123 protein-coding genes, 7 tRNA genes, 1 other RNA gene and 1 pseudogene (2 of these 132 only partly in view) are annotated in these 114,337 nt (G+C 57.2%); 49 read left to right on the forward strand and 83 right to left on the reverse strand.

Annotated elements, in window-relative coordinates:
• The 5 genes in view from BW919_RS00660 to BW919_RS00680 are tightly spaced (at most 45 nt apart) and all read right to left on the reverse strand, a layout consistent with a single transcriptional unit that may run on beyond the window.
• Positions 1-22, reverse strand: the 5' portion of a protein-coding gene (locus BW919_RS00660) for a 50S ribosomal protein L39e (protein ID WP_011019986.1). It extends 134 nt beyond the left edge of the window; only the first 22 of its 156 coding nucleotides appear in the window; its start codon is at positions 20-22; its stop codon lies off the left edge, out of view.
• 13 nt (positions 23-35) lie between these two features.
• Positions 36-389, reverse strand: a complete 354-nt coding sequence (locus tag BW919_RS00665) for a DNA-binding protein (RefSeq protein ID WP_088334821.1) — start codon at positions 387-389, stop codon at positions 36-38.
• Positions 390-418: 29 nt separating this feature from the next.
• Complete coding sequence (locus tag BW919_RS00670; protein WP_198324622.1) at positions 419-868, reverse strand: 30S ribosomal protein S19e; 450 nt, start codon at positions 866-868, stop codon at positions 419-421.
• Between the two features lie 45 nt (positions 869-913).
• Complete coding sequence (gene yhbY / locus BW919_RS00675) at positions 914-1,231, reverse strand: ribosome assembly RNA-binding protein YhbY (protein ID WP_088334824.1); 318 nt, start codon at positions 1,229-1,231, stop codon at positions 914-916.
• A 6-nt stretch (positions 1,232-1,237) separates the two neighbouring features.
• A complete protein-coding gene (locus BW919_RS00680) occupies positions 1,238-1,564 on the reverse strand; it encodes a ribonuclease P protein component 4 (RefSeq protein WP_232452892.1) in 327 nt (108 codons plus the stop codon).
• 33 nt (positions 1,565-1,597) lie between these two features.
• Between BW919_RS00680 and BW919_RS00685 the strand changes: the two genes are divergently transcribed.
• Complete coding sequence (locus tag BW919_RS00685) at positions 1,598-2,803, forward strand: hypothetical protein (protein WP_088334828.1); 1,206 nt, start codon at positions 1,598-1,600, stop codon at positions 2,801-2,803.
• Positions 2,788-3,297, forward strand: coding sequence for a coenzyme F420-reducing hydrogenase, FrhD protein (frhD, locus tag BW919_RS00690; RefSeq protein ID WP_157665797.1), 510 nt, complete (start codon positions 2,788-2,790; stop codon positions 3,295-3,297). Before BW919_RS00685 ends, frhD begins: the two co-directional genes overlap by 16 nt.
• On the opposite strand, the gene BW919_RS00695 is transcribed toward frhD, so the two are convergent.
• The 3 genes from BW919_RS00695 to ilvE are packed head-to-tail and all read right to left on the reverse strand — an operon-like array spanning position 3,273 to position 6,214.
• Complete coding sequence (locus tag BW919_RS00695) at positions 3,273-3,758, reverse strand: helix-turn-helix domain-containing protein (protein ID WP_088334832.1); 486 nt, start codon at positions 3,756-3,758, stop codon at positions 3,273-3,275. The two genes, frhD and BW919_RS00695, sit on opposite strands and share 25 nt — an antisense overlap.
• Positions 3,755-5,314 carry a flippase gene (locus BW919_RS00700; protein ID WP_088334834.1) on the reverse strand — a complete coding sequence of 520 codons (1,560 nt, stop codon included), beginning with the start codon at positions 5,312-5,314 and terminating at the stop codon, positions 3,755-3,757. Before BW919_RS00700 ends, BW919_RS00695 begins: the two co-directional genes overlap by 4 nt.
• Before the next feature lie 12 nt (positions 5,315-5,326).
• Positions 5,327-6,214: a branched-chain-amino-acid transaminase gene (ilvE, locus tag BW919_RS00705; protein ID WP_088334836.1), complete on the reverse strand. Its 888-nt coding sequence runs from the start codon at positions 6,212-6,214 to the stop codon at positions 5,327-5,329.
• Positions 6,215-6,317: 103 nt separating this feature from the next.
• Here ilvE and BW919_RS00710 point away from each other — a divergent pair, with 103 nt between their 5' ends.
• Positions 6,318-7,751, forward strand: coding sequence for a hypothetical protein (locus BW919_RS00710; protein WP_088334838.1), 1,434 nt, complete (start codon positions 6,318-6,320; stop codon positions 7,749-7,751).
• A 5-nt stretch (positions 7,752-7,756) separates the two neighbouring features.
• Here BW919_RS00710 and BW919_RS00715 read toward each other — a convergent pair whose 3' ends face one another.
• On the reverse strand, positions 7,757-9,097 hold the full coding sequence (locus tag BW919_RS00715; protein ID WP_088334840.1) for a transcription antitermination factor NusB: 1,341 nt from the start codon (positions 9,095-9,097) through the stop codon (positions 7,757-7,759).
• 26 nt (positions 9,098-9,123) lie between these two features.
• Between BW919_RS00715 and argB the strand changes: the two genes are divergently transcribed.
• Positions 9,124-9,864, forward strand: coding sequence for an acetylglutamate kinase (argB, locus tag BW919_RS00720; RefSeq protein WP_088334842.1), 741 nt, complete (start codon positions 9,124-9,126; stop codon positions 9,862-9,864).
• Positions 9,865-10,200: 336 nt separating this feature from the next.
• Positions 10,201-10,731, forward strand: a complete 531-nt coding sequence (locus BW919_RS00725) for a hypothetical protein (protein ID WP_088334844.1) — start codon at positions 10,201-10,203, stop codon at positions 10,729-10,731.
• A 126-nt stretch (positions 10,732-10,857) separates the two neighbouring features.
• On the opposite strand, the gene BW919_RS00730 is transcribed toward BW919_RS00725, so the two are convergent.
• Together BW919_RS00730 and BW919_RS00735 are read right to left on the reverse strand one after the other, a co-directional pair.
• Positions 10,858-10,933: transfer RNA gene (locus BW919_RS00730), tRNA-Gly, on the reverse strand.
• A 35-nt stretch (positions 10,934-10,968) separates the two neighbouring features.
• Positions 10,969-11,622 carry an MBL fold metallo-hydrolase gene (locus tag BW919_RS00735; RefSeq protein ID WP_232452986.1) on the reverse strand — a complete coding sequence of 218 codons (654 nt, stop codon included), beginning with the start codon at positions 11,620-11,622 and terminating at the stop codon, positions 10,969-10,971.
• A 25-nt stretch (positions 11,623-11,647) separates the two neighbouring features.
• Between BW919_RS00735 and BW919_RS00740 the strand changes: the two genes are divergently transcribed.
• On the forward strand, positions 11,648-12,502 hold the full coding sequence (locus tag BW919_RS00740; protein WP_088334848.1) for a class I SAM-dependent methyltransferase: 855 nt from the start codon (positions 11,648-11,650) through the stop codon (positions 12,500-12,502).
• A 1,079-nt stretch (positions 12,503-13,581) separates the two neighbouring features.
• On the opposite strand, the gene BW919_RS00745 is transcribed toward BW919_RS00740, so the two are convergent.
• A tRNA-Phe gene (locus tag BW919_RS00745) sits at positions 13,582-13,687 on the reverse strand.
• 220 nt (positions 13,688-13,907) lie between these two features.
• Between BW919_RS00745 and BW919_RS00750 the strand changes: the two genes are divergently transcribed.
• Together BW919_RS00750 and BW919_RS00755 are read left to right on the forward strand one after the other, a co-directional pair.
• Positions 13,908-14,972, forward strand: coding sequence for an aconitase X (locus BW919_RS00750; protein WP_157665799.1), 1,065 nt, complete (start codon positions 13,908-13,910; stop codon positions 14,970-14,972).
• 47 nt (positions 14,973-15,019) lie between these two features.
• Positions 15,020-15,097: transfer RNA gene (locus BW919_RS00755), tRNA-Pro, on the forward strand.
• Positions 15,098-15,157: 60 nt separating this feature from the next.
• Here BW919_RS00755 and BW919_RS00760 read toward each other — a convergent pair.
• Positions 15,158-15,997, reverse strand: a complete 840-nt coding sequence (locus BW919_RS00760; RefSeq protein ID WP_088334852.1) for a hypothetical protein — start codon at positions 15,995-15,997, stop codon at positions 15,158-15,160.
• Between the two features lie 141 nt (positions 15,998-16,138).
• On the opposite strand from BW919_RS00760, the gene BW919_RS00765 reads away from it, so the two are divergent.
• The gene (locus BW919_RS00765; protein ID WP_157665800.1) at positions 16,139-17,020 is read left to right on the forward strand and encodes an SAM-dependent methyltransferase; all 882 of its coding nucleotides are present in this window, start codon (positions 16,139-16,141) and stop codon (positions 17,018-17,020) included.
• On the opposite strand, the gene BW919_RS00770 is transcribed toward BW919_RS00765, so the two are convergent.
• Both BW919_RS00770 and BW919_RS00775 read right to left on the reverse strand, forming a co-directional pair.
• On the reverse strand, positions 16,968-17,366 hold the full coding sequence (locus BW919_RS00770; RefSeq protein ID WP_088334856.1) for a cupin domain-containing protein: 399 nt from the start codon (positions 17,364-17,366) through the stop codon (positions 16,968-16,970). The genes BW919_RS00765 and BW919_RS00770 overlap by 53 nt on opposite strands.
• Complete coding sequence (locus BW919_RS00775; protein WP_157665802.1) at positions 17,363-18,727, reverse strand: cobyrinate a,c-diamide synthase; 1,365 nt, start codon at positions 18,725-18,727, stop codon at positions 17,363-17,365. Before BW919_RS00775 ends, BW919_RS00770 begins: the two co-directional genes overlap by 4 nt.
• A gap of 82 nt (positions 18,728-18,809) precedes the next feature.
• On the opposite strand from BW919_RS00775, the gene BW919_RS00780 reads away from it, so the two are divergent.
• Positions 18,810-19,004: a hypothetical protein gene (locus BW919_RS00780; protein WP_088334860.1), complete on the forward strand. Its 195-nt coding sequence runs from the start codon at positions 18,810-18,812 to the stop codon at positions 19,002-19,004.
• 195 nt (positions 19,005-19,199) lie between these two features.
• Here BW919_RS00780 and BW919_RS00785 read toward each other — a convergent pair whose 3' ends face one another.
• The 3 genes from BW919_RS00785 to BW919_RS00795 are packed head-to-tail and all read right to left on the reverse strand — an operon-like array spanning position 19,200 to position 21,871.
• Positions 19,200-20,390 carry an NAD(P)/FAD-dependent oxidoreductase gene (locus tag BW919_RS00785; RefSeq protein ID WP_088334862.1) on the reverse strand — a complete coding sequence of 397 codons (1,191 nt, stop codon included), beginning with the start codon at positions 20,388-20,390 and terminating at the stop codon, positions 19,200-19,202.
• Positions 20,391-20,392: 2 nt separating this feature from the next.
• A complete protein-coding gene (locus BW919_RS00790; RefSeq protein WP_232452987.1) occupies positions 20,393-20,554 on the reverse strand; it encodes a DUF362 domain-containing protein in 162 nt (53 codons plus the stop codon).
• A gap of 24 nt (positions 20,555-20,578) precedes the next feature.
• Entirely contained in the window at positions 20,579-21,871 is a 1,293-nt protein-coding gene (locus BW919_RS00795; RefSeq protein WP_157665804.1) for a tRNA pseudouridine(54/55) synthase Pus10, read from the reverse strand.
• A 409-nt stretch (positions 21,872-22,280) separates the two neighbouring features.
• Between BW919_RS00795 and eno the strand changes: the two genes are divergently transcribed.
• Positions 22,281-23,564, forward strand: a complete 1,284-nt coding sequence (eno, locus tag BW919_RS00800) for a phosphopyruvate hydratase (protein WP_088334868.1) — start codon at positions 22,281-22,283, stop codon at positions 23,562-23,564.
• Between the two features lie 507 nt (positions 23,565-24,071).
• On the opposite strand, the gene BW919_RS07795 is transcribed toward eno, so the two are convergent.
• From BW919_RS07795 to BW919_RS07800, 7 genes are all read right to left on the reverse strand, one after another.
• On the reverse strand, positions 24,072-24,224 hold the full coding sequence (locus tag BW919_RS07795; RefSeq protein ID WP_157665806.1) for a hypothetical protein: 153 nt from the start codon (positions 24,222-24,224) through the stop codon (positions 24,072-24,074).
• A 21-nt stretch (positions 24,225-24,245) separates the two neighbouring features.
• A complete protein-coding gene (locus BW919_RS00810) occupies positions 24,246-24,431 on the reverse strand; it encodes a hypothetical protein (protein ID WP_088334872.1) in 186 nt (61 codons plus the stop codon).
• A gap of 264 nt (positions 24,432-24,695) precedes the next feature.
• Entirely contained in the window at positions 24,696-26,051 is a 1,356-nt protein-coding gene (gene purF, locus BW919_RS00815) for an amidophosphoribosyltransferase (RefSeq protein ID WP_088334874.1), read from the reverse strand.
• Positions 26,052-26,469: 418 nt separating this feature from the next.
• On the reverse strand, positions 26,470-30,195 hold the full coding sequence (locus tag BW919_RS00825) for a DNA polymerase II large subunit (protein WP_088334878.1): 3,726 nt from the start codon (positions 30,193-30,195) through the stop codon (positions 26,470-26,472).
• A gap of 15 nt (positions 30,196-30,210) precedes the next feature.
• Positions 30,211-30,615, reverse strand: a complete 405-nt coding sequence (locus BW919_RS00830; RefSeq protein ID WP_088334880.1) for a hypothetical protein — start codon at positions 30,613-30,615, stop codon at positions 30,211-30,213.
• A gap of 12 nt (positions 30,616-30,627) precedes the next feature.
• Entirely contained in the window at positions 30,628-31,584 is a 957-nt protein-coding gene (locus tag BW919_RS00835; RefSeq protein WP_157665807.1) for a radical SAM protein, read from the reverse strand.
• Positions 31,581-32,915, reverse strand: coding sequence for an L-lactate permease (locus BW919_RS07800; protein ID WP_157665809.1), 1,335 nt, complete (start codon positions 32,913-32,915; stop codon positions 31,581-31,583). The genes BW919_RS00835 and BW919_RS07800 overlap by 4 nt, the downstream gene beginning before the upstream one ends.
• Positions 32,916-33,821: 906 nt before the next feature.
• Here BW919_RS07800 and BW919_RS07805 point away from each other — a divergent pair.
• Positions 33,822-33,951 (forward strand) — tRNA-Glu (locus BW919_RS07805).
• Positions 33,952-33,997: 46 nt separating this feature from the next.
• Here BW919_RS07805 and BW919_RS00845 read toward each other — a convergent pair.
• Genes BW919_RS00845 through BW919_RS00855 form a run of 3 tightly spaced genes read right to left on the reverse strand, consistent with a single transcriptional unit; the run spans position 33,998 to position 36,559 of the window.
• Positions 33,998-34,705, reverse strand: a complete 708-nt coding sequence (locus BW919_RS00845) for an ABC transporter ATP-binding protein (RefSeq protein WP_088334886.1) — start codon at positions 34,703-34,705, stop codon at positions 33,998-34,000.
• An 11-nt stretch (positions 34,706-34,716) separates the two neighbouring features.
• Positions 34,717-35,829: an ABC transporter permease gene (locus BW919_RS00850; RefSeq protein WP_088334888.1), complete on the reverse strand. Its 1,113-nt coding sequence runs from the start codon at positions 35,827-35,829 to the stop codon at positions 34,717-34,719.
• 13 nt (positions 35,830-35,842) lie between these two features.
• Positions 35,843-36,559, reverse strand: coding sequence for an HVO_0476 family zinc finger protein (locus tag BW919_RS00855; RefSeq protein WP_088334890.1), 717 nt, complete (start codon positions 36,557-36,559; stop codon positions 35,843-35,845).
• A 27-nt stretch (positions 36,560-36,586) separates the two neighbouring features.
• Here BW919_RS00855 and BW919_RS00860 point away from each other — a divergent pair, with 27 nt between their 5' ends.
• Positions 36,587-37,009 (forward strand): DUF371 domain-containing protein, encoded by a 423-nt coding sequence (locus tag BW919_RS00860; protein WP_088334892.1) that lies wholly within the window; start codon positions 36,587-36,589, stop codon positions 37,007-37,009.
• A 22-nt stretch (positions 37,010-37,031) separates the two neighbouring features.
• Here BW919_RS00860 and BW919_RS00865 read toward each other — a convergent pair.
• From BW919_RS00865 to rpiA, 9 genes are all read right to left on the reverse strand, one after another.
• Positions 37,032-37,109, reverse strand: a tRNA-Arg gene (locus BW919_RS00865).
• A gap of 48 nt (positions 37,110-37,157) precedes the next feature.
• Positions 37,158-37,772 (reverse strand): DUF655 domain-containing protein, encoded by a 615-nt coding sequence (locus tag BW919_RS00870; RefSeq protein WP_088334894.1) that lies wholly within the window; start codon positions 37,770-37,772, stop codon positions 37,158-37,160.
• A gap of 3 nt (positions 37,773-37,775) precedes the next feature.
• Complete coding sequence (locus tag BW919_RS00875; protein WP_088334895.1) at positions 37,776-38,165, reverse strand: hypothetical protein; 390 nt, start codon at positions 38,163-38,165, stop codon at positions 37,776-37,778.
• Positions 38,166-38,177: 12 nt separating this feature from the next.
• Positions 38,178-38,489, reverse strand: coding sequence for a 50S ribosomal protein L21e (locus tag BW919_RS00880; protein WP_088334897.1), 312 nt, complete (start codon positions 38,487-38,489; stop codon positions 38,178-38,180).
• A 1-nt stretch (position 38,490) separates the two neighbouring features.
• Positions 38,491-38,904 (reverse strand): RecB-family nuclease, encoded by a 414-nt coding sequence (locus tag BW919_RS00885; RefSeq protein WP_088334899.1) that lies wholly within the window; start codon positions 38,902-38,904, stop codon positions 38,491-38,493.
• 3 nt (positions 38,905-38,907) lie between these two features.
• Positions 38,908-40,128 carry a phosphoglycerate kinase gene (locus tag BW919_RS00890; protein ID WP_088334901.1) on the reverse strand — a complete coding sequence of 407 codons (1,221 nt, stop codon included), beginning with the start codon at positions 40,126-40,128 and terminating at the stop codon, positions 38,908-38,910.
• Between the two features lie 20 nt (positions 40,129-40,148).
• The gene (locus BW919_RS00895) at positions 40,149-40,691 is read right to left on the reverse strand and encodes an SIS domain-containing protein (protein WP_088334903.1); all 543 of its coding nucleotides are present in this window, start codon (positions 40,689-40,691) and stop codon (positions 40,149-40,151) included.
• Between the two features lie 13 nt (positions 40,692-40,704).
• The gene (tpiA, locus tag BW919_RS00900; protein ID WP_088334904.1) at positions 40,705-41,385 is read right to left on the reverse strand and encodes a triose-phosphate isomerase; all 681 of its coding nucleotides are present in this window, start codon (positions 41,383-41,385) and stop codon (positions 40,705-40,707) included.
• 8 nt (positions 41,386-41,393) lie between these two features.
• Positions 41,394-42,032 (reverse strand): ribose 5-phosphate isomerase A, encoded by a 639-nt coding sequence (gene rpiA / locus BW919_RS00905; protein ID WP_157665810.1) that lies wholly within the window; start codon positions 42,030-42,032, stop codon positions 41,394-41,396.
• 63 nt (positions 42,033-42,095) lie between these two features.
• On the opposite strand from rpiA, the gene carB reads away from it, so the two are divergent.
• The 4 genes from carB to BW919_RS00925 all read left to right on the forward strand — a co-directional run bounded on the left by carB (position 42,096) and on the right by BW919_RS00925 (position 45,082).
• The gene (gene carB / locus BW919_RS00910) at positions 42,096-43,724 is read left to right on the forward strand and encodes a carbamoyl-phosphate synthase large subunit (protein WP_088334908.1); all 1,629 of its coding nucleotides are present in this window, start codon (positions 42,096-42,098) and stop codon (positions 43,722-43,724) included.
• A 14-nt stretch (positions 43,725-43,738) separates the two neighbouring features.
• Positions 43,739-44,614, forward strand: coding sequence for a ribose-phosphate diphosphokinase (locus BW919_RS00915; protein WP_157665812.1), 876 nt, complete (start codon positions 43,739-43,741; stop codon positions 44,612-44,614).
• 52 nt (positions 44,615-44,666) lie between these two features.
• Positions 44,667-44,757 (forward strand) — tRNA-Ser (locus BW919_RS00920).
• A gap of 55 nt (positions 44,758-44,812) precedes the next feature.
• Positions 44,813-45,082, forward strand: coding sequence for a DUF2098 domain-containing protein (locus tag BW919_RS00925; RefSeq protein WP_157665814.1), 270 nt, complete (start codon positions 44,813-44,815; stop codon positions 45,080-45,082).
• Here BW919_RS00925 and BW919_RS00930 read toward each other — a convergent pair whose 3' ends face one another.
• Genes BW919_RS00930 through cbiS form a run of 4 tightly spaced genes read right to left on the reverse strand, consistent with a single transcriptional unit; the run spans position 45,083 to position 47,734 of the window.
• A complete protein-coding gene (locus tag BW919_RS00930) occupies positions 45,083-45,370 on the reverse strand; it encodes a PRC-barrel domain-containing protein (RefSeq protein ID WP_088334914.1) in 288 nt (95 codons plus the stop codon).
• Positions 45,346-45,963: an NTP transferase domain-containing protein gene (locus BW919_RS00935; protein WP_157665816.1), complete on the reverse strand. Its 618-nt coding sequence runs from the start codon at positions 45,961-45,963 to the stop codon at positions 45,346-45,348. Before BW919_RS00935 ends, BW919_RS00930 begins: the two co-directional genes overlap by 25 nt.
• Complete coding sequence (locus BW919_RS00940; protein WP_157665818.1) at positions 45,939-46,655, reverse strand: adenosylcobinamide-GDP ribazoletransferase; 717 nt, start codon at positions 46,653-46,655, stop codon at positions 45,939-45,941. Before BW919_RS00940 ends, BW919_RS00935 begins: the two co-directional genes overlap by 25 nt.
• Before the next feature lie 5 nt (positions 46,656-46,660).
• On the reverse strand, positions 46,661-47,734 hold the full coding sequence (cbiS, locus tag BW919_RS00945) for a multifunctional adenosylcobinamide hydrolase CbiS (protein ID WP_157665820.1): 1,074 nt from the start codon (positions 47,732-47,734) through the stop codon (positions 46,661-46,663).
• A gap of 26 nt (positions 47,735-47,760) precedes the next feature.
• Between cbiS and BW919_RS00950 the strand changes: the two genes are divergently transcribed.
• The 6 genes from BW919_RS00950 (at position 47,761) to BW919_RS00970 (ending at position 51,492) form a co-directional block, all read left to right on the forward strand.
• Positions 47,761-49,191 (forward strand): ATP synthase subunit B, encoded by a 1,431-nt coding sequence (locus tag BW919_RS00950; RefSeq protein ID WP_198324624.1) that lies wholly within the window; start codon positions 47,761-47,763, stop codon positions 49,189-49,191.
• A 53-nt stretch (positions 49,192-49,244) separates the two neighbouring features.
• Positions 49,245-49,943 (forward strand): V-type ATP synthase subunit D, encoded by a 699-nt coding sequence (locus BW919_RS00955; RefSeq protein ID WP_088334922.1) that lies wholly within the window; start codon positions 49,245-49,247, stop codon positions 49,941-49,943.
• An 18-nt stretch (positions 49,944-49,961) separates the two neighbouring features.
• Entirely contained in the window at positions 49,962-50,342 is a 381-nt protein-coding gene (locus BW919_RS00960) for a DUF22 domain-containing protein (RefSeq protein ID WP_088334924.1), read from the forward strand.
• Positions 50,342-50,785: a DUF61 family protein gene (locus tag BW919_RS00965; protein ID WP_088334926.1), complete on the forward strand. Its 444-nt coding sequence runs from the start codon at positions 50,342-50,344 to the stop codon at positions 50,783-50,785. The genes BW919_RS00960 and BW919_RS00965 overlap by 1 nt, the downstream gene beginning before the upstream one ends.
• Positions 50,769-50,909, forward strand: coding sequence for a hypothetical protein (locus BW919_RS07810; protein ID WP_157665822.1), 141 nt, complete (start codon positions 50,769-50,771; stop codon positions 50,907-50,909). Before BW919_RS00965 ends, BW919_RS07810 begins: the two co-directional genes overlap by 17 nt.
• Positions 50,910-51,027: 118 nt before the next feature.
• Positions 51,028-51,492, forward strand: coding sequence for a histone-like protein (locus BW919_RS00970; RefSeq protein ID WP_168168641.1), 465 nt, complete (start codon positions 51,028-51,030; stop codon positions 51,490-51,492).
• Positions 51,493-51,547: 55 nt separating this feature from the next.
• On the opposite strand, the gene BW919_RS00975 is transcribed toward BW919_RS00970, so the two are convergent.
• Together BW919_RS00975 and pstK are read right to left on the reverse strand one after the other, a co-directional pair.
• Positions 51,548-53,773: a DEAD/DEAH box helicase gene (locus BW919_RS00975; protein WP_088334930.1), complete on the reverse strand. Its 2,226-nt coding sequence runs from the start codon at positions 53,771-53,773 to the stop codon at positions 51,548-51,550.
• Complete coding sequence (pstK, locus tag BW919_RS00980) at positions 53,752-54,519, reverse strand: L-seryl-tRNA(Sec) kinase (RefSeq protein ID WP_157665824.1); 768 nt, start codon at positions 54,517-54,519, stop codon at positions 53,752-53,754. The genes BW919_RS00975 and pstK overlap by 22 nt, the downstream gene beginning before the upstream one ends.
• Positions 54,520-54,545: 26 nt before the next feature.
• Between pstK and BW919_RS00985 the strand changes: the two genes are divergently transcribed.
• Together BW919_RS00985 and BW919_RS00990 are read left to right on the forward strand one after the other, a co-directional pair.
• Entirely contained in the window at positions 54,546-55,550 is a 1,005-nt protein-coding gene (locus BW919_RS00985) for a TRC40/GET3/ArsA family transport-energizing ATPase (protein WP_232452893.1), read from the forward strand.
• An 11-nt stretch (positions 55,551-55,561) separates the two neighbouring features.
• A complete protein-coding gene (locus tag BW919_RS00990) occupies positions 55,562-56,245 on the forward strand; it encodes a histidinol phosphate phosphatase domain-containing protein (RefSeq protein WP_088334934.1) in 684 nt (227 codons plus the stop codon).
• Here BW919_RS00990 and BW919_RS00995 read toward each other — a convergent pair.
• From BW919_RS00995 to BW919_RS01005, 3 genes are read right to left on the reverse strand one after another with little or no spacing between them, the layout of a single operon-like run.
• The gene (locus BW919_RS00995) at positions 56,242-57,747 is read right to left on the reverse strand and encodes an RtcB family protein (protein WP_088336450.1); all 1,506 of its coding nucleotides are present in this window, start codon (positions 57,745-57,747) and stop codon (positions 56,242-56,244) included. The two genes, BW919_RS00990 and BW919_RS00995, sit on opposite strands and share 4 nt — an antisense overlap.
• 28 nt (positions 57,748-57,775) lie before the next feature.
• Positions 57,776-58,432 (reverse strand): B3/4 domain-containing protein, encoded by a 657-nt coding sequence (locus BW919_RS01000; protein WP_088334936.1) that lies wholly within the window; start codon positions 58,430-58,432, stop codon positions 57,776-57,778.
• Positions 58,398-59,006 (reverse strand): class I SAM-dependent methyltransferase, encoded by a 609-nt coding sequence (locus tag BW919_RS01005; protein WP_157665826.1) that lies wholly within the window; start codon positions 59,004-59,006, stop codon positions 58,398-58,400. The genes BW919_RS01000 and BW919_RS01005 overlap by 35 nt, the downstream gene beginning before the upstream one ends.
• 70 nt (positions 59,007-59,076) lie before the next feature.
• Between BW919_RS01005 and BW919_RS01010 the strand changes: the two genes are divergently transcribed.
• Positions 59,077-59,874: a hypothetical protein gene (locus BW919_RS01010; RefSeq protein ID WP_088334940.1), complete on the forward strand. Its 798-nt coding sequence runs from the start codon at positions 59,077-59,079 to the stop codon at positions 59,872-59,874.
• Between the two features lie 53 nt (positions 59,875-59,927).
• Positions 59,928-60,299: an Mth938-like domain-containing protein gene (locus BW919_RS01015; protein WP_088334942.1), complete on the forward strand. Its 372-nt coding sequence runs from the start codon at positions 59,928-59,930 to the stop codon at positions 60,297-60,299.
• Here BW919_RS01015 and BW919_RS01020 read toward each other — a convergent pair.
• The 3 genes from BW919_RS01020 to BW919_RS01030 form a co-directional block, all read right to left on the reverse strand.
• Complete coding sequence (locus BW919_RS01020) at positions 60,296-61,060, reverse strand: phosphate ABC transporter ATP-binding protein (RefSeq protein WP_088334944.1); 765 nt, start codon at positions 61,058-61,060, stop codon at positions 60,296-60,298. The genes BW919_RS01015 and BW919_RS01020 overlap by 4 nt on opposite strands.
• A gap of 4 nt (positions 61,061-61,064) precedes the next feature.
• On the reverse strand, positions 61,065-62,849 hold the full coding sequence (gene pstA / locus BW919_RS01025; RefSeq protein ID WP_088334946.1) for a phosphate ABC transporter permease PstA: 1,785 nt from the start codon (positions 62,847-62,849) through the stop codon (positions 61,065-61,067).
• 69 nt (positions 62,850-62,918) lie between these two features.
• Positions 62,919-63,893, reverse strand: a complete 975-nt coding sequence (locus BW919_RS01030; RefSeq protein ID WP_157665828.1) for a phosphate ABC transporter substrate-binding protein — start codon at positions 63,891-63,893, stop codon at positions 62,919-62,921.
• 42 nt (positions 63,894-63,935) lie between these two features.
• Between BW919_RS01030 and BW919_RS01035 the strand changes: the two genes are divergently transcribed.
• Both BW919_RS01035 and BW919_RS01040 read left to right on the forward strand, forming a co-directional pair.
• Positions 63,936-64,868 carry a phosphoadenosine phosphosulfate reductase family protein gene (locus BW919_RS01035; RefSeq protein ID WP_157665829.1) on the forward strand — a complete coding sequence of 311 codons (933 nt, stop codon included), beginning with the start codon at positions 63,936-63,938 and terminating at the stop codon, positions 64,866-64,868.
• Entirely contained in the window at positions 64,781-65,680 is a 900-nt protein-coding gene (locus BW919_RS01040; RefSeq protein ID WP_257789225.1) for a hypothetical protein, read from the forward strand. Before BW919_RS01035 ends, BW919_RS01040 begins: the two co-directional genes overlap by 88 nt.
• Here BW919_RS01040 and BW919_RS07815 read toward each other — a convergent pair.
• From BW919_RS07815 to BW919_RS01060, 4 genes are all read right to left on the reverse strand, one after another.
• On the reverse strand, positions 65,617-66,402 hold the full coding sequence (locus BW919_RS07815) for a hypothetical protein (protein ID WP_157665832.1): 786 nt from the start codon (positions 66,400-66,402) through the stop codon (positions 65,617-65,619). The two genes, BW919_RS01040 and BW919_RS07815, sit on opposite strands and share 64 nt — an antisense overlap.
• A 479-nt stretch (positions 66,403-66,881) precedes the next feature.
• Positions 66,882-67,940, reverse strand: coding sequence for an RNA 3'-terminal phosphate cyclase (gene rtcA / locus BW919_RS01050; protein ID WP_088334956.1), 1,059 nt, complete (start codon positions 67,938-67,940; stop codon positions 66,882-66,884).
• 81 nt (positions 67,941-68,021) lie between these two features.
• The gene (locus BW919_RS01055) at positions 68,022-68,537 is read right to left on the reverse strand and encodes an Hsp20/alpha crystallin family protein (RefSeq protein ID WP_157665834.1); all 516 of its coding nucleotides are present in this window, start codon (positions 68,535-68,537) and stop codon (positions 68,022-68,024) included.
• On the reverse strand, positions 68,491-69,549 hold the full coding sequence (locus tag BW919_RS01060) for an NOG1 family protein (RefSeq protein WP_157665835.1): 1,059 nt from the start codon (positions 69,547-69,549) through the stop codon (positions 68,491-68,493). The genes BW919_RS01055 and BW919_RS01060 overlap by 47 nt, the downstream gene beginning before the upstream one ends.
• Positions 69,550-69,623: 74 nt before the next feature.
• On the opposite strand from BW919_RS01060, the gene rpl12p reads away from it, so the two are divergent.
• Positions 69,624-69,944: a 50S ribosomal protein P1 gene (gene rpl12p / locus BW919_RS01065; RefSeq protein WP_088336452.1), complete on the forward strand. Its 321-nt coding sequence runs from the start codon at positions 69,624-69,626 to the stop codon at positions 69,942-69,944.
• A gap of 3 nt (positions 69,945-69,947) precedes the next feature.
• On the opposite strand, the gene BW919_RS01070 is transcribed toward rpl12p, so the two are convergent.
• From BW919_RS01070 to BW919_RS01080, 3 genes are read right to left on the reverse strand one after another with little or no spacing between them, the layout of a single operon-like run.
• A complete protein-coding gene (locus tag BW919_RS01070) occupies positions 69,948-71,477 on the reverse strand; it encodes a replication factor C large subunit (RefSeq protein ID WP_088334959.1) in 1,530 nt (509 codons plus the stop codon).
• Between the two features lie 5 nt (positions 71,478-71,482).
• Positions 71,483-73,390 carry a replication factor C small subunit gene (locus tag BW919_RS01075; protein WP_088334960.1) on the reverse strand — a complete coding sequence of 636 codons (1,908 nt, stop codon included), beginning with the start codon at positions 73,388-73,390 and terminating at the stop codon, positions 71,483-71,485.
• A gap of 58 nt (positions 73,391-73,448) precedes the next feature.
• On the reverse strand, positions 73,449-74,816 hold the full coding sequence (locus BW919_RS01080; RefSeq protein WP_088334962.1) for a RuvB-like helicase: 1,368 nt from the start codon (positions 74,814-74,816) through the stop codon (positions 73,449-73,451).
• A gap of 132 nt (positions 74,817-74,948) precedes the next feature.
• Between BW919_RS01080 and BW919_RS01085 the strand changes: the two genes are divergently transcribed.
• On the forward strand, positions 74,949-75,296 hold the full coding sequence (locus tag BW919_RS01085) for a DsrE/DsrF/TusD sulfur relay family protein (RefSeq protein WP_088334964.1): 348 nt from the start codon (positions 74,949-74,951) through the stop codon (positions 75,294-75,296).
• 142 nt (positions 75,297-75,438) lie between these two features.
• Positions 75,439-76,584 (forward strand): hypothetical protein, encoded by a 1,146-nt coding sequence (locus tag BW919_RS01090; protein WP_232452894.1) that lies wholly within the window; start codon positions 75,439-75,441, stop codon positions 76,582-76,584.
• Here the strand turns inward: BW919_RS01090 and BW919_RS01095 are convergent.
• Entirely contained in the window at positions 76,534-77,208 is a 675-nt protein-coding gene (locus BW919_RS01095; RefSeq protein ID WP_088334968.1) for a ThiF family adenylyltransferase, read from the reverse strand. The genes BW919_RS01090 and BW919_RS01095 overlap by 51 nt on opposite strands.
• 91 nt (positions 77,209-77,299) lie before the next feature.
• On the opposite strand from BW919_RS01095, the gene BW919_RS01100 reads away from it, so the two are divergent.
• Complete coding sequence (locus tag BW919_RS01100; RefSeq protein WP_088334970.1) at positions 77,300-78,151, forward strand: F420-dependent methylenetetrahydromethanopterin dehydrogenase; 852 nt, start codon at positions 77,300-77,302, stop codon at positions 78,149-78,151.
• Here the strand turns inward: BW919_RS01100 and BW919_RS01105 are convergent.
• Positions 78,132-78,680 carry a FeGP cofactor biosynthesis protein HcgF family protein gene (locus tag BW919_RS01105; protein ID WP_088334972.1) on the reverse strand — a complete coding sequence of 183 codons (549 nt, stop codon included), beginning with the start codon at positions 78,678-78,680 and terminating at the stop codon, positions 78,132-78,134. The genes BW919_RS01100 and BW919_RS01105 overlap by 20 nt on opposite strands.
• Before the next feature lie 136 nt (positions 78,681-78,816).
• On the opposite strand from BW919_RS01105, the gene hmd reads away from it, so the two are divergent.
• The 6 genes from hmd to BW919_RS01135 are packed head-to-tail and all read left to right on the forward strand — an operon-like array spanning position 78,817 to position 84,403.
• Complete coding sequence (gene hmd / locus BW919_RS01110; RefSeq protein ID WP_088334974.1) at positions 78,817-79,893, forward strand: 5,10-methenyltetrahydromethanopterin hydrogenase; 1,077 nt, start codon at positions 78,817-78,819, stop codon at positions 79,891-79,893.
• Positions 79,894-79,936: 43 nt separating this feature from the next.
• Positions 79,937-80,689, forward strand: coding sequence for an SAM-dependent methyltransferase HcgC family protein (locus BW919_RS01115; RefSeq protein WP_088334975.1), 753 nt, complete (start codon positions 79,937-79,939; stop codon positions 80,687-80,689).
• A complete protein-coding gene (locus tag BW919_RS01120; protein WP_088334977.1) occupies positions 80,658-81,407 on the forward strand; it encodes a Nif3-like dinuclear metal center hexameric protein in 750 nt (249 codons plus the stop codon). Before BW919_RS01115 ends, BW919_RS01120 begins: the two co-directional genes overlap by 32 nt.
• Position 81,408: 1 nt before the next feature.
• A complete protein-coding gene (gene hmdB, locus BW919_RS01125; RefSeq protein ID WP_394334952.1) occupies positions 81,409-82,446 on the forward strand; it encodes a 5,10-methenyltetrahydromethanopterin hydrogenase cofactor biosynthesis protein HmdB in 1,038 nt (345 codons plus the stop codon).
• Positions 82,392-83,927, forward strand: a complete 1,536-nt coding sequence (gene hmdC, locus BW919_RS01130; protein ID WP_088334981.1) for a 5,10-methenyltetrahydromethanopterin hydrogenase cofactor biosynthesis protein HmdC — start codon at positions 82,392-82,394, stop codon at positions 83,925-83,927. The genes hmdB and hmdC overlap by 55 nt, the downstream gene beginning before the upstream one ends.
• Positions 83,921-84,403, forward strand: coding sequence for a FeGP cofactor biosynthesis guanylyltransferase HcgB family protein (locus tag BW919_RS01135; RefSeq protein WP_088334983.1), 483 nt, complete (start codon positions 83,921-83,923; stop codon positions 84,401-84,403). The genes hmdC and BW919_RS01135 overlap by 7 nt, the downstream gene beginning before the upstream one ends.
• Before the next feature lie 535 nt (positions 84,404-84,938).
• On the opposite strand, the gene BW919_RS01140 is transcribed toward BW919_RS01135, so the two are convergent.
• From BW919_RS01140 to BW919_RS01225, 18 genes and pseudogenes are all read right to left on the reverse strand, one after another.
• Positions 84,939-85,193: a hypothetical protein gene (locus tag BW919_RS01140; RefSeq protein ID WP_088334985.1), complete on the reverse strand. Its 255-nt coding sequence runs from the start codon at positions 85,191-85,193 to the stop codon at positions 84,939-84,941.
• Positions 85,190-85,960: an S-methyl-5'-thioadenosine phosphorylase gene (gene mtnP / locus BW919_RS01145; protein ID WP_088334987.1), complete on the reverse strand. Its 771-nt coding sequence runs from the start codon at positions 85,958-85,960 to the stop codon at positions 85,190-85,192. The genes BW919_RS01140 and mtnP overlap by 4 nt, the downstream gene beginning before the upstream one ends.
• Entirely contained in the window at positions 85,957-86,538 is a 582-nt protein-coding gene (cmk, locus tag BW919_RS01150) for a (d)CMP kinase (RefSeq protein ID WP_088334989.1), read from the reverse strand. The genes mtnP and cmk overlap by 4 nt, the downstream gene beginning before the upstream one ends.
• 3 nt (positions 86,539-86,541) lie before the next feature.
• A complete protein-coding gene (locus BW919_RS01155; protein WP_088334991.1) occupies positions 86,542-86,883 on the reverse strand; it encodes a 50S ribosomal protein L34e in 342 nt (113 codons plus the stop codon).
• A 4-nt stretch (positions 86,884-86,887) separates the two neighbouring features.
• Entirely contained in the window at positions 86,888-87,424 is a 537-nt protein-coding gene (locus BW919_RS01160; protein ID WP_088334993.1) for an EMC3/TMCO1 family protein, read from the reverse strand.
• 13 nt (positions 87,425-87,437) lie between these two features.
• Positions 87,438-88,013, reverse strand: coding sequence for an adenylate kinase (locus BW919_RS01165; protein ID WP_088334995.1), 576 nt, complete (start codon positions 88,011-88,013; stop codon positions 87,438-87,440).
• Positions 88,014-88,032: 19 nt separating this feature from the next.
• Positions 88,033-89,412, reverse strand: a complete 1,380-nt coding sequence (gene secY, locus BW919_RS01170) for a preprotein translocase subunit SecY (RefSeq protein ID WP_088334997.1) — start codon at positions 89,410-89,412, stop codon at positions 88,033-88,035.
• A gap of 63 nt (positions 89,413-89,475) precedes the next feature.
• Positions 89,476-89,934 (reverse strand): 50S ribosomal protein L15, encoded by a 459-nt coding sequence (locus tag BW919_RS01175; protein WP_088336453.1) that lies wholly within the window; start codon positions 89,932-89,934, stop codon positions 89,476-89,478.
• A gap of 20 nt (positions 89,935-89,954) precedes the next feature.
• A pseudogene (locus BW919_RS01180) lies at positions 89,955-90,416 on the reverse strand (50S ribosomal protein L30); the annotation flags it as partial.
• 132 nt (positions 90,417-90,548) lie between these two features.
• Positions 90,549-91,229 (reverse strand): 30S ribosomal protein S5, encoded by a 681-nt coding sequence (locus BW919_RS01185; RefSeq protein ID WP_198324629.1) that lies wholly within the window; start codon positions 91,227-91,229, stop codon positions 90,549-90,551.
• Between the two features lie 16 nt (positions 91,230-91,245).
• Positions 91,246-91,845, reverse strand: coding sequence for a 50S ribosomal protein L18 (locus tag BW919_RS01190; protein ID WP_088334999.1), 600 nt, complete (start codon positions 91,843-91,845; stop codon positions 91,246-91,248).
• 12 nt (positions 91,846-91,857) lie between these two features.
• Complete coding sequence (locus BW919_RS01195) at positions 91,858-92,307, reverse strand: 50S ribosomal protein L19e (RefSeq protein WP_088335001.1); 450 nt, start codon at positions 92,305-92,307, stop codon at positions 91,858-91,860.
• Between the two features lie 63 nt (positions 92,308-92,370).
• On the reverse strand, positions 92,371-93,018 hold the full coding sequence (locus tag BW919_RS01200) for a ZPR1 zinc finger domain-containing protein (RefSeq protein WP_198324630.1): 648 nt from the start codon (positions 93,016-93,018) through the stop codon (positions 92,371-92,373).
• Positions 92,993-93,976: an AAA family ATPase gene (locus BW919_RS01205; protein WP_088335003.1), complete on the reverse strand. Its 984-nt coding sequence runs from the start codon at positions 93,974-93,976 to the stop codon at positions 92,993-92,995. The genes BW919_RS01200 and BW919_RS01205 overlap by 26 nt, the downstream gene beginning before the upstream one ends.
• A 3-nt stretch (positions 93,977-93,979) precedes the next feature.
• Positions 93,980-94,315, reverse strand: coding sequence for a cell division protein SepF (gene sepF / locus BW919_RS01210; protein WP_157665837.1), 336 nt, complete (start codon positions 94,313-94,315; stop codon positions 93,980-93,982).
• Positions 94,316-94,320: 5 nt separating this feature from the next.
• Positions 94,321-95,406 (reverse strand): DUF1611 domain-containing protein, encoded by a 1,086-nt coding sequence (locus BW919_RS01215; RefSeq protein ID WP_232452990.1) that lies wholly within the window; start codon positions 95,404-95,406, stop codon positions 94,321-94,323.
• A 59-nt stretch (positions 95,407-95,465) separates the two neighbouring features.
• Complete coding sequence (locus BW919_RS01220; protein ID WP_088335009.1) at positions 95,466-96,056, reverse strand: Era-like GTP-binding protein; 591 nt, start codon at positions 96,054-96,056, stop codon at positions 95,466-95,468.
• Positions 96,053-96,235, reverse strand: a complete 183-nt coding sequence (locus BW919_RS01225; RefSeq protein ID WP_088335011.1) for a hypothetical protein — start codon at positions 96,233-96,235, stop codon at positions 96,053-96,055. The genes BW919_RS01220 and BW919_RS01225 overlap by 4 nt, the downstream gene beginning before the upstream one ends.
• Positions 96,236-96,264: 29 nt before the next feature.
• Here BW919_RS01225 and BW919_RS01230 point away from each other — a divergent pair, with 29 nt between their 5' ends.
• On the forward strand, positions 96,265-96,801 hold the full coding sequence (locus BW919_RS01230; RefSeq protein ID WP_232452991.1) for an HD family hydrolase: 537 nt from the start codon (positions 96,265-96,267) through the stop codon (positions 96,799-96,801).
• Entirely contained in the window at positions 96,798-97,859 is a 1,062-nt protein-coding gene (locus tag BW919_RS01235) for an mRNA surveillance protein pelota (protein ID WP_088335015.1), read from the forward strand. Before BW919_RS01230 ends, BW919_RS01235 begins: the two co-directional genes overlap by 4 nt.
• Here BW919_RS01235 and BW919_RS01240 read toward each other — a convergent pair.
• Entirely contained in the window at positions 97,803-98,330 is a 528-nt protein-coding gene (locus BW919_RS01240) for a hypothetical protein (protein WP_088335017.1), read from the reverse strand. The genes BW919_RS01235 and BW919_RS01240 overlap by 57 nt on opposite strands.
• Positions 98,327-99,085 (reverse strand): KaiC domain-containing protein, encoded by a 759-nt coding sequence (locus tag BW919_RS01245; RefSeq protein WP_088335019.1) that lies wholly within the window; start codon positions 99,083-99,085, stop codon positions 98,327-98,329. Before BW919_RS01245 ends, BW919_RS01240 begins: the two co-directional genes overlap by 4 nt.
• 67 nt (positions 99,086-99,152) lie before the next feature.
• On the opposite strand from BW919_RS01245, the gene BW919_RS01250 reads away from it, so the two are divergent.
• Together BW919_RS01250 and BW919_RS01255 are read left to right on the forward strand one after the other, a co-directional pair.
• Complete coding sequence (locus BW919_RS01250) at positions 99,153-100,301, forward strand: Nre family DNA repair protein (protein WP_198324631.1); 1,149 nt, start codon at positions 99,153-99,155, stop codon at positions 100,299-100,301.
• A 33-nt stretch (positions 100,302-100,334) separates the two neighbouring features.
• Positions 100,335-102,155, forward strand: a complete 1,821-nt coding sequence (locus BW919_RS01255) for a DUF505 domain-containing protein (RefSeq protein WP_088335023.1) — start codon at positions 100,335-100,337, stop codon at positions 102,153-102,155.
• A gap of 58 nt (positions 102,156-102,213) precedes the next feature.
• Here the strand turns inward: BW919_RS01255 and BW919_RS01260 are convergent.
• The 3 genes from BW919_RS01260 to BW919_RS01270 all read right to left on the reverse strand — a co-directional run bounded on the left by BW919_RS01260 (position 102,214) and on the right by BW919_RS01270 (position 104,870).
• Positions 102,214-102,289: transfer RNA gene (locus BW919_RS01260), tRNA-Gly, on the reverse strand.
• 210 nt (positions 102,290-102,499) lie between these two features.
• Positions 102,500-103,447, reverse strand: a complete 948-nt coding sequence (locus BW919_RS01265; RefSeq protein ID WP_088335025.1) for a hypothetical protein — start codon at positions 103,445-103,447, stop codon at positions 102,500-102,502.
• An 88-nt stretch (positions 103,448-103,535) separates the two neighbouring features.
• Positions 103,536-104,870, reverse strand: a complete 1,335-nt coding sequence (locus BW919_RS01270; RefSeq protein WP_088335027.1) for an RsmB/NOP family class I SAM-dependent RNA methyltransferase — start codon at positions 104,868-104,870, stop codon at positions 103,536-103,538.
• Positions 104,871-105,241: 371 nt separating this feature from the next.
• Between BW919_RS01270 and rnpB the strand changes: the two genes are divergently transcribed.
• Positions 105,242-105,599, forward strand: an RNA gene (gene rnpB / locus BW919_RS01275) — RNase P RNA component.
• A gap of 70 nt (positions 105,600-105,669) precedes the next feature.
• Here the strand turns inward: rnpB and BW919_RS01280 are convergent.
• On the reverse strand, positions 105,670-106,788 hold the full coding sequence (locus tag BW919_RS01280; protein WP_232452896.1) for a TIGR01212 family radical SAM protein: 1,119 nt from the start codon (positions 106,786-106,788) through the stop codon (positions 105,670-105,672).
• A 54-nt stretch (positions 106,789-106,842) separates the two neighbouring features.
• Here BW919_RS01280 and BW919_RS01285 point away from each other — a divergent pair, with 54 nt between their 5' ends.
• Both BW919_RS01285 and BW919_RS01290 read left to right on the forward strand, forming a co-directional pair.
• A complete protein-coding gene (locus BW919_RS01285) occupies positions 106,843-107,943 on the forward strand; it encodes a GTPase (RefSeq protein WP_088335029.1) in 1,101 nt (366 codons plus the stop codon).
• Between the two features lie 174 nt (positions 107,944-108,117).
• Complete coding sequence (locus BW919_RS01290; RefSeq protein WP_088335031.1) at positions 108,118-108,663, forward strand: SAM-dependent methyltransferase; 546 nt, start codon at positions 108,118-108,120, stop codon at positions 108,661-108,663.
• Between the two features lie 42 nt (positions 108,664-108,705).
• Here the strand turns inward: BW919_RS01290 and BW919_RS01295 are convergent, their stop codons facing one another.
• Positions 108,706-109,722, reverse strand: coding sequence for a radical SAM protein (locus BW919_RS01295; protein ID WP_088335033.1), 1,017 nt, complete (start codon positions 109,720-109,722; stop codon positions 108,706-108,708).
• 89 nt (positions 109,723-109,811) lie between these two features.
• Here BW919_RS01295 and BW919_RS01300 point away from each other — a divergent pair, with 89 nt between their 5' ends.
• The 3 genes in view from BW919_RS01300 to BW919_RS01310 are tightly spaced (each overlapping or abutting the next) and all read left to right on the forward strand, a layout consistent with a single transcriptional unit that may run on beyond the window.
• A complete protein-coding gene (locus BW919_RS01300; RefSeq protein ID WP_088335035.1) occupies positions 109,812-110,393 on the forward strand; it encodes a hypothetical protein in 582 nt (193 codons plus the stop codon).
• Positions 110,390-114,058, forward strand: a complete 3,669-nt coding sequence (gene rgy / locus BW919_RS01305) for a reverse gyrase (protein ID WP_088335037.1) — start codon at positions 110,390-110,392, stop codon at positions 114,056-114,058. Before BW919_RS01300 ends, rgy begins: the two co-directional genes overlap by 4 nt.
• Positions 114,055-114,337, forward strand: partial view of a hypothetical protein gene (locus BW919_RS01310; protein WP_088335039.1) — the 5' portion only. The gene runs 638 nt beyond the window's last position; the window shows 283 of its 921 coding nt (coding positions 1-283); its start codon is at positions 114,055-114,057; the stop codon falls past the right edge of the window. The genes rgy and BW919_RS01310 overlap by 4 nt, the downstream gene beginning before the upstream one ends.

The following is a 114,337-nucleotide window of genomic DNA, read 5'->3' on the forward strand; positions in this document are numbered from 1 at the left end:
CCAATGGTTTCACACGGGCCAATCGACTACCCCCCTCACTTCCGTTTGAACCTTATCCGATACTCCTTTCGTGTAGCGTCCGAGACTTGTTTTAGGATTCTCTTAAGTTGATCCTCGTCGATCTTCTCCCTCAGCTGACCCGTTTGAGCCATCTGTAGTAGGTAATTTTCAACCGCCTGAGCCAGCTGTGGCCTGGCGAGCCGGACTCTAGCCAGACGTTCCCTAGCTTCTGGAGTTAAGATCCTACGGAGCATCGCCCGGCGCTGGGCTTCCTCCAGTGTTTTCTTCTCCCTTTCTTCCTCGACCTTCTTCTCCTGCGACTCCTCCAGCTTGCGTTGGAGTTCCATGATCTTCTTACGCCGGATGCGCTCGAGCTCGGGGTCGGTCATAGTGGCGACCTCCTACCCCCGATCGGTGGTTAGATGGGAGACGTGAATTTATCCGTGTACCCCTTCTCCTTAGCTATCTCGTGGGCGGTTGAGTCGACGAGGGATCTGCCTTCAGGTGTAACCACTCGGCCTTCTTCGGTCTTCTCTACCAGTCCGGCCTCCTCCAACTGCTGAAGGATCTTGCGGATGATCGCGCCACTTCCCTTCCGGAACCGCTCGGGCCGGGCTCCCCGGTCCTGACGACCTCCGTAGTACGTGCGCAGTCGGGAGATTCCCACCGGACCGTCCATGTACACTCGGCGCAGGATCGACGCCGCCCGCATGTACCACCAGTCCTGGTCCTCCGGCGGACGCTCCTTATGGCGGCCTGTCTTAACGTACTTCGCCCACTCTGGCGGTTTTATCTCCTCGAAGTCCTTGAGCTTCTCCGCCAGACGCTCCACGAGCTCCGATCCGGGCACCACGTATGCATCGTACACGGACCTAACCCCCATCTGCCGGCCGCAAAAGGCGCGTTAATGGGTTTAACGGGAGAGCCCGTGGAACCTTCGCCATCCTTCCCTCGGTCGGAAGAGTACCGCTGTACGTCCGCGTACGTCGATTAGCTCCGCGTTGACCTTCCTAGCGAGTTCCTCAGCCAGCTCCTTCCGGTCGTACCGACGTAGGATGTTTCGCTCGAACCTGACCTTGATGAGTCCGCGCTCCTCCAGCTGTCGATCGACTTCCTGGATAACCCCGGAAGTCAGCCCTTTCTTCCCTATTTTCACTACGGGATCCAGCAGGATCGCGCGTGCTCGGAGCGCCCTACGCTCCTTACCACTCAGGCGTTTAACCTGCGTCACGATCCCTCACCCCTCCATACGCCTACGTCTCCGCTCCTTTACCTCCCGTAAATACGGATACCGATATATATAGCCACACTCAAGACATGTGACCGACACGTGGGGCATGCGGTTCTGTCTCAAGCGTACCCGGGCCGTGACCCCGGGGATAAGTGGGGTATTACAGCGCTTACAGAAGCTACGCTTGAGGTGCTTCGGGAGCTTAACCCGAGCTTTCATAACTATCCTCCTGGCGAGCTCCACGTACCTCCGCGCCCTATCCGGGTCCTCGTAGTACACCGTCCGAGCCAGCCTCAACAGCCGCTCAGTGCGCTCCAAGGCTATCCTGCGCAACAGTAACACCCCCCGGATTAAGGGGACTCGACATTGCATACTTGGCTCCTGATCTGGCTCCTGCTACCGATGATACCCGCGCAGGCCAATCCGACGAGCCGCTACCTGGAAGTCCATCCGGATACCGTCCCGGTGACGTTCGAGGGGAGTCCGCTGGTTCCTGCTTACGTGGAACTAACGGACGAGGGGAAGGAGGCCGCATTCTCCATACTCGAGCGTCTAGGAATCCCGTCGAAGGATGCTGCGGTGGGGTACCTGACCGATGTTTTCGTCGGGGAATCGTGCCGTGGAGACTCCCGGTGCCTCGTAGTTTACAGCCCTCAAGATGGTACCCTCGAGGTGCGACCGTGGAAGGAAGATCGGCTCTCCCTAAGGCTACCACCGCTCCGATTGGACAACCACCTTACGGAACTGCTCCTGTGTCTACCGGTACGGAAGCAAGTTGTCCTTCAGCCAGCCGTTCTCGAGCTCGGTCGGAACGTCGAAATGATACAACGGTGCGTCGAAGCCGTCCACTTGCATAAATTCGGCGAGCCGACGGCCGTGACCGCGGTTTACGTACCGACCGAGATGGTTGCCCTCCGGGCGTTCGAATCGTTACTTCCCGAACCACGGAACGTTGCCCGAGCCATGCTCGAGCGCCTCTCCTCCGAGGTCCGCGATGCGATTAACGAGTACCTCGTGCGAGACCGGCTGGAAAAGTTGGTAAAATCGAGGCTAGGGAGTGACGTCTACGGTCGGGTCAGAGAGTACTTCTCTTCGATGATACATCTGATGGTCAGTAGAATCGAGGAGGTGTACTACGATAAGGTCTTCCCGACACTGATCGAATGGTGTGCCGCCATCGTGCGATACGTCGAAACTTCACTCATCACCACGTTCGCACTCCTGTACCCTGACAACCCGAGCGCGGACGTCCTAGAGCGTCGGGTGGTCGTGTACAACTCTCCCTGCTTCCGGATGCTCCGAAACTGGGTGCTTGAACCTTCATACACGGCCTGGAAGAGCGTTCTGTACAGCCTAGCAGTCACCGTGGCCGATTTGATCTTCGAGGCAGTGCGACCGGCCCTGTTGGCTTTGGGGTTGGAACCAGAATCGAGCCGAACAACGCTCGAGGAAATCACGAAGTCCGCCGTGAAGAACCTCATTGAAGCCCTCGATCCCTGTCTGAGGACGGTGTTAGAGCTACTTCTACTGGACACATTCACGGGGCTGGCGGGAGCTTGCTGGGGTTCTTAGAAAGGCGTGTTCTCATCGTCGGGTGCGGGAACAAGTTGTTCGGAGATGACGGGTTCGGGCCCGCGGTGATCGAGGAAATAGAGCGCCGTGAGTGGGAGCACCCGGACGTGGAGATCTTGGACGCAGGAGCGGGGGCTCCGCAGAACGTGTTCTCGCTGATCGACGAGGATTCGAAGGTCGAGTATATGATAGTGATCGACGCAGTGGACGTAGGAGCGGAGCCGGGAACACTCCTGGAGTTCGGTCCAGAAGATCTCGACCCCGACCATCGCGTAATACCAGTGGACGCTCACGGATGGAGCATAGAATCCGCACTGCTGGACCTCAACGAAAAAGTCGGTCTCGACTTCCGGATATTGGGATGCCAGGTGAAAGAGCTACCGATCCCTGAGGTCCAACCTGGTCTCTCCGATCCAGTCCGTAAGGCGGTACCGAAAGCCGCCGATCGCGCGATCGAGCTCGCTGAGCGTTATTTGAGTGGAGAGACCCGATAGACCAGACCGCGGTACCTGACGCTGAGTGACCTAGCTCCCGAAGGACACGCCCGAACGCACTCTCCGCACCCCAGGCACTCACCATTCGGCGATGGACAGATTTCGGAGCATCGGCTGCACGCTAGGCACTTCTCGTCGTCGACATCTGGTTCCGCCTCGGTCCGAGGACCCATCACCCACTTCAACGCCTCAGCAGCGACGTCCACGCCCAACGCTTCACGGAGCTGGGGCCAGAGTCCGAAGGGCGGGATCTCTTCGATTATCCGACGTATCTTGTCACGCGCCTCTTCCGACGGGTAATCACCGCTGAGGTAATGTGAGACTGTGGATGGGTCAACGCCGAGCCGTGCCGCCACTTCGACGAGAGGCAGCTCGGACGCCATCCGCTCGGCGGCCAGGGCGCGGATCACGGCCTCTAAGTTGAGTTTACCGCGCCGTAAGGCCGACCACCCCTGAATCACGGTTTAATGCGTCCTAGGAGTTCTATCGATCGTGCGAGCCGTACGACCCGTACAATCCCAGGTGATCCAACTCGACGTGCTCCCTTTTCCAGCAACTCCCACTCCAAGTCGCTCACACCGCCTAACACCACAAGCAGTATCGAGTACGTAAGTGCTCCCACAGCGGATCCGAGTAACAGCTTCAGCAGAGACCCGTGGGTTAAGAGCATGGACCACTCGGTCGTGAACCACGCTGCAACGCCTGCAATCACGGGAACTAGCACCCATCTCAGCTTGAGGTGTGTCTTGGCATGTACCATTACAGCGCGGACTATCAGGATCATTGCGAGCCAATCGGAGATAGCCGTGGCGACGGAAGCCCCGAAGATACCCCACTTCGGTACCATGATAGCGTTCAGGACTACGTTCGCGACCAGCGAAAACGAGAGGACGACCAGCGGCAGGCGCTCGCGCCCTATCCCCTGGAGCAGGCTCGCACAGCTGCGAAAGACCACTATAAAAGCCATGGCGGTTGGCAACACGTAAAGCGCCTGAGCACCGGGCCGAAAGGCGGGACCGAAGAAGAGTGTGATAAGGGGCTCCGCCAACACACCCGTCAGGACCGCCACCGGGATCAACAACGTCCACATCGTCTTGATCGCTATATGGGCGTACTGTCGTAGTGTCCGCTCATCCTTTAGGGCTTCGGCCTCGGAAGCCGCCGGAAGCAGCGCGGTCGCCACCGCCGCGCACAACGTGGTCGGGAGGCGGGCGATGGGACCGGCAGCGTCGTAGTATCCGACCCAAATTGTCCCTAAAAAATACCCTATCACCAGGAGGTCGACGTTCGACTGGATCATGTCCGCGATACCGGTTAGTGCGACCGGAAGACCGAAAGTCAGGGCGCTCTTGGCAACACGGTTCGGAGGGAGCGGTTCATCCTCTCTGGGTATCTTCGGGAGGTACTCGCTCCTAAGCTTGGCCGCCCCATAGAGTCCCGATGTGGCGTACGCCAGCGTCGCCGAGGCGAAGACGGCACCGGTCGGTCCGTACCCAGCTAGGATGAGCGCGGGTGCTCCACCCACCCGGGTCCCCTGCTCGACGAACTGCGTGAGGACGTACCGCCGCATGTCTTGGAATCCTTGGAAAACACCACGAACACACGAGGCGAAAGCTGCGAAGGGCAGTCCAATAGCCGTGATCAGGAGCGGCATGTAGAGGCGTGGATTGTGGAAGTACCACGAGGCCAAGTAAGGAGCAGCCAACGCAAGTATCAACGCGGCGAGGGTGGACAGGGCGACCAGAACTAACGTCGGGACCACGATGAACTGGCGGACCTTCGTCCCCTCACCGAGTGCGTGGTACTTAGCTACGTACCTCGCGACGGCGGGCGGCACCCCGAAGGTTGCCAAGAACATCACGATCGTCTGTATTACCATGGTAGACGACACTATTCCGTACCCATCGGGCCCCAGCAGGCGGCCCACAAGGAGTCGGTACACGTATCCTCCCAATCTAAGGAACAACGAACCGATGAGGACCGTGAGACTGCCTTTAACGAGCTTGAGTAGGGGCAATGAGAGACCCCGTCACTCTTCGTACACCGGCGTACCTTCCTTCTTCGTTAGCTCCCGGAACGTCTCCATAATACGCCTCGTGATTGGTCCTGGGCATTCCTCGCCGATCTTCCGCCCGTCGACCTTCCTAACGGGCGCCACTTCCGCTGCCGTGCCCGTTAGGAACACCTCGTCCGCCGCGTACAGTTCCCCCAGTGTTATCCTCTTCTCTTTCACTGGTATATCGAGCCTATCGCAGATTTCCATCACGGTCGCCCTTGTAATCCCACGGAGAATGGTATCCTCCGGTGGAGTGTACACGGTCCCACCTTCCACTACGAACACGTTGTCACCGGTACCTTCGCAGACGTATCCTTCGTGATCCAACATGATGGCCTCGTCGGCGCCCGCTAAGTTGGCTTGGATCTTCGCCAGGATATTGTTCAAGTAGTTGCACGATTTGATCTTCGGATCTAGCGCGTCCGGTGGAATACGACGCACGGAAGCCGTGATCACCTCGATCCCCTTCTCGTACAGGTCCCCGTACAGCGGCTCCATCGGTTCCGCAATTATCACAACGTTGGGTTCGGGACATTTCTCCGGGTCCAACCCGAGATCACCTTCACCGCGTGAGACCACCACCCGAATGTAAGCGTCCCGCAGCTTGTTGGCTCGTACGGTCTCGATGATGGCTTCCTTCATCTCCACCTTGGTCATCGGTATCTCGAGCATGATAGCCTTCGCGGACTCGTAGAGTCTGTCGACGTGCTCATCCAACTTGAATATCCGACCGTCATAGGCCCGAATGCCCTCAAAAACACCGTCGCCGTACAGGAACCCGTGATCGTAGACGGAGATCTTAGCCTCCTCTCTGGGGACTAGTTCGCCGTTCAGGTAGATGAGTTGCTCACGCTTGGACAACCCGAAACCCCCGACCGCTGCTCGTCGGAATGATGTTAAAACACTCTCCCTCTACCTTCTCGTCGTGAAACGATGCACATCGATATGTGGGGGGTACCGAAAGGTGGTCCAGATCCAGTACGTGATTTTGGAGACCATCCTCAGCAACATTATATCCACGATCGTTGAAAAATACGCGAAGGACCCCATCACCAAACGGTACGTCAGGCAGATGGCTGAGAACATTGTTTCGGATGTACTTAGGGAAGCTCGAAAGCGTAATATTGGTCTGAGTGACCTGTTTAACTCCGAGGGATGGGTACTGAAGGAAATATCCGAGCGTATCTCTAATACGATAGAATCGATCGGAATATCATCCGAGGATTTTCAGAAAACAGTCTCAGAGACTCTCTCATCAGAGCTTAAGTCACCCTCTACGTACTTCAAGTCGATAGCCAAAACGATATCGGAAGTTCTACCAGGCAAGGACGAGGACGTTCCTGATGAGTACTTCTCTGAGAAAGTTCTCAACCGGCTGATAGAAAGCGCTGACGAGTTCGTGTACCTAGCCAGCCCTTGGGTGTCAAGTCCCGAAGATTTAGTAAACGAAGGTGTCATATCACTGAAGGGATTGAAGAACTCAAACATTGAGCTTTGCCTTCTAGTAGCGTCGGGAGAAAATGATGAGAAAGTATTGAAAGAATGGGCGGCTTTAGGATTCGAAATTAGAGAAGCAGAAGGTAGACGTAAGGACGAGTTAGGAATCCATTGTAAAGTGTATGCGAACGAGAAGATGGCGCTCGGGGCCAGCTGGAACCTCACCGTATCGGGTCTTCGACGTCTTCGAGCCATGCGCGAAGTACACACACTTAACCCGAAAACAGAAGAGTGCGATGTGTGCAAAACCAATTATGAACAACTGATTTCAGAGTTTAACTTTCGGTGGATGGAGTCTAAGCAGAAGTTTTTCAGTGACGAAGGGATTGATGGCAGAGCTGTTTTCAAAATCGAGTGGAATGATGATAAACCTAAAAAGATTTTAATTTACCGGGAGAACGGTAAGCGTTGGTTCACAATCAACCTTAGGGAAGACCACGATGGGTTCGTGTTCAACGGTCGAGTGTACCGATACGTCGAGCGATATCACGGGTTCACAACTTTGCTCTTCCAGAACCCAGACATTGCAGCCAAAGTTGTCTATCCTTTCGTCGGACTGAAGCTTAAGAGGATCCGGCCCGAGCACTTGGACGTTGTGGAAAAGAAAGTGGATTGGAAGGACAACGCGAAGAAGTACGTGCTGAAGTTCACGGACAGTCTCTACGACGGAGCGCTCGTCGTTTGGGGGCTGGACCCGGATCCTAACTCATACTTTTACGTCTACGGTGGTAGACTCTTGGTAGCTAAATGTGAAGAGGATGGCGGTACGATCACGGTGAAGTTCATCGACTCCGCGGATCCAGACGACATGCCGGATTGGGTATCCGGAATGGTAGATATAGGATTGCTCTTCGATAGTTCTTCTGGAGAGGGGACACCGACGCTCTTCGTCTACGATTGATTTCCTTACCCCTTCATTTTCGCGACGAAAAATCCGGCAGTGTCGTGCCTGAACGGCCAGTACCGTCGCACCTTCCTGTACTCACGGAACCGCTCCCCACGAAACTCTTCGATCCCGGGTGACCCTGGTACGTCGACGTCAACTAGTTTCACGTCGAACTCCTCCAGGGCGCGTTTCACGATCGCCTCGTTCTCCTCCCACGATACCGAGCACGTCGAGTACACCAACGTGCAACCGTATTCTTCCGCGATACGGAGCGCTGGTTCCAGTATCTCCCATTGCCTTTCCGCGAACCGTTCCAACGGCTTGGGTTTCCACCGGCTGTCCGGGTTCCTGTTCCAGACCCCTGTGGTCGAGCACGGTGGGTCCACCAATATACGATCCGGGACGCCGGGCAAGTCGTCCACCGTCAGCCCACGGGCGTCCCGACAGATCGTTCGGACACAGGTTATCTCGAGCCGACGGCACCGGCGTTCCAAGACCCGGAGTCCCAGTTCCGATCTGTCCACGGCCCACACCTCACCTTCGTCGAACATGCGCTCCGCCGTGTGTGTGGTTTTACTACCCGGTGCTGCGCAGATGTCGAGCACGGTCTCGCCCGGCTCGGCTCCCAGGGCGGCGGACGCGGACGCCGACGCGAGATCCTGCACGTCGAACAGTCCCTCCCGCCAAGCCTTCGATCCGTACCCTCTGCCTCTGACCAGCGCACGCACCTCTTCTAAGAAGGTGGGCTCTGTCACGATACCGTACTCTCTCTCCAATACGTCATCCGCGGTCAGCGGGTCCAACTTCAACCGATTTACTCGGAGGTACTGCGGCGGTACCCTGTTGTTCGCGCGCAGAAGTAACTCGACTCTATCCCGATCACCTCCGAAGATTTCCAGCATGTAGAGCACGAACCACTCGGGATGCCCGTACTCCAGCGCGAGGCGTTCCGTCCATGGGCGATCCTCCAGCACGTTCTTCACGGAGACGCGTTCCACGCCGCGGAGTACGGCGTTGACGAAAGCTCCCGCCCTGCTCCCCACTAGCTTCTTCGCGATCCTGACCATGCAGTCGGTCACCGCTGGTGAAGGGTTCCCCCAGATTTTCATCTCCATGGTGCCGACCCTGAGTATCTGGCGCACGTAAGGCGACCTCACGTCCTCTGGATGTACGTCCGAACCCGTTGCTATGAGTTCGTCCAATAGGTTCCGCCGCTTGATCGTTTCGTACACGAATGCCTGCACGGATCGTCGGACGTCGGTCGAACGGTCCCGGCAAGTACGCTCCACGGCCTCGGGTATCGGCATTCCACGGGTTTCCACGAGGACCAAGGCTTTAACCGCCAGAAGTTGGTTCTCCATGCACCGCCACCCCGGCGGGTGATACGGTGGAAGTCATCAAAGTGGGTGGAGAGATACTGGACCGTGTTGAAGACCTAGCCCAGGTCATCGATGACACCATCGTGGTGCACGGTGGCGGTCCGGAGGTCTCGGACGTGATGGAGCGCATGGGACTCGAACCGAAGTTCGTCCGCGGACTCAGACTCACCGACCGAGAGACGTTGCACGTGGTGACGATGGTCTTGGCCGGTTTAGTGAACAAACGCTTGGTGGCCGAGCTGCGCTCGGAAGGCATCAACGCGTTAGGCTTGTCCGGAGTCGACGGCGGTCTCCTGATAGCAGAAGAGAGGTCGGAGGTTATCGACGGGAAGGAGGTGGATCTTGGGTACGTGGGGGACGTTAAGCGCGTCAATGCCGAGTTACTCGAATCACTGCTGGATGCCGGGTACGTCCCGGTGGTTGCCCCTATTGGGGTGGGCGAAGACGGGACCATGTACAACGTGAACGCCGATACAGCCGCTGGGGCCATCGCCGGGGTAATGCGCGCGGATCGGCTCGTACTACTGACGAACGTGCCAGGAGTCTTGGAAGATCTAGACGACCCCGAGACCATTATCGGACTGGTGCGCCCGGAGGACGTCGAGGAGCTTGAAGAAAAGGGAATCGTCACCGGAGGTATGGTGCCGAAGCTTGAAGCCGCCAAGATGGCTGTGGAGGCGGGATGCCGGGAGGCCGTGATCACGAACCTTGAAGGGTTGCTCGAGGGGAGGGGAACTATCATGAGGTAGCCGAGCACCTTGGCGAGAAAATCGAAAAATACAAACTCCCGAGTGTATTGGACGGGTGCGAACCTAGGGACCGCGCCGTAGAACGTCTACTTAGACATGGAGGGTAGGTACTCCCCCATGTCCGGTACTTCCTCGGTAGGGGCGATGATCGTGGGGGGTATCGTTCACACGTCTCTTACGCGTGGGTCCTTCTGAGAGCCGAGGCCGAAGCGTAGGCGTACTGGACGTCCCGGAAGGGTGAAGTGTGTCCTGCCCGCAGGTGATGATTGTCATCCCGGCTGACCCCATCCCGGGCATGATGGGGACCACCCAGCTGAAGGGGGCGTCGTCGTAAAATTGGTCCGACTCGTGTCGGTAGGGAAGCATGGCGGTGTATCCGTCGAGGTCCTACACCCGCAAGATCTTCCCCCGCAGTTGACTTCATTCTGTAGGATTAAGATCAACGGAGCCAGAGTCATCTCTCGTAAGAGCAATATCGTAGCCTTCCGTGGTAGACCGTCCCTGGAGCCGCTCAACGAACCAGGCAATTTCATATCGATCGCCGCTCGTGAGAGCGAGGTCATGATAGTCGGTGATCCGTATCTGCGGGTGCTTGCGATCGATGAGGGCGAACGGATCGTCGTGAATACGGACCGTCTCCTCGCCTGCCTTGACTTCGAGACCGTGGAACTACAGAACGACGAGATTAAGGTGGTCGAGTGCGTAGGACCTGATATCGTGGTTCTCGCGTGTTCGAGCCCCGTAGTCGCGTCGCTGAAGCTGGAGGGAGACACCGCACACGTACAGACGGGGAGCATCCTGTGTTGGTGGGGAAATATCCACATGGAGACCGTGGCTTCCTCAAGCTCTCCGGCCAGGGTCACGTGATGTTGTCCATCACCAAGAAACCAGACACCACCGAGAAGGCCGCCACATCGAGAAAAGTCAGCCCTTGGATTTAGCGGCTTCCCACGATCCTCAGTAATGTTACGGCTCTTGTAACGATTCGAGGTCTGGTGCGGCCGCCGGGATTTGAACCCGGGCCACGGGCTCGGCAGGCCCGCGTCCTACCAGACTAGACTGCGGCCGCTCACCCGCTGTCATCCCAGCTCCCCAGTCTACTTACTAAATATCTTTTTCGGCCTCACGCAACGCCGCCTCTATTGCCGGGACTGCCTCCCCGATCACCTCGTATCCGTGCCCGGGGAATATCGACCGAACGCCTGTGCTCAACAGCCGCTCCAAAGACTCGCACAGCTTCTCCCTATCCCCGCCCGGGAGGTCCCACCTACCAGGACCGAACCCGAACACGGTATCCCCGGTGAACGCCAAGTCACCGAGCAGGAAACAGCAGCTCCCGGGGGAGTGTCCTGGGGTGTACAGTACCTCCACCTCTTCACCACCCACGTCGAACGTCTCCTTGTCTCGGAACGTGAAGGACGGCTCGTACGCTGGCATCGAACGTCCGAAAAGGTACGCCGCCGACAGTTCGGCGTCTCCCTCTCGCAGCACCTCGGTCTCCGCTCGGTGCACTCCTATCTCGAGCCCGGCTTCCAGGGCGTCAGGACCCGAGGCTGCGTGATCGAAGTGGCAGTGCGTGAGCAAGACGTACCTGACGTCCACGTTCCCGGGTAACTTCTCGATGACCTCTCCGGAAGCTCCTAGATCGATGAGGATCCCCTCGTCACCCACGGCCAACAGGTAACAGTTGCAGTCCGGCGAGGGTGTAATCCCCTTACCGCCGACCCGGAACACCCTCACTTCGCCGTCTGAGTACACCTCCAACAAAGGGGGCGACTCCCCCATGCGACCAGAGGAACTCGCGCTGAAAGCCGTACGGGAGGCTCTCCGGAGGACTGTGTTCGACCCGGACGCCTGGACGCACGTCACCGTGGTATCCGACGACGCTCTCCACGTGCATATCCTGACCAATCAGCGTAAGAACGTTGAGGGAAAAGGCGGCCGTAACCGCCAATACCTCGAAGGGTACACCGAGGGATACCTGGCCGCCCACGGGCATGACGTAGTGGTCCGCGTCTCCATCGTCGGGGCGGGCCTCAAGGACGAGACCGAGGAGTTCCGGTACCTGCCGCTGGAACGAGCCCTGAAAGAAGGGGTGATCGAGGAGGATTCCCCCATCCACAGGGTCTGTGATCGGTTGGGCATCGAGTACGTCGTCCTCGGCGCCCGCGAGATCGTCGGGCCAAATCCGGCCCTAGTCGAGGTCGTCGAAAGCTTCAAAGGGGAGCGCGCTGTCGACGTCTTCACCGGGACCGGTGCTGGGGCGCTCGCCGCGGTCGAGGCGGACTTCAAAGAGGTCTACGCGATAGATCTGAAGGTGCATCCAAAGGTCCGCGAACGTCTAGAGTCGGAAGGGGTCGAGGTAATCGAGGCCGACTTCCGCGACGTCGACTTGCGGGAGTTCGAACCGATCGACCTCCTCACCGCGGACCCACCGTACGCGTCCACCTTCGAGTTCCTAGAAAAGCTCTCCGAGGAACGTCCACGAGTCAACACCACCGTCATCTGCCATGGCTTCTCCTCCTGGACGCGAGCCGTGCGGGAGATCCGAGGCCTTCTGATCGAGCTGTTCGAGGACGTTAAGCCGGTGTCCAAGTACGATCACGAGCTCAGCGTCTGCCGCCGCCTACGAGACTGACCCAGAGACGGCCACCCCCTACGATGTCGCCTTACGTAGGAGTCCAATATCGTCCATCCCCATACCCGTAGTCAGGAGGTAGAACTTTCACGTACCATTGACCACAACCGCTCATGTTAAAGTCGTACCGCTTACGTACAGACATTCGACAGGTAGCGTAGTTACCTCGGTTTTGAAGTGATCGTAAAGTAGTTACATTAGAGGGTCTGAAGACGACAATGATTTAACTAGTATAGGACCGGTTTCAATCGTAAATGACATCCACACAAGTATTCGCGAACTGTTATAGATGCTAATATCAGACAGAGTGCCCCGGATCGTCGTCAGTGCCGTAAACAGTCCCAGATCGAACCGTCATCGGGAACTTAGTGTCGAGGGACTTGCACAGACCCGGATGGCCTCGTTCAGGTAGCCCGAATAAATAGTGCATCGGTTCCCGGGGGTTCTAACGACGAAAGACCCCCCAGTCGGTCTGGTAACCCATCGAGAGATCCACCAGTCCGAGGACCTCACGTCAAGAGACCTGATGAGAGTGCCTCTCCCAACCGTCTGGTACGTGATCCCGAAAGGCCGACATCGAGCACTCTCGAGCTTAGGTTGCTATGGGGAATCGTGAGGGCGAGGGAGAGAGGATAGTTCGAGCCTCCCTAACTGGGGATCCACATACCCGGACGGAACGGGAACGAGTCGAGGCTAACCGCATGCTGGAATGCACCAACTAGCTCCGATCCCGACGACCCACCGCACCGACGCCCTCTATCGACGTTTCGATATACGCCACCCTGCTGGGCACCAGGCCACCTGGCAGGCACCGATTCTCGACGAACCGACGATAGCGCAGGTAAGCCCTGGTCCACAACGTAGTTGAAGGGAACGATGGTGAAGAATTCCTCCTGAGAGCCGGCGCGAACCTCGAATTCCTCAGCACACGCTGTACAGTCCGGATAACAGCTCACGTACCGCATGGGGACCTTCGGACATCTAGTCCGGAATTTGAGGGGAAAACAGTCACGATTTGCCGACATCTTCTTTTTGTAACTTAGAAACGATACGTTCTGATATTCATAACGATCATGGGGTGCCGCGGCCGGGATTTGAACCCGGGCCCACCGGATGGCCATGGGCCCGCGGGATACCCGCGGGCCCTCTTCAGTCCGGCGCTCTCCCAGGCTGAGCTGCCGCGGCTCCGACGTCACGGCCGGCGATACACACTTTCTATTTAACTTTGTCGCCAGCCTGATGTCTGGGTCGGGCGTCCGTATTAGGCTCTCGCAGGGGCCTGGCTATTTGTGCAACTTAAGGGGATGTTCGCGGAGCTCGCGCCGACGATCGAAGGTAGGCTAGGTGTAAGGGGAGAATCGTCGACATCCGTCTGCGAGGACTATGATTGGTGGGGTGCCCGGGATTGTACCTGACGAAAGAGGAGGAGCGGATCCTGAACGGTGAGGAGGGCGAGCTGAAGGCCAAGCTCATGGAAGTGTTGGTAAAGCTCGGGGATGTCTTCGACGCGAAGCGACTCGTGAGGCCCGCCTCGGTGCACGTGTCCGGGGTGTCGTACGGAACGATCGGTGACGCGGGACTGAGGTTCCTGAGGAAGGTAGCGGAGGCTGGTCTGAAGGTCTCGGTCCCGACGAGCGTGAACCCATGTGGCATCTGTCTGGACGGTAACCTCCCGGTAGACGAGGAGTTCGAGCGGAGGCAACGCGAGATCATGGACGCCTTGGAGTCGCTGGGCACGGCCCCGGTGTACACGTGCGTGCCGTACCAGCAGGGGTTCCAACCCTCACGCGGTGATCTCCTGGCGTGGGGGGAATCCTCCGCCGTCTTCGTGGCGAACACGTATTACGGTGCGCGGGCGAACCGTGAAGGGGCACCGGCGACTGTCGCGGCGGCGGTCGTGGGGAGGATCCCGGAGTACGGGATGCACCTGGACGAGAACCGGGTGGCGGAGTACGAAGTGGTCGTCGAGTTCGAGCCGCGGAACGACTTTGAGTGGTCGGCGCTGGGATACTACCTGGGGGAGGTGCTCGACGGGATCCCGGTACTGAGATTGCCAACGGTTCCCTCATTGTCGAACGTGAAGTACATGGGAGCCGCGGCGGCGGCCTCGGGAGCGCTGGCTATGGCTTACATTCCAGGGATCACGCCGGAGGAGCCACGGGTGGACGGTACCGAGAGGATCGAGGTGGAGCGGAAGGACGTGTTCGACCTTATAGAGGAGAGGTTCGGGACGGAGCGTGAGGGATTCTCGTTCACCGGGTGTCCTCACAGACCCGACGGTGAGATTCCGAGGTTCGACGGCTGCGCGATCTGCTGTCCGGCGAACGCGACACTCGACGGGCACAGGCTCCGGGGAACGTGCCCCGTAGTCGCGCCGATCGAGGACGTCTACGACGTGGTGTTCACAGACTCGCTGAAGGCCGCCCACTACTTGGCGTCACGGGTCGAGGTGAACGTGGGTCCGCTGTGATCGGGGAAAAATCATAAGTAGGACTAAGTCCGGAACAGCTCCGAGTCGGGGCCGTGGGGTAGCCTGGTCTATCCTTCCGGCTTTGGGGGCCGGAGACCCCGGTTCAAATCCGGGCGGCCCCACCAATCTCAGGAATCGTTGCGAACATCATAACGATCCGGATTCTGATGAGTGAGTGAACAATGTTACCGACGTAGCTCGGGTAGCCGCAGTATCCTTGTGGCTCTGGTGAGATCCTTGATCCTCCACTCTGATTCTCCTATTACGCTCCGTTGGGCTTCACGCCAGCGATACGTCAGCCTAGCCCTCCAGGAGTCCACGCGCTGCGCGTCCGTGTGGTACTCGTCGTCCTCGCTCATTAGTACCGGACGTTCGGGTTCCTCTGTCGGATCTATACCGGTCCATTCCGCCAGCTCTCGGAGTGCCTCCAGTCCTCGTTCGGTGATGGGGAACTCGATGGTTTCCTCCGGTTTCTCGACCCTCAGACGGAGCTCGTCCGGTGTTCCTTCCAGCCAAGGCTCGCCGGGACACACGTCCTCCCAACGCATTCTCACTAGGTCCATCACGCTGATTCCCGATTCGGCGATGATTCTGAACGGCGCCCACCAGGATGCGTCCTTGTTTTCTTTTGCCCATTCCTCGATCAAATCTACCAGCTCTAAAACTTCGCGAGCGTCCTGCTCGGTCATCTCAGGCGATGCGGGCGATCCGTACGCCTTCACGGTCAGGATGAGCAGTGGATCCCTACCAACGGCTCGTAGGGCCTTAGTGAGTGCGTACCAGCACAGTCTACCCATTTCGTGGTCCAACTCCATGTTACGGACTGACTCTACCAGAAGGTTACGGAGCTCGCGTGCCACCTCTAAAATCTCCTCGTCTGGAGCCTTCTTGAGCCACTCTTCCGGCTCCTCGTCCTCCAAGATCCTCCGGAGGAATTCGTCCAGTCTTCGTAAAACGAAGCGGTACGAGTGTCTGGTGTTTTCGTTACGTACGTCCAGCAGATCCACCAGATTCTCCAGAGCCACCGGGACTCCCCCTACGTGAAAGTTTTACGTGACGCTCGGATGGACCCCTGCTCCCAGCCGTAGCGCCGACACACCAACACACTAGCCGTTGTACTATATCAGTTATGTCGAACACAGAGAACACTGAAGGGGTATCGCGACGTGTCTGAGCCGAACGTAGTGGAGCTGTTCCACGGCGACCTGTACTCTATCGCGTACCGAGCAGGGCTGGACAAGTTCCTACCAATAATCGGAAGGGCGCGCATCACCCCGGCAGAACTGACGCTCGCGGGACTGTTGGAGCTAGGGTATGATGTGGAAGTCACTACGCTGGAGGGGAAATCGCTACCCGGTCGGAGGAGAATAGAATTGGCGGGCGAGGTGAAGGAGGTTGTGACCGGACGGTACGTGGAGAACCTCTTGGACTCGGACCGCGTGCATCACCTTAGGCTTTCCGCTAGGTGTCTCGGGGCGAAGGTCAAAATACATTACTCCTCCGACTGGGGGGTAGAGGTAGGAGGCTACGGGGTGAATCCTTCGAAGCTTCATAAGAACCGAGCGTTGGTGAAATTGTTGGAGTTCGTGTCGACGCGTGAGCCGTCCTTCACGGATCTCGTGGTGGACTTAGGGTCGGCTCCCGGAGGCTGGTCGTCCTTCGCGGCGCAGGTTGCGGAGAACGTGGTCGCCGTCGACCCAGCGAGGTTGGAGGATCGAGTGAGAGAGCTGGAGAACGTGCATCACCTGCGTATCACGGCCCACGAGTTCGTCCTCCCCGAGATGATCGGGGTCGGATTTCCTGGGGAGAAAGTGACGCTGCTCTCGGACATTTACTCCGGAAACCCCGAGGACGACCTGTATGCGGTCCTTCGGCTGTTGGAGCATCTCGAGAACGATGTCGCGTGGGGTTTCGTGAAGGTGGCGCCGGCGGAGGACGATGTGTTGGAATGGTTCATGGGGGAGATCGAAGAGGCGGGGTTCGCGGTGGAGAACGTCAATCTCGAGTCGGCGAGCTCGAACGAGACGTTCGTTTACTTCCGAGAGTGATGGTGGTCTCGTGGCGGTAAGGAGGGGAGCACACACAAAGTATCCTCAGCGTCTCCGAGCCGTCGTTCTCGACCCAGTGTACCGAGCCACGTGGGATTTCCACACAGTTCTCCGGATGAACCTCCAAAGATCTCGATCCGACGTGTACGATGCCCCGACCCTCCAGGACCCAGTACACCTCGTCAAAGTCGATGTGGTAGTGCGGTACCGTGGACTCTCCTGGTGGAACCTCCGCGACAGCCAGGCTCACGGTCTTAACGCGGGAGAACTCTGGACGTACGACTTCGTAGATCAGCGAGCCGTCGAGTGTCACGTAGGGTTCGGAGTCACGCGGGCTACGTTTCAAGACTCGACACTCCCCGCGAAGTTAGTGGCGAACGTCAGATGGGAGGCCGCGTGTACGTGGACGTACGTTCCCAACACGTTCGGGAAGTCTTTGGGTCGGAATCCCTCCCGTCCGCGCCAACCTTGACCGCGGATTATCCGATACGCGCTCTCGAGACCTTCTGGCCTCACGAGGCGTGAGTAATGGAACTCGTGGCCCTTGAACATCTCACCCTTACGCGTTACCGGGGTGTCGTCCACGGCGCGGGCGACCGTGTAGCTGAGACCTTGAACCCTATCCGTCATTTCGACCGCTACGTCAAAGACTCCTACCCACCTGTACCTGTCCTCGTTCCACCTGAGCTCCTTACACAGGTACATAAAGCCGCCGCATTCCGCGTATATCGGAGCACCCGACTCCGCCAACTCTCGGATGGAGTCACGCGTACTCTCGGCATCTTCCAGCTGACGTGCGAACAGCTCCGGATAGCCACCTCCGATGTAAAGTGCATCAGCGTCGGGTGGAACGTCCTCGTCGCGTACTGGGCTGAACTCCAGGAGCTTCGCGCCGTTCTCCTCGAGCGCCTCTAGGTTCTCCGGGTAGTAGAAGTTGAAGGCTTCATCCTTAGCCACGGCGATGCGGCATTTGGTCGGGTTCACTTCCCAGGGACGCTCCCCTGGCCCCAGTGGGCCGGCGGCCTTCGCCACATCGATGAGCGAGTCCAGGTCCACGTGCTCGGAGATCACTTCAGCCACTGTGCGGAGACGTTCCCTCATCTCCTCGAGGCGTTCGGGAGTCGGTACCAAACCCAAATGCCGGTAATCCACCTTGAGCCTGCGGTCCCTGGGGACGTAACCCAGGACTTTGACATCGGTGTATTTAACCAGAGCGCGTCGCGCCTTGCGGTAGTGAACCTCTGACCTGATGCGGTTCAGTATCACGCCGACTATGTTCGCTCCTTCCAGTTCTGTGTATCCCTTCACCAGCGCCGCCACACTCTTGGTGAGACTCCGGGCGTCGACGATCAACACTACGGGCGCGTTAAGGACCTCGGAGACGTGGTACGTGCTTCCCCTAACACCGACAGCGCCGATACCCTCGTAAAGCCCTCGAACTCCCTCCACGACGGCGAGATCGGCGCCCTCACATCGGTGCTGGAAGAGCCATATAACGTGCTTCTCGCGGAAGAGGAACGTGTCGAGGTTACCACACGGTCGCCCGGAAGCCAGCCAGTGGTACGACGGATCGATATAATCGGGGCCCACCTTGAACGGTTGCACCTCGTATCCGTCGTCTCGTAGCGCCCTAATTATGCCAGCGGTTATCACAGTCTTACCACAAGCGCTGGACGAGCCAGCGAGTACGATCCGGGGTATCGGCAACAGGACACCCCTGTTTCCGTGTACCATAAAATTTGATATACAGGACTTCCACGCCGACCGCTCGGGGGAAAGCTTTACATCTATGCGATGCAGGGGATGCGGTTCCTCCAACCTGGAGGAGCGTGACGAAGGAGACTACGTCGTCGTTAAGTGCCGCGAGTGCGGCCATACCACCGTCCGCAGGAAAGTGGGGTTGGTAGGTCTGACCACCGAAACACTGGGCATCGCCGTAGCCACAGTAGTGACCGCGACGGCGATCGCCTCGACGCTCGTGTAAAAGGTGGGAAGGAAATAGGATCATCGGAAGGCCAGAACGGCCCCTCACCTGTTTGGATGTTCCGGCCCGGTACGCAACGGCGTCCATCCCGGGAGGGTACGCCTCCCAGGTCGCGCCGCCGCTGTGAAGTCGTGTGGCCGGGGCGGGGGAAACCCGATACCGACGCCCTCACTCCGTATTTTATTGTATTTGTATTTATTTCATGAGGTGCTTGGCGTACTTCAGGAGCGACGGTTTCCTGGCGATCACCTTCTTGGCAACCTTCACGACCCCCTCTCCTTTCACCAACCTGAGGATATCCTCGCGGTCCAGCGCCTCCGCCAGTGCGTTGAGCTCCTCGTTACTCATCTCGGAAAGTATCTTGGACGCCTTCAGTGTGTATTTGAACATCCTACCGAATTCTTCTTTCCATTGGTCTTGGTATTGTTTTAGGAAGGTGGCGGACGTGTCGTCTTCTTCGATCGCTTCGGCCGCGACCTCGCCCGCGATCCGACCACAAACCAGGGAAGTGTGAAGACCACCACCGGTCACCGGGTTAACCTGACGAGCCGCATCACCCACCACGAGAATACCATCACCATACGTCCGCCCAACAGGCCCACACACCGGCACACCACCCACATTCACCTCCACGGGGACGGCCTCCGCTACAGCTTCTGAAATGAGCTCGTGATCCTCCAAGGCGCGGTTCAGTACCTTCAGCGCATCTCCGGGTTCGGATTCGGACCCTCGGATGCCCACTCCCACGTTCGCCCGACCTTCGCCCTTCGGGAAGATCCAGAAGTATCCTCCCGGAAAGAACTCGGCGTCGACGAAGAAGTGCGTGGCGTCCTCCTCAACATCAACGCCTATCATCTCGTACTGTGCGCATGTGCACATCTCTGTGGGTTTGAGTGGTGGGACTAGTCCTGCGGTTCTTCCTATGCGAGACTCGATCCCGTCCGCGGCGATGGTGACGCGTGCTCGAACCTCATGCACACCATCCACTCCCTCGTACTCGACCCCAACCACCCGACCATCATCAACCAACGCCCGACGAGCACGCGCCAACAACTCAACCTCCGCACCAGCCTCAACAGCCCGAACAACCAACCACTTATCAAACACACGACGCTCCAACACGTACCCGTCACCGGGGACCTCGAATTCCTTCCCGTTGGGAGCGTAAATGAGAGCACGCGAGATCTCGGTAGCGATCCACTCGTCCTGTGGCTCGATTCCAGCGTGTTCGAGCCCATGTGCGCTGATACCCTCGGCACACTGTTTTGGGACACCGACCTCGGCCTTACGCTCGAGTACCAAGACATCACAACCTGCCTCCGCCGCAGCCCACGCCGCGACCGAACCCGCCGGACCAGCACCAACCACAACCACATCGAACTCCACCTTCACTCCCCCTCGTCCTCGATGGCGCCCATCGGGCAAACCTTAGCGCAAATGCCACAGTCGTCGCACTCAGGGCCGAACTTTGGTTTCCCACCGGAAATCGTCAGCGCATCCTTGGGGCAGACCGCAGCGCACGCAGCGCACCCGAGACAACGTTCGACCATGACTTTCAACCCCAATCACCTCCCTCATTCCAGGAACTCGATCACATCGAGACGTTCACACTCAGCTTCAACCTCAACAAGTTCGGCGAGACTGGGGCGCGTCCGTCCAGCGTCTCCAGATATTAACTCTTTCACGTACAGTCCCGGGTCGCAGAGGAACTCGACGATGGCTCGATCTCTGTCGTGCTCGACCAGCTTGGCCTCGTGAACTCTTTTTCTCCTGACCTTGTCCGCCCTCCTGTGGAGCACGCGCCTCGGTGTCCTTTGCTCTATTACACACCTTTTCAGCTCCTCTAGGGCTTCTCTCAGCTTATCCTCTGGAACTGGTTTTCCGAACTTCACCCACGCTCGGTACCTCTTTCGGGATCGCTCGGAGAGATCTTTCACCTTCCCGACGTCTTCGGGCCCCCCGTACTCCAGTCCTACCACCTGTACGTCGTCGCCCACCTTCCGGTTGATCTCTTCTTCAACCCTCTTAAGGTCGACGTTCCTGCGCTTAGGATACAGGAGTTCCATCACGAAAGGCCTACCATTTCCGAGCATTCTCGCGTCGATATCTTCGCGACCCGCAGCGTGGAACTTGTGCGACTCCGCCAGGAATGCATCCTTCAGCACCATTCCAATGAGTTCCTCCACAGACTCCGTGTACAGCTTACCAGTGAAATCGCAGTTCGGACATCCCGCCCCCCCACACCGCGGGCAGGGCCACTTCGTCTGCGGGATCCCCCTTCTCAACTTAAGGTAGCGCCCTCGCACGTAGACGGGGCGTACGTAGATTTCGAACTTCGGATCCTCCAAGGAGGACCGGAAGTCGAACACCATCTCTATATCCGGATCTCTCGGGTCCGCGCGCACGTTCAGTAGATTTTCCACCCTTTTACCGACTTCCCTGTTGAACTCGCGTTTGATTGGTTCACCCTCGACGCCGAGTATCTCCCAGAGCTCTTCCTCGGCTTCCCGTATTTCCTCCGGCCATCTGGATCCCACTACGAATCCACGGAACTCGACGTCTTTCAGTTCACACGCGACCACCTCAGCGAACTCGTCCACTTTTTCCAGCACTCCACGGCACACACCGCAGGGTTCAGGTTCTGGAGGGTCGTCGAGTACCGCTGCGGCCTCCTCCAGCCCGGATCGAGCGAGTAGTTCGAGTGTTTCCTCTTCCCCCTCCAAGTGCGCTAGCATCCCTATGTACAGCTTGATGGATCGCCCTCGCTCCCAGTTCTCGAGACCTGTCAACCCGTAGCCGAAAGCCCGGCCTAGGCAGTGGTCGCACGGATTGAACCGTCTCAGCACCTCTCGTAGCTTATCGATCACGGCGGACCACCACCCGTGGATCGCTTCTAGAGACGTTGGACATCGACGGATCGGTGACGATGACTCGAGACTTGCACCCGAGTACGACGGCAGGGTGAAGCGTCCGAGCTGTCCGTGTTTCACATACGCTACGGGTTAGTCGAGGAGATCCGGAGTGGATCATCCCTACCTCCGTGGGTTGCTCTACCGTTGTCGGACAACGTGGCCATCATACTCGCACAAAAAGTCAGAATGCACCCGGGTGGAGAGGCGGCATACTAGTCTGCCACTGGGTGCCGGTAATCTCCGGACTCAAGCCGACATCACGTAAGTGCGTTAAACACAATCGAAGTCCGCCGCTACCCACCGCGACGGCACGAACGGCAACGGTTTAACCCGTGGTGCGATCGTGAGGCGGGGGTCCGAGAACATGCCCAGGATAGCCTCCGTGAAAGCTAGGGAAGTGCTAGACTCACGCGGAGAACCCACGGTGGAAGTGGAGGTGGAACTCGAAGACGGTACCGTAGGTCGGGCTATGGTCCCATCCGGAGCTTCCACGGGCACGTACGAAGCGCTGGAGTTGAGGGACGGCGACGATCGCTACGGGGGTAAGGGAGTGCGCCGCGCCGTCAGGAACGTGGAGGAGATCATAGCCCCGGAGATCGAGGGACTCGACGCGACGACCCAATCCGACATCGACCGCATGATGATCGAGCTCGACGGCACCGAGAACAAGTCTCACCTCGGAGCGAACGCGATTTTAGGGGTCTCACTGGCTGTCGCCCGGGCAGCGGCCAAGTCGCTGGGAATCCCTCTGTACCGGTACTTAGGCGGTCCAACTGCGCGCCGACTACCCGTGCCGTTCATGAACGTCATCAACGGCGGCGAGCACGCTGGTAACGAGCTCGACTTCCAGGAACATATGATCGTTCCACACGGATTCGAATCGTTCTCCGAAGCCCTTCGAGCCGGCGTAGAGACGTACCACGTCCTTGGGGAGCTGCTGGAGGAGGAGTATGGGCCGATCGCTACGAACGTGGGTGACGAGGGCGGTTACGCCCCACCGATGAAGGATATGATGGAACCACTAGACGTCCTCGTGGAGGCCATCGAGGAGGCCGGATATGCACCCGGCAGGGAGATCGCGTTGGCCCTGGACGCAGCCGCGAGCGAGTTCTACGACGAAGACTCAGGGACGTATAGGGCATACGGTCAGAAGTACACCCGCGACGAGCTGATCGACGTGTACAAAGATCTAGTAAGCCAGTACCCGATCGTCTCCATAGAGGATCCGCTGCACGAGGAGGACTTCCGGGGATTTGCCAAGATCACCGAAGAGCTAGGAGACAAGATCCAGATCGTGGGTGACGACTTGTTCGTGACGAACCCGAACCGCTTGCGGAAGGGTATCGAGATGGGGGCGGCAAACGCCCTGCTTCTGAAGGTGAACCAGATAGGCACCCTGACGGAGGCCCTGGAGGCGGGTGAACTCGCGCTTCACCACGGGTACGGAGTAATGGTAAGCCACAGGAGCGGTGACACTGAAGACCCGTTCATCGCCGACTTGGCCGTGGCCCTTGGGTGCGGGCAAATCAAGACCGGAGCACCCGCTCGTAGCTCGAGGACCGCCAAGTATAACCAGTTACTCCGAATCGAGGAAGACCTGGCCGGGACGGCGGAGTTCGGACCTCGGAACGACTTCTTCCTGCCCTAACTTCCGCTCTCCGGTATCACACATTCGACACCACACCATCTCTACCACAATCTTGGGCTTAAACCAGCCTCAGGGAATACACGGTCTACTGGCATAACTGCGGCTATGGGGAGCGTGATCCATCATAGTTCCGAAGACGATCGAACGCTAGAAGTATGGACAACGCGAACATCACTGAGAAAAGTCATCTTCATCAATTCAGGGAGATCATGGCGATCACTAATTTGACAACATCCGCAGGGTGCGCGGTTGTAGCGACTTGCGAGGCACCGCGGTCTCCGACAAGCTCCCGTGAAGGCAGGTACCCAACCCTGGGAATATCAAGATCATCGCCACCAAACCGAAAAAACACAAGAATTCCATGAAGCTCCGCGCTTCACGCGGTTGTTCACCGAGAACGACACCGTCGCCAAAATCCGAGGTGCAGCCGCGAGGAGGAAAATATGGCGCCTTCGGCTCACAGTATTTCAACACGCCCATGATTACGGCCAGAAGCATCGGGAGTACCTACACTATCGGCAATATACGCAGGATTTCATTGATGCTGAACGCCAGACCCCGCCCTTCGGCGACCTCCTCGGTCGCGATCACGGTATCCACGGGACCCTCGCGCAGTGTCTGTCCCTTTGCAGCCTTAACCTGCAAGGAGGTCACGCACAACCAGTACATCCACCTAGGCGCCTACCCGTCCCCGCGGCCCACAGTCTCCCGGCCACACGCTTCACGGACACCCATGTGCTTCGTGCAGGGCCGTCGGCTTACCGATGATGGGTCTCGTCTTTGTCTCTTGAGCTCTAGGTCCACACTAATCCAGGTGATCTCTTCCACGGGGACTCCCGCGACGTCCTTGTCGTAGATTATCAGCACCTTGTCCTCCCCGACGACTAGTCCATTCCTCCTCAGAACTCGTAGGTAGGTCACAGCAGAGGCGGTAGAAGTGGTGCGACTATCACTAAGGGGGAGAGATTACTGTCGCTCCGACTACCGTTGGATAGTGTTTCTCCACTACTTACATCCCGACCGCGACAATGAGTCAAGCGGTTACGAAGTTAAGTGTCTCGACTATGAAGGACCCTATGCGTTGGTACGATCGGTGGTCCATGGCTCTGGGCTTCACCCCTCTTACCCCGATCACTCAGGGACCGGGGTGGGATACTCACCCGTCAAACAACCTACACATAGCTCACGTTTCTTCAACCCGATCGACTCGACGAGACCCTCCAAGGACAGGTAAGCCAGCGAGTCCGCCGAGATTTTCTCACATATTTCTGGAACGTCTAAGTCTGCGGCTATGAGCTCCTCCTTCGTAGCCATATCAATCCCGTAATAACAGGGGGACACTACTGGAGGCGACGCTATCCTCATGTGGATCTCACGGGCCCCTGCATCCCGCAACATCTCCACTATCTGTCGGGAGGTGTTTCCGCGTACGATGCTGTCGTCCACTACGCCCAGCGAGCATCCCTTGATCACATCCCGGATAGGGTTCAACTTCACCCGGATGCTCCGTACGCGCTCCTCCTGCTCCGGCATGATGAACGTCCTGCCCACGTACCGATTCTTGATCAGCCCCTCCTCCATAGGAACTCCCAACGACTCCGCGTACCCAAGCGCCGCCGTTCGGCCCGAATCCGGGACGGGGACCACCAGATCGCACTCGACTGGGGCCTCCTCGGCGAGTCGCTTACCCATGCACTTCCGACATTCGTACACACATTTGCCTTCGATGATGGAATCCGGTCGCGCGAAGTACACGAATTCGAACATACAGACGGCTTTGCGTTCCCTTCTCACGACCTTACTTTCGACGTCGCCCTCCCGAATCCAAACTACCTCACCACGCTCCAGCTCGCGGCGTTCCTCCACACCTAGCATATCCAGACCCACAGTCTCGGAGGAAACGAAGAAGCCACGTTCATCCCATCCCAGGCACAGTGGCCGGAATCCCCAGGGGTCCCGAACCGCGATTAGGTCACCGTGACTCGTTATCACGGTCAGGGAGTACGAACCTATCAGCCGTTCCATAACGTCCTCGAACGCCTCGAACATATCGTCGGTTTCGGTGAGGGCGACCGCGAGCAGTCGGGCGATGACCTCCGAATCAGTTTCGGAAACGAAAGCATGCCCGTCAAAAACGAGCTTCCTTCTTAGCTCCTCAGAGTTCACGATGTCTCCGTTATGGGCCAGAGCCAACTCGCCCTTCGAGTACCCCACTTTGAACGGCTGAGCGTTGACGAGCTCGGAAGTGCCAGTTGTAGAATACCTAACGTGGCCGATACCCACCGGGCCCGAGAGCTTCCGCAGGTCAGATCGATCGAAGACTTCGGTCACTAGACCCATTCCCTTCTTCCCGATCAGTCTGAGTCCATCGTACACGCAGATTCCGGCCGACTCTTGACCCCTGTGCTGGTTCGCATGGAGGATGAGGTAATTATAAACGCCCGCCTCGTTTCCCTCGAACAGGTAACATCCGGAAATCCCGCACAACCACTATACCCCCGGGCGGTACACTACATGGGCACGGCTTCGACCGTAGCGATTCTCCTGTGGTCGCTCATATCGTACCCGGTCAACGCGGTCGAGCCGATAGAGCACTCCACCCACGGAGCCGAATCATTCGTGAACGAAGGTCATTACGCGGACCACCGATTCGATCGCGAGCTCCGGGAGCAATCTACACTGGTCTGTCCGGAGCATCGCATCGATCTGGCCGGCACCGAGGGAGTCGGAATGGAATCCAAAGAGAAACCAGATGGCAGGCATGGCAAAAACCGTGTGGGGCATCAGCATGTCGGAAGATCTGCTGACGGGCGAGCGTCGGTGCGGAACGCCAAGTGGATCGGTGCCGGAGTGACTTTAAGCCTGTCATTATTGGGGGCTCTGATTATGTGGGAAAGCTCACGGGCTACGTCTCGCCGAAGAACTTCTTGAGTGACACGTCGTGGTCGCTTCCGAACAGCGTCTTCGCTTCTTCTTCCAGCAGCTCCACTTCCGATGCGATCGTCTTCCATTCCTCGTCGTACGTGCCGAATTCCTCCACTAATCGCTTAGCCGGTTCCAGGTACTTCGTAGCCGTCGCCGGATAGATAGTCAGCAGTATGTCACTACCGCACCGTGGGCACTTACCGCTGAGCGGTGGTACGTTGAACTTCGCGTTGCAGCGTGAGCAACGGAACTTCTGACGCCCGAACTTCCGCAGGTTTCCTTTGATATCAGGTAAGAAGTGGGAGTCGAGAACTATCTTCGCGACGTCGGACTCGTTCACGGCTCGAATCCTCTTGGCGAGGTCGAGCTGCTCCTCGAGTTTCTCCTCCATTTTCTCCAGCTTGGAGTACCGCGTTACGGTGGGTCCGAGGTCTATCGCCTCAGTATCGTGGGTGAATTGAAGTCCTCGGGGCAGGTCTAGCCTATCTTCGAGTCGTTCTATGAGCTCTTCCGCCTCCCCCGCGTCGGAGTACTCCAATGCCTTCCTGTACAGCTCCAGCGGGTAGTCACCGCAGACGTCCATATTCCAGACCTCGTCGTCGATCTCGTACGGATCTACCACCGCGGTAAGCACCAGTGGGGCATCCATCAAACCTCCACGTTTGTCCGGCAGGTACAGACGACTGAAGTTCAGGAGGACGTCGAGTAACAGCATAAAGGCGTCCTCATCGCCGTCACAGTTCCTGCGTCGGGCCGCGTTGATTATAGGGTGGTTGTACCAGCAGTTAATATCCGCGATTCCGACTACTCGCCCCACCACGCCGCATGAGGTATGCGGCGCTAAAGTGACGATCAAATGTCCGATCAGATCCTCAGGCTTCTCCACGCCGTACACGGGCTCGAGTCCGTAATACTTCCGCAGGAGATCATCCAAGTACTGACAGACGCGGACGGCCCACTCCGCGGCCTTCCTCGGTAGCACCACGTCCTGCGGGTATAGCTCGACCACCTGATTCTCCGAGATTACGGGGTCGCCGTTGATGTCACGCTCGAACCCCAAGAGTCTGGCTTTGAACGGTGTTAACCCTACCTCCTTCAGCCTCACATGCGTCAGCGGGCAGTCGTTACAGTCGAAGCGTAGGGTACCGTCTTTGAACACGAAGAGATCTCTCTTGGCCCTCAAGATCCCTTTTTGCAACGGTTCGGGCATTTTCAACCTGCTTGTCATTCCCTTGACTCCTTTGAGCGTGTCAGTGGTACCAACCTCCTCTTCCGCACGTCGGACCAGCTCCCTGACCGGCAGTGATGAATATGCGTCGTCGTTCCACTCGATGTCAGCACGGACGACGGGGTCGGGCTCTTCGCAATCACACTCGTCAGCCGGCTCATCACATCGGTTACAGTACTGCACGGTCTCCGTACCGCAGAACGGGCATACCCGATACGGTACCAACCGGTCGCACTCAGGACAGATCCGATAGCAGACCTCGACGCGATCCGTGTCCTCCCACTCCCCTCGATGGAACTTCATGATATCTCTCTGATTACCACCGGCTATACCGATTGGGAACAACACGTGCGGCGGTGGGCTCATCTTCCTCTCACGTGCCTTCTCCGGTCTCCCCATTCGGGCCCCTATTCTCGTCGGTGCCTTCTCACGGATCGGGAATCCAGCCAGCTTGGACACGTACCGGCACGTCTCGTCCCGTATCACGAGGTAGTCCAGCAGGTAATCCATATCCTCGTTCCTCTCGCGGAACTCTCCGCTCTCTGGGTCGTACCCGAGCTGTGCCAACAGCGCCGACGCCCAAGGTTCCTCCACCACGATCGTACCGTCTTCGATCCTGTGGGGGACAAGCAGATACTCCAATATGCGTTTGACCTTTCCGTCGTTCTCGAACTCGACTCTCAGGTTCCCCCATTCCGATCCGGCGACTTCGAGTGTTTCCCGGAGCTCGTCTACGTCTTCAGGTTTCACATCGTGCCACAGGAACGTGTACTTCGGATGGAACGGAACCCCGTACTCGAGCGACAGTTCGACAGCCTCCTCTACGCTCATACGCTCCGGGGAGCTAAGGCGCGGCATCACCTCCTTCCTCACTAGTTCGACGATGGAACGGGCGACCTTCACGGGACCGTTCAAGAAGTTGTCGAGATTGTTCCCGTTCCCGGACAGCCTGCTTGCTTCCTTCACCAATCGCTTCAATGGAACGTCCTTCAGCTTCTCGAAGACGTCGTTCGGGAGGTTCTTCTTAAGGCCTATCACCTTGATCACGTCCGGAACTTCCTTCACCCACCATTCCGGGCAGTACGCAGGAGGAACGAGTGGATGGTTGTTCTCTATGAACTCACCCACCGCGACCAACATCTCGCCTAGGTCAAGTATCTCCTCGATTTCATCCTTCTCGACGAGCTCCTTCGCCTTTTTCGGGTCGTCTAGACGCACGACCGAACCGTCTCGAAGCCTCACCACCGGAGGTTCTATCTCGGTCACCGGCAACACACAAGCCGCCTTACCCGGCCGCTCCACCTTCAGCTGTGTGCCTATGACTATGAAGCCCTTTGTAACGTACATCAGCGATGGATGGATTCCGACCGCAGCGAAACCGGTGTTCCTGGCTCGACCGTACCGGAGCCGGAAACCTCCTTTAGCCGACGGGTGAGAGAGTAGCGGCCTCCCCGCTACGAGCTCGCTCATGTACTTGTCATTGGGTTTGACTTTGGTCTCTCCCTTTTCTCCTTCTTCCTCTTCATCATCGGATCCCTTGTTCACAAGTTTTTCCAGAAACTCCCATCCGTCTATTCCGTACTTCTCGACACGCTTGATCAGCTTCGGGGCTTTCTGACATATGCCCTCACAGATAACCAAGAGGGCGCCTCCGCGGAGTCGGTTAGGGAGATGCGGGATGTCACGGTGACCTTGTACCTCCACCTCTTCCGTGGGTTCTCCGTCGATCTCAATCGGGATGTTCTTCGCGACTAGCTCGATCTCTTCCTCCGAAGGATTGTATTGGAACGATCCTACCTTATCCAGGTACGTCACGACCTCTTCCACGTACCGACCCACGAGGTCATGATCGAAGTCGTCCGGGTCGAACCTCGGTAGGCCGGCTACTTGACGAGCATAATCGGCGAGGAGTGCGGAAAGAGCTGCCGCAGTACCACCGGCGGCCCGGATCGGTCCGGCGTATTTGACGGCTAAGTAGCAGTTCTCGGAATCGACTTCTTTCCCACACTCCGTGCACACGAGTTTCGGTTCCTCATGCGGAGGTTCCGATTCGTCAACGACTTTATGTCCCGTACCCCGTTCTCGGATCTCGACGGCCGCGATGCCTTCCAGTGGGGCCGATACCACGGCTTCAGTGAGTATCGCCAGACCTATTCTGACCGCATAATCTATTCTCTTATGCATCGGTAAGTCGCCTTTGACCTTCAGCTCTCCCTTGATCACCTCCTCTACTATGCGAAACGTGGCTTCCTCACGGTCTCCTAGCTCTTCCTCCAGCTCCTCCAGTCGATCCGCTACGTTTTCGACCTGGAGCAGACCCTCCACTCGCTCACCGATCGACGTAGCCAGCATCACCTCGGGTTCCGGTTTCGGATCCTCCCTACGCTGTCTGGCCTTCATGGCAACCTCGACGAAGCGGGAAGAGACTTCCTCCAGCGTCTCCCGGTACCTGTCCAATTCCTCCTGTGCTCTGTTCACAACGTGGCGTCCCCTTCAGCGGTTTTCCTCCCGCCAGCTACGGTCTCGCCTCTCCAGCTTTAGCGGGACTCCCCCGACGTCCACGACTCCTTCGAACGTTTCCGAGGACATCTCTTCTCGGGGTTCCGGTTCGTGTTCCTCCTTCTTTTCGTCTCGCTCTTTCTCGAGCGGGAGTTCCTGAATACGCCCTCCGGTATCGGCTGGCAGCTCGAACTGGAACGTCTCAACCCGGATCCATCCTCCACCGGGCAGCTTGATCTCCTGGACGTTACGGTCGGTGCTTCCTTCGCGCTCTAGCCGTTCAAGCTCCTTTTCCATCTCCTCACAGAGCCGTGCTATCTCCCGCTCCATCTCACGCATCGCCTCCTCCATCGAGCGATCGATCATTCTGAACAGCGTACGGAACAAGTGATCGAACATTTCAGGATCCCCCTACGCAGGACAGGCGGGATTCCCACACTCGGTACAAAAGGGGCCTTCCCAACACCGGTTCGGGCAAGGTATCCGGGCGGCACTCGCGCACGCGCAGCACGCGGCTCCGAATGGGATCAAGCCAACTTCTCGTGCTATCCTGAGGAGGCGTTCCTTGATGTCGCCGGTACGCACGTACACCTGCTTCCTGCCTCTAGGTATCGGTCTATCGACCCTATTAACTATTTCCGAGACGTCAAACCCGAACCGCCTCAGCCTGTTCAGTATGCCCTCGTTCACCCGGAAACCTCCCACTACGACACCTCGAGCTCCGGCATCGCGGGCCAGCCGGAAAAGTTCTTCCGCCTCCTCAAGACCGACTATTCCCGGCAATATCGGCCTGAAAAAGAGGTCGATCGTCAAACCGGTCCTCGAGAGTTCTGCGATTGTCTCCAACCGCTCTTCAGGTGTAGGAGCCCGTGGCTCCAGCCTTGAAGCTTTCTCTCCGTCCGGTGTGAGAATCGTGACGAGGCCGTTCAGTGGTAGATCCAGTTCCGCAAGTGATTCGGCCACCTCCACGCCGATCACGGATTTCGTGGAGAACTGTGTGGGATTACCTAACCACCGCGAGAACGCCCTCAGATACTCAAGCGTTTTATCCGCGAGCTCCGGGAGGAACGGGTCCGTCACGCTACCTACTGCTATGAACGTCCCTTCACGACCTGGTTCGAAGGCTCGGTTGTAGAGCAAGGCTAAGGCCATACCCTCTCCTGAAAGCTGGTAGGGACGTGCGCGCTCGAATTTGAACCCAATTTCCGGTATATAGCAGTAAGAGCAAGCCCTAGGGCACCCATGGCCTGGGTGGACCGTCATCCCACAGGGCCTCGGACGTCGACGAGCGTGAGAATCTCTGCGGGCTTTCTCGATCTCTCTCCGGTCGAGACGTGATTCGAGCTCCTCGATTAATTTCCGCCTCATTTCATCGCGCCCCAGGCCCACAGAATGGTACTCCACACTAACGTCGGTACCGTCAAGTACATCGAACCCAACAGACTTCTCCGCATAACCTGCCTCTCGTGACATCTTACAGCCGCCGCGGCCACGGCGACGTTGTAAGGACATGCGGCCGCCGCGCAAGCCGCACCGGCCAGCGTGATCTCCGGGTGCGGTGTCCCAGACGCGAAAGTCGCCATCACCGCGGTAGTACTACCGACGACCATCTCCCCTACGAACCCCATCAGGAAAGTGACAAGCGGAGATGCGGCGTAGGGTCTGATCGCACTTGGGAGTTCGGAATAGGATATCAACGTTCCAAGGACCATTAAAAGCACGATCGAGAGCAGCTCCTCCCAAGTCTTACGGAGTACGCGGATAAGTGCTACGATCATCCGGGCCCACCGCGGACTCGCATACAACAGTACGGCAGCCCACAGCAACATCCACGGTTGCACCCACTCCACCTTCAGGACCTTAGCTACCCCTATACCGATGACCGCCAGCCCGTAGACCGCCATTCCCTTGACGGTATCGTTGCTGATCTCGAGACTAGTCTCCTCACCTGTAATTCGCAGATACCAAAAGAAGCCGGAAGTTACGCCCAAAACCAACAGCGGACCTACGATACTGGGAGACGTAACCCACCAAACGGCCAGCAAGGAGGCGGTAGTCATAATCCACATGGTCATCAGTAGAGCCTTCGACACCCTCAGGTCGGCGGTCTCCGCCACAGCATAGGGCAGTATCAGCAAGCTCGGCGCGATGCAGAGGGCGACATCAAGGCTCAACTTTTTGGGATCGATCCCTAAAACTCCTGAGGTGACGAGAATCGGCACACCGAAGGCAGCAAACACTCCGAACGGAGCGTGTCCTATGAGAGCTGCGGCCGCAGCAGTCGTCTTACTCAGCCCCGCTTCGACGAGGAGCGGACCTACTAAAGTGGTGGGCGTTCCGAAACTGGCCACGCTCTCGAAGGCACCGGTGGCTACGACGTTGAGACCTACCAGGCACGGACCGCGCAGCTGGCAGATCTCCTTCAGAACGTGCACGATGTCCTCCAGTACGCCGTCTTCACGCATCATTTCCACAAGCGTGAGGCTGGCCAACACGATGGCTAGAATCTCAACACCTTTTAGCGCGGAATCGACGACCCGAACGCAGGGTACCTGAACGGTGAACGGAGTGAATGTTGAAGCTATAAGGTAGAGGGCTAAGGAAATGGAGGACGCTCGGAGTAGTCCCCAACCGCGGAGTGCGGCCACGATCAAAGCTGAGATAGACACCAGGGGGACAACCAGTGCGAGCGATGGCAACGGTGATCCCCCTTCTGATGACGATAGCGGTCGGGGTTCAAGGTCTCGACGTCTGTATAACCTCAGACGCTATCAACGGGAGTACTTCTGATATCGCATTCCTGAAGGAGTTCGCAGTCGCCTTACACGATAAAGCCCCCACCTATGGCCTCCGAATAGATAGGATTTACGTGAGTTACAGCTCAGCTGGCGGCGCGGAGTACCTATACGAGCTGAGCGAGGGTGAGTTAAAGCTACTGCAACAGTATCGGCGTATAGGGGAAGTACCACGAGGGTTCCGTATCTGCTCCGAGTTAGGTTTGGACACGCTGATCTGGATCGCAGGTAGGGATGGGTCCTCGTACTACGAGCTTAAGAGGATCCTCCTGACCGAGAACTCCACGGTGAGGCACGTCGTCTACGTGAATGTATCTCCGGACTACCTGGTAACCGACGACCCGAACTTGCCCGGATACTTCAGCGTTAACTGCTATTGGAACGGGCCGGATAAGATCTGGTACCCGTACTATTATCTTAAGCTACTGGGTGTGGAGGTCGTCAACGTAAAGGACGTCTACCCAGCTTACAGCAGCACGACCCAACTCATCTCATTGGCGGATATACTCGCCGACGCCGTTCTGAGGGCACTAACTAAAGCCGTTAAACACGGGTTGATCAGCCAACAGCCGCCCGAAGTTAAAGCCGAAGTGAGTCGCTTACTGTCTGCCCTAGAAGGTCCGGAACCACCATCACTGTCGGCCTTAGAGGAGGTGATTCGGAAAGGTGGGACGCCCAAAGAAGTCATTGAGAACGTCCTAGGGGACTTGGGGAAGTACTGGAGCGGTAGCATGGACATAAAGACTCCGCAAGAGTCCCCTGTAAATATTATATACACCCTTTTGACCCTTATCCCATGGCTGCGGAGGCGCCCCGGCGGTGTAGCCCGGTCAAGGGCCCGTGGGTGACCGCGGGCCCGCCGATATCATGCGGGACTTTCGAGGCCCGCCCGGGCCGGAGACATCCCGCGACCCGGGTTCAAATCCCGGCCGGGGCACCAAACCCTAAATCGTTACGAGAACGATAACAATAACCGGGGGACGAGCCTAGTCTAAGACTTCGGCGTCGAGTTCTTCGGGACTCATTTCCCTCTCTATCCTACCGTCTCGAAGCAAAACCACCCGATCAGCCCAGCGAACTAAGGAGAGATCGTGAGTGACCATCACAATAGTATGACCGTAGTCATTAAGCTTCTCAAGGAGCTTCATAATGCGCTGGGAGTTTTTCGTATCGAGCTGCCCGGTGGGTTCGTCAGCTAAGATTACTTCTGGATCGTTCGCCAGAGCACGAGCAATAGCTACACGCTGCTGCTCGCCACCACTCAATTGGCTCGGAAACTTGTCGAAGTGTTCCTTTTTAAGTCCTACTTTCAGCAGTAGATCCTTGGCCCTCTTCTCATCCTCTTCTCCGGCCAATGTCATGGGAAACATGACATTTTCTACCACCGTAAGTGATTCGATTAGATTACACTGTTGAAACACGAAACCAACGTATTTATTCCTAATTTCAGCAAGCTCTTCATCACTAAGGTTAGTCATATTCTTACCCACAATTTCAACGCGACCTGACGTTGGTGTATCCAAAGCTCCCATGATATGAAGTAGCGTTGATTTGCCAGATCCCGAAGGTCCGACTATCATTAGGAACTCCCCATTTTTTACTTCGAGACTCACTCCTCTAAGCGCTTCTACCTTTGTCGACCCCGAATTGTAAACTTTCCGAACGTTTTCCAATCTTATTACGTAATCTGACATTTAGACGCCCCCTACTCGTACCTGAGAGCTTCGACGGGGTCGACTCTAGCGGCTTTCCACGCCGGATATAGGCCCGAGACTACCCCGATCGCTAGGGCTAGAGCCAGTCCGAGCCCCAGTACTTCAGGCGTTATGAGTACCGATACCGTCTGATGCTTTACGTACGACAGGACGTGGACCAACAGCCGTGATCCTAACATCCCGAAAACGCATCCTATGATTCCTCCCGACAAGGATAATACTATCGACTCCGTTAAGAACAGTTTCATCACGTCTCTGTTCGTCGCTCCTACGGCTTTCATAACACCTATTTCGCGTTTTCTCTCAAGCACTGACATAAGCATGGTGTTGGCTACTCCGAGCGCTCCTACAACTCCGGCGATCCCGGTGAGTGCTATAGCAGCAAGTTCAACTGTTCTCAAATTATTCAACATTCCTTGAACAGCCTTGCTAGTAGTGATGGCCTCAACACCCTCTATCCTTGACTCTATCTCTTTCCTTACTCGCTTCGGGTCTGACGTTTGAACGAACACACAGCTAATACTCTTCCCCCTAATTCTATTGACACTATCTATAGTAGTAATCGCACACATATTAGCGAGTTGCGACGATGTTTTGAACGCTCCAGACACCCTCAGCTTTTGTCCGGATAAGTCCACTACTTCCCCTATCTTAGGTTGTAATTTTCTCCACACGAGGCTTCCAAAGGCCATTTCTCCATGTTTAGGGAGGTGGCCTTCTATTGGCTCTATTTTGGATCCCATCACGAATTCATAATCTCCATTTTCCACCGCTGCGATCAGTATAGGCTGACGTTGTTTGCCTACTGTAATCATTCTATTGTTAAACCAGACAGCGACTGTGCGTTTTACTCCTGGTATCTTTCTCACTTCGTCCTCAACACTTTCATCAAGTACACTAGATAGTGGATCAGGTGCCGCCTTTGATTTCACTATTAGTGAAGCCGATCCGCTGATTGCTACCTTAACATCATGTTGCAATCCCTTCGCGATCGCTGAGACGCCCACTACGGCAGCAACTCCGATAGCAACCCCTAAGATCGTGAGTAGTGAGCGAACACTCCTTCGAGCTATGTTCCTGATCGCTACCTTTATTGTTATCAAGCATCCATTCCCCTTATGTGGATTTTAATGACTTCTTAGGCGTTCCTCTCCTGACAGGTCTTCCGTATATTCTTTTTATCTCATCAGCTTTGACCGACTCACCCTCACGTTTTACTGTAGGGCGACCCTCAGGTTTTATCGCATGTACCCTGAACAGCATCCCATCGAGTTCGTATATCTCTCCAACCGTAAACTCCTCATCCCTATTAACCTCAATTTTCTCAGAAATTGTGTATCCTGATGGGAGATTGATTGAAACTCCAATTCGGGCCGGGATGTCCAGTGATACTCCCCAGACCGATACGATGTCCTTGACCTTAGCTTTCTTCACGCTGTCCTCTTCGTGTGTAGATATATTTGTGATTTCCACCCTTTCCCCCTCCACCTCGATCACGTCACCAACTTCAATCTCCTCTAACGGGTCCATCTCTACTTCTTTACACTCCGACTCCTCGTACCTGCTGATAGTGACTTTAACCTTCTTGGGAGCGTAGAACACTAACCTTACGGGATTCACGGTACCGCAGCTCTCACACCGAGCGAGGACGTTCGCTACGAACCTCGGAACACCTTTCTCGTCGGGTCCTTTCCTGTGTACCGTAGCGCGGACAACCTCTTGTGGGACTTCTTCGTCGGGAGAGCAGCCTTTGCAGGGCGCGTATATTATCCTGCCTTCCACGTCCGACTCAGACAGGTCCCCTACTGTAGTTTCAGTATCCAGGGTGATCATCGACGAGTACCCCCGGGGGGATGTGGGATGGAGGTCACCTTCGAGGCCCGAGGTCACGAGAACGTGACCGGACGTCATCGGAGTACGTTCGAAGTCACGAAAGATCCAGAGATCGGGATAACGGCTGACTGCATAATAGGTGTTCGCGCCGATATGGCCTGCGCCGACCTGCCGGAAGATTTCAAGCTGATGTTGCGTCGGGGGGCGAAAGTAGAAGTAATTCTGCGAGCCGGCGGTACGGAGGACAGGGTAATCGGCGTCGGACACCCGAAAATGACCCTACAAGACGGTAGGAGTATGGTGTTCCGGACTAGCGACTACGTCGACGATCGCACCATATTGATAAAATGCGACAAAGCGGCGAGGGACCTGAGTCGTGATTTGGTTCGGGCACTTAGGAACCCGAGGACTGTCCTGACTGTAGAGATGCGGGTACTCGGTGTTCGTTAATGTTATCATAACGATTCCAGGCTGGCGGACCCGCCGGGATTTGAACCCGGGACCACGGGGTTAGAAGCCCCGCGCTCTGTCCAGGCTGAGCTGCGGGCCCTCTCCCAATTCGCCCTCTGAGGTTGTGGGTATAATAAGATTGCGGAGGTTACCGTCGCCTCCCGCCACCCCGGAACTCCGGCACGAACAGCCTGTACTTGTCCCGGGTCTCCCCTTTGAGCTCCACCAGAACGCGCTCTTTGATCATGTCTTTGGGGTGCATTCGGAGGCCCTCAACTCTCTCCTTGATTTCATCCAAGGACTCGAAAGGTTCCTTCTCACGTTCCTCCAAGATACGCTCGAGCGTTTTCCGACCTATTCCAGGAAGAAGCTCGAGCTGGTGCAACCTCGGGGTGATAGGCCTAGCCTCGTTGAAGAACCTGACGAAGTCCTTTTCGTTATCCTCGATGATCTTCTCGACGGCATGGGGGAGTTCCTCACGGGCCGTCGCGGTGAGCTCATCGTACCGTAGTCGTCGGTTCACGTGGTGAATCTTGTCACGCTTGCCACGGCCTACGTACACCTCTTCATGAAGCTCCAGGAATGTCCCTTCTTTGGGGGCTAGCTCTAGGAGCACGAAGAAGTCTTTCCCCACCGCCTGCGCCACGGGCTGTCGCTTATGAGGTGGCTCCTCCGCCCTGCCGTACGGTAGGAAGTCCAGTATCAGCGCATACTCTTCATAGGGCCGTTTCCCCTTCGGCTGCTTGTACAGTATCTCCACCATCGTTTACTCCTCCTCCACGATTCGTTCAGATACCTCCAAAATAGCGTGCACCACATCTTCATCGGCACGACGGAGGAGACGTTTTCCGGCAGACTCGAGTAGGATTTTGATCTCCTCCTCACTCCTGGGTTGAACCTCCAAGATCTTGTTGACGAGGACCTCCACCGTACGCTCGTTGGTCGTGAGCTCACCGAGAATAGACTTGAGCTCTTCCCTCACTTCCTCCAGGTCCTCCGGCTCCAGCGATCCGAACTTCTTCAGGTACCGAACTGCCTCGCGCTGGTCGTAGGTTAGTTCCGGATCCCGCTCCTTTAGGACCTTCTCTACCACTTTGCGGGCCTCGTGTACATTGGTCGGATTCCTCTCCCGAGCCCGAAGGGATATCGTGGGCAAGGCCGGAAACCCCTATCGTCGGAGCTCGGGCTGCTTCTGGGGCTTCAAATGCTCGGGGTACACGATCAGTTTCTTCTCCTTCCCTCCATCCCTGATCTTCACGATGTAAGCTCGGCCTTGGCGTCCCACGACCACTCCAGTTCTCCCGTGGTACCTCGGATGGGGCATACCTTTGTGGATGCTGGGATCGATTACGATGTGTACTTTCTGACCCTTCTCGAACTCTTGCATCATCGGACCCAACGGGGAAAGACCGCGCTCTCTGGGCTTCTTTCGGAGTTTTTTCCGTGTACGACTCCGGAAACCTTTGGACCTCCTCACCAACTCAAGTTCCCCCCAACTCGTACAATACGACAGCCAACGCAGCCAGCTCTCCGACGGGAGCGTCGACACCGACGGTGAGATCGGGATCTATATCGACCTCTTCGAGTAGCTCCACTGGGACTGTGAGCAGCACGTCTGACGGCTTTAATTTCTTGATCCCTCCATCTGCCGGGGGATCTAGCAGCACTACCCGGCCGTTAACAACTTCCAGGGCATCGTCCAAGTCGTCGACCACCATCACCGGAACACGTCTTCTCTCTTCGGGGTGTTCCAGCACTTGTGTGATACCGTCCAGGGCTGCGCGTGACTTCGGTTCCGAGTAAACGAGAAGCTTCGCTCCGAGGTTGCCCGCGATAAGGGCCACGTGGTTGACGCGGAAGTGACTGAAGGGGCGGTGGTATACCACGACGACCACACCTCAGCACCCCGAGAACGGACAGGTGAGGATGGCATCTATGGCCGGTAGTCGCTCCCCGGCGAGCATTCTGAGCATCGCTCCGCCACCCGTGCTGACGTGATCTATGTGGTAGTAGGCACCACAGGCCTTCGCCGCCGCAATTATGTGGCCTCCTCCGATCACGGAGAAAGCGTCCGAATCGGCGATGGCGTTAAGGAGCTCGTACGTTCCCTTTTCGAATCCGGGTTCCTCGTACACGCCCATCGGCCCGTTAGCGACCACCATACCCGCTCTTTCGACTTCCTTGCAATACCGTTCGATCGTTCCGTTACCGATGTCGAACACGGGAGCGTCCGCCGGTAGCTCACCTACGTCTATCTCCTCGCGTTCCCCACCGCGGTTAAGAGCCACGTCTTCTGGTACGAGGATCATGTCGTCACCTTCCTCGAGGAGCTCCCGTGCTTCGTCCAAATAACCAGTGTAACCCTTCATATCCAGGAACTTCCGTGACGGCTTCCCTAGATCCACTCCGGAGGCCCAAAGGAAGAGGTTGCCTACGAGACCTCCAAGTAACACGCGACGTACGTTGTCCATCTCGATGGCTCGGCGTATGACCTTGATAGAGTCCTCGATCTTGGATCCACCGATCACGAAGACGCCATCTTCCATCTCCTCTCTGACCATGGTTTCGAGGACTTCGATCTCCCGTTCCATCACACGGCCGACGCAAGACGGGAGTCTTCGAGTGAACCCGACCAGTGAAGCATTCGAGCGATGGGCCGCGGCGAAGGCGTCGTTCACGAAAATGTCGAACAGCGGAGCCAGGTTCCGCACCAAATGTCGGCGTGCGTGCCACTCCGGGTCCCGGTTGATACGTTCCTCGGAATAGAACCTCACGTTTTCCAGCAAGATAACCTCACCGGGCTCCAACGACCGAATCTTCTTCTTTGCGGTGGGTCCAAACACGTCGGGCACGTACTCGAAGTTGTCGAGTTCTTCGGACATGATTTCCGCGTGTGGTTCCAGTGTCGTGAAGTCGTCCTCACCCGGTCTTCCTTGGTGTGCCAGAATGGCCACTCGAGCGTCGTGTTCCGTCAACTCCTTGATCGTCCTGAGATGTCTTCTAATACGTTCATCATCCTTAATTTTACCATTAATAACCGTAGAATTTATATCAATTCGTAACAGAACCCACTTATTTTCAAACTCGAAATCGTCCATAGTAGATATATCTTCGTACATCGGTGTTCGCCCCTAATCTTTTATTGTATTTTAGCGTGCCGTTCCCACATATCTGATTCATCAACTCCTAATTCCTCAGCGAGCTGAGCCGCAAATCCGTCCAAGAACGATAACATTAACATCTCCGAGAATGTGCGAAGAATTATCTCTTCTGGTTCCGGAAGGACGACTACAACATCCGCCTTTTCAGCTATTTTCGAGTCCGCATTCATAGTTACTGCAAGCACATCTGCACCTTCATCCTTCGCCACATTCGCCGCGTAATTGACGAACGCAGTGTTGCCAGAAACGCTCAGTGCGATGAGGAGATCATCGGATCTTATCGCCCGCTCCGTGCTGTGACCGACCACGTAGCACCGGGCACCCATCTGCACGAGCCTGACGGCGAAGCACTCACCGATGAGTCCAGTTCTACCCATCCCTACGATGAATATGCCATTGTCATTCCGTATCTTCTCCACAACTAGATCCAAGGCTTTCTTAACATCTTCTTCGGGTAGATTATTATACGCATACTCTATTACTTCAGCCTCCCTCTGCATGATTTTACGTATACGATCCAACTCCCATCATCCCCTACTCTAAGCCGGAGATGAGGTCTAATAGCGCCTCCTTAGGGTCGTCCGCTAACACTACTCCAGAAGCTACCAAGACGCCATCAGCACCCAATTCCAGGGCGGCACGCACATCGGATCCGTCAGTGATCCCGGCCCCGCACAATACGGCCGTCTCCTCCGAGACCTCCTTTACGACCTCGACCGATCGTTCAACTACTTCGGGGTCAGCCTTCGATACCGGGGTCCCAGTACCGATGAGCTCCGGCGGTTCCACGGCCACCGCGTGGGGCGAGAGAGCCCCAGCCGCACGGGCAGCGAGCGCGTCGCTCGCACAGACGATCGTGATGAGACCCTCGTTCATGCACGCGCGGCAGACGTCCTTAAGATCCTCCAGCAGCATCCGACGTTCTGAATGGTTCAGAAGCGTCCCATCGGCGCCTGCTTCAACCACCATCTCGGGAGTTACATGCCCAGTCCTCCCGCCGGGCTCAGCTGCGTCAACCGCCTGCGCTAGGACTGTGACTTCACCGCCCACCTCCCTAACCACGTCGCGCAAGTCGACGTGAGGAGGACAGATCCCGACCTCGACTCCGGTTTCTTCCGACACTTCAGCGGCTACTCGAGCCAGTCGTAGTGCGTTCTCACCGATCGCCTCCGAGTACGCCTTGAAATTCACGATAACGGAAGGTACACGCAACATCTCACCCCCTACGACCTCCCGACGATAATCCTATCTACCTTGTCCCCGGGGAATACGCCGCATTCAACTACGCCGGGGACGGAGTTCAACTCGCGTTCTAGCTTGGCGGGATCCCAGCCATCCACGTGCAGGTCGACGATGGGGTTGCCCGAGTCCGAAACCACGGGCCCGTATTTTCCATCACACGTTCTCGGTCTAACCTCACCGAACTTCTCCAGCGCCCGAACTGTTAACTCGTAGCAATCGCGAAGTACCTCCACGGGTACCGGAAGCTCCCAGAGGTTCTCGACTATCTTCGACTCGTCCACAACGACCCAGAATTCGTCAGCGGTGTAATCTATCGCCTTCTCCAACGAGTGGCAGGCCCCTCCTCCTTTCAGCAGGTTACCATCGGGATCCACGGCGTCAGCCCCGTCGATAGCGACTGGGAGCTCTTCGGGCGGTATTGTAGTCACGTTCAGTCCGATGCGGCGACAAGCATCGATCGTCCCGGGTATCGTGGTGAACACCAGTACGTCGGCTCCTCTCTTCACCAGCTCTTCGAGGAAAGCCTCGATTGTAGTGCCGGCACCGACCCCGATCACCTCGAACCCGCGTCGGCAGACTTCTTCTGCGGCTTTCCTGGCCGCATCCCGTTTGCCGCTCAAAACCGAACCCCCCGAGGATTTCTTAATCCGGCGCGTGGGCCCTCACGTGCGGGTACTTGGACGATGTCCGATAAAATCCTCGTGATAGGCGCGGGGCCCAACCGCATCGGGCAGGGTATCGAATTCGACTATTGCACAGTTCACGCCGTGTGGGCGATCCAGGAAGAGGGCTACAAGGCGATCATAGTGAACAACAACCCGGAAACGGTTTCCACGGACTACGATACCTCTGACAAACTGTACTTCGAGCCGATAACACTCGAAGACGTGTTGAACGTCATCGAAAAGGAACGACCCGTCGGCGTACTGACGCAGTTCGGGGGACAAACTTCTGTCAACCTAACCGTGCCACTCGCGGAACGTGGTATCCGTGTTCTCGGCACCGATCCCGACGACGTCGACCGACTCGAGGATAGGGACAGGTTCTCGAAGCTCCTGAAGAAGCTCGGTATCCCGCAGCCCGAGAGCGGAACCGCCAACGACCCAGAAGAAGCCGTTGAAGTAGCGGAAGACATCGGTTATCCGGTCCTTGTACGCCCATCGTACGTGATAGGTGGCCGAGCCATGGAGATAGTGTACGATGAGGAGGACCTCCGTAGGTACATCGAGGAGGCCGCCAAGGTATCCCCAGAGCACCCGATCTTGATAGATCGGTTCATCGAGGGTGGCATAGAGTGTGAGATCGACGGTGCACGGGATGAGGCTGGGAACGTGCTCATCCCCGGGATCATGGAGCACATTGAGGAGGCTGGTGTGCACTCCGGTGACTCCGCCTGTGTCGTACCACCACAGACGCTCCCAGAGCACGCGCAGGAAACCATCCTCGAGTACGCCGAGGACATCTCCGAGGAAGCTAACGTGATAGGGCTTATTAACATCCAGTTCGTCTACGATCCTGAGGAGGACGAGGTTTACGTTATCGAAGCCAACCCGCGCGCCAGTCGAACGGTGCCTTTCATCAGCAAGGCTGTTGGGGTACCGCTCGCCAAAATCGGAGCCAAAGCCATCCTCGGATATGAGATCCCTGAGATCCTGGACGAGATGGGAATAGAGCCTCCGGACGGTGATCCCGGAATCGTAGCCGTCAAAGAGGCCGTATTCTCCTTCGAGAAGTGGCCAGGAGTGGATCCTGTGTTGGGTCCTGAGATGAAGGCTACGGGGGAGGTTATGGGGATCGACAAGACGTTCGGTGCCGCCTACTGGAAGGCTCAACTAGCGGCAGGACACGAGCTTCCTCTCGAAGGTACTGCAGTCATATCGGTTGCCGACCGGGACAAGCCCGACATCGTCTCGATCGCTCGAAAGCTCCATCGGTTAGGGTTCGATCTGCTCGCGACTCGTGGTACCGCATCGCACCTGCGCGAGCACGGGATCGAGTGCGAAGTGGTGAGGAAGGTATCGGAAGGTAGTCCAAACATAGTCGATCTCATCCGCGAAGGTGAGATCGACCTGATTATCAACACCCCGACGAAAGGGAAGGACGCTCGCCGCGATGGGTACGCCATCCGTCGAGCGGCTGTGAAGTTCAAGGTTCCATACATCACTACGATCGCGGCAGCAAAGGCGACTGTTGAGGCGATAGAACTGGTGAAAGAGAAGGGAATCACCGTCAACTGCCTTCAGGACATCCACAAGGGTGATTGGACACCTTGCGAGATGAAACCCGAAGAGTTAACTCGCTATGGAGGATGATGGGGAGAGAAGTGTTGATAGTCCTCGTCACGTCGGAAGGCGTCAAGCTGGGTCGGCGTCTCGCAGAGGAGCTCGACACGGAGCTGGCGCCGGTCGAGGAGGACAGGTTCCCCGACGGTGAGCAGATTGTAAGGATCCCTCCGGAGCTCGATGGGACGGTCGTCGTCGTACACTCGATGAGCCCACCCCAGGACGAGAACCTTGTGAAGGCTATAATCACTCTCGACGCTGCTCGGGAGAACGGGGCCGAGGAAGTAATCGCCGTCGTCCCTTATCTGGCATATTCCAGACAAGATCGTAGATTCGAACCCGGAGAGCCCATCTCGTTCCGCGCCGTCGCTAAGGCAGTGTCCGCGAACGCTGACGCTCTGATAACCGTCGACCTCCACGAGCCGGACACGCTGGAATACTTTGATGTACCTGCCGAAAACGTCAGCGCGGCTAAGGAGCTGGGCAAGTACCTGGCAAAAAGGTTCGAGGGAGAAGATCTCGTAGTCATCGGACCGGACGAAGGGGCCCGAGAACTGGCTCGCAAAGTCGCCTCGGTATGTGATGCAGAATACGATCATCTGGAGAAGAAGCGGCTTAGTGGGGATAAGGTCGAGATTTATCCAAAGGAGCTGGACGTTGATGGGCGGACGGTGGTACTGGTCGATGATATGATCGACACCGGAGGTACCATGATCGAAGCCGCCCGAGCGCTTCTCGATCAAGGTGCCGGAACACTCTACGCTGCGTGCACCCATGCGCTCCTCACCAGGAACGCCGCCACTAGGCTTTTGGCTTCGGGATTCGAGGATATCATAGCCACCGACACCGTCCCAAACCCGTTCGAGAAAGTGAGTGCGGCCCCACCGGTAGCCGAGGCCGTTGAGAATCTCATCGGGTGAGGCCCGGGAGAAATACTTAAAACCCCGCCTCATACTTGCACGGTGGGAGAAAGCCGGGGCGGCCGAGCCCGGTCTAAGGCGCGGGACTGCTAATCCCGTGGCCCGTATGGGCCGCCCGGGTTCAAATCCCGGCCCCGGCGCCAATCCGAAATCGTTATAAAACCAATAACGATCTACGGCGACGAGGGGGGATGCCCGTTGACCGAACTACAGGTCGGAGACCATGCCCGATACGTGCGGACCGGAACGGTGGGTAAGGTTGTCGATGTTAAGGAGCGTGAGGATGGTCGGTGGATTCAGCTCGACTCAACGGGACTGTACTACCACGAGGACTACGTCGAGAAGGTGGAGAAGAAGGAGTCGAAGGAGAAGGAAGAGGCCGACATCGAGGAAGTCGTGGAGAGGATTAAGGAACTCAAGGAAGCGTTCGAACACGTCGACGAGCGGGTTTGCGAAGGAGGTGGTTGACTACCTTCTCGGTCGGATTTTCGACTCGTCCACTAAAACGTACTTGCCCACCGCCAGCACGGAGCTCCACGGAACCTCCACGACGTCGGCCTTCACCTGCTGAGCGTATTCCTTCGACGGCTGCACTAGCAACGCTTTGATGCACTTATCTTTCCAGGCCAACTCCACCTCCATGACGATACCTAAGTCGTGACCGCGGTTGGTGATCACGTGTCGCTGCAGCAGTTCCGAAACCCTCATCTCGTTTTTAGCACCTGAAGCCCCTAGGCCTGCTCCTCTCTCGGGCAACTCCGAAGCACCCCTTCCACCTTCCGGAGATCGTGCCACGTGTTGACGTTGTAAGCCAACCGTGGCTCGTCCAGCAAGAGTTTGAACTCATCGGTTTTCCGCAGGTCCCCCACTACATTTAATCCTACGACCACTGCCCGGACGTTCCCCACAATTGACTCAAATCTCCGCCATAGGCTCAATCCGGCCTTCACGATCAAGCTTTGTGGAACCCAGACAGAGAGCGAAGGCTCCGGAACGGCTGCCCACACGGCGATAACAAAGTCCACGATGTCCGCGGCTAGACACGGCAAATCCGCGGTAACTGTTAGTGCCGGCGTCCCTACGTTCTCTAGCGCGAACCTTAAGTCATGGATGTACCCGCGTCCCGGGGTGATTACGACCTCGGTTCCCGAACGCTTCGCGATGGATCGGGTAACCCTCGCGTCCCGCGATACCGCCACAATGATCTCCTCCACGCAAGAGCAATCCTGAAGTGCCTCGAGCACCCACACTAGCAGCGGTTTACCCGCAACTTCTACGGCCGGCTTCTCCACTCCACCCATGCGCTTCGCCCGGCCGCCGGCCATCACCAGGGCAGGGAGCTTAGGCAAACGGCGTTCAGGACCCGTGACGCCCATATCGATGCACCCAAGAAATCACCGTTTACGCCTCTTACGGTACGGCGTGCTGCCTCCAGACAGGTCCAAGCGACAACCGCCGAGCAGACCGCACATGTTAGGGTGGCTACGGGTGAAAACGGCAATGACACGACCGTTGACAGAAGCCCCCCCAACAGAACCTGCTCAGCGTCCACGTACTCCGTGAACACCCTACCGGAGTAGCTAGTAGGCGCGGGCTCACCCACCGCCGCTATCGGGAGCACGGTGAAACGTGAGAACACTTCGATGGGTACCAACACCTCGAAAGGTACCCACCCGAACGACGTGACTGCCAAGAGGAGTGTCATAGACCCCACCGCTAAGCCTCCCACTCCCACCCTCGGATCACGCATCGCCTTCGCGGTACCTTCTTTGGAGGTTACGCCCGCCATCAGCGCGTCACCCACATCTACGATGCCATCGAAGTGCTGCGCTCCCTCAAGCGCGAGCAGTGTCAAGACCACCAAGCAACCTCTAACCGGAGTCCCGACGGAGGCCCACGCCACGATTCCTGCCAGCAACCCACTAACGAGCCCGACCGCGGGAAGCCCTAACCATGCCTGCTCACCGATCTCACGCGGACTTTTCGGGTGTTCGCCGATCGGGAGGACGGTCAGGAACCTGAAAACTTTCAGGAACTCCATCCGAATCACCCCGGGCGGAACGCGACGGTCATGGCACCGGCGATTAGACCTGCGAGGACGTCGTCCAGCATAACCCATCTTTCGTCGACTTCCTTCAGGATCCCGGGTTTCTCCTCGTCGTACCGTTTGAAATTGAACAGCGCCCCGTAGCCCCCCAACTCCATAGCCACGAACTGGCCTAGGACCTCATCGAAGTAAATCCAACCCGGATCCTCCTGCAATTCACCGCACTCCTTCGGGTAAGAGCCTAGTCGCACAAATCTGTCGACGAGTAACGCAGTGAACACGGCCAGAGCCACGTTCGGATTCTCCAGACCCCGCTCGAGTTCCTCTAGGACTCTGGAAGCGTATTCCTCCTCCCACTCACCTACAAACAACTCCCGGCCGGCCTCAACGAGGTCATCCAGTTCGATCCCTTCCTCTTCAAGGATCGTTTTTATCGAGCGTGTCGGGGAATAACCCGTGCGCTCCCCCGCGGTGACCACAGCTTCCTCGACCGCGCTCATCAGGCGCCGACCGAGCTCCGTCGCGGGTCCACAGAAAGAGTCCAGCTCGTCTCCCTGTGGACACAAGACGGCGACGGAGTCCGTAGTCGTCCCTAAGCAAGGTCCTTCGTTACCTAAAACTATGCGCAGGACCCCATGGCATTTCGCCTCCACAGCCCACGTCAGGGCCTCGACCAGGGAGCGTGTGGTCAGAGGTCGCCCTACCACGACGACCACGTTCACGGTCCCTGGTCCTCCTAAGTCGTGCTCTTTAGTCTTAGAGCAGTAGGCGTTACCGAACCCGGCGGTCGCGACGGCGAAGACGTCACCCTTTTGAACCATAGCGGCTTGCTCGACGTCGGCGGCCGTCAGGAACGCCAGCGTGTCCTCGGGTTCGAGTCCCAGCTCATGGAGTCTCTCCTCAATGTAACCCCAAGGATCATCGTGCGGCCAGCCTTTCTCGACCCGGATGTTGGCCACCCACTTCACCTCTCCCACACCGTCCGAGTAGAATGCGCTCGAAACGTATTTCACGGGGCTCTCGAACTCGAGCACTACCGCCCGCTCGTCCTTGATCACGTGAAAGAACTCCACAAACACTCCCCCCAGGGAGTGGTACCGTGGCCGAGACTAAGAGGCCGGCTGGTAAGGAATACACAACCATATCTGAAGTCTCCGGACCACTGATGGTAGTCGAGGGCGTCGAAGGCGCGAAGTACGGTGAAGTAGTCGAAGTGGAGACTCCCACCGGTGAAGTCCGACGAGGTCAAGTTCTGGAAGCCCGTAAGGACGCCGCCGTCGTGCAAGTCTTCGAAGGTACTTCGGGTCTCGACGCCACCTCGACGAAGGTCAGGTTCACGGGAGAGACGCTGAGGATCCCTGTGTCGACCGACCTACTGGGACGCATCCTGAACGGCCGTGGTGAACCCATTGACGGCGGTCCCGAGATAGTGCCGGAGAACGAGCTCGACATCCACGGGGCTCCGATCAACCCGGCCGCCAGGAAGTACCCGAGCGACTTCATTCAAACGGGTATCTCGGCTATTGACGGTATGAACACCCTAGTACGCGGTCAGAAGCTCCCGATCTTCTCTGGTTCCGGTCTTCCGCATAACGAGTTAGCGGCTCAGATCGCACGCCAGGCAACCGTTCCAGGTGAAGAGGAGGAGTTCGCTGTAGTGTTCGCGGCTATGGGTATCACGCACGAGGAGGCCGCGTTCTTCAGGCGAGAGTTCGAGGAGACCGGTGCCCTGGACCGTGCTGTGCTCATCCTCAACCTAGCCGACGATCCGTCGATGGAGCGAATCATTACCCCACGCATCGCACTGACGATAGCCGAATATCTGGCATTCGAGAACGACATGCACGTTCTGGTGATCCTGACGGACATGACGAACTACTGCGAGGCCCTGCGTGAGATTTCGGCGGCCCGTGAGGAAGTTCCGGGCCGGCGTGGCTACCCAGGGTACATGTACACGGACTTAGCGACCATCTACGAGAGAGCCGGATGCATCCGTGGTCGGAAAGGTTCCATCACTCAGATGCCGATCCTCACTATGCCTCACGACGACATCACGCATCCGATTCCGGACCTAACGGGATACATCACCGAGGGCCAGATAGTCCTCAGTAGAGACTTACACCGGCGCGGTATCTACCCACCGATCGACGTGCTACCCTCGCTGTCGCGTCTTATGGATGAAGGTATCGGCAAGGGTAAGACGCGCGAGGATCACCCGGATCTCTCCAACCAACTGTACGCGGCGTACGCCGAGGGTCGCGACCTGCGCGACCTAGTAGCGGTAGTAGGTGAAGAGGCGCTGACGGAGCGGGACCGCAAGTTCCTGAAGTTCGCGGACGAGTTCGAGCAGCGGTTCGTGAAGCAAGGCCGCGATGAGAACCGGAGTATCGAAGAAACTCTCGACCTGGGATGGGAGCTACTGGCGATCCTACCGGAGCGTGAGCTCAAAAGAGTCAGCGATGAGCTGATCGAGAAGTACCACCCGAAGTACAGGCAGGAGAAGGAGGAACAGGAGGAACAGGGAGAGTAGTGTAAGGATCCCCGCCACATTTCCACTCAAACCCACCTAGGTGGGGGATACCCGTGACTCAGGAGATCCTAGAAGACGTCAATCCTACCAGGATGGAATTACTGAAACTCCAGGACAGAATCGAACTGGCGAAGAAGGGCCACAAGCTACTCAAGGAGAAGCGAGACGCCCTCATCATGGAGTTCTTCGAGATGGTGAAACGCGCCTCCGAGATCAGGGAGCGAGCCGTCGAGAAGTTGATGGAGGCGTACAGCAAGTTGGCTGCTTCCAAGGTGACCTTAGGTGAGATCGGAGTGGAGCGCGCCTCTATGGCCACAGGCGAGGAGATCAAGGTAGATATAGGATCAAGGAACGTGATGGGTGTAGTCGTACCGATCATCGAGCGCGTAAGCGAAGATGGCGGTTCGAAGGTTGTCTATGGCTTCGCCGACACGTCCGGCGCACTCGATGAGGCGATGCGAGCCTTCACGGAGGCTATCGACGCCGTGCTGGAGCTGGCCGAAATCGAGGAAACCCTACGTCTCATGGCCGAGGAAATCGAACGCACTAAGCGCAGGGTGAACGCGTTAGAACATATAGTCATCCCGCGCCTCGAAAACACCGAGAAGTACATCGAGATGAAACTCGACGAGCAGGAGAGGGAGAACTTCGTACGGCTGAAGCGTGTGAAGGACTTGATCGAACGGAAGAAGTTGAGAGAGGAACTCGAGCAGGTCGTCGAAGAAGAGATCGAATTCCCATCCTTCGAGTGAGGTGTGGGTGAGTAGAGAATGGTCTTCGTCAGCGTCGCCAAGAGGAAAGTCACTGAACGTGTCCGCCGGCGCCGCGAGCCATACGACTTCAAAACCGATACGTTCGAGGGGAGGTTTGAGCCACTGATAGCGGCCGAGGATGTGACCGTCGAAGAAGGCAAAGACGTCATTATTAAGGTAGAACCGATTGAAATTCCACCTCATACAATGGTACTACTGTCACCGTACGCCCGAAATCCCTACGGCCACGTTCTAGCCGTAGCCGAGGAGTTTCCCAAAATGATGGAACTGGGTCGGAAGGTGGAACAAGTGTACTTCGTCGCCGTAAGACATGGTCGAATTCGTAAGGGTGACGTGCTGGGAGTGCTCATACTGATCGAGTTGAAAGGTGAAGAGTGATGCGCGGCGAGTCGCGCCTCGACAGGTACGTGATCAAGGAAATACTCCGAATCAACCGACACCTACCTCGACGTCGTAAGACCCTTGAAGAGCTGTTGAGGAAAGAGAGACCGCACGTGGTTAACCGGGACGGTACCAAGCACTACTTTGACCGGGATGAGCTGGAACGCCTCGCCGACGTATTACCACGGTATCTTCACGGCCGCCTCAAGCTCCCGATACTCATCGAGCTTGGATACTCGGGAGCAGCGGTGATCCGTGGTAAGGCGGAAGTTCGGGTAGTGTGTGAGGTGCTCGGTGAGGAGTGGCGGTTTTCCCAAGATCGAGTGGAGCTGAACATGTTCGAAGTTCGAAAGCTCCGCCGCGAATTCCCTACAGCTACCCAGTACATGTTCAGCTCCGAGCATATCATGGGGAGACCGAAAGTTGAGAGAAGAAGATAAGCGGAGGCTGATGGTAGCTCTCGTTCGAGTTGCCCCTATCGTGGCAACGGTAACCCTAATCGTGGGTTTTACGGTATTCGTGATACTGGTACTGACAGGGCACTCCGGAACCGTAACCCGTTAAACTCTTTCGAAACTGGAGTCGCCGGAAGGTCGCCCTACAACACCTAAAACCTAAAGATGACCTCCTCCCCGGAAGCTATTGCCACTGCATGTACTAACGTCATATGGGGGAGAACCGTATGGCCGTGGAGCTACCCAAGGCTGCCATCGAAAGGATCTTCCGGCAGGGTATTGGTGAGAGACGTCTGAGCCAGGATGCGAAGGAGACCATCTACGACTTCGTCCCAGCAATGGCGGAGTACGTAGCCAACGCGGCTAAGTCTGTATTAGATGCCTCCGGTAAGAAGACGCTGATGGAGGAGCACCTGAAGGCGCTGGCCGACGTCCTCATGGTGGAAGATGTGGAGGACTACGACGGTGAGCTGTTCGGCCGAGCGACAGTGCGCCGCATCCTAAAGCGAGCTGGGATTGAGAGAGCTAGTTCGGACGCCGTCGACCTGTACAACAAGCTGATCTGCCGTGCCACGGAGGAGCTGGGTGAGACGGCCGCTGAGTACGCGGACGAAGACGGCAGGAAGACCGTGCAGGGAGAAGACGTCGAAAAGGCCATCACATACTCTATGCCCAAAGGTGGGAAATTCTAAGCCTTTCTTCCCCCGACCGAATTGTTATAAGAACTTGAACGATTCGCGCTATGGCTTATCCCCAAAAGAAACGCCGTATTTCCCTGGCCTTCCGTTCTCCTATCCCTTTGACGCGTTTCAGCTCAGATAGACTAGCGTTCACGACGTCACCTATGGATCCGAACTCGTCCAACAGTCTCCGAGCCAGCTCCGGTCCAACTCCTGGGACACACGACAACATCTCAACCCGGAGATCCTCGGTCGATCTACGCTTCCGTGGTCTCGGCCTTTGTCGCTCTTCGAACCTTCTAGCCATCCGATAGAGCAGCTCCGCGGTTTCCTCCGGTCCCGAAGACTGAAGCACGGAGATTCCGAAATCGACGGCGAGCGTCGCCAGCGCTCCATCAACGGACTCCGGCTCGATCTCCTTCCTCGGGTTCCCCTCCACGATAATTACGGCACGGTCAAACTCTCGGGCCATCTCTTGAGCCTGATCCATTAACCTACCGTCCAGGAGAGACCGGGCGAAATCGGATTCAGACTTGCGCTCTACTCCGACGCCCTCACCTACAATGTAGTCAGCTAGCTCTAACGTGTCTCTCTCGAGGGTCACGGGCTTTCTCCTGAGGTGTTCCACAACCTTGGTGTTGATCTCACGCGAATCCACTACGATGACGGGAGCCCTGCTCGGTGGACGTACTTCATCTCGTTCATGTTTGCTACGACCACCGTCCACGAATTGATCGAGCGTCCTCGCCCTCGAACGCAACTTTTCTGGGTTTTTGCTCGCAGCAGCCATCTTCCTTTTCCTCCTCCGCAACCATTCCCGCACGCGCATCACTGCCTCCAACATCTTCTTCTCACGACGCCTTGCTACGTGAAAGTAGATCTCGTCCAAAGTAGGGAAAGAACCTCTAGCGACGAGAACGTGAGCGTTACCCACGGCACCATCCCTCGCAGTACGTCCGATCCGCTGGATCGTCCTTATCTCCGAGGGAACCGGCTCGTACAGCACCACCTCCTCGCAGGTCGGAAGGTCCAGTCCCTCCTCCCCTACGCTCGTCGACACGAGAACGCGACATTCTCTCCGTCTGATCGATTCTATGGCATCCAGCTGCTCGCGCTCCTTCATGTGTTCCTTGCCGAGCAACACCACGATTGACATTCCGCTCTCCTTGAGGTAATCTGCGATCAGCTTGGCTGTATCCACGTACTGTGTGAATACCAGCGCGGACTCGACGTCTTCCACTAACTCCTCAACTTCGGGCAGTTTCGGGTGATCCGGTTCGTCTCGGAGTGACGCCGATTTGCACTCCCGTACGGCGCGCTGGAAGTTCGGATCTCCGAGTATCCTCCGTAGCGAGGGACCGCCGCTAGATCGTTTGCGTTCCGTGAGGCGCTCGACGTACCGTAGGAAAGGTCCGATTCCTTGGGTTTCCAGGATCTCCCTCGCCCTGGCTATCCGAAGGGCTTCCGCTACGACTCCAAGAGCCCGTGAGCACCAACTGGCGCGCTCTCGGCGCTTCGCCATCTGCTCCCTGATCTCCTCCCTGAGCGATAGCAGCTTCCCAACCCACGCGTTACGCGAGGATCGTAGGAATCCCATGTCCTCTAGCAACTCCAACCTGCGCTCGAAAGCTCGCTGCAGCTCCCGTCTAGCGTTGTCGAACCATTCCGGTAGTTCGACGTCAACCCACTCAACTTTCACTCTTCCTAAATACTTTTTAACATCTGGATCCTTCTCTGTTTTAACTATAATACGTTCTATCCCAAGGTTTTGCACTACTTCTTTTATACGCTTCACATCCGATCCTGGTGACGCTGTAAGGCCAACTTTCAGGCAATTAAACTCCTTTGATACATACACGTATGGGTAACCTCCGACCGCTCTATGCGCCTCATCAAATACTACTATGGACGCCTCATCAGGGTTAATTCTACCTTCTATAATGTCATTACGGATTACATGCGGTGTTGCAACAATTACGTCGGACTTCTTCCACTCGACTTTCCTTCGTTCAGGTCGCACCTTACCCGTGAGTGCTTTCACGTCCAATCCTCGTGTGACTCGCTCTATGAATCGGGCGTGTTGATTCACTAGCGGCACGGTGGGGGCCAAAAACACGGCCCGGCCTTCGTCCACGAGTTCCGAGAGTACCATTACACCGATCGCGGTCTTACCAAGGCCAGTGGGTATCACCACCAGGGTGTTGTCCCTTGAATCGAGAATCTCAGCCGCAACCGACACCTGGTACTCACGATACTCCAGGACGTCCCAGTTCACCCGTCTCCATTCAGGCATTCTCGGATCACCTCCTCGGCCCGACGCCGGAACTCCCGGACTGCCTTTTCCGGATCCTCCACGGAAGATACTATCTCACGGCGCAGTTCACTGAGCTTGCGCCCTAGTTCCTGGGTAGCCGCGCCTGTCTCGGAGAGACGACGCATCAGCTCTCCCATGACCCGACGTGTGCGCACGTCGACTTCATTCACGGAGGAGGCATCGGTGCGCCGACGTCTCTTTTTAGGCTTCTCGACGCGTAGACCCGACTCGACGAACTCGAGAACTTCATCGGAAACCCGAGAGTCGTCTAAAACCAAGGTCGCACGCTCCCACCACCGATCCGGCTTGGGTGGTTCGAACTTCTCATAGATTCTACGAACGACTTCCTCCGGAATAGGTTCGCCTCGCTCGCGGTTCCTACGTAGGCATGTGTCTAGGTCGACACGAAGGTATACTATTCCCCATGGAACCCTCCTCTCCATAGCCAGGAGAGCCAACTCACGCCGCATGCTGGAATAGTAATTGGTATCGTCCGCTACCACCAGGTCCAGCTCGGCGTCCAGGCACGTTTCAACGGACTTCAAAAAGAGTTTCCGGGCCACCTGCTCTAGCTTCGGGTCGAACTCGTCCCATAGGAATCCGCGTAGAGCGTCCGCCTCCACATGTGCCACTCGCCAGCCTTCCTGCCGGAGTTCCCGAGCTAGCCCCTGTGCGAAACACGTTTTACCTGAGCCGGGCGGGCCGGTGAGTATCAGCAGTCGCAACCGCTGTGACTCCCCCAGGGGGTCTGATGATGGGCATCTCGGAGAAACTCGGGCTTTCGAAGGGTCAGCGGTACGTCTTCTTCGGCGGTAAAGGAGGAGTAGGAAAAACAACCTGTGCCGCGGCCACTGCCGTGTGGTTATCCGAGGAGGAAGGTAAGGAAGTACTAGTAGTCTCAACAGATCCGGCGCACTCGCTCTCGGATATTTTCGATCAGGACATCGGTTCGGAACCTACCCAGATTGAGGGTGTAGAGGGACTCAAGGCGATCGAAATCGATCCGGAGAAAGCCGCGGAAGAGTATGTAGAGGTAATGAAGCGAGTGTACGAGATGTCGAAGGATAAAGGAATGGAGGATATGTTCGGAGGCGAAGATCTGCTCAAAGAGCAAGAGGAACTGCTAAAATCATCGCCGGGTATCGACGAGGCGGCGGCGTTCCAGAAGTTCATGGAACTGATGAAGTATGACTCGTACGACGTGATCGTGTTCGATACCGCCCCCACGGGTCACACTCTGAGGTTCCTCTCGTTACCCGAGACGTTGGAACGCCAGGTGAAGACGATGATCAAAGTTAGGCGGACCCTGCGTCAAGTCAGCAAGATGCTGAAGGCGTTGATACCGTTCGCCGACTCGGATGAGGACGAGGAAGACGAGATCCTGGAAAACCTAGAGAAAATGAAGAAGGAGGTAGAGGAAATACGAGAGACGTTAAGCGACGCATCGCTGACGGCCTTCCGGCTGGTGATGACACCTGAAGAGATGGCAATTTACGAGGCACACCGTGCCCTACGTACGCTTAACCATTACGAGATTCCCGTCGATATGGTCATCGTGAACAAGGTAATGCCGAAACGGGCGGACGAGTGCGAGTTCTGTCGCACTCGTCGTAAGATGGAAGAGAAGCGTCTCGAGCTGGTGGAGAAGTACTTCGGAGACAAGGAAATACTTAAGATTCCGATGTTCGCGGAAGAGGTGCGCGGTCTGGAGAAGATCCGTCAAGTCGCTGAGATACTGTACGGTGAGCCGGCCTGAGGGTCAGTGCCTTGGTCAGGAGGCCGAAAAGGTTCCCAAAGCGCCGGTACGAACTCCACGCCCACACTTACTTGACCGACGGTGAGCTACTGCCTGCCGAGTTCCTACGGCGTGCGGAAGAGCTGGAGCACGAAGCGCTAGTGTTCACGGAGCACGTCGATCCGTCCAACCTCGAGGACACCGTGTCCAGACTCGCCGAGGCTTGCGACGCGCTCCGAGGTTACTACCGAACAGAACCCGTACCCGGAGCCGAGTTGACCCATGTACCGCCGGACTTGATTCCGGAACTCGCGGAGGAGGCCCGAGATAACGGTGCCAGAGTGGTCCTCGTGCACGGGGAGACACCCGCGGAGCCCGTCAAGCCAGGGACCAACGAGGCAGCCGCCGGTTGTGACGCCGTCGATGTGTTAGCCCACCCAGGACTTATCGATCCAGAAACCGCTAGAATGGCGTCAGAGAATGGTGTTGCACTCGAGATTACAACTAAACACGGACACTGCCTTGCTAACGGATGGGTGGTCCGAGTTGCTTTAGAAACGGATGCAGAGTTAGTGTTGAACACGGATGCACACCTCCCGGAAGACCTCCTGAAGCCCGAGGAAGCCGCCACGGTGGCCATGGGAGCGGGATTTCCAGAAAGAATGTTGAAATGGGTGCTCGAAAAGGTGCCGAGAAAGATCCTGAAAAAGCGCTAGCCCTTGACCACACCGATCGGCCTTAGTCTCACGACGGGATCTGAAATTCCAGCCTCAGCGACCGCCCGCACCACCTCATCGACGTCCTTATACGCCGGAGGAGCCTCCTCCGCGACCACCGGCATACTCGCGGCCTTCACTAGGATCCCTTGACGCTCGAGCTCCCTGGCCACGTCTTCACCCCAGAACTTCCGCTTCGCTGCGGCCCTGCTCATGGTACGTCCCGCTCCGTGACAGGTGCTGCCCCAGGTCTCTTTCATCGCCTTCTCAGTGCCGATCAGGATGTACGAGCCAGTCCCCATGTCTCCCGGGATGAGCACCGGCTGCGGCAGCCCCTCGAACGGTACGGGCTCTCCGTGCTTCTTCAGGGCCTCCTCCGAGAAGGCTCGGGTGGCACCCTTCCTGTGCACCACGAGCCACCGCTCCTCGCCGTTGACCGGGTGCTTCTCTATCTTGGCCATGTTGTGGGCGATGTCGTAGATCACCTCGATACCCATGTCATCGGCGTCGCCGTAGTCATCCCCGAACACCTCCACGAATGACTCTCTGGTCCAGTGCGAGATCATTTGACGGTTCGCGAACGCGTAGTTAGCCGCGGCGTTCATTGCGTTGAAGTACCTCTTGGCTTCGTCGGTACCCATCGCGGCGCACGCTAGCTGACGGTCCGGGATCCTCACACCGAACCTTCGCTCTACGTCACGCATGGACCGCTCCATGATCCTGAGATGGTCGGAGCAGACCTGATGACCGAATCCTCGGGAACCCGTGTGAACCATAATGGTAACTTGTCCTTCCTCGCGGATTCCTATCTTCTCGGCCGCTTCCTCGTTGTAAATCTCGTCAACGACCTGCACCTCGAGGAAGTGGTTACCCGAACCTAGCGTGCCCAGCTGCGGTCGACCTCGCTCGATCGCACGCTTGCTGGCAACATCGTCCCTGGGCCCGTACTCATCCCAACCGATGGTCTCGTAAGCGTGGGTCATGTTACCACGGGATTCGATATGGTCGAGATCCTCCTCGAACCCGTACCCTTCTTCCACGGCCCACTCGGCACCGTATAGCATGACCTGTCGGAGCTCCTGCGCCGACAGACGGACGCGACGATGCCGCGATCCCAGGCCGGCAGGTACGTTGCGGAAGATGGTTTCTAAGAGTTCCCTCAGTTTAGGTCGAACATCGTCTTCGGTTAAGTCAGTTTTCATCACTCTTACACCGCAATTGATATCGTAACCTACGCCACCGGGGCTTACAACCCCCTCCTCAACGTCGAATGCCGCAACTCCACCTATCGGGAACCCGTATCCGTAGTGGGCATCTGGAAGTGCTATTGAGTATCCGTAAATGCCAGGTAGGCAAGCCACGTTTGCAACCTGGTCGAATACGCCTTTCTCCATTTCGTCGATGAGCTTCTCCGTCGCGTAGAGGCGACCTGGAACCTTCATACATCCCTTATAGTCTTCAGGCAGTTCCCACACGACGTTGTTACGAATATGCTTTAGCATCGACTTCGGGGCCACGGTGCTTCCCCCTTTATGGCGTTACGATTCGACTTACAGACTCAGCTTCCGCCCCCTCCCTTAAGTATCGAACGGCCGTTTTCAACGCTTCGACTAAGTGCTCAACCTCCACCCCCGGCACACCGTGCGCGAGTAGGAGCACACGCTCGGTTTCATCGGTCACCGCCGTCCTACGGGCATCGCGGTAAGGAGACACGGATACGGGTCCATCCTCGTCTGCGACTACGACGAAACGGTCGTCCAATTCTATCCGCTCTCCGGCGATATCCACCATGACTTCCTCACTCTCCGCGGGCCTGATGACCAAATCCCCCGTTAGCTTATCGGCGTCGAAACAGCTGATCGGCACACGGTACTCGGCGGAGGCAAGGTTGTAGGAGTCGACCACCGCGTTAATCCTCGGGAAGTTACCTCGCAGAGCGCGCCGTAGCAGTGCCTCTCCGGCAGGCCTAACCTTGGTAGGGTCTACGTCGATCGACCATAAGTAATCCCGGTACGCGCGAACTATCGGATCGTCCTTTAAACCGTTCAAGTCGAACTGTTCTCGTAGCCTCGCCGTAACTCGGTCTACGAGCTCTGAAGCGTCGGCCCCGGGATCGACACCCTCGACTCTGACGTACGCGTAGCGTAGTCCCCTATCGTTGACTTCCGGATCCACTTCGACCCGCATTTTTCGAACCCCGCTTCTCCATCATTATCAGAACGCGCTTGCCGGCCGATTGAAATCGGACGAGTTTCCAGCTCATATCCCTCATGATACCGACCACGGTGTCCGGAGATACCCAAGCGTTGTTACCGGTGAGAACGTGGATCAGTCTCGTGGCCACGCGGGCAGCTCGGCTCGTAGGATCGGGCAACACTACGGTCATCTTACACCCACGGACCGCTACCCTGTCTACTTCCTTCAGAGCCTTAATCACATCGAGATGCTGGAGTATTTCGGAAAGGACGATGCCATCGAAACATGCGTCCGGGAAAGGTAAATTATGAGCGTCAGCCCGAACGAACTTAACGTTGGGTAACCGATTTCGAGACTTTGAGATTTCTACCATTTTCCTGTTGATGTCCACACCCACGGCGCAGTCACACACGGCGGCGAGCTTACGCGTCAAGTAACCGGTCGCGCAACCGACGTCAAGGACTCGACAACATCCTTTAAGATCTCGCAGGATCTCATTGACAAGGCGTTTCGGCAGCGAGAGGGGGGAACGCTCGTATACTCGGGAAAGTAGCCCGTAGAACACCCTCTGCCGTGTTCCTTCTACAGCAGCACGTATCTCTTACACCCCCTTGTGCGGCGCGGGGTGAACGGCCGTGATCAAAAGAATACTCCCGTGCACTGTGCTAGCCACAATGATCTGTACCGTGGTGGGGCTCCAACCAGCCCACTCAGAGAAAGCCCCCGTACCGAAACCGCCGAAGCTGGAGAAGGAGGAGAAAAAGGAGAAGGAAGAAGAAAAAGAAAGGAAAGAGTCGACCTTGAAACCGGGCAAGTACAGGGTCGCGAAAGCGGACATTAGGAAAGGAGTCGTATACTTAAAACCCCTGTACAAGCCCAAGCCGACTATCCCAGTGAAAGTCCCTCAACAAGTTATCCGACAGCTACGCCCCGGCACCGTCGTCGAAGTTCACCAGCGAGGTAATAGTACTGTGATCAGAACCGCAAGTAGGACTGCGGAAGGCTCCACGGTGACAACCCATACAAGACCCTCGGCCTCTTCGAGTGGGACTCTTCAAACTAGGTCAACATCGTCATCAACACCATCGACACCGTCACGCTCGGCAGGTGCGGGAACATATTGGGTCACCACAGTGAAAGCGAGGGAGAAAACTGTACCGTCAGAGGGCGGAAAAACGGCGGGATCGTCCAAATCGGAGGAAAGTAAGGGTAAAAAGGAAAAGAAGGAGAAGGAGCGGGGCAGCAAGGAGAAGATGAAGGTGAAAGGGCCGAAGAGTTCCGGATCGTCCGATCTAGAACTACAGCGTGAAGCGCGCAGCGAAAACTCGTCAGGATGGGCGCCCTACCTAGTGGCTATCGCCCTGGTAGGAGCGGCCACCGGCGGCATGTGGCTCGTTAAGCAGCGGAGGTCGATGACGTGGGAGTGGGAGTAAGGACCGCGAACATTTTGATCTCCAAGCACTGATTTTTCGTACGGGGATTACGCATGTTTGGAGGGACAGGGTTTGGATGGGTAGAGTATGGCGGCGAGAGATACAATCATGATGTTTACGTGACAACCGAAGGGAAGGTTCACCGGCGCGAGAAAGGACTCTCAAGGAGCAAATTCGGTACTAGCCACAACCTGGCGGCCGACGAGTTGAGACGACTCCTAGAGTTGTGCGACGAGGAACCGGAGATAATCGTGGTGGGGACGGGTCAGAGCGGTGTTCTGTCCGTCACGGAGGAGGCTCGAGAGTTCTGCGAGGAGCGAGGGATAGAGCTCGTGGAAGCTCCGACTCCGGAGGCAATAGAGAGGTACAACGAACTCAAAAATGAGAACAAAAAAGTAGCGGCCGTGATTCACACGACGTGCTAGGAGGGTCCGAACTCCACCTCGATGTATTCTTTAGTGCGTTCGTCCTGAGGATCGGTGAACAGCTTTTCGGTATCGTTCGCCTCGACCAGCTCGCCATGTAGGAAGAACGCGGTGTAGTCACCAATCCGATACGCCTGGGGGAGCAAGTGCGTGACGAATACTATAGTCACTTCTCTCTTGAGATCCATGACTGTCTCCTCGATTTTCCTCGTCGCAATCGGATCGAGGTCGGAGGTAGGCTCGTCCATCAGCAATACCTCGGGACGCATCGCTAGAGCTCTCGCGATACAGAGTCTCTGCTGTTGACCACCGGACAGTGCTGAAGCCGGGTCATCGAGTCTGTCTTCCACTTGGTCGAGTAGCGCGGCCTTCTCTAGTGCCTCGTACACTCGGTCTTCGATCTCATCTTCATCCATACCCATTAGCCGGAGTCCGTAGGCGACGTTGTCGTAGATGGACATCCAGGGGAACGGGTTGGGGTGCTGGAATACCGTCCCAACACGGCGCCGGTGAGCGATGATATCGGCTTCATCCTCGTACTCCAGGACGTTCTCGCCGTCAAAGATCACCTCTCCTTCCGTACGCGCGTACGGGATTTCTTTGATCATTAAATTAAGGCAACGAAGGAACGTGGACTTACCGCAACCGGATGGTCCTATTATGGTAGTAATCTCCTTTTCTGGAATGTTCAAAGTGATGCCCTTTAGTGCCTCCTTATCGCCGTAGTACACGCGTAGATCACGTACCTCGAACGCCGTCATTGGCTCAACCCCGCCGACCGATCTTCCTTTCGAACTTATCCCTCATGTAGATCGCCAAAAAGTTCAGTCCGAGCGTCACCGCGACTAGAACGGTCGCCGCGGCGAACGCCGTGGCGCGTGCTCCAGGCTCCATTAAGTACTCCTTGGCGATCAGATAAATGCGGAACGCTAACGCGTCGGTAGGCTGAAGAACGTGAACGAACGGGTTAGTGCTGATCAATCCTATCATAACCGCTGTCAGGATAATCGGTGCGGCCTCCTCCGCCGCTCGACACATCGATAGTGTGATTCCGGCCGTGATTCCCGGCTTCGCCATCGGTAGCAGCACGTCCCTGACAACGTGGAACCAAGAGGCACCCATGCCTCGTGCCGCCTCGACGTACTCCCGCGGTACTGACCTGAAGGCCTCCTCCGTTGTCCTCACTATCACTGGGAGGTTCATGACTGCCAACGTTAACGCTCCCGCGAGGACCGAGTATCCCATCCTCATGTAAACCACGAAGAGCATCGCACCGAACAGTCCGTAGACGATAGAGGGGACTCCAGCGAGGGTGTCGATCGCGAACCGGACCGCGCGGGTGAAGGCCGTATCGCCCGCGAACTCCGCGAGGTAGAGCGCCGTCGGAACTCCGATCAGTGCCGCGAAAACCGTCGAGTAGAACATCAGCGCTAGGGTTCCCGACAGGGCTGGGTACAACGAGCTGTGGACTGGGTCCCCGATGTTGATGGGGCCGAACAGGATGTTCCAGCTGAGTGCCCCTACACCGTTGGCGAAGATGTAACCTGTTATCCCCACCAGAGCGGCCGCAGCTATCGCACCGGCCATCACCATCAATCCGGTCATCAGTTTACTCATGGTCACCGGATTTAGCCGAGCGCGATGCGATTTGAGCTTCCTGACACGGACACGACCAGTACGCCTCCGGTAATGGTACGCCAGAACGATCACGCCGGTTACCATCAGCATCAGCACGAGACCTCCGAAATACAGCGCGTAATATCCGGGCGAGCCCACCGGCAGTACGGTAGCCTGAAGCAGGATATGAGCCGAAAGCGGTCGACATGGATCCAGCGGTGAGGTAGGTATCATCAAGGCGGCACCGGCGACCAACGCTACGGCGACGGTCTCACCCATCGCTCTCAAAGTGCCCAGCATGCCTCCGGCTGTGATACCGGACCTAGCCGCGGGCCACAGTACCGTCCTCACCACCTGCCATCGAGTCGCCCCCACCCCCAACGCGGCCTCCACGTACTCTCGCGGGACCGCCCTCATCGCTTCCATCATCACACTTGTCATGTAAGGGAGGATCATGACAGCAACTATGATGCCAGCTACGAGTACCGAGTAACCCGTTGGAGCTCCGAGATACTCCCTGGCAAACGGGACGAGGGTTAAGATACCGAACAGACCGTACACGACCGAAGGCACACCGGCCAGCATGTCGATCGCGGGTCGTAAGGTTCGTCTGACAACCTTTGGGGCAAACTCAGCCAGATAGGTCGCGCAAAGCAGTGAAATCGGGAAGGCTATCACCACGGCTATTAGCGTCACGTATAGTGTCGAGATTATCATCGGGAGCAATCCTAACCGCGGAGGACAACTGTCAGGCCTCCAGACGGTACCGAATAGTATGTCGATCACGGAGTCATATTGTAGGGCTTTGACGCCGTTCATCGTGAGGAACAAGTAGATTCCGATCACCGCGGCGATCGAGATGGCGGCCGACGCGGTGACTGACTTAATTAGGTTCTCAGACTCCTGAGCTTGCTTCGCGGCGATTTCCCGCATCACTGGTCCCCCAATGAGATTCGATAAAGATCTGTAGGAGGGGGTCGGAGAGGTAGCCACCCAACCCCGTTACTTAACTAGCGGTTTGATCTCTATGTATGGCTTCTTGGAGAACAATGGTGCGTCCTCGGGCACCGGGACGTACCCAACCTTCTCCGCGAACTCCTTGTTGATGTCCGGCTTCCTGATCCACTTGATCAGGGCGATTACGGTCTTCGAGGCGTTGTCCCTGTCAATTATCAAGTACTCGGCTCTGACCATCGGGTACTTCTTCGTAATAATCGTCTGCGTGTTAGCCTCGATACCGTTGACTTTCAGCGGCTTCACCTCACCCGGTATTTTGCCACCCTTCTTGGCCTTAACGACGTAAGCGTAGTCCACGTAACCTATAGCGTACGGAGTCTTCTCTACTTTCTCCAGGACCTCCGAGTTAGACCCACAGAGAATCGCATCCTTAACGTAATCCTGGATGTTTAGATACTTGTCGAACGTAGCCCGCGTACCTGAACCCTTCGCACGGCCGATTACAACGATCTTCTTATGTGGCAAACCTGGCTTCACTTGATCCCAGTACTTGATCTTGCCCGTATAGATGTCCTTAAGCGTCTTCGGGTCAATGTCATCTAGCTGGCCTAGTGTCTTCCCATTCACAATCGGAACAATCGCTGATAGAACTACAGGACACATCACAGGGTCACTCAACTGCTGGACTTCTTCAGGCTTTAGTGGTCTTGACGCCATAGCTATATCGAACGTCCCTTCGATGAGACCCTTAATACCTGCAGAGGATCCGCCGTCGGAAACCATTAACTGCACAGGTTCGTCAGGTAGCCCTTGAACACCTACTTGTTCACCGAGCTGCTTCCAAGTCATTCGGTGTTCTTCACCGACATAAGCAGCGATCTTCATCATAAATGGCATCAAACTCGTCGATCCTCCTATCCTTAGTTGTGTTTTCACCGCACCCGCTGTAGAGTAGTAGTAAGCCGCGCCTCCTACGATGACTGCGATCGCGACCGCAGCCGCGATTAAGTACTTCTTCAAGGTCCCACCCCCTGTTGAACCATAAGAGATAGCATTATAAAGTTGACGGAACCTGATCGGAAGTTCCTAAAATGTGAAGGGGGGTTTGCTCTGCGGCAGTGCCGGATCTGTGGTATACCCGAGACGGTCGATGGGGTAAAACTGGACGAAAGCGGCGTGTGCAGAGCCTGTCGACGACAGATCCGGCATATACCCAGTAGGAGGGAGCTCCGAGAAGAAGTTCGAAAGGCCCTCGAAAATTCGGAGAAGGTCCTGGTGGCGGTTTCAGGTGGTCTGGATAGCCTCGCTGCGTTGGGGTTAGCCTTGAGAATTTGCGACGAAGTAGTAGCGCTGACTGTGGATACCGGCGCGCTCCACCCGGAAGCCTGGCGGAGGATAATCTTGGCTAGGAGGAGGTCCGATATAAGGTGGGAGATCATCGGCGACCAAGAGCCGTTCCTGAAGTTATTCGAAGAGAGACTGACTCGGGCCGAGTCACCGTGTGGACCATGCTCACGTATGATCACACGGAGATACGAACGGAGGGCTAGGGAGCTCGGTGTGGACGCTATAGTAACTGGACATGAGTTACCACACGGGACGTCACCTGTGGTTCCTAAAGACCCACCTGTGATTAGAGCTATGTGTGGAATGACGGAAAACAAGCGCCAAGATATTGTCGAAGAGGAGTTCGGACTGACTGTTGATAAAATATCGGGTTATACTTCAAACTGCGTCGTACTACCGTTTGCCTTGAAGCTATTCTACATGAAATATGGATACAGCTTCGAAGCACCTCGGTTAGCAGCAATGGTACGATATGGATACATTTCTAGGGAAGATATAGAACAAATTATGACACCTCCGACGTTATCTGACCTCAAAAAGCTGTTAAGGGAGTGTGAGGAATGGGTTCCAGAAATCTTAAAACAAATGTTACAGAAGGCTATCAACAAGATATCGAATTCGGATCTTGGACGCGAAAATGGGGGTTAAAGTCGTTCTCAAAACTTTTGGAGCTTTTGAGGGAAAAAGTCAGTGGTAAAAAAATTTGCGTTCTAATTTCAGGTGGAATGGACAGTGCTGTTGCAACGAAGGTTTTACAGCTGTCTGGTGCTGATGTAAGAGGACTTCATATAACACATAGGTGGGTGTGGTTCACGCCAAAGATTGAAATTAAACGAATATCTAAAATGCTCGGGATTAAGGTAGATATTGTTGATATAACTGATGAGTTAAAGCGTAAGCTTCGAGGTGCTAAGGGTAGATCTGTGTGTAAGATATGTAAGAAGATCATGTTAGAGGTAGCTGTTAGTAGGGCTAGCGTTGTGGCAACGGGAGAGTGTGGTGTGGACACCATAGCGGGTGCAATTCTGGATGTATCAAGGCGAACCGGAATCGAACCGGAGTTCGTCCAGTTGCCTAAGAGGTACTTCGACGGGGACGATCGTATCATCGTGCGGCCACTGATCCGTATCCACGAGAGCGACGTGAATAGGCTCGCCACGCTTCTAGGTGTGAGAGTACGGCGGGTCGGGGAGACCGGGGATCTCCGTAGGGGACGCCGTGAAGGGTGTCCGCTTCAACACCTGGACCCGTGGGTGGACGTTACCGATGAGCTGATGGACGAAGTCCGGGACGTCAACGTGGAGGCGTTAACCGTGGCCAGGAGATTAGGGCGTCGGGTATCCGTAAAGTGGCCGTCTTTCAGGATCATATTGGAGGGAAGTCCTGAAGAGCGACGTCACGTCGCGGAGTGCGTCTGGTACAGCTGGGTCCGAGCTGGGAGACCCCGTCGGTACAAGTAGAACCCCACCGTGGCTATCAACGTCACGGCGATTATCAGCGCCGCCACCGATCCCCAGCCCGAGACCACAGGTTCCGGTCTTTCACGTTCCATGACTCTGGCCGAGCCTGAAGGATGCTCGCGGGTCTTCTCACGTACTTTCTCGGCGGATTTCTCGGCGGAAGAGCCGGTAGTCCCAGTCCCGCCCACACTCGACGCTTCCCCTTTGGCTCCGGGTAAGGTTTTATCGGACTTCCGTTCGGTGATCACCGATGCTGTTCCGCGACCATATCCGCCCGCACCGGTGTTCGAAGCGCCTCCCCTCGCGACAGTCCGTTCTGGTGATGCCCGGGTCGTTGTAGACCTCGAGGTGGAGTACGCTGACGCTGGACGTTCCTTAACCGTGGCAGCCGCGCCATCGTGGAGATGCTCAGATCGTGTCACGGTTCTTCCGGAAGACTGTCTACGTTCCGTCGGCGTAGCAAGCGGTGTAGCACTCACCACCACTCCGTCTACGACTTTTAACTTGACCCTCTGTCCGATCATGTCGGAAAGACGTACACGCACGTTGGAATCGACTTTGAGTCGGAGTACTTCATCATCGCACCGCACGATGACAGTATCGTCTTGGATCCCCAAAATCACGCCCTCGATGACGAACGTCTCGTGCGGTATCTCCGGAGGTGACGGTACCGGTGAGGCGACTGTAGCCAAGGTTAGGGCGAGGGTTAACCCGATCGGCAACCGGACCCGCCCCTCATCGAGCGGCACCACCTCTCGGCTCGTCGTAGTATCATCTTGGTGGTAGGGCCGGATACAGACTCATGTTGGAGTACTTCTCGGGCCCGATAAGCGGAGGGCGGTCGTGACGCCAAGATTACTATCGAGTGAAAGATCCGCGGGTGCTCCCTCACTGCGTCGATGAGTATTGACCTCCAAAATTTTTCTCTACCTAGGGAAAACCAGTCGTCGTGGATTATTCCGAGAGCCCCTAAGTCGTGAGCTGTTAACTCTTCTCCGAGAGGGAGTAGCTCACGGGCTAATTCCTCACCTCGTCGGTAGACCAGCTTAGCCACCGACGCGGGCACGCGGGCTTCAGACCGAATACGCGTCCAGTGTCTTCCGAAACAGTTTACACCGAAGCGTAGAAAGATCTGTTTAGAGTAGTGAGGAGCCGTCTTGCGCAGTTCCGCGTACACGTCTATATCAGATGTGAACATTGCTCAACCCTCAGGCCGAACCTCGACTGTCGCGGGCTCCCCCTCCTTCCCGCGGATTTCGATGCTCACGGGGAGGAATTTCTCCACCACCCATGCGTTCGTCGGGAGGTGTGGATCGACGCCGGTCACACCGAAGACCGATTCACCGTCAGCAATCGCTAGGAATGGCAGAATCTGATCTCCCATGTGCTCGTCGAGGGCCATTCCAGTGCGAAGACGCTGCACGAGCTGCTCCGCAGCCTCTCTTCCCACAATCTCTGCGGGCTTGCCCTTCTCACCCAGCGCATCAGCACCGATCCTGTTCCCACGATCGTCTTCCGCCCACAAGACGATACCACTGCCGGGACCTAAGTGCGGATCGCGGCCTTTAGGGTACGTCTCGATCTCGATTTCAGGTCTGATCCCGAGTTCCCTCTCGACAATTTCCGAAGCCGCCTTGGCCTGACGTTCCGCCACATGGGGAGGCAACCGCACGCAGTGGGAGATCCCTCGAACACTCTCCAGCTCGCCGAACTTCACGGCTTCCAGCGGCTTCATCCGCTTTGGGGGTTCAATCCTGGCCCTGACTATCCCCCCACCTCGAGGGTAATGACCGCGTCGCAGGACCTCCAACTCATACCGGTAACCGATTCGGTCTAGGTAGTGTGCGTTGACGTTGATCTCGTAGTCCACAGGTGGTGACCACTTGACGTCCGTCCCGCCTCGTACTTCCATCTCCACTGGGCCGTCTGCAGCTATCGCCGCGAGCTTGACGGCCTGAAGCAGTAAGGTCACGCTGCCCGCGGTACCGATATCTACCTCGTACTCTCCTCCCTTCGCCTTCCCAGGCTCGAACACGATCTCGGTCGAACCTATCTCAAGCCCCTCACACTCCGCGTTGCAGATCTCGGCCACGGCCTCCACTGCATGTAGGTGCTGGTGTGAAAGGCCTGGGCGTGGCCTGTTGGCCCGGATATTGTATATTCGAACCGGTTCGCCGGTCAGTGCCGACATCCCGACCGCCGTCCGGAGTATTTGACCTCCACCTTCTCCGTAGGAGCCGTCGATCTCTATCAAGCTCATCACCGCACCGGCGATGAGGAGGGTCCGGATGGCCGCGCTCGTGAGGAGAGAACCCGGGGCTGAGCCGGGGTTTTAACGCCGTCACCCCTCCTCCATCGGTTTTACTTCTATCTCACTAGCTTCCGCCTTCGGTGCCTTCACGACCAGGAGACCACGACCGCACTTCGCACTGACGGCGTTCGGGTTGATTTTCCCCGGTAGGTCTATCCTCCGTCGGACTTCTCCGGTCACGCGTTCTCGCGTTTTAGCCTCACCTTCTCGCATCTTCGGGACGTTAGCCGTGATCTCTACGAACCTCTCACCCGCCCTGACTTGAACGTCTTCCGGGCGGGCGCCGGGGACCTCCGCGATGATAACGAACTCCTCCGAACGTTCGAAAACGTCCACGGCGGGCGTGTGTAGCGATCTTACCATTCTGATAAGCTGGCTCGAAGTTCCTTCCAGTATTTCCGTTATCTCCTCGGGCTCCATTTCCTTCAAGATAGACCCTACCAGCCGCCCGTCCTCCCGGAATAGCTTTATCAGCTCCTCCGTGACCTCGAGACCGGCCTTAGCGCTTTTCATCCCGATCTTCATCATATCCTCGATCACACCCACTGTAGTACCCCCTAGCCAAATCGTTCAGTATCTCACGAAGCTTTTTCAATCCGGTTCTTTCCGTCGCCGAGACCTTATAAACGGGTTCCCCCTCGAGGTCGGGTTCCTCCCACAGGTCCCGTAGGTCGGCTTTCGTCAGCACCACGTAGGTCGGTACGTCGAACTCCTTCCGGACACGACCAAGCAACTCCAACTGCTCCTCTACGGGATACCCGCATGTTCCGGTGGGGTCTATCAGGAAAAGCACAACGTCCGTCACGTGCTTCAGGGCCGCGATCGCCTGCCGCTCGACCGGATTGCGCTCCTCCTCAGGTCGTTCCAGCAAACCCGGGGTGTCGAGCATCTGCACTGGATACGGGTCCTCCATGTATCCTACTTGGATGCCCTTGGTAGTGAAGGGATATGGGGCTATCTCCGGCTTTGAGCCCGTAAGAACCGTCATGAGGGTGGTCTTACCGACGTTGGGGAACCCCGCCAAGGTCACGGTGAACATCTCGGTGTCGATCGCGGGTAGGTCTACGAGCTTCGGCTGCACCTTCCGGAGGAACCTGAGCGCGTCTCCAGCTTTCCTGCGAATAGTCGAAGCCAGCCTCCCGAACGCCTGACGTCTCAACTCCGCGGCGGTCCGGGGGTCCTTCGCCCGCTTGATCTTACGAGTGTACTCCTCCCGGATCAACCTGGCTATCTTGGCGACAGTGTGCACGTCTGCCAGACTGCTTTTCAGCCTGTCGACGCCCGCCAGCGCATCCGCCAACTCCCGGTAGAACGGGTGGAGCTCGTCGAGGTTGGGTGTCTTCCTCACGATCTCCCAAAGGCGGTCCTGCACTAACTGGCATGCCGTGTTGACACGTGCTATCTCGATGGACCTTGCCCTGACTTCAGGCGGTGTTTTGGTACCGTGGAACGATTTCCTGGTGCCTTCAGCGGCTCTCTCCGCACGACGGAAGGCGACGTCGATCAGCTCTTCCGGATCCGGTACCTCGGGTATATTCCGAAACGGGTTCCCGGACACGGTATCGCCTCCCGTAAACCTTTTTGAGTCGACAGAGGCCGTCCGGCGAGAAAACGACGACGGGGGTTCCACGAATGGAGTACATTTACGCGGCATTGCTGCTTCATGCTGCAGGTCAGGAGATTAACGAGGACAACCTACGGAAGGTCCTAGAGGCAGCAGGTGTGGACGTCGACGACGCCAGGCTGAAGGCGACCGTGGCCGCCCTAGAAGAAGTCGACATCGACGAGGCTATCGAAGAAGCCGCAGTCCCATCCGCCGCACCGGCAGCCGCAGCGCCAGCAGCCGAAGAGGAGGAAGAAGAGGAAGAGGAAGCGGAAGAAGAGGAGGAAGAAGAGGAAGAGGAGGAGGCGGAAGAGGAGGCGGCAGCTGGCCTCGGTGCATTGTTCGGGTAAACCTCAGAAGAACGCGTCTAACGTCCTCTGTTCACCTTCTCCTTCCTTCTTCTTTTCCTTCTTCTCCTCTTTTTCCGCTTCTTCCACGGCTTCTTCGATCTCCTCCACTTCTTCCTCTATCCCAGATTCTTCACGTTTTCTCTCGAGCATTGACTCTACCGCACCTTTCGCCCGTTCTCTGCGGATCTTCCGCAGCTTCTCGCGAACGCGCAACGCTCGATGATATACCCGCTGAGCCACCTGTGGATCGCCGCAGAGGAACCCGATTTCCCGTTTGGAGAGATCTAAATAGCCGGCGATTCCTCCTAGGATTTCCAAACCGCGATCGGTGGGGTTATCCGCGACCTCCTGGAACGTGATCTCAAGTACTGGGATCACGTCCATCTTAGCACGGCGTGTGGATATATGCATCCGTTCCGCGATTTTTTTCGCTATGGAATTCCGGACATCACGCTCTTTGCGGGTGGCCCCCAGTTTCCGTAGGATCTTGGGAGGTTGGAACCGGACGAATCCCGGCGGTTTACTCTCCCGGGCCGCGGCCACACCCGACGTCATGAGGTCGGTGGCGTAGACGTACTTGAACCTCCAGTCTCCGGTTTCTATCGCACGATTCGAGAATACGTCAGCTTTGGACAGGTAATCGTACGCGCGAGCGATCTCTTCCGGGTCTCGGTACGCTCGAGGTATGTTCTGAGCTATCCACAGGATCACGTCATCCGGATCCTCGTCTAAGTTCCAGAACGCGCGTCTGGCCTGTCTAGGCGGTTTGTTGAAGATCCTACCCAAGGCCTCGAAGATAGTGATCTCCTTATCACGCCATCCGAGCGCTTCCACGTCATCGGACGTCACCCTACCAGTAGGCCTCGCGAGCGCCTCCAGATCATTGATCGCGGCCCTGAGGTCCCCTTTCGCACGTTTGGCGATTCTACGCAGAGCCGTCTCCTCATACTCGATACCTTCCCGCTCACAGATACGACGTAGTACTCCGACGATATCGTTAACTCGGAGCCGACGGAACTCGATCATCCGGACGCTGTCACGTAGGGATTTGGGCAACGTCCACGGATCGTTGGCTACCAGGACCATGGGATTGCGAGTCTGACGTACGGCCCGAGTTAGCGCGGTAATCCCACCTCTATCCTCCCTGGGATCGATTCCATCTACCTCGTCCACGAGGACTAGGACCCTGCCCGACTGTCCCTTTACACGCTCGTAGTCCCCTCCGGTTTCCCTGATAATTCGGAGGAGAGAGTGTGACGTGGAAGCGCCCCCAACTACCTTCTCGATAACGCTTCGAGTGCGCTTGTCCGACGCGTTGAGTTCGATCACGTCCCAGCCGAAGTCGTGAGCCAGAGCGTACGCGGCACTCGTCTTTCCAGTCCCTGGTGGCCCGTGAAGTAGTACGGCACGCGGTTCCGGAATGCTACCGCGCGCCCACTCGTTCGCCCATGCGGCTAGCTCCTTCTTGGCCTCATCCTGGTTCACCAGCTCTTTGATCGACTTAGGCCGGTACTTCTCAACCCAAGGTACCAACGGTGTTACCCACCGGAGTACTCATTACCGAGCGCGTGAATTCTGGCTAACAAAGCCTCCAACTGGATCCGCTCGTCCGAGCCACGGACCAGGCGGTATTCGAAGTCACCGACGGCGTTCACGAGCTCCGGAATAGCCTCGTCCGGTATCTCGTCCATGTCGAAGATTTCTCGGTGTACCTGGCGGACGACGTCTTCTCCCGACATTCCGTACTTGGTAAGGAGCTCGTGTAGTAGTTCTCTGGCCCGATCGAAGTCCCCGTTCCAGGCGTGGTGGATCATCTCTCGCACCTCCTCGGGGCGAGCCGTAGCCGCGATCTGGAACACCGTGTCCTCGTCGATCTCCCGTCCGAGCGCCGCGGCAGCTTGGAGCACGTTAATAGCACGCCGCATGTCGCCCTCGGAGACGTAAACGATCGCGTCCAGGGCATCCTCCGTTATCTCGACTCCTTCACTCTCGGCGATCTCCTTTAACCGCTCCTTGATGGCGCTCTCGGGTAGTTTGGTGAACTTGAACACTACACACCGGCTCTGGATGGGGTCGATGATTGCGGACGAGTAGTTCGCCGCGAGTATGAACCGACACGCGTCAGAGTACATCTCCATGATTCTACGGAGGGCCTGTTGCGAGTCCCTAGTCAGGTTATCCGCCTCGTCGAGGAAGATTATCTTGAACTGGGCCCCTCCCATCGGCCGGGTCCTGGCGAAGTTCTTTACCTTGGTCCGGATTACATCAATTCCTCTCTCGTCGGAGTTGTGCAGCAGGACCGGGACCTCACCCGCGAAGAACATCTCGTTGCCGGGTACGCTCACGTCGTAGACGTAGCCATCGTAGTCCATGACGTCCAGATCCTCGACCTTGACTGCGTGTACGTCCGATCGTATGAGCGTCCTGAGCATCCGGTACGCTCTCTTAGCGTCCCCACTGAGATTTTTCGGATTGACCGAGGAGAGGACATTTCGAACTGCTTCCTTCGAGATCCGACCGTCGAACACCCACGACTCGAGATCGTCCACGAGGTCAGGTTCGAGCCTTTCGACGAGTTTCAGAACCGGATCGGCCGGCAACAGGTCACCCGTACGGGTCTCCCAAATCAGCTCGACACCGTCGTTCGTCACACGGCTCTCGACACCCGAGATCCTAGCCAGCCACGCCAGATCCACCGACACGTCCTTCGAAGCATCGATCACACTGTCATCGGCTAACTCACGTAGGAGCTCGACCCGGACTTCCACGGGCAGGTCGTAGATGGTGTTCGAGATCCGGGATCCGGACCCGACCGACGTGACTACTGTGCCGCCGTCGGTGGGTTGTTCGTCGAATTCCGCGACGAAGCTGAGTAGAAACGAACCCCTCTTAATCTCGGATGCCCTAATCGCCCGGAGGCCGTCCTCATCAAGTACCATCACTGAGTGGTTACCCGTGAGCTCGATCGTTCCGTTCTCGAGATGGACACGCAGGATCTTACGTGCACGATGTCTGATGAGCTTGGAAACGCGGGCCCAAGTCACCCTTAAGTTACTATCGACAGTCAAGACCTCCAGATCGCTCACGTCCACGTACTCGCCACCACGATCCCCGAAGTACCAGCTATCGAGGTCCTCGAAGGTCACTCGGTGAACTTCGCTGCTCCTTCGCACGAGGATGGGAGTATCAGCGGACACAGAAGCGTTCAATTCGAGGAAATTGTCCCTCCAGTGTTCACCGAACAGTTCACGCGATAAGCACAGAGCCGCCGTCGTTTTGCCGGTTCCGGGTGGACCGGCGAAGAGTAGGTTGGGCATGTCGCCGCGGTTCACGTAGGCCTTCAGACGCTCGACCACGTGCTCCTGGTCGACGATGTCGTCTAAACGCCTAGGTCGGTACTTCTCCACCCATGGTATCTCGAGAACGCGTAGCTCGTGCTCGGCCATCTCGGCGTCCCCGTGGGATCGCATCACCAAGCTAATAAAAACCGTCGGTCGGGAGAGATCAGCCGGTTAGGTACTTCATGACAGGTAGTTCCCTCCGCATGCGTTCCATGTACTCGACACTGTCCGAAACGTCGGTGAAGACTTCTTCGACACGCTCCACGTGCTTCTTCTCCACGACCTCGGACCCTTCCTTCTCAGCCACGATTCGAGCGGGCTCCAAGAGTCGCGTCGCGTACCGTATGGACTTCTCCTCGCCAAGATCCGTCAAGTACTCATGAGCTTCGTCCGTCAGCTGGATGTCTTGGACTCTGGCCCTGATTCCGATAATCTCGTAGATTTCATGTCGTTCGAAAGGCCTGGTTCTCGCGATCAGCATACGGTCCAGCAGATCGCCTGGAATCCCGTGAGGAGCCTCCTCGTCCGTCCCTCGTACTTTCGCCATGGCCCTGTTAGTAGCCATTACGAGGATCGGAGCGATTTCCTCCTCCAGTGACCTGTTCAAGAACGCGAACGCCTCTATGTCCAGCATGTGCGCTTCATCTATGAACAGTACCCCCGGAACTAGACTGGCCTCCCCTTCGTCGACCATCTTCTGGACCCGTTCGTCCACTTTCTGACGAATCTCGTCGGTGATCTCTTCTTCACGGAAACCCAAGAGTCGACCGGCCCGTACGTTGGCCATGTCGAGGTCGTGCAGGGTCACCACGCGCTTGATCTCTTTCTTCTTCTGCACCGGACCTTCCGGGAGCTCTACCGCGTGAACTCCTAGGAGTTCTTCCTCTTCCTCCTCGAGCGCATCCTTCGCCCGTCCGAGTTTCGTCACGTGACCACTTTCCACGTCGATCTGGATTACGTCTCCCTCACGAACACCGGCCTGCACCAGCTGGATCGCTATCTCCTCGGGTACCTTGAACCTTCGGTGGTCGTCCTGAGTTTTAAGCTCGATGATGGCCCCGCTAGGTACCTCCATATACGGGGAGAGTGGGTGCTTAGCACGCTCTATCTCGAGGCTTTCGACCTTCCCTTCAATTACCTCCCGAGTCTCCGTGAACTCGACACCGATAGCACGCCGTATCCCCTGCTGTAAAAACTCCGTTTTGCTGAGGTTCGTGCCGTAGATCTCGGAACCGGAGATAGATACGAACGGAACGTCTTCACCGAGTTCTCTGGCTATACCGTACGCGATCGCCGTCTTACCCGTGCCGGGCGGACCTATGAGGAGGAGACCGTGACCCGCACGCCGACCCTTCTTGACCATCTCGACGACTATTCCGGCGGCTTCACGAGCCTCTTCCTGTCCCACCAAACCGTCTCCGACTGGCTTCGCCTTGAGATTCTCATCGAGGCCGAGACCGGTGATGTGTGAGTGCGCTCCCGGTGATGTTTCCTCCGTAGAAACTTCGCCGATCTCCTTGATCTCAACCAACTTTCGGTACCCCCTGCCGATCAACATACACTTATATTTATTATTTTTGGGTAGCTATCGAAGTTCGTGATCGTCATTTGAATAGTTTCAAGCAACATTTATCCGCGGGACCTCGTGGGGACACTTGAGGGGATGGACGTGATCACAGTGGTAATCTCTGAAGCTCCATACGGCCAAGAACGTGCATACACTGCGCTGAGATTCGCTCTCACTGCCCTTGTCGAAGGAGAGGAAGTCAAGATATTCCTAATAGAGGACGGGGTGTTCCTAGGGAAGAAAGGACAAGATCCTGACGAGGTTCCCAACTACTTGGAGATCCTGAAACAGTGCATTGAGCAAGGAGCCGAAGTGAAGGCCTGTGGGCCATGCTCCAAAGCCCGAGGGCTGAGCGAAGAAGACTTCATCGAGGGAGTCGAGCTGGCCACTATGCATGATTTGGTGAACTGGGTGAAGGAGTCCGATAACGTCATTTTCTTCTGACGGAGTCACCTCTCAGTGCCAACGGTGTGCGAAAAAGGGATATCAGCCCCTCGGACCGGTACGGGCAGGGATCTCCGTGCTGCGGTGGTCGTCGGCTCTTACTCTTCTCGTCTTCGCGACTCCGGCTTCCGCGACGGTGTACGTGGCGACGTGGACGGGACCCGGTCTAGACACCGACCCGAATCCTGAGACGAACTGCTGGACGACGAGCGTCTGGGACGTTAAGTGGTGGAACTCCCACCTCGACGAAATGCCGGTCAAGGAGCAAATCGAACTCATACCTGTCAAGAGTTCCTCCAGATGGCGCCAAATCTTGTACACAGGCGTCGATCCAGTAACAAAGCATAGAATCGATGTGATCTACGTTCCAGGGGGATGGAGGCCCGAAGAACACTGGGGCAGCGATTGGGACGATCTCCTAAGGTGGGCCCAGTTGCATCTCGGGATCGGATACGTGGGGATCTGCGCCGGTGCGACGACGTTCATTCGGGCGTTCCCATGCGTATGGAGCGTCGATGGGCTGAAAGGGCATGCGCTCCCCAAGGTGTTGTTGTTACCTCATCCAGCGAACCCACTAGTGAATGAGGGTGAGAGTAAGGTCATCAGGATGTACTACGCCAACGGTCCCGGCATGGAGTGGAAGCGTGGCTGGTACACGGTAAAGTACTACATCGACAAGAAGCTGCACGAGGTTAAGGCATACTGTGACGTTCAGGGTGTAATGAAGTACCTGGAACACGTGAAAGGATGGGCCTACGTGGCCGGTCGGTGGATCGTGGACGGCGTCGAGAAAGGTCGGTTCGTTGTGATGAGCGTGCACCCCGAGATAATGGGTCGGAAGGACGAGGACCCTGACATGGTAAAGACATTCATCTACGCGATTCTCTGGGCGGCGAAGCGACTACCTTCGGGATGGAAGATACACTTGACTCTGGACAAGACACTGGTGAGCGTGGGAGAAGCCGTCAGGGTCATCCTGAGGCTGGTGAACTCCGTGGGAGCTCCGATAGCGGACTTCTCCCCTGTCTGGGTGAAGGTGATAGGACCAGAAGGCGAGGAAGAACACGTACTTAAGACAGACGAGAGGGGCAAGGCGGCACTGACGATAGTACCAGAATTGGAGGGGCTGTACCGCATCGAGGCTTCAGCCGTGGACGTTCAAGCCACGGGGTCTTTCTCGGTGGGTATACCACCGGTGCCTTTCCCAGCGGTAACGGGAGTTCTGATAGCATCGATATTAGGAACCGTCGTCACCAAGAGATGGATTCGACAGATTTCTCAAGGCTAGCTCGGCCAGCTTATCCGCAACACGTTCTAACACCATCGGTGAAATAGGGTCCGGGTCCCGAATGTACCGTCCGGTCGTAACCAACACGTGATCTGATGGTGCCCCGCACTCCATGAGCTCCTTCGCCACGGGTCCTTCGGCATCCTCGAGCCGTACGACTCGCACTTCTTCACTGCCGTATCCGAAGACCCCTCCGGTGCTCACGGTGATTGCTCCGAACCGCCGTGCTTCTCGGACCAGAGCGGCGGTAACCGGGGTCGTACGACCTCCAGCGATAGTGATCACGACTACGTCCGGCTCCCACGAGTTAACTAATTCGGAGGCGTTTTCTTCAGTCACGAACTCGGGTTCTGCATGAACCTCCCTAAGGGGATGAACACGCCCAAGTCGCGCGGCGAACTCCGCTTTATTCTCCCCAACTCTAGCCCCATGTCTTAGGTGTATGATATCATCAGGCTCAACCCTCTGGCCGTCAACGCATATGATCCTTTTGGGGCCTCCTCGGTGAGTTTCAAGCAGTCTCAAGAATACTCGGAAACCGAGCCTACCTATGCCGCACAAAAGGACGGTGCCGCGGGGACGCTTGCGGAGCTCGAGCTCCTCAATGAACTCATCAGACTCCACGCGTCTGGTCCCCCATAATGATCGTTTTGGTATGCAATCGAGACGTCGTAGTAATAAGACCGTGAGGGAACCTATGGGCGAGGGGACACCGATGACTGTGGCTAGAGCGATTTTCATCAAATGCGGGAACTTGGGTACCTCCATGATGATGGATATGCTGCTAGACGAGCGCGCCGACCGCGAGGATGTGGAGTTTCGTGTAGTCGGCACGTCCGTCAAGATGGATCCGGAATGCGTGGAAGCGGCTGTCGAGACGGCGCTCGACATAGCCGATGACTTCGAGCCGGATTTCGTAGTGTACGGAGGTCCGAATCCTGCCGCTCCGGGTCCCTCCAAGGCCAGGGAAATGCTGGCGGACTCTGGGTACCCAGCGGTCATCATCGGCGACGCTCCGGGCCTTAAAGTGAAGGACGAGATGGAGGAGCAAGGGCTCGGATACATCTTAGTTAAGCCCGATGCGATGCTCGGGGCTAGGCGGGAGTTCCTAGACCCAGTCGAAATGGCGATTTATAACGCCGATCTTATGAAGGTGCTCGCGGCGACCGGCGTGTTCAGGGTAGTCCAGGAAGCGTTTGACGAGCTGATCGAGAAGGCTAAGGAGGGTGAAATCTCCGAGGACGATCTACCCAGGTTGGTTATTAGTAGGAACACCCTACTGGAACGCGAGGAGTTCGAGAACCCGTACGCCATGGTCAAGGCCATGGCGGCCCTGGAGATCGCCGAGAACGTCGCCGACGTCTCAGTCGAAGGGTGCTTCGTAGAGCAGGATAAGGAGCGTTATGTGCCGATCGTGGCGTCCGCTCATGAGATGATGAGGAAGGCGGCGGAGCTCGCCGACGAGGCGCGCGAACTCGAGAAGTCGAACGATGCCGTCCTCCGAACACCGCACGCTCCTGACGGGAAGATCCTGAGTAAGCGAAAGTTCATGGAAGACCCCGAGTAACTTCTTCCACCCACTCTTCTTCTAACAGCTCGTCCAGCTCGTCCCGAAAGTACGCCCGGAACACTATCAGGGAGCGTTTTATTCCTTGCAGTTGTCGTTTCCTAATTCTCTTATCAGGTTTCAACAAATTAGCGTGCACGTCCGTCCTGCCCAAGAGCGTGATCTCACCGTCATCGAGGCAGATCGCGCCCCTGCCAATACCCGCCGTGGTGCCGATTCCGACGTCCGCTCCGGTACGCTCACGGACTGCCCTAGCCATCATGACCGCTACCTTCCGGTCGGTCTCCTCCCGGTAAGCTTTGGCACCCGACTTCGAGACCTCATCGGGTTCCGGCGGGTCTATGCCCAGAAGAGATCTCAGTCCGGACACAGTCGGAATGAAACACACCGCCACCACGGAGACCTTCCCTTCGAGTTCCGTACCTAGTATCTCAGATCCCAACTCGCCTGTATACCCGCTCGCGGAAGCATGGATCTCGCGACCGACGAAACCGTGGGTGAAACACTCCGCGGTTGCGACCCTGATCACCCAGGGTCCCCCGCCATGACGTGTATTTAACCGTTATCACGTTGAAGCAGTCGGTGCGCTAATTAATCTCTCTCACTACCTGTAGGGACGACGCACTGGTAAGATATGAACGCCCTAAACGACGGGGTGCCTGCGCATGGTGGAGATCAACAAAGTCGCAATTTTAGGCGCCGGATGTTGGAGAACCCACGCCGCGACGGGTATCACGACGTTCAAACGTGCATGTGAGGTAGCCGACGAGACCGGCATTAAAGAGGCCGCTCTCACGCACTCCAGCGTGACGTACGCCGTCGAGCTGAAGCACCTGGCGGGCGTTGACGAGGTGGTCCTATCCGACCCCGTGTTCGATGCCGACGGCTTCACGGTCGTGGACATCGAAGAGGACTGCGGCGTGGATCTGGATGAGTTCATCGAGGCGCACCTCAAGGGCGACCCCGAAGACGTGATGCCTAAGCTAAGGGACTACGTGAATGACATCGCCGACGACGTTCCGAAGCCGCCCGAGGGCGCCATCCACTTCCTGAGCCCCGATGAGATGGAGGACAAGCTCGACATCGTTGTGACCACAGACGACGCGGAGGCCGTCGAGGACGCGGACATGATCATCTCCTGGTTGCCCAAGGGCGGCGTTCAGCCCGACATCTTCAAGAAGATCATCGACGACATCCCGGAAGGCTGTATCGTGGCCAACACCTGCACGATTCCGACGCGACAGTTCAAGGAGATGTTCGAAGACCTGGGCCGCGACGACCTGCAGGTGACCTCCTACCATCCAGCGACCGTGCCGGAGCATAAGGGCCAGGTATTCGTGGCGGAGGGTTACGCGGACGAGGAGGTCGTCGAGGCCGTCTACGAGATGGGTGAGAAGGCCCGTGGACTGGCGTTCAAGGTCCCGGGTTACCTGCTGGGCCCGGTGTGCGACATGGCCAGCGCTGTCACGGCGATCGTGTACGCCGGTCTGCTAACGTTCAGAGATGCATGTACCGACATTCTAGGAGCCCCAGTGGACTTCACCCAGAACATGGCCGTAGAAGCGCTGAAGATGATGGCGAAGTTCATGGAGGAGGAGGGTCTGGACAAACTGGAGGAGGCCCTGGACCCGGCAGCACTCACGAACACAGCCGACTCGATGAATTTCGGCCCGCTGGCGGACACGGAAATCCTGCCGAAGGCCATAGAAGTCCTGGAGGAGTACTCGAAGAAGGCAGAGTAAGCCCCTTTACTTTCCCACAACAGTCCCTTTCCAGGGGAGCTCGTTGAAGGAGCCGGGAATAACTGATCTCACGGAGACAGTTCGGTCACGTCCGTTCTGGGACGTCGTCAAAGAAATCGGGTTAGCTAAGGCCGAGGAAATCGCTGAAGTTGTTCCGGAAGGTTCCCGGGTACTCGTGTTGGGAGCGTACCTGACGGGAATCTTCGTGGCAGAGCTCCTCTCGGAGGAGCATGAAATCACTGTCCTGGATCCCGAACCCGCGCTTCGGAAGATCTTACCCTCGGGTGTGAGGTTCAGGGCAAGTCGAGTACCTCCTCCCGGACGCTACGACGTCGTGATAGATTTGACGGGATTAGGCGGAACGAACCACCGGGCGCTACGTAGACTGAACCCCGACGTACTCGTGGTGGAAAACCCGGCCGGAAACATGAACGACCCTCGAATCGAGGAGTACAACGACACCGAAGAGCGTCTGGAGGCCGGGAAAGAATCCTACGAGCTCCGACTGTTCGACGCCCCGTTCGAGGCCAAGACTTCCGGCACGTTCACACTTTCCGTGAGGGCCGTACGTGAGGCTGCGAACAGGCTGGAACGCCATTACGGTGTCCTTTATGCCGTCCCGGGTGCGGTTAACCTCGAACGATGGACCTTCAGGCTGAGGAGACCCGAGGAGGGAGTCGAGCGAGCTCGGGAGAAACCGGCAGTGACGGTATCGCAGCTCACCGGTTCCTCGGACCCGGACGAGGTCATCGGGGAAGTCCTTGATGAGATCCTTTTCGAAATCCGTGAGCGTTGAAGACGTTTTGGGAACCCTTGAGGAACTGGCACCGTTCGATCTAGCCGTCGAAGGGGATGAGGTGGGTCTCGTCGCCGGGGATCCCTCCGACTCCGTGGACCGTGTGGTAGTATGCTTAGACCTCACACCTCGGCTCGTTCGTCGGCTGTCCTCCGAAACACTCGTGATATCACATCACCCCGTCCCCGAACCTCTGCTCGAACGCGTACGATCCCCTGTAATCGTGTTTCATTCGAACTGGGACGTAGCTCGAGCCGCGGAGGCCCTAGCCGAATGGTTAGGGCTAGAAGATGTCCGTAAGCCGGATCCGCTAGCCGCCGAAGGCAGGTTCGACGGTACGCTCGAGTACCTGTTGTCAAGGGTTGAGGACGTTCTTAGCCCTCCGGAAATACGAGTAGTCGCCGCGAAAAACCGCATACGCGACGTGATCGTGGTCCCCGGGTTCGGACTATCCACGGACCGTTTCGTTCGTCTCGCGGCAAAGGAAGGAGCTGACGCTGTCGTCTCCGGTGATCTGACCCACCGAACGGCCATAGTAGCCAGTGTTCTCGATGTGGCTTGTGTGGATGCCACTCATGCAAGTACCGAGCTGCCCGGGTTGAAGGAACTCTCGGAGGAACTCTCGAAACGCTTGCAGGTGCGGGTGGAGCTGAGGCCACCCGAGCATCCGGTGGGGGACCACTATCGTGCGTTTCAAAGACGCACTGCGCGAAGTTAGGATGGATCGTGAGTTGGCGGATATCGAAGCCATCGTCCGCTTACTCTCCGCTAAATCGGTTCGGGTACATGACCTGTTCCGAGCCGCCCTGAGCGAGAAACTCCACCATCGCGGAGAGCTGGTAAAGCTCACGTCAACAATACACGTAACCAATGAGTGCCGTATCCGGCCGAGATGTGCGTACTGCGGCTTCGCCTCGGGAGCATCCCCGGAGGGCTACTTCAAGGGATTTACACGGAGCTACGAGGAGATCGCGGAGGCCGCGAAAGCCATCGAGAAATCGGGAATCACACGCATCAGCTGTTCGGGAGCCTATCGTGGAGACGGAGGTAAGCTGGCCGTGATCGCCGCTAGGGCGGTGAAGGAGAACACCGACCTGGAACTCCTCATCAACTTCGGTCACGACCTGTCCGAGGATACCATAGAGGAGCTCGCGAGGTTAGGTGTGGAGACCATCTGCTGTAATTTAGAGACCACTAACAGGGAGCTGTTCGAAAGGCTGAAACCTGGAGACAGCTTCGAGGAGCGCGTCCGTGTGTGCGAGACCGTATGTCGATACGGCATTGGCCTATCGAGCGGCCTTCTGGTGGGAATCGGTGAGAACTACAGGGATCGAGCCGAGCATCTGAGGTTCCTCGCGAAGTTCGAAACCCTCGCGGAAATACCCGTTATGGGGTTTAACCCGTATCCCGGTACGCCGATGGAACACGTACCCCGTTGTTCGCTGATGGAGCAGGCGAAGGTCATGGCCGTAGCCAGGCTGATGTACCCCGACTTGATGATCACCGCCCCAACACCGACCGTGGGACCGGAGGAAGTCGAGGTAGCACTAATGGCGGGTGCCGACAACCTGGCGACCGTGATACCGGACAACCATCCGCACGAGGTTAAGGGTGTCGGAAACCCGAGAACCGGTAACCTGGATAGGGTCGTGGAGCTCATTGAGGGGTTCGGGCTGGAGCCCGAGCTCAGGGGTGACCGAGCTTGCTCGACCTCCTGCACGAGGCCTGCGAATCGCTCGACGCAGCGCTCGAGCTGAAACGGCTGGCCTACGAGGGGAAGTTGAGCGTCGATGAGGTGATTACGGACCTAGGAGAACTAACGGATCGGGAACTTGAGACCCTTGGCGACAATCTTCGCACGTTTCCAATGGGATGTGATCTGATCGAGTTAGCCGTAGGACCCTGTGCCTCCGATTACTCACCGGATGTCCTTCTCTCGAACGCTATCCTGGCGGACCGGATGGGATTACCATTACACGTGTGCGCGTATGCAGTGGCGGACGTAGCCGAGAACTACGGGATGAGACCCATCGAGTTGTTCCGTCGCCTCGTGAGGAACGTTCGCGTGCCGGTGGACGTGGATCACATCGGAGTTCACGGTCCGATGCGGTTCCCGAGGGACATAACCGCGTGTGAAGGGACCTGTTACCTGGAAGGACCGCCGTTCAAAGAGTGTCCCAGAGGTAGAATACATCGACGGTTGATCGACAAGGAGAGACAGCAGGGAGAGGATCTAGAGGAATGGGCGGAACTGGCGGCATCGATCTGTGTGAACGTCACGGGAGAAGGAGGACAGGACGCTGAAGCCCACGCCGCTCCACTCGACGAGATGAAACGCGTCGCCGAAACGGCCCGACACGCGGGCGCGGGTGTCGGAGCTATCCTGCACGTCGCAGACGGCGAGGACGAGTTCGCCGACGGCCTCAAAGCGGCCGTCGAGGAGGTGAAAGCGGATTACCTTGCGGTCGAAGGAGGCCCGTTCAACCGAGCCGAAGATAGACTCTCGGCCTTCCGACTGGCCGTAGTAGCATGCAGGATATTCGCGCCGGGAAAGGTCGTCTTGACTAACGGGGCTTACGAGGACGAGCTCGTCGTGGGACTGAGAGCGGGCTTGAACGGTGTCCTCTCCGGATTCCCCAAAAATCACCATGGATACATGGTCGGGTACGAACCCGGAACGGCGCGACGTGGTAAATTCGGACTCCCAAAGGTTCTCGCGATCATGCGGAAGACGCTGGGCTCAAGGTACGGGGACACCAAGGTGCCTGCCGGGTGGGAGGAACTCGAAGGGGTCACGAGGGCAGCTCTCTTCTTGGGATCCGACTTACTGTACCCACGAGATGTGGCAGGCATCCCCATCGGGGACGTTCATTGGGTAGCTACCCTCCGATCCAACGCTGCCCGTGAGTTGTCCGGCGAGGTTAAGTCCGTCGAAGACGTCGTATCGAACGTGGACGCGGGCACGGTCGCTTTGCTGGGTGGGAGGTTCCCCGCCTGGGGTTTGGCCATAGCTCTCGACGAACTCGGCGTATCCGAGATATTGATCAGCGACCTCGATGCGTGGGTGGAGAGGGTCACTGTACGGCTGCTGAACGAGGAACTCGACGCTACGGTTCATGCGATGGCTGGGGACGACCGCAAAGCGATGAAGGAAGCCGATGTGGCGTTCGTGACCGCTGTTCTACCTAAGGTAGCGGAACGCCTAGCTAAGAGGACCGGGGCGAGAACCGTGTGCTAAGGGAGACGCTGCTCAAAGCCTGGCGGGAGTCATGGAAGGGCACCCGCAGGGGTGACAAGAAGCGGGAGGTCGAGAGACTCCGCGAGTACCTGACCTCGGCAGACCGGCTCGCAGTGGTAACAGGCAACGAGAACAAGCTCCGGGCTGTGAACAGGGTTCTCCGTAGGTTCGGGTTGTCTGAGGCCGAAATGGTACGTGTGCCGACGGAAATGGCGGACGCGACGCTGTGCCCCGCCATCTTCAAGGCGATCATGGGAGTTCAGGCGTCGAACGCCGACGTAGTGATCGCTAGAGGGAGGTTAGGGGTCCCGGGATCCGGAGCCATGACCGTGTTCATGGATGCGCGATGTAGGTTGCTGACGGCGGCCCTTTCTCCACCTCACGTCATCCACGAGATGTCGGTGGAAGAGGCTATGGAGCGCGAAGTGGAGGAAGCCTTGCGGCGTCTGGGTATGAAGGAGAACACGCCCCGTTAATTTGCGTTGATCTAGAATCGTTACACGCATAAACTCTCCAATCCTAGTGGTAGGAAAAAGTGAGTTCAGCAGAGCGAGTCCGATGTTTGAAGAATTGGTAAAGCCCCGGGCACGTTGACGTAGAGTCATCGAAGTATCAGCCACAGTGCTATTACACATCCGTTTTACTCATGCCACCACCTAATCTTTACCACGTCATCCGACCTCAACGATCGTGGATGGTCCTGTGCCCTTCGCGCTGACCACAGGAATATAATACGATGGTTTTAAATAGTTAGCGATGGACGTAGTGTATAGCGGTCATATAACGCGAGTTAGGGTGACTCGTAAAATCCGTACACGCGATGCAGCCACTGACTCTTGTAGGTAAGTCGCCCGAAAACCGTGGTGGGAGATAGATGCCGCGGGACGGGCTGTACTGTACCCGGCAGGAGGACCGGCCACCGCCCGGCTCGCCACGCGGACCATGTGCCGGGCGGGTTCACCCGCCGTCATCGTAGTCCGGCGGGCCTCCAATCTTTCAGCCATTTCAGGTTCACTTCTTAAGTGCTTTCGGGAAGAACTCGCGGCGAGCCTCACGTAAGGTGATACCCTTGACGCGTGCGTACGCTTTCCTCAGTGTTTCGGCTCTTATCTCCATATGTCCTTCCTCTTCGGATATGCGTACGGCTTCACGTACTACATCTTCTAGTATGTCAGGGTGGTCGTCTTCCAGCCTCTTGAGATATCGGAGTGCCAACGGACGAACCTCGAAATCGTCAGGGATGAGATCCAGAGGCTTTAACCTCATACCTCAGCGCCCTCCAGCGCTCGGGAACATGGACACGATCGTTCCGGTGGGATGTACTCGATACAGCGCTCAACGAGTTCCACTACCTTAGGTCTGAGCTCCTCGACCAGCTCGAACACTTCGTCGATCGTGCGGCGGCGATCGTCGATGCCTGCGGCGTAGTTGGTGCACAGGCACACGGAGGCATAGCAGATCTCGAGCTCCCTGGCGAGCACGACTTCCGGGAACCCGGTCATCCCGACGATATCACCGCCGAGCTTCCGAAAGGCACGTATCTCAGCAGGAGTTTCGAACCTGGGTCCTTCAGTGGCCACGTATATAGCGCCTTCCTTGACCGTGTACCCTAGGTCGTCCGCGGCCTTCAGTAGCGCTTCACGTAGCTCCGGACAATAGGGTTCGGTGACATCGACGTGGACGACCTTCTCGTCGTAGAACGTCGTCGGTCTGCGCTTAGTGAAGTCGAGGAAGTCCACCGGAAGGACGATGTCTCCCGGCTCGTACTCGTCGGAGTTGATCACGCCTACGGAATTCGTCGCTAATATCCGTTTCACGCCGAGCTCCCGCATCGCCCACACGATGGCTCGATAGTTGATACGGTGTGGGGGCAAATCGTGGCCCTTACCATGCCGGTTTATGAAGTATACCAGATGGTCTCCGACCCGAGTGATGTCCACGCGTACGGTGCCGTATGGCGTGAACACCGTCCGCCTGCGTTCTGGCAGACCGGGTCGGAAACCCGTACCGCCTATCACTCCTACCTCTGTCATGGGTCCTCACGCTCCAGTAACGGATCTATCGCCGCTTTGAGGATGGAGAACGTCTCTGCCTCGGACCATCTAGAGGTGTCGAGGACGAGATCGTACAAGGAGAGGTCCGTCGGGTCGACGCCGTAGATCTCTTTATACCGCTTCAACTCGCTCTTTTCCCGTTCCTGAATGCGCCGGCGAGCCTCTTCCACGTCGATCCTTTCGCGCTTCGCTACCCGTTCGGAGCGCACTTCTAACGGAGCTTTGAGCCATATCTTGAGGGTAGCCAGGTCAGGGCCTTTCACATGGTCCAATTCGCCGGCTGCCACGAAAGCCGCTAGGCGTCCCTCGAGTATTACGTCACCCTTCTCAGCGGCTTCCCGCTGCCTCCGATCGATTTCAAGGTCGATCTCCGGATTGTTCTCCGCTACCTTAGAGAATTCCTCTATGTCCATATCCCGCTCTTTAGCCATTTCCCGGAATATCTTACCGGCGTACACGTGCTTCAGGTCGTAGTGCTCGGCAAGCCGCCGGGCCATGGTGGTGGTGCCGGAACCCGGGAGGCCGCCGATAGTGATGACTACGCTGATCGAAAACACCCCTCACTCCTCGGGCTCCGGTGGTTCCTCTCCCGGTAGAACCGGCAGCCACGGCTGCTCCCGCTTGCGCTCCCAGAACTTGTACCTCACCTTGTCCTTGATGAGCTTCCTAGTGCACTCCGGGCACAAGATGCCGCCGTAGGGACGGTTCGGTCGCTTCTGCGTCTTCGGCGCGTTCTTGAGCTCGACGTTGCGACCGCGCATCACGCCGTTCAGCCGGCGACCACAGGCTCCGCACTTGGGCCAGTTCGGTATCTTCTTCTCGAAGTGAATCACGGTCCTACCTCCAGGGGTGCGCTTGTACACTCGTCGACGGGACCTGGACCGGTACCTCGGGGCCGGCATCGTCTCACCCCCCTCCGAAGCGTTTTACCACCATTTCCGCCAACGGCTTGAGCACGAACGACACTGTGACGGCGCAGATGATGTACCAGCCCACAGGGCCTAGTGTATCCCCAACACCGGGCACGTAGAACGGTAACTTCACCGTCCAATGAGCCAGCCGGTACTCTAAGGTGTATATAATAATGATTATAGGTGGGAACGTGATGAGCATAGCTTTGATCTGCTTACTCATCAGCCGAGATTGGACATTCAAGAGCTCTTTGGAGTGGTCTCGCATCTTCTCCTCTATCTCCTTCATCTTCTCCACGTCACCTAACACCTTAGCCTTCCGGAGCTCTTCCTGGTACTTCTTGGTCTCGTCAGCCATTTTCCGGACTCGCTCCAGCTCTTCACGCCCGATTACGAGTTCGTAAACGATGTCGATGAAAAACGTCACAAGAGCCGCAGCCACCAACATCCCAAGGGCGGGACCGAAGTAGTGGACGAACGGGTCGACGAGTGGGTAAAAGTGCCGTGCAAGTCCTTCAGTGAGTCCGTGCACGTCTCCCTCCCCGTCAGAGGGATCGGACCGTCTCGACGAACTCACGTACGGCCTCTTCGAGACGGTCGTCGTGGTTCTCGATGATTTTCACGGTAGCCCCGGTCAGTGTGGCGTAAGCCATCGCCGCCATTCGGTTCATCTCTTGGTGCTCCTTTATCTCGTATGCCCGGTCGTAGTCACGCTGACGCTCCTCTGAGTCTTTCACCCTCCGCATCATGATCTCATCGGGGTCGGCTTCGATCAGAACGATAACGGCGGGCTGCAGCTCCTCGAGGACCCAAATCGGAAGACCCGGTAGGTAACCGGCTGGTGTTTTAATGGTACAGTGCGTGTCGACTATAATTCCCTCCCTCTCCTCGGCCATCTTGGCGATCCTACGTGCGGCGAGGCGCTGGATTTCACGCTGCTTTTCGGCCGGGAGCTTCCTGATCTCATCGCGATGCTCGACTAGACCCTCTTCTTTGGCGATCTCGAGCATGACGTCTCCGTAGTTAACGTGTTCGTAACCCTCGAGCTCCTTTACGGCCTCGGTGGTGACGGTCGTGGCTCCGACTCCGGGCACTCCCGTCGCTACAATCACGTAACCCATCCAAATCCACCCCTCTACGCTATCTCAAGGTCTTCTCGAGGAATTTCCGCACGACGGGGTGTGTCTCCATGAGGCGTTCTTGCTTGATCTCCTCGTACATATTGTAGAGGATTGATACCGTCAGGAGTACGCCGGTACCTCCACCCAGCGCGCCCATCAGGTCGGCACCCGCCGCGAGGAACCCTACGAAGGCCCCACCCATCACGGTCACTGGGTAAATGTACTTCTGGAGTCGCTTCTCCAATACCCTGATGTCTCGACGGAAGCCCGGGATGTGCAGACCGGCACGGTGCAAGTGTCTGGCGATCTCACGTGGCCCCATACCGGTCAACTCGACCCACAGGACCGCAAAGAACACGGACGCTATCACCATGGCCATCATGTAGCCCAGCGCTTGGAAGGGATCTGATAGTGTCTTCACGATGCTGTTAGGGGGTGACAGGTAGTACACTAGTCCGGATATCGGTTGACCGCGTGGGTCGAGCTTCCCAAGTATCGGTACACCCATCCGTTGGAAGGCTAGTGCCCACAGTCGAACGTTCATGAACAGCGCCGAAGCTAGGATCACGGGGATATTGGACGTGTAAAGTAGACGGACTGGGAAGCGGCCTCGAGCACCTCGAATTCCGGCGAACGCGATCGGGATCTCGACCCTTATACTTTCGACGTAGAGTACTATGAGGAACGTGATGACGGCTCCGGTGACCGGAGCTAGTAACGTCCAATCCGGCGTCCCTTGCATCACCGAGTACAGGAACGCCCAGACGGCACCCGCGGGGCGTCCGGGCTGTTGCGGACTCGGAAGCGGATTGAACGCTCCGATTATAATCTGTGACGAAACCCCAGCGACGATGAATAGTCCGACACCGGATCCTATACCCCACTTGCTAACGACCTCGTCCAAGAAGATGACCAAAATACCACCGAGCGCCAGCTGTAAAATGAGTAGGATTTCGAGCAGGATACTCGGCTCGGCCGGCGGTGCGGCACCGCTGAACACCATCATTGCACCTTCGAAAAAGCACAGGGCGATCGCGAGCAGTTTCTGAAGGCCTTGGAAGAGTCTTCGGTCTTCAGGATTCGTAAGGTCCAACTTGATTAGGTCGCCTCCGATGAGAAGCTGCAGGAGTATCGAAGCGGTAACGATAGGACCGATACCCAGAGTGAGGATCGAGCCGAAGTTTCCGGCTAGGACAGCACGTAAATTCGCTAAGTAGTCTACAGCCTGCGGTGAGAGACCGTAAAGTGGAATTTCACACAATATGAAGTAAAGGATGAGTGGCATTCCTGTGTACTTGAACAGCTTCTCGTTGAAGGATACGTGCCTATCCGGAACCTTGACCTCAGGGAGCCTCTCCAGGATCGGTCTTAGCCTCTCCAGCCAGTCATCCGCCAACATCGTCTCCTCCCAGAAGCGTTTGGTGGCGACTGGGACGCCGAGCCTTGAAAAAACCGGCGGGCACTACACTTCCCTGGCTTCCCCACCTGCTTCCTCTAGCTTCTTGACGGCCCTCTCTGTGAACTCGGGAGCGACCACTACTATCGGCCGCTTAACATGACCTCCTCCTAGCACCTTGTCGAAGGGACCGCCGTAGGGCTTCAGTCGCTCGTCAGTAACGTCGATTATTATCTTATCGTTATCCTTCTCCGCGATCCCCTCTTCTAGGAGCTTGTCCGCCAGGGCGTCTAACTCGCCGACGTTGATGGTGTTGGATTCCTTAACCACTTTGGGTGGGCGGTTGAACCCCCGCTTACCGAAGTGATCCGGCATGTACTTAATGACGTGGAACCACTTGTGCTTGTGCGATCCCGCCATACCGCGCCCACCGCGGTTACCTGCGCCGCGCCGGTTCTTGTGACTGCCTCCGCCATGAGTCCGTGATCCGCGGTACTTCTTCGGGGACTTCTTCTTCCGCCGCACGACCACGTGGGTTACCCCCTTCAGATCATCCGCTCCAGGAGGTCGTTGATGGCCTTCCCGCGGTAACCGAGAGCACCGCCGAGTGTGTACGGCTTCTTAATACCTCCTCTTTCGTACCCTCCGCGAGGTGGATGCAAGCGGAAAAACGGCTTCAGCTTCGGGATGTCATCGAGTTCCGCCTCGAACTCGCAGTACGCCCGTGAGAACTCCTCTATACTGTCGTACTCGGTGTGTTCAGACACGTATTCGTCGGTTACCGGACGACCACCTTCTAGCTCTCCCCGCTTCTTTAGCAGGGCCGCCACGGTGTCTGGTTCCACTTCGCCCCACGTCACGTAATCCTTGATCTTCTGCAGCATACCAAGGTAACTCGGGCGATCGTCGATCAGTACGCACCAGTTGCGCCGCAGCAGCTTCAGCATCCGCGCGGTATCCTCGATATCTCGACGTACACCGACGGGACCGCGCACCCGGACGACCGCAAGCCGGGTGGTGGCTCGCTCGTACTCACGGGCCTTCGGGCTGACCTTGAATCCGACATCCCCTTTCGCGCGGCGGGCCGCCGCCTCGCTCGCCGTCTCGTGTTTCAGCTCAATCTTCCCGGTAGCCATCTTTTACGCCCCCTCAGCGCTGCCGCTCACGATTCCGAGCCGCTCGGCCTCCTCCTCGCGCATCCTCACGTAGATTAGGTTCCGCAGCGCATCGAACGTCGCCTTGGCGAAGTTGATCGTGGTCCTAGTCTCGCCCTTGCCCTTACCGCCCGTAGTCTTCGTCCAGACGTCCTCGATGCCGGCCATCTCCAAGACCTTCTGCGCGGTCTCACCCGCGACGAGCCCGGTACCTCTTGGGGCAGGCTTGAGCGTGATACGGACGCTGCCGCACTTACCGGTGATCTCGAATGGGACGGAATGTTGTCGACCGCATCCGCACTCCCAGCTACCACAGCCACGACGGACTTTAATGATGTTTAGCTTAGCCCGGTCGATCGCGGCGCGGATCGCGGGACCTACCTCTCGAGCTTTACCCTGTCCGACACCTACGAATCCGTCCCTGTTTCCTACCACCACCGTGACTCTGAACCTCACTCGGCGGCCGGACTTGTGCATCTTCTGGACCATATTGACGTCGAGTACCTCCTCTTCTAGGTCGGGCAGCAGCCAGTCCACGATCTCTGGCTCTAGGATCTTCCAACCCTGAGCGAACACCTCGTCGATTGTCTTGATCTCTCCTTCCTTGACCATGTGGCCTAGTTTGGTTTTGGGTTCCCACTCCTCCAAGTGCGGTGGGATAGACATGCTCGCATCGCCCCCGCTACGCGCCGCCGAACTCCTCCTCGATTTTGGACTTTACTTCCTCGAAGTGTTCCGGGAGTTCTTCCGGCTTCAGACCGCGTTCGAGGTACTTGGAGAACCTGCGCTCATATTCCTCCGGGTCCTCTTCCTTGATCTGTCGGGCCATGTTGGCGATGTGCTCACCACGGATCCTGTCCTCCGGTGGGAGCACTTCCTCCCCATGCGGTATGTCCATGCCGGCGTCCAGGGCCCCCTTCAACATGGCGAACACTCTGGAGCCCCGCACGGGTCGGTGGAGTCCTATGTCGATCACCGCTCGCTCGATGCCACGTTCAAGCGCTCGGAGACCGCACAAGTAACCCGTCAGATATGCCGCCGGTGTGTTCCCGCAGTGTCCCTTCCAGCCGAATTTGTTGCGTAGCTCGATGGAGTGGGCCGAAGCCAGTGTGACGTCACCCTGCGGGGCGAAGTCGACGATCTGGGCGATGTTGTGGTTGAGCGTCTTTCTGGCCACTAGGCGCGGAGCGTCGGCCTTGATTAGCTCACGTCGCTTGTAGTAGTTGGTCTTACCCTCGCGACGCCTTCTGAACGGAACCCGATACCTGGGACCAGTGGCCAACACAATCACCCCTTACTTTTTCCACAGGTCGTTCTCCTCGATGTACGCCAACAGGTGAGAGGTGTCGCGGAAGTATCCTCCCTTCGCCATCATGTACAGCTTCCGATACGTGCTGCGGTCGATCTTGCCGGAGTCTCGGAGCTCCCGCAGCTTGCGCCTAATCGGCCTTATTCGTTGGATCCACGCGCGCTTCTTCGGCATCCGTGCGCCCTTCGCTCCCTTCCGACGACCCGGACCACGCTGACGCCCCTTCTTCCGCTGTTCGTGCCGCTTTCGGGCTCTCACCCGGGATTGTCCCTTGATCGGCCTCTTTCGGATAACCCCTTCCTTGATGAGTCGACGGATGTCCTCCCGAGTCTGGGCTCGGGCGACTTCTTCCAGCCTCTCCGGGTCTATCCATACCTTGTGAACACCGCATTTGAGTATCTCAGCCGCCATCCGACGCTGAGGCCGTAGGTTCATGGTCCTTCTCACCCTCCTACTTCGTGCCTGGACCGTCACTCGACGCCGCCGTCGGTTCGAGCCCTAATTAGAATATCCCCCGGAGGGCACCATCGGGCGGAATATCCTGGTGCGGAGTTCCTCGGCCTCCTCCTCGTCCAACTCCCGCACCTCGAGCTTGTCGTCCTGCTCGGGGAGGATAGCCGAGTGACCGTAAGGATCCTTCAGCACGATCGTGATCTCGTCCTCTCCTGAAACCGCCGCATCCATCCTGCGTAGGATTTCTTCCGCCCGCTTCTTGGACTCCTCGTTATCCGCCCACCTGGCGGCGGTTTCCACGCGTTCTCGGATTCTCCTCAGCAATCCCTCGATGTTGGACACGAAACCCTGAGCGGCGGGACCTGGCTTGACCTCGACCCCGAGCTCTGGTATTTCAACGAAACCTGAAGGTGAGCGGACCACTCGAACGCGAAGATCCTCGGGTGAATTAACCCGGTACCGATACTCCGCAGGTTTCCGATCCTCCAGACACATGACATCGGAGCGCCGATACCCGCACGTCTTACAATGAATGAACTGCTCGAGGACTCGCCCGAAGTGTGGTATCTCATCTATTCTTCCGTGCACCATCAGTGCCTTTTTTCCACACGCCGGACACTCTAAGTGGGAAAACTCCATCTTATACTTCATTTCGTGGGTTTCGCGGTTACCCTTCCCTATCTTCTTTCCCAACCTCGCGCACGTCCCCCGACCGTAGCTCTTCTACCTTAAATCCTTCCCTTCGAAGCTTCTCGATAGCACGATGTAGTGACTCCTCGTCTGGAGCGGAGATTTTATGATAATGTACGTTATTCGATGCGGAGTAAAGATGTTTGAAGTATTGCTGTGATTCCTCGTTGTTCAAAATTTCTTCCCATTCGTCAACTGGGTCCCTTCTGAAGGATACTTTGATCACATCACGCTTACCTGGGATGGGGAAACCAATGTCTATTAACCTGCAGTTGTTCTCTCGTATGATTTCGGCCTCCCGAATAGAATCTTCCAGATTATGGACGGATTTGATTACTACACTGACACTTCGGACCACGGACAGCACCTCGCTGACCGTACGGTCGATATCATCGTTCTTAATAGTGGGTATGCCGTGCTCGTCCGCCGCTTCGAGAAGGAAGTCGTGAATAATTCGGATCTGACGGAAGTACTCGAGATGTCGGCCTCCACGACCCTTTTCCATGGCACGCTTCACGAACCGCTCACGGTGCTCCTCCTCGTCCGCATAGAGTATAACCATGTGGACGTCGGTGTACTGGTAGTCTTCCGGATGTACGAGGCCCGGTACGAGGTGGACGCCTTCGATCACAAGGTCACTAGCGTCCTCGACCGCTCTCTTGATCACCATGTCGATAGCAGGCTTCACCATTGAGGCGTGCTCCACGAAACCGGCGATGACTCGGTCTCGGAACTTCCTTGGAACCATGTGGTCAGGAATTCTTAGCGCACGATAGGCGTTGTAGGAAGACATATGAAGCACAGGGGCGTACTTTTTGTCGATCGCTCCACGGAGAACCTCTCGGAGGTGATCCGTCTCGATAAGGTGCGTGATGTTGAGTCTCCTCGCGACCTCACGGGCTATCGTGGACGTCCCAACGCCTGAAGCGCCACCGATCAGCACGATCGTGGATCTAGCCATTCATCAGCCCCGCCTCTCGATGTCAACACTATCGGAAGTTACCAGCAGTACGGTGTCCTTAATCACCCCGACGAATCCACCAAGACTCACCGCGGTGCGCTTGAGTTCTTGGATAATATCCTCATGACCATCGCGATCGAGGAGGGGTTTGACATCCAGTATCAGCACGTTCCCTTGGTAAAGCTCGTTCATCAACTCCTCCAGATCCGACGGCTCCTGAACCCGAGATACCACTATCGTAACTTTGGGGTGCTGAGACCTCTCTTCCTCTTCTTCCTCAAGGAAGTCCTCAAGCATGGGGCCTTTCGAGTTCTCCCCCTCACCAAAGATCCTTCTCAAAAACCCTAACATCGTGCCCCGCCCCGACCGGTCCCCTCGATAGTGCGGATCACGTCCCGTGCCAGTTTCTCGGGTTCCTCGACGGGATTCCTCACTGGAACCTGCTCTCCTGTAACCCGCCATATTCTAGCACGTAGTTTACGAGCGTACGTCTCGAAGGGCTCCTCCAAGTTCCTCGGGTTCACGCACACCGCCGCGAGGTCCGCGTCGGGGACTATCGCCCGAAGGGCCTTGACTTCAGCCAGAACCCCACGAGGGTACCGGAACGGGTGGTTCGGGCGGTGGCACACTACCACCGCGTCCGGAGCACATCCGAGTAATATCCCTAGGTAGAGGGGCCGTGGGTGTGGGTTACGACGTTCGGTGAGTGAAGACTGTCCCTCTACAATGATCAAGTCGGCGTCTTTCTCCTCGGCGACGTAGTCGACGGCGTGAGCTACAGCGGAAGCTACGTCCATGACGGAGAGAGAACCCGCTCGAAACCCCACGTCCGCTTCGAGCGTCGCGAACTCTCCCGTGGCTACCGTAGCTGGAGTATAGCCTAACGCCTCGAGTCCTTCCGCTAACTTAAGGGTCGTCGTACGTTTTCCACACTCTTGGGAGGTTCCACCAACGAACACGCGAGGTATCTCCGTTTCAGGCCCGTCCTTCTTGGGCACTACCTCAGTACAGCGTTCTGGAGCATCCCCGGCCACCTCACGCACGACGTCCAACCTGGGGCTCAGCTCGAGGATCTTGACGCCTCTCGACTCAGCCAGCTTCACTAGCGCAGGGTAGTCCTCGAGCGGAAGTGACCTGAAGGACGTGACTACGTTGAGGCCGCGGCGGATGGATTCCACGGCCAGCTCGAGGGCCCTGTGTTCCGCACCCTTTGGAAGCATGATCGCTACGGAGGATGCTCCTTCGACGGCCTCATCGAAGTCGTTCGTGACTTTCACTCCGGCGATCTCCGTTCCCACCTTACTCGGGTCGTCGTCCATAATCCCAACGACTTCTACCGTTGGGAGGGTCGCGAACTTTTCCCCGCCGCCCCCGGCACCCACCACGGCGAACGGGTTGAGCTCGGCGAGCTCATCGATCGAACGCAGCACCGTCAACTGTAGCGGCCCCCCAGCTTCACCGCGATCCGCGCCGGCCAGTGCTGATAGTATTACCGGTACCCCAGAGCGACCCGTAGCGTTCGTCGCTTTTCACGAACCAGACGCTCGATCTCCCTGAGCAGCCTTCCGATGCCCTCACCGGTCAAGGCGGACACGGGAACGGGTCTGTGACCAGTACGCTCTCTGATGCGTTCTAACCGTTCTTCAAGTTCCCTGCGGTCGAGAAGATCGATCTTGTTCGCGACGAGCAGCGTCTCGAGATCGGCGGCGTACTTGATCACGTGGAGTGCACGGAGCGTCTCGGGACCTACACGCCTCGTGACGTCGACCACGAACAACGCTAAATCGTATCTGCCGAGCTTCTCAACGACGTCTTCAGCACGGACACCTCGTTTACTCCGTTTACCCCGCTCGTCGGCGAGTCCGACGGTATCGAATACATACAGCGGGAACTCGCGGGACGTCCACCGGTAACCGGAGACGGTCTTCGTGGTACCTGGGACTTCGGAGACTTCAGTGACCTCTCGCCCCATCAACGCGTTGACCAGAGTGGACTTGCCGGCGTTTTCAGGCCCCAACACGGCGATGCGAAAGGCCCGCGAGTCCAGCTCCGGAACCTCTTTCACAGAGGCCTCCTTCATTCCTTCACTCCCCGCACAACCCGGGCTAAACCTACCAAGAACCCCAAGACCACTCCCAAAACCGGAAGCAACACCTTGAGCAGTCTATGTTGCACGTATTGGGACAGGATCCAGCCTGCAACTACCCCAAACACCACGGAGCTCGAAAGCTCCACAGCAGCGATATATTCCCTCCGCAAGGGGCTCACCCGGGGATAGTGATTTGGACGTGGAAGCGATTTACCGGCTGAAGCGCATACTCAGGACGGGGTGGTTAGTCCGGGGCATTCCCAGAAGCTCCGTGGAAAGCGTCGCGGAACATTCTTTCGGTGCGGCGATGTTGGCTTGGGAGATCTGCCATCGACTGGCCGAGCGAGGTATCGACGTCGACCCTTACAAGACCGTCGTCATGGCGCTGATACACGATCTCCCGGAAGCCCTCACCTTGGACCTAGACGCCGAGGCATCACGGGTGTTCGGTGATGCCAAGCGCGAAGCGGAAGAGAAAGCCGCCAAACGCGTGTTCGACGGGAAACTACTCGATATTTGGAGGGAGTTCGAACGACGTGAATCCCAGGAAGCGAAGGCTGCCAAGCTCGCGGACACTCTCGACATGGCCTTGCAGGCCTTGGAGTACTCTCGGGTCGGGTTCGAAGCGTGTCGGGAGTTCTTAGACTCAGCGGAGCGCGATGCTAGGGAGCTAGGTCTAGAGTACCTACTAGTTTTCAAAGAGATACTACGTGAGTGGGGGGCGGAACGGCGATGAAGGTAGTGGAAAAGGATCTGGATAAAGGATACATAGAAGTACTTCCTGAAACGTTAGACGATCTATGGCACTTATACCACGTCGTTAGGAGAGGTGATCTAGTATTTGCACTGGAAAGACGACGGGTTAAAGATGAGAGGGCCGAAACTATCAGAAGAGATAAGGGGGAACGCAAACCGGTTTACCTAGGAGTCCGAGTAGAAGATGTAGAATTTGACAAATACGCGAACAGGTTACGAATCAAAGGTGTGATAGAGCACGGCCCAGAGTCTGGATCACACCATACCATCAACGTTACGACCGGGAAGCGGATAAAAATCGTGAAGGACGGGTGGGAACGGAAGGACATAGAGCGCATCGAAGAGGCCGAGATATTGCGACCGCCAGTGATGCTCGTGGCAGTAGACACCGGTGAGGGAACCATTGGAATAGTCAGGGATTACGGGTTAGACATCGTGTCCAGGGTGCGGCACAACGTACCGGGGAAGCGCGGCGGTAACCGAAAGGCGGAAATGCGGAAGTTCTTCCATCAACTCGCCGACGAGATCGAGCGTATTGCCGAAGAGGAAGGGGTGGAACACATCGTCGTGGGTGGCCCGGGGTTCGTGAAGTCAGATTTCGCCGAGTTCTTACGGGAAGAGCGTGACATTCCCACCCACGTGGAGGATACTGGCTCGGCGGGTGAGGCCGGGCTCATCGAAATGATCCGACGTGGAGCAGTGGAGAAGGCAGTCGAAGAGTCTAGGGTCGCGGAGGAGGTCAAGTATCTCGAGGAAGTGTTCAAGAGGATCGGCAAGGGTAATGACACGGTGGCGTACGGCGTTCGAGAGTGTCTCAAAGCCGCGGAGTTCGGGGCTATCGAAGTATTGCTAGTAGCGGACGAGAAGTTCCGGGAAGCGATGGTGGAAGGTGAAGAAGACGTCCTGAACGCCGTCAAGTACGCGGAGCGTACGGGGGCAAAGGTACTCATTGTAAGCACAGAACACGAGTGGGGAGAAAGGCTATGGGGATTGGGGGGAATCGCCGCACTGCTCCGGTTCTCTATCCCCACGGGGTAGCACGGTAATCGTGCACCGGCGAGAACACACGTCCCCTGCGTCGTGGAGTATCTCGACGTCGTGACCGGCAAGCCGGCACAGTTCATCTATGAGGTTTACCACCGGGCACGCGGGATACCTACTTATGGAGTCCTGGATGATTCGTTTCGCCCCATCTGACAGGGACTCGTACTTTTTGAGCATTGAAAAGGGTGAGATCGGGCACCCTTCTACCGTCACGATGATTTTGTCACCTTCGACTTCGATTTTTGCCGCTTCGCCCAACATCCTATCACAAACATCCTTCACTATGACGTCGACAGAGACTCGTTCGAATCCAGCGTAGTCCGGCATCAACTCGTATTCTAAATATGACTCGGCAACCCGTCGGTACACGGTCTTCCGGAACGCTGTAGCTCGCTCTCCGAACATCTCAGCGGGTACCGTGATGATCGCAAAGTTGAAGTGTCGGAGCAGTGAGCGCAACTTCAATCCTCCACCTCCCGCACCTCGCCATGCTCCTTCACGAAGACTTTCTCGGGATCCACTCGAATCCCCTCATCGGTGATATCGAACGGGTGACGCCGCATGCTGTGCGCGGTTCCCCTCATCTTCCACACTATCAATGACCTCCATAGTCTTCCTTTTACTTCGTCGAGATCGAGCCGAATGATACCATCCACTGCGTGTTCCACACCCGGACCTCCAAAGCCACGTTCGTGGGCGGCGATCTGGTTAACCAGGATGCTGGTACATCCTAGCCCCGCGAGCATCCGTTTGAGCTTGAACATGATCCGACGCGCCACACTGGGCTTATCGATGTACAACGGAGTCACGGAGTCTATGGCCACCCGCTTGGCTTCGACGTCGTTGACGGCCTGCCTGATCACTCCAATCAGCTCACTTGCATCCGTCGGATCCTTCACGACGTACTTCTCGTACTCGCTCGCCCTACCTATACCACCCGTAAACGCGTCCACAACGGCCAGGAGACCCTCATCCTCGTACTCCCGGAAGTTCCAGCCGAACCCTTCAACGTTCTTCCTCACCTGAACCGGGTGCTCCTCAAGCGTCACGAAAACGCCGGGCTCACCTTCCTCCAGCCCCTCCCAGATGAACTGTTGTGAGAATATCGTCTTACCCGTTCCCGGACCTCCGGTCAGTAGCACGGCGTTGCGCTCCGGGATTCCCCCGTTGAGAACCTCGTCCATTCCAGGAATACCAGTTGAGACTCTCTCTACGGTCATGGGACCACCCCCACTAGACCAACTCGAGCTCAATTCGATTATAATTCATTGCTCGGGGGATAGCCCTTTGGGAGGACTTTGCCCGAAATGCAGGGGCCGCAGGTGGTGTGGGCGCGACCGTTGCCCCTTCTTGAACGCACTGAACGAGGTCCGAGCTAAACTCTCGAGTCGGAACGTCGACGGTTACACCGTAACTGCCTACGTCTCGTGGCGTGGGTACCCGCGGGTTATCGCGGCGCCGGGGGTCGGAGAGCGCCGCACGCCGGATGAAGGAGGTACCCTGGCCGATCTCCCGTACGAAGAGGCACTGAAAACTAGAGCACTCACCTTCCGTAAGTACCGTGGGAAGCGCGATGTCCGAAACCCGCCGGACCTGTCGGATCCCGAGATCGAGTCGTCGGTTTCTGTGAGACCCGTGGAGAGCACGCTGCAAGTCCGACGTAGGTTCAGCGGCGCGTCCAGAACTACCCCGTTCATCGGGCCCTTAGTCGAGGGAGAGCTCGAACTCGACGGGACACCGAAAGTTCCACGCGACCTGGAACGCTATCATGAGGACGACGTCAAAGCCGAGGAGGCCGTCGTTGGTCTCTACCGACGCGGCTACGACGAGTCGTACATCGCACGGGCGTTGTCGTTAGGACTGTTAGGAAGGGACCGCCGAATGGTGCCGACCCGATGGAGCGTCGCGTCGGTGGATTCGATGATCTCAGAACACCTGACACGGGAGGTCAGAGACTTACCTGTATCTTCGAAATACCGCGTCTTGTCGGGCGAAATTTTCGGTAACGAAATGTGGGTAATTTTACGCCCGGAACCGTTATCGTACGAACTCGTCGAATCTTACGAGCCGGGTGCGCCGTGGTCCGATCGCACACGAATCGCAGTACTTAGGGACTCGGAAGTGAAGGGTTGCAAGGAACCCCGCGAAACCGGAGGTGCGTACTTCGCGGCTAGATTAGCGGCCTTAGAGTGGTGTTCCGAGCTGAATAAACAGCACGGAATCACCGTGATCAGGATCGTTCGGAAGAAGTACTCAGCGCCGTTAGGTGCTTGGGTGATTAGGGAAGCCGTACGACGCGCCGAGGAGGTGTTTTCAACGGACGATCCGCATGAGGTATGGGAGTTCCTGCGGGAGAAGTTGGGCGATCCGGTAGGTAAAGCCGCTCTGAAGGTGATCAGACGTAGCCGCCAGAGAACTCTCGACACGTTTTTATGAGTAAGTAGGAGCCGAGCAATAGGGAGGAAGGCGATGCTACTGTTGAAGGACCACGCGGAAGTACTGATTACGGTCGAGGAACTCGGTGCCAGGGAAGAGGCCAGGGAGATCGCCAAGGAGGCCGAGGCGATCACGGAAATCATCCCACAGCGGTTGCTAGAGCTCGAGCTTCAAGGTCTGATGGAGCGAGTCGGACCGAACGAGTGGGAACTAACCGATGCCGGAAAAACCGCTGCGAAGGCAGTAGCTGAGACCGTCGATATTCTGAAGCAGCCACCACAAGAGTGGACGCATGACCGATGGGTTGGCTCGGACACGATACTGGCGCTGAAACACTCAGCCCTATCCTTCGTGCCGGAGCGTTGGGAAGAGTTACTGAACGAGCGTGGTCTGTCGGAAGATGGCGAGCTGACAAAAGCCGGAGAGCTAGTGTTAGAGGCGTATTTCAAGGCGACTCCGAAACTGTACGTCACCCAAGATGTAGCCGGGCGAATAGCTAAGTTACCACCGGGACCCGGGACATTGAAAACCTTCATCAAATACCGGGAAACTATAGACATTCCAGATAACATCCTCCACGCGCTCGAGGCGATGCGGATGCTGGTGATTTCCCCACCCTCGGATAGTGGCCGCACGTACACTCTGACTGCGCTCGGCCGCGAGATCAAGTACGCGATCGAAAAGGCGATTCCCGCCATGCATCTGGTGTTGTCACCTGGGATCATGGAGGACGTAAAGGCCGTGAGTGAAGGAGAAGAACCCGAGGACATGAAGCGCCTCGAGCGGCTCGGATACGCGTGGAAGGGATCGTTAACGAGGGCCGGCGAGCACGTCCTCCGAGCCTACGAGATGGTAGGGGAAGATTTCCCGAGTGTGCCTCCTATCAGCGTACGTCCAAGCGAGCTAAGGCTTTTGGAGATTATCGATCGCCTGTACCGCCCCGACGAGAACCTTAACGTGGCTCCTACCCTGAAGAGGATCAAGAGGATGCTAATAGAGGAGTACGGAGAGGCTGATCCCGACCCCACAACTGACCTAAAGGAGTTGGAGGCGCACGGGTTCGTGGAGAGAACCGTCTGCGACTACGGAAAGGAAAAGGGCAAGCCGATATGGGTACTCACAGAGGAAGGAGAACGATTACTTCACAACCTGGGCGCGCCGGTGCGGGCGGAAAGTGTCAAAGCCGTCACCGTGTCGATGGGTTTCGAGTCACCTTCCCCAGAGTGGCTGGAGGAGGCTCACCGTGCCGGTCTGGTGTCGCAAGCCGCCATCACCACGAAGGGGTTGATGGTCGCCAAGATAGCGCGTCGCGTGGAGAGGTCTCCCTTCTTGACTGGAGACGAGGCCAAACTGATCTACCGAATACCCGACGGGTCGATCGACAGATGGGAACTGATCGAAGACGTTTGTGACCGGTACGGGCTCGAAGAGCACCAGATCCTGGAGTCACTGTCGAAGTTGGAGTCTCGAGGTATAGTCGAAGAGTTGCTCACGGGAGGGGTGATACTGACGCGAGCCGGCCAACACCTCAAGACGGCGATACACCGTGGTCAGACGATGGAGATCCTGAAACTCCGACACCCGATTACACCGGTCGCGACCCGTCTCCTCAAGGCAGTATACGACTTGAAGAGGGAGGGTTTTAACACCAAGAAGCTCTACAAGTTCCCGAAGACACTACTAAAGAGGGCCGACGTCACGCTGGACCAAGCTAAGAAAGCAGTAAAGTTGTTGCGGCAAACCAAGATGATGAGCGGCTGGAAGATCACAGAGGCCGGAGAGGAATTACTCAGAGCATTCGAATTACTTCAGAAAGCCACGGAGGTGCGACAGCATCCGGAGGAGGCCGCTTAACCTCCCCCAAACCAGTCCCGTGGGGAAAACGTTACGATTTTTATAACGATTTGAGGATTGGTGCGGCCGCCGGGATTTGAACCCGGGCCACGGGCTCGGAAGGCCCGCGTCCTACCAGACTAGACTGCGGCCGCCCCACCGTCGCCAGTGGTCAGGCTCCAACTATAAAAATATTTCGGACATTCGGTGGGTCGCTGTGCGTTCGACAACTGGAGGAGCCAGACTTTCGTAGCTGGGATGTTCATCACTACTGTCTCCGATACCGGTGTGGCGACCTCCCCGGCGCCGTACAGACATATGTTATAGAGCTCGTAACAATTCCGACTTGGGGGGAAAGGAAGCCTCTATTGGCGTCGGACGGCTATCATCACGATCCCGAGCAAGCACACTGCGGTCACCGGCACCTGAACGAACTTCTTGAGCGCACTTTCCGCTGTGGCTGTTGCCTGCTGCGCCTCGGGGCTGCTGAGGACATCCTGCAGGACCGTCACGGCCTCACCGATCAAATTCTCAAGGTTGTTAACGCTGAACTCCGCCTTCAGGTCCGTTAGACCCTGCTGCTCGTTCACTTCTAGGAACGCACGGAGCGCGTATCCGGTCTCTTCGTTGACCTCCTTTTCTTCCTTCCCTTCCTTCTCCTTCTCGCTGACCTCGAGCTTCTGTAGCTCTTCCGGCTCGGCTCCCGTCACTGACGCCTTCACGAAGTACTTAAACACGAGCGCCTGCAGGCACCCTACGGGAGTCTTACCGTGGGGGTGACCGTACTCGTACGTAGCCAATACTCGCGCCAGACCTTTTAGGAGCTCCCGGTTGAGTTTCACCTGGAACTTCCCAACCTTAATCGTCAGTTCCTCTGGGTCAACCATCTTGAGCGATAGTCCTATCGGTAGCGGCTTGGTCTCCAGCGACAGGGCCAGTAGAGCCCCTCTAGCCAAGTAAGCTGGCTTCCACTGTCTGAACTTCACAGCCGGCGGAAGCTTACCCGATATCGCGTTGGGGTCCACTACTACAGCATCCTCCGTCTCTCCCGTCACCGCCGGAGTTAGGTCCACGATCAACGCGGCGTGATTCCCGTCGGCTACGAACACCCCGTAGTACGCCTTACCTAGCGGTAGTTGAGCACCGGCCGGTGCTTCCACGGAGATCACGTACTCTTTCAATATCTGCTTGGCCTGATTCGCGGAAAGCTGGAATGTCCACGGGTGTGTCAGCACTCCGTATAGCGGTGCCTCTTCAGCTGCGGCGCCACCCGACGCCGCAAGGACCAACACTAAGAGTGCTAGGGCTCGCATGTTGCATTCCCCCAACATTTGCAGCATAATATCGAATAATTAACCTTTTCGTTCACCTCCACTGACTGAGCCGGTGTCAGTATCGGCCTTAGTTCTTCCTTAATTTTGCGATGAAAAACCCCTGACATCGGTCGGTATGAGGGTAGAACCGTCGGGTTCTCGGAACTAACCCTCTCCTACCGAATTGGAGGTTTACCTCTTCAATAGTTATATCATACCGTCTTACGGCTCTTCGGATCACGTTTTCATTTTCATTAATAGTTAAAGTACACGTTGAATACACCACAATACCCCCGGGTCGAACGGTCTTTACCGCTGCTTCCAACAATTCTGATTGAAGTTTAGCGTAACGTCGCACCCGTTTCTTCGTGACATTCCACCTGGTTTCCGGTCGCTTCTGGACGGAACCCATACCGGAACATGGGGGATCGACAATGGCTCGGTCGGCCTCTTCATCCAGCTCCTCTGGTATCTCTCGAGCGTCCGTGCATCGGAGTTTGACGACACCGTCGGGAACATGCTGCCACGCCAACTTCTCCCGCATGGCATCCAATCGCCAGTCAGATTTGTCGACCGCAAGGATCTCTCCTTCGCCCTCCATCAAACAGAGGACATGGAGCGTCTTTCCGCCAGGGGCCGCGCAGAGGTCGACTACGAACTCCCCAGGTTGTGGATCGAGTACGTGAGCGACGGCCGCGGAGGCCTTGTCTTGAGTGAACACCAGGCCTTCTTTCCACGTCTCCGTTCTGACTATAGGTACCTCCTCCTCGACTACACGTAGCAAGTCCGATATGTGCTCATCCGGCTCCGTCAGCACGCCCTCCTCCGCTAGGCGTTCGCGGACTTCGTCTACGTCCGCCAGCAGCGTGTTCACGCGGACGTACTTTACCGCGGGCTCGTTGCACGCTCGGAGGAAGTCTTCTATCTCGTCCTCGGGCAGCACTCGACGGACGTAATCGACGAAGTCGGGTGGGAAGTAATACTGCAGGCAAAGGTCATCGTAACCGCGTCGCTTCAACCGGTCGACGTCGTACTCTTCGAGATCGAAGCATATCGCGTGCACGAAGTCGGCCACTTTATCGTTGACTAGCTCCTTAGCTATCCGCGTCGCGGCGTCGGTTACTAACGCCGGGCTAGTTCCTTCGAACAACATCTCATCAGCCGCGGTTACCAGAACCCCTTTCAGCTCCGGACCAAGGTCTTCGAAAGACCCCGATTGAATGACGTCATCGAGGATCTCTTCGCAGAGTCCCAACCGCTTGCCGAGTTCCATAAGTCGACGGTGAATAGCTCTAGCCTTGTGGCTGGGAATGGAGAACGGATCATCGAGAGCCCGGTAGAACGACTCTTTCAGGGAGACCCCGGACCGGTAGTGCTCAGCGAGTATCCTAGCCAACATGGATACTATCTCGCTAGCTTTCACACGACCTCCCTTCGGTCGGCCAGCTGCGTTCGTGAAGAAATAGGTTTAGGAGGAAGGAGGACATATCGCGAGTTCATAGGCGCTGGGCTGGCGATCTATAGTGCAATCCCGGTACTGCTGCCCTCCCCACGATTTATTCTCCGCCTATGTGTCGTGCAGGTTACCGGCCCCGGATAGTCCTCGAGTCCTAGGTGGGAATCCCAGCACGGGCCAGGTCGTTGCACAGAACCTCTCGACGTCCGAGGCTGGGGAAATCGTTATATCTAGTCAACCGGACGTAAAGTCGGGCGGCGGTGGGTGGGCTGGCGGCTCCCCCGCCCCGAGGAAGGGCCCGCCGGAGTAAGGCAATGAAGGCGGGTCCGTCGGGGTACGGCCGTGGGGCCGCTAAGGGGAGGAAGCTCCGCCCCCGGGCCCGGGCCCGCCGCCCCGAGAGGGGGCCGGCCGAGAGGCCGGGGACCGGCCACAGAAACGACACGTCCGTCGGCGGATGGCGATGACGCGGCTGAGGTCCGCCGTTGGCGGACCGAGAAGGGCCCCGGCGACGGGGCCCGAGCTAACCCGCAGAGGACGCCGGCGGGAGCGGTGAAACGGGCCGCCCGGCGGGGGGCGAGGCCGAATGAGCCCGATGATACGAGGGTGATGCCCCCGATGAGTTCCCGGGCCGGAGGGGGATGGTAGGCCGCTTAGGTGAATGCCGCCGTCTAAGGCTACAGAAGGCGGGCTATAGCCCACCCACCGCCGCCGTCCGCCTGCAATCGTCACGGGTGTTGTAACAAATGACGCAGGAAGTGAGGCACGCTCACGTGGATACCCCGAATCCCCCGGCGCCCGTAGCTCCCTTAACCAGTGGCACGAGTTCTTCGGCGTTGAGACCCACTTTGTACAGTTTACCTTGCCTCGACTCGCGCCGGGCCAGCTCCTTACGGACGTCGGAGATCACTCGCATTCGGTACAGATCCCACTCTGGCTCGATCCTCTCCTCGTCCGGTGCCCTGTCCTTGGAGAGTCGCTGGATGAGAACTGTCGGAGCCATACGTTCCAGGGCATCGGCCAGGAGCCTGATGTACTCGCGGTAACTCAGCGGCTTGTAGCGGCGATCGTAGTACATACGCTCCAGATCGGTACGTTCTAGCACGACCAGCGGATACAGTTTCACGGCTTCTACACCGAGCACCGAGAGGACTCTGACGGTCTCGAGCATCTCATCTCGGGTCTCGCCGGGAAGTCCGAAGATGATGTGGTTGACTATTCGGATCCCACGTTCCTTGGCCCGGATTATAGCGTCGATCACCTCGGTGAGCCCGTGACCACGCCGCGTGCGGCGCAGAGTGCGATGGTGGTAAGACTGCACCCCTATCTCGAGCCATACGTCGTAACCTTCTTTGACGTAGCCTTCGAGGATGTCTAGGACATCGTCCGGTAGGCAATCCGGTCGTGTCCCTATGGATAAACCGATGACGTCTTCCATCTCCAGGGCGCGGTTGTACAGCTCCTCAAGGACGTCGGGAGGCGCGTAAGTGTTCGTGGCCGGGTAGAAGTACACGAGGAACTTCTCGGCACCGTATCTCTCGCGGAATACTTCCATCTGCTCACGAGCCTGCTCCTCGAGCTTCTTACCCGGGTCCACGTTAGGAGTGATGATTGTCCTGCCCATCTTCGGGCAGAACAAGCACCCTTCACTGGATATCCTGCCGTCCTTGTTCGGACACACAAAACCTGCGTCCACGGCCGCCTTCATAACCTTGCAACCTTTCTCGCGACGATAATATGCTCCGAAAGCCACGAACTTTTCTCCGTCCTCGTACAACTCCCGAACTATCCGTTCGTCGACGTACCTGGGCAAGGCACCATCGGTCGCCGGTTCGACTTCCCGTTGGAGCGTTCCAAGATCCCTGAGGTCGGATTTAATATCCCCCACCCCCGTGTTGAGGTCGAGTTAACGGGTACAAAAACCACTCGGGAGTGGCGATGCATGCCACCGAAGTGGTATCGGCACGTGATGAGAGTGCTCTCCGAGTCGCAGGTGGTATTGGAGGTTCGAGACGTGCGATATCCGGAGGAGACGCGGTGGGAGAAACTCCACAGACTAGAAGACGTGTTCAACTTCACCCGTGTGGTAGTGCTCAACAAGGCCGATCTGGTCCCACGGGCCGAAGCCGAGCGCGTAAAGGAGGAGGTGGAGCTCAAGGAGAACGTACCCACGGTGTACGTAAGCGCACGAGAGCGCATGGGTTTCCGGCACCTCCGTAGGACCATCTACGAGGTAGCACCTGAAGTAGAGACCGTGAGGGTAGGAGTAGTAGGGTTTCAGAACGTAGGCAAGTCCACGATAATTAACGCATTGACTCGGAGGAGTGCTGCGGAAACGTCACGACGCGCGGGATATACCCGAGGAAAGCAGTGGGTACGCGGTGGTAGGAAACTGTTGGTCATCGACTCTCCGGGTGTGATTCCGACCGACGAAGCCGCGGCCGAGGCCGTAGCGCTGGATCCAGACGTACTAGAGGATCCAATGGAGCCGGCATTAGGTGTGATCGAGCGCGTTGTCCGCGAGTACCCAGGGGCACTGTTCGATAGATTCGGCGTCGACGAATCGAAGGATCCATGGAAGATCCTTCGGGATATCTCAGAGCGCTTGGGCAAAGACCTCAGAACTACCGCGAAACTGCTCCTTCGTGAGTGGGTGGACGGTAGCCTGGTGGAAATTTACCGGACCACACGGGACGACCTGACCGAAGCTTCAGAGCTAGAGGTGGGCGGCACCGCACAGCGCTTAGTGGAGGAGACTCTCCGTGAAATCGAGGAAGTGGCACCCGAAGGTATCCCACCTAGCGCCGCGACGGTTCGTGGGATTCTAACGAGGCTGGCCTACGGAAAGAACGTGGACGGCGTAGGATTCGGCACAGTAAGGCTAGGTGAATACGGTGTGGGAGTGTCCGTCGGCGACCGATATTACGATCGAATGGTTAGGAGGCTGCGTCGTGAACTGGGGGGCGAAGTGGTCTCTGAGGAGCGGTTCAGAGTGGGCGCCAACGGGCGCAAGGCGGTGGTACTGGTGACCAAGGGTCGGTAGCGCGGGCCGGTCTCCTCACATTCCGCCAAGATCGGACCCCATGGCCCTCCTCATCCCCTCGAATCAGCGCGGGGAGTTCTCCGCATCCCCGGCCGTACTCGGAGCCTGAAACCGTCATCATCCCAACCCGCGGACGGTTAGGCCTGTAAAAAAGCATCGTGGAGGGATTGCGTGTTGATAGCTCTGGTGAAGTCTGTCGAGGAATACAGGCGGCTTTTGGGAGAAGTCGTCGAGGAGGGTGACATAGTAGTGGAGTTAGGTTGCCACCGAGGAGCCTCCACCCGAGTCATACTCACCGGCTCCCCCAGACGTGTCGTCGTCGTGGACTACGGTGAAGACGCCGAAGAAGCCATGCGAGAGTTGGAGCGTAATCATCCCGAACTCACATTCGTCAAAGGTGACGCTCGAGAATACGATACCCTAGAACGTGTCCTCGAAGAACTAGGCGGACCTGAGTGTGATGTGCTGGCCGTGGACCTCGGCGGTGGTATGTTTCCGGACACCGCGTTCAAGGTGTATTACGTGTGGTCGGTGACTCTGCGACCACGAGATGCGGTGGTACGAAACGCGGGCCTCTGCGAGTTCCTGAAGCTGGCCGAGCTCCAGGAAGAGGTGCACCTGAACGATGAAAGCCGGGGTTATCTCGGAGAGTTGAGCCCTCCGGGGATCCCGGGTAAGATCCGAGAGCGGTTCGAAGAGTTCAAGTTGTGGAGGAGATAGGGTACTCCACAACTGTAATACAACTGTAATGATCGTATGGTACTATGTCCTCCGTACGGCCACATACCGCTTGATCGGACACCGTGCCATATCCTCACACGTCGAGCAATCCCTAGGATGATTCCTACAGCCCGTCACCATAGCGTAACCGCTCATTAGGGCTGCGCCCTCGTGGCCGTCGTAGTGTTTCAAGAGCTCGTCGGCGCACTCCTCGACCTCAGGGGGTACGCTCCCGTTTATACCTGGCATGCCCGACCACGTCGCATACAACCCGCATTCCCTAGCTACCTCGACTGCCCTTTCCATCAGGCGTTTCGGGGATCCGGGATGCCGTTCCAACACGAAGTTGGGCCTGAACGCTAGGAAGCATACCGGAACGGACTCGTCGAGATCCGCCAAGAACTCGCACATCGCCCTGATTTCCTCCGTATCGTGGGCCTTCGGAATCAGGAGGATCCGAACTTCCCAAATTTTATCCAGATGCTTGGGGACCAAGAACTCCAAGTTCCTCAAGACGGGCTCAACGGGGGCGCCAGTGATGGCACGATGGAGGGGATCGGAGTACGCTTTGAAGTCGAATGTGATCGAGTCCGCTAACTTAACGATACGGCGCATGCTCTTGCGCGTCGCGAACCCGTTCGTGTCGAAGTTGACCTTCCATAGGTCTGTCGTGTCCCGGTAATGCTCGACGACCTTCTCTATGTAAGGCAGGTGCACAGTGGGTTCGCCACCCGAGAAGAATATCCTGTCCGCCCCTATCATACGACCCTGATTCGTTTCGATCATGTTCACTGCCTCAACGGCGAGCTCTTTTGGATCTTGATAACCTACCACCCGCCCCTCGGGGTTGTCGGGATAATGAGCTATATTCCAGTTTTGACAGTTGAGGCACCGATAGTTGCACCCGACCATGAACACCGTGTAGCTGGCCGGTGGCGCCGGGTGGAGTTGTTTAGCGGCAATAATTGGCTCAGTAACGCGACAGACGCCGCGTTCTCCCTCGAGCCTGTCAACCCCGCATTCCCAGGCGCAGAGCTTACAGTTACGTAGGTCCTTCACACGACCACCCCATACCCAGAATTTACATCCTCGGGGGATGACGAGGCGACCGAACACCGATAAGTGAGGAACTCAGGCGGCGCTGACCCTTGCACTGGGAAGGTGAAAAGAGACGGAAGCTCGAGGAGCTAGAACGCGCCATCGAACGGGGAGAGGTGGACGAAACCGCCATTCCGGTCCTGGAGACCATCAACTCATTCAAGGAGTACTGTACGACCAGCAGTTGCTCAGGCCGAGTGGTCGTGCTACATGAGCCGGAGGTAGGTGACAAGATAGGGTCCGAGTTCGTGGCCAAGTGGCACGAGCCACCGGAACCGGAGGAAGTCCGTGAAGCCGTACTGAAAGCCCCAGAGGAAGGTATAACGTGGGTGAAAGCCCAGCCGCCCCTGTTCCACGTGATGTGTAGAGATTTGGAGGCGGCCGTTCGGTTGAGGAATATCGCCTCAGAAGCCGGATTCAAGGCGTCGTCCATACGTTCGGTCAAAAGTTCAAAGGTGATCGTAGAGATACTCGGCGGTGAGCGGATGGACGTTCCGGTCAAAGTCAACGGGGAACTGACACTGCGCGAAGAGGCATGGGATAGCGTCGTCGCCCTTTGCACTGATATCCTACGGAGCGGGCACGAGCGGCTCAGTCGGCTGGTGGAAGCGCTGAAGGGGTTGAGCAGATGATGGTGCTGGAACGTGCCAAGGACATGGTTCCAAAAGGATTCCGAGGTTTAGTCGAGTCTATCCTGGACGACTGTGCTGACTTGGAGGAGCTAGCGGATAGCGTCGCAGAAACAGAAATGGAGCCAGAGGAAGTACGCCGTAGAGACATTGGGAGCACCGGCCCCAACGAGCCGGTGGCGATTTTCGGATCTTCGTGCGTCCTGTGCGGAGGCGACTGTTCGTCCATCAGACTCACCTCCAGGATAGGCATTTGCGAGCGGTGTCTTCCGGTCGATACGGGGACACTGCGCGAAGCACTGAAGGAAGCTAGAGAACGTCACGGGCACGTGGGAGAGGCTTTACTGATGTTAACCCTGGTAGAACGATATTCACCGGATCGGGTGGAGGAATTCTTCCATCGGTACGTCTGGCCGGAGCTGTTCACCGAAATCGTTGACAGAGTCTTCAATCGGGCTACCGGATTCCGACTGTATTCGGCACAACGTGTGTGGACGAGGAGGTTAGTTAAAGGTTGCAGTTTCTCGATACTGGCCCCAACCGGTACCGGTAAGACCTCTTGGGGCTCGTTAGTAGCGGCGGTACTCGGGCATGCCGGACGCAGGGTATATTACCTAGTCCCAACCACAACTCTGGTCCGACAGGTCGAAGATAGAATCAAGGGGTTCGCGCGCGACGCCGAACTGGACGTCGATGTAGTCGCGTATCACGCGGCTATGCCAACCCAAGCTAAACAAGAGGCTTTGGAACGTATCTTCTCCGGAGATTTCGACGTTCTGATCACTACGGCGCAGTTCCTGGTTCACCGTGTGGAGGATCTTGAGAAGCTGAACTTCGATCTGATCCTAGTGGACGACGTGGACGCAATCATCCGGGGTACCGGACGCAACGTCGACCGCGTGCTCCGCGTCGCCGGACTCGAGCAGGAAGAGATTGATAGCGCGTACAGGTTGGCTACCCTCCGACGGCGCTACTACTCACTTCGAGATTGGCTTCGGTCGTTGGAAGACCGTGGAGACAAGCGCGCGGAGCATGTCCGGGAGGAACTCCGAGAGGTCGAGTGCGAGATCGAGGAACTCGAAGAACGGTTGAAGTGGATTAAAAAAGAGCGCGATCTCGCACGGATCGTGTTCATGAGCGCGACAGGAGCCGCGGCCCCCTCCAGACGTCTCGTCGTGGTCCGGGAGCTCTTCGATTTCGAAGTCGGAGCGGGCGGGGATGGTCTCCGTAACATTCAGGACATTGCGGTAATTTCCGAACCGTCCCCTGAAGCCGTGGAACGGATCGTCCGAAGAGCCGGTGTGAAGGGAGGCCTGATCTTCGTCCCGCAGCGGTTGCCAGGAGAAAAGAAAGCTAGAGAGATCGTGGAAGAGCTCACGGAGCACCTACGATCTTCAGGGATCGAGGCTCGGGCGATCCATGCCGGAACGCCCGCCGAGGAGCGGGAGAGGATCATAGACGGCTTCTCCGAAGGAGACGTAGACGTTCTGGTAGCCGTAGCCAGTCCTTACGGCGTAATAGTTCGAGGTCTCGACCTTCCACAAGCCGCCAGATACGCGGTTTTCTACAGGGTTCCTCGACAGCGGATAAGACTGACTCCGCGCGAGGAAGACCTCAAGAACCCGACGTACGTAGCCTCGGCCCTGTCCAACCTAGCCAGACTGCTGGACGACCGCAGAGCGAGGAGTCGCTTAGAGGGTGTGGCGGATCGACTATGGAGGATCCTCAGACGTGGGGACTGGATCAGGAAGCGGCTGGAAGAGGCTGTGGAACCGCTCTCTCTGGATACGCTGATGAAACTCGCGGAGCGAGATCCGGAAGATATCGCCGAGCAACTCGACGTCAATCGGTGGCTGGCACAGCACGTTCGAACGTTGGCCGATGGTGTGCGAGAGCTGACCCGATTGTTGGGCGACCCTGACCGAGTGAAGGCTCTGGCCGAAGAAGCTACGACGGTCGCTGTGCGCGAAGAGGGTGAGGAAGCCTACTTGGAGGTCCCAGACCTCCGGACGTACGTACAGGCCAGCGGCAGAGTCAGCCGTCTCTTCGCCGGTGGAGTGACTTTCGGATTGTCTTTCGTGCTATGTCCCGAGGACGAACGCGAGCTCCGGATACTCAACGGTCTGATCAGGCGCATGTCCTACACCTATGGCTCGGAGTTCGAATGGAAGTCTTATTCGAAGTCTTTGGACGTGAAGGAGATCGGTCTAGAACTCAAGAAAATCTCGGACGAGGAACTCGAAGAACTAGTGAGGAAGGTGGACGAAGACCGAGAACGAGTCCGGAAGATACTCGCAGGCGAGCTGAAACCGGAGGAAACCAGTCGACTCGCTCGTTCAGCACTGATGATCGTGGAATCCCCGAACAAGGCCCGTATGATCGCCTCGCTGTTCTCTCAGCGACCGTCACGCCGCAGACTGAACGGGGGGGTGGCATACGAAGCCGCAGCGGACGGTTTTCATCTTACCGTCGTCGCCACGCAGGGTCACGTCGCCGACCTAGTCGAGGAGTCCGGAGTTCACGGTGTGCTCCGTATCGACGAACGTTGGGTACCAGTGTACGACGTTCTAGGCAGATGTAACGAGTGCGGTGAGCAGGTGGTCGGTTCTGAAGAGTGTCCGAATTGCGGCGGTGAAGTAGAGCTCAAGATACCGCTTCTAGAGTCGATTCGAGAACTAGCCTCGGAAGCTGACGTGATACTCATCGGAACGGACCCAGACACTGAAGGAGAGAAGATCGGATGGGACGTCTTCAACTACTTGGGATGGACCACGGCCCAGGTGTACCGGACTGAGTTCCACGAGGTCACTAGACGTGGTATCTCCGAGGCTCTGAAAGAAGAGAACTGGAAGAACGTCGATGCAGGCCGTGTGTCGGCTCAGATTCTCCGGCGAGTGGCCGATAGATGGATCGGATTCTCACTATCTCAGGACTTGTGGGATGTGTTCAAGCACCTCGAGATAAAGCTAGGAGAGCTCCCATCGGGCTCCAGGATCGAGATGAAGCTGGACATCCCGAGCGGGGTAGAAGTAGTAGATTTCCGACGCACGTTCGACGAGGATTCTTCGGTAAGGTCCAGGTCGGTAAGACTGCGCCGAGGAAGCGATGGGTACGTGGCGCGTACTCGCATCAGTCGTGGCGGCGACGTGACGTATACCGCGATACTTCTGGATCCGAACAGGAAGCTCGGAGACAGGAACAGAGTGCGACCGGAGCTTGTACGTGTACGCGCGTCCGTCAACGGTGAACCGGTCGATCCGAACGTCAAGCTGGAGCCGATGACGTGGCTGAGCGCTGGTCGAGTTCAAACTCCAGTGCTCGGATGGATCGTAGATAGAGCAAGGGAATACCGTGAGACAGAGTTCTACGCGTGTCGTGCGGAGGTTTCGACGGACGACGTAACCATCCGCGCGTTGATCGAGGAACTGAAGGTACCGCGGGCTCTGACGGAGAAGTTGGACGAAGCTACGATCCGAGTGCTGTCCAAGATCGCGGAGGAGGGTTCTGACGCCGAGTTCTCCGAGGAAGAGGTGGACCGGCTCGAGGAGACCGATCTATTCGAGCGGAAGGACGGGCGCTACAGACTCTCAGAGGAGGGGCGGAAGGTGCTAGAGTCCGAGGGAGTCATAGGGCTGATGCTGCGCTTCGCGGGGGTTTCCAACAGATGACCCGCGCGATCGCCACTGTGGACGAAAACGCTCCCCATATTGCGTTCGTGGAGACGCCGTCTGCCAACGAGAAGCTGCTAGACGTAATATCTCGTGAGGAATGGCGGGAACTCGGAGTGTTCGTACTGGATCATCACGGTCAGTTATCCGAGGAACCGTCGGCTGTGGCTCAGGCTCACGAGATCGTGAAGGATCATACCGAGTTTCCGATGGTACGGGCTGTCGTCATCGAGCCACCGGTGGATACGGATATGGTGGCCGCTGTACTGCTGCTGAAGC

Source organism: Methanopyrus sp. KOL6 (assembly GCF_002201915.1).
GTDB lineage: Archaea > JAADCQ01 > Methanopyri > Methanopyrales > Methanopyraceae > Methanopyrus.

Excerpts from the sequence above, each read along its gene's own strand:
- BW919_RS00665 (WP_088334821.1), bottom strand. The coding sequence starts at position 389 with ATGACCGACCCCGAGCTCGAGCGCATCCGGCGTAAGAAGATCATGGAA.
- BW919_RS00715 (WP_088334840.1), bottom strand. The coding sequence starts at position 9,097 with ATGGAGAACCAACTTCTGGCGGTTAAAGCCTTGGTCCTCGTGGAAACC.
- BW919_RS00740 (WP_088334848.1), top strand. The coding sequence starts at position 11,648 with ATGCGACCAGAGGAACTCGCGCTGAAAGCCGTACGGGAGGCTCTCCGG.
- BW919_RS00780 (WP_088334860.1), top strand. The coding sequence starts at position 18,810 with ATGCGATGCAGGGGATGCGGTTCCTCCAACCTGGAGGAGCGTGACGAA.
- BW919_RS00790 (WP_232452987.1), bottom strand. The coding sequence starts at position 20,554 with ATGGTCGAACGTTGTCTCGGGTGCGCTGCGTGCGCTGCGGTCTGCCCC.
- eno (WP_088334868.1), top strand. The coding sequence starts at position 22,281 with ATGCCCAGGATAGCCTCCGTGAAAGCTAGGGAAGTGCTAGACTCACGC.
- BW919_RS00830 (WP_088334880.1), bottom strand. The coding sequence starts at position 30,615 with ATGTTCGATCACTTGTTCCGTACGCTGTTCAGAATGATCGATCGCTCG.
- BW919_RS00835 (WP_157665807.1), bottom strand. The coding sequence starts at position 31,584 with ATGAGGCGGAAATTAATCGAGGAGCTCGAATCACGTCTCGACCGGAGA.
- BW919_RS00845 (WP_088334886.1), bottom strand. The coding sequence starts at position 34,705 with ATGTCAGATTACGTAATAAGATTGGAAAACGTTCGGAAAGTTTACAAT.
- BW919_RS00855 (WP_088334890.1), bottom strand. The coding sequence starts at position 36,559 with ATGATCACCCTGGATACTGAAACTACAGTAGGGGACCTGTCTGAGTCG.
- BW919_RS00860 (WP_088334892.1), top strand. The coding sequence starts at position 36,587 with ATGGAGGTCACCTTCGAGGCCCGAGGTCACGAGAACGTGACCGGACGT.
- BW919_RS00870 (WP_088334894.1), bottom strand. The coding sequence starts at position 37,772 with ATGGTGGAGATACTGTACAAGCAGCCGAAGGGGAAACGGCCCTATGAA.
- BW919_RS00890 (WP_088334901.1), bottom strand. The coding sequence starts at position 40,128 with ATGTACGAAGATATATCTACTATGGACGATTTCGAGTTTGAAAATAAG.
- tpiA (WP_088334904.1), bottom strand. The coding sequence starts at position 41,385 with ATGTTGCGTGTACCTTCCGTTATCGTGAATTTCAAGGCGTACTCGGAG.
- carB (WP_088334908.1), top strand. The coding sequence starts at position 42,096 with ATGTCCGATAAAATCCTCGTGATAGGCGCGGGGCCCAACCGCATCGGG.
- BW919_RS00940 (WP_157665818.1), bottom strand. The coding sequence starts at position 46,655 with ATGGAGTTCCTGAAAGTTTTCAGGTTCCTGACCGTCCTCCCGATCGGC.
- BW919_RS00960 (WP_088334924.1), top strand. The coding sequence starts at position 49,962 with ATGGTCTTCGTCAGCGTCGCCAAGAGGAAAGTCACTGAACGTGTCCGC.
- BW919_RS00965 (WP_088334926.1), top strand. The coding sequence starts at position 50,342 with ATGCGCGGCGAGTCGCGCCTCGACAGGTACGTGATCAAGGAAATACTC.
- BW919_RS00970 (WP_168168641.1), top strand. The coding sequence starts at position 51,028 with ATGGCCGTGGAGCTACCCAAGGCTGCCATCGAAAGGATCTTCCGGCAG.
- BW919_RS00975 (WP_088334930.1), bottom strand. The coding sequence starts at position 53,773 with ATGCCTGAATGGAGACGGGTGAACTGGGACGTCCTGGAGTATCGTGAG.
- BW919_RS00985 (WP_232452893.1), top strand. The coding sequence starts at position 54,546 with ATGATGGGCATCTCGGAGAAACTCGGGCTTTCGAAGGGTCAGCGGTAC.
- BW919_RS00995 (WP_088336450.1), bottom strand. The coding sequence starts at position 57,747 with ATGCTAAAGCATATTCGTAACAACGTCGTGTGGGAACTGCCTGAAGAC.
- BW919_RS01000 (WP_088334936.1), bottom strand. The coding sequence starts at position 58,432 with ATGCGGGTCGAAGTGGATCCGGAAGTCAACGATAGGGGACTACGCTAC.
- BW919_RS01015 (WP_088334942.1), top strand. The coding sequence starts at position 59,928 with ATGTTTGGAGGGACAGGGTTTGGATGGGTAGAGTATGGCGGCGAGAGA.
- BW919_RS01020 (WP_088334944.1), bottom strand. The coding sequence starts at position 61,060 with ATGACGGCGTTCGAGGTACGTGATCTACGCGTGTACTACGGCGATAAG.
- pstA (WP_088334946.1), bottom strand. The coding sequence starts at position 62,849 with ATGCGGGAAATCGCCGCGAAGCAAGCTCAGGAGTCTGAGAACCTAATT.
- BW919_RS01040 (WP_257789225.1), top strand. The coding sequence starts at position 64,781 with ATGGGTTCCAGAAATCTTAAAACAAATGTTACAGAAGGCTATCAACAA.
- rtcA (WP_088334956.1), bottom strand. The coding sequence starts at position 67,940 with ATGAGCTTGATAGAGATCGACGGCTCCTACGGAGAAGGTGGAGGTCAA.
- rpl12p (WP_088336452.1), top strand. The coding sequence starts at position 69,624 with ATGGAGTACATTTACGCGGCATTGCTGCTTCATGCTGCAGGTCAGGAG.
- BW919_RS01075 (WP_088334960.1), bottom strand. The coding sequence starts at position 73,390 with ATGGCCGAGCACGAGCTACGCGTTCTCGAGATACCATGGGTGGAGAAG.
- BW919_RS01085 (WP_088334964.1), top strand. The coding sequence starts at position 74,949 with ATGGACGTGATCACAGTGGTAATCTCTGAAGCTCCATACGGCCAAGAA.
- BW919_RS01100 (WP_088334970.1), top strand. The coding sequence starts at position 77,300 with ATGACTGTGGCTAGAGCGATTTTCATCAAATGCGGGAACTTGGGTACC.
- hmd (WP_088334974.1), top strand. The coding sequence starts at position 78,817 with ATGGTGGAGATCAACAAAGTCGCAATTTTAGGCGCCGGATGTTGGAGA.
- BW919_RS01120 (WP_088334977.1), top strand. The coding sequence starts at position 80,658 with ATGAGATCCTTTTCGAAATCCGTGAGCGTTGAAGACGTTTTGGGAACC.
- hmdB (WP_394334952.1), top strand. The coding sequence starts at position 81,409 with ATGGATCGTGAGTTGGCGGATATCGAAGCCATCGTCCGCTTACTCTCC.
- BW919_RS01140 (WP_088334985.1), bottom strand. The coding sequence starts at position 85,193 with ATGAGGTTAAAGCCTCTGGATCTCATCCCTGACGATTTCGAGGTTCGT.
- mtnP (WP_088334987.1), bottom strand. The coding sequence starts at position 85,960 with ATGACAGAGGTAGGAGTGATAGGCGGTACGGGTTTCCGACCCGGTCTG.
- BW919_RS01155 (WP_088334991.1), bottom strand. The coding sequence starts at position 86,883 with ATGCCGGCCCCGAGGTACCGGTCCAGGTCCCGTCGACGAGTGTACAAG.
- BW919_RS01165 (WP_088334995.1), bottom strand. The coding sequence starts at position 88,013 with ATGGGTTACGTGATTGTAGCGACGGGAGTGCCCGGAGTCGGAGCCACG.
- secY (WP_088334997.1), bottom strand. The coding sequence starts at position 89,412 with ATGTTGGCGGATGACTGGCTGGAGAGGCTAAGACCGATCCTGGAGAGG.
- BW919_RS01185 (WP_198324629.1), bottom strand. The coding sequence starts at position 91,229 with ATGTCTATCCCACCGCACTTGGAGGAGTGGGAACCCAAAACCAAACTA.
- BW919_RS01195 (WP_088335001.1), bottom strand. The coding sequence starts at position 92,307 with ATGAACCTACGGCCTCAGCGTCGGATGGCGGCTGAGATACTCAAATGC.
- BW919_RS01205 (WP_088335003.1), bottom strand. The coding sequence starts at position 93,976 with ATGGCTAGATCCACGATCGTGCTGATCGGTGGCGCTTCAGGCGTTGGG.
- BW919_RS01220 (WP_088335009.1), bottom strand. The coding sequence starts at position 96,056 with ATGAAGGAGGCCTCTGTGAAAGAGGTTCCGGAGCTGGACTCGCGGGCC.
- BW919_RS01235 (WP_088335015.1), top strand. The coding sequence starts at position 96,798 with ATGAAGGTAGTGGAAAAGGATCTGGATAAAGGATACATAGAAGTACTT.
- BW919_RS01245 (WP_088335019.1), bottom strand. The coding sequence starts at position 99,085 with ATGACCGTAGAGAGAGTCTCAACTGGTATTCCTGGAATGGACGAGGTT.
- BW919_RS01255 (WP_088335023.1), top strand. The coding sequence starts at position 100,335 with ATGCTACTGTTGAAGGACCACGCGGAAGTACTGATTACGGTCGAGGAA.
- BW919_RS01265 (WP_088335025.1), bottom strand. The coding sequence starts at position 103,447 with ATGCGAGCCCTAGCACTCTTAGTGTTGGTCCTTGCGGCGTCGGGTGGC.
- BW919_RS01285 (WP_088335029.1), top strand. The coding sequence starts at position 106,843 with ATGCCACCGAAGTGGTATCGGCACGTGATGAGAGTGCTCTCCGAGTCG.
- rgy (WP_088335037.1), top strand. The coding sequence starts at position 110,390 with ATGATGGTGCTGGAACGTGCCAAGGACATGGTTCCAAAAGGATTCCGA.